This is a genomic window from Pseudomonas sp. o96-267 (assembly GCF_003935465.1).
In the GTDB taxonomy this organism is placed as follows: Bacteria; Pseudomonadota; Gammaproteobacteria; order Pseudomonadales; family Pseudomonadaceae; genus Aquipseudomonas; species Aquipseudomonas sediminis.
This window is the reverse complement of sequence record NZ_RHQP01000003.1, coordinates 1-110045: the sequence shown is the minus strand read 5'-3', so window position 1 is coordinate 110045 and position 110045 is coordinate 1. Positions and strand designations below refer to the sequence as shown.

Sequence of the window (110045 nt, the reverse complement as noted above, 5' to 3'; positions counted from 1 at the left end):
GCCTGCGAGGAGCAGTTCGGTGGTATCGACATCATCGTCAATAACGCCGGTGTCGCCTCTGGCGGCTTTTTCAGCGAACTGTCGCTGGAGGACTGGGACTGGCAGATCTCGATCAACCTGATGGGCGTGGTCAAGGGCTGCAAGGCATTCCTGCCGCTGCTGGAAAAGAGCAAGGGCAAGATCGTCAACATCGCCTCGATGGCGGCGCTGATGCAGGGGCCGGGCATGAGCAACTACAACGTCGCCAAGGCCGGTGTAGTGGCGCTGTCGGAAAGTCTGCTGGTAGAGCTGCGTCAAATGGAGATCGGCGTGCACGTGGTCTGCCCATCCTTCTTCCAGACCAACCTGCTGGACTCCTTCCGTGGCCCGACTCCGGCGATGAAGGCCCAGGTCGGCAAGCTGCTGGAAAGCTCGCCGATCAGCGCGGCAGATATCGCCACTTACATTCATGACGAAGTGGCCAAGGGCAGCTTCCTGATTCTGCCGCATGAGATGGGCCGCATGGCCTGGGCACTGAAGCAGAAGAATCCGCAGGCGCTGTACGACGAGATGGCCAGCATGGCCGAAAAAATGCGCGGCAAGGTCAAATCGATCAGCTGACCACAGGGTCAGCTATTTTCACCGGCAGGCTTGCCTGGTGTGGCCTCCGGGGGTAGGGTGGCCGCCCCGGCCTGCCTGCCGTAATGACTTCGGATACCTCGTGAAACCAGTCCCTCGGGCCCTACTGCTAGTGGCCCTGGTGCTGGCGGCGATCAATTTGCGCCCCGGCATCACTTCCCTTGCACCGCTGATCGAACGCATCGCTGCAGAGCTGTCGCTGAGTCGCAGCTTCATCAGTCTGACCACGGCCTTGCCGGTGTTGTGCATGGGCCTGCTCGCGCCGCTGGCGCCGCGCCTGGCGATGCGCTGGGGGCTCGAGCGCACCATCGTGCTCTGCCTCGGGCTGATCGGCCTGGCGCTGCTGGCACGTCTGGCCGCGCACCAGAGTGCGGTGTTGATCGGCAGCGCCATTGCCCTCGGCGCTGCCATCGCGGTCGCCGGGCCGTTGTTGTCGGGATTCATCAAGCGTCACTTCGCCAGCCAGATGGGGCGCGTGGTGGGCTGGTATTCACTGGGCATGGCCATTGGCGGGGCCGGTGGCGCAGTGCTCACCGCGCCGGCCACCGCGTTGTTCGGTGACGCCTGGCACCTGGGCCTGGCGGTATGGGCGGCGCCTGCGCTGTTCGGGGTCATGCTCTGGCTGTGGCTGCCCAACCAGGCGGGTGCTGCCAATGAGCAGGAAAGCGGTGGCCTGCCCTGGCGGCAGCCGCGCGCGTGGCTGATCAGTTGCTTCTTCGCCATTCAAGCGGGCTTGTTCTATGCCATCGCGACCTGGGCTGTGGCGCGTTATCACGAAGCGGGGCTGAGCATGCTGCGCAGCAACTCGCTGCTCAGTCTGGCCATGCTCATGGGGCTGCCCAGCTCGTTCCTGCTGCCCTGGCTGGCGCAGCGCTACAACGCGCGTTATCCGCTACTGTTGGCTTGCGGTGCGGTCACCTGCGGTTGTCTGGCGATGGTCACCTTCATGCCGCGTTTCGTTCCGGAACTGTGGGCGGTGATCTTGGGTTTTTCGCTGGGTGGCTCCTTCGCCCTGTCGCTGGTGCTGCCGCTGTACGAGGCCGGTTCGCCAATGGCCGTCAGCCGCTGGACGGCGATGATGCTGTTCACCGGTTACAGCCTGGGTTGCCTGACGCCCATTCTCACCGGCTTGGCGCGCGACCTGTCCGGCAGCTACCGTCTGCCGTTTGCAGTGCTCACTGCGCTGGCGCTGGTGATGACGCTGGTGGCGTGGTTGCTGGGGCGTAGCAGGCGTCAGCCTCGCTGAAGAATTGGCAGCAGTTCCTTTCTTGCCCAGGCGTGCTGTGTTAGAAGGCGTTCTGCTTTTTCAGGAGTGCCGGTGTGGAGTCCGAATCCATCGTCTATGGCTGCATCCGCGACTGGCCCTCGGATGACCCCGAGCAACGTCGCCTGCGCCGTGAAACCAATCATGGCGTGCTGGCCGAATTGCCGGCCGGCGAGCTCTGGCCGTTTCTTGGTCGTGAAATGTTCTCCTTCTGCGACCAACCCGGTGCCGGCCTTTACCAGACCCAGGTGATCCACTTCGGCGCCAGCTATGGCGCGATCGAATACGAATGGAACCTGTGGATCGAAGCCTTCGAGGCGCTGCTCAAGCGTCTGTACTGGGCCAGCGCAGTGGTGCATCTGGAAACCGAACTCAACGGTATGCATACCTTTCGCTGGGAGTCCGATAGCGGCTTTCATAGTCCGCAGGAAGGTGGGCTACGCGTGCGTTGCGCTTGGGAGCGCGAAGGCGCCTTGCGCGGTTAGGGGGCGAGAATGATCAACTATCTATGGTTTCTGTTGGCGGCCCTGTTCGAGATCGCCGGTTGCTATGCCTTCTGGATGTGGCTGCGGCTCGATCGCAGCGCCTGGTGGGTCGCTCCCGGGCTGCTAAGCCTGGCGCTGTTCGCGCTGATTCTGACCCGCGTCGAAGCCTCCTTCGCCGGTCGCGCTTATGCCGCCTATGGCGGTGTGTATATCGTCGCTTCGCTGTTGTGGCTGGCGCTGATCGAAAAGACCCGGCCAATGCTCAGCGACTGGTTGGGCGCTGCGCTGTGTCTGGCGGGTGCTTTGATCATCCTGCTGGGACCGCGGCTGCACTCATCCTGATCTGCTTATAAGCATCGGAAGTAAAAAGTTCCGTTGTCATCAAATCTTTATATATCGGCAACTGCGCTGAAATAACCCCTCGCCAAGATTCCCCCAGCACGAACGAGCCTACAGCTCGGGTGTTTTCAACACTAAAAGTCCAACAGGGGAATTTCTCGATGATCCGTAAGCACTTCGCCGGTTTCGTAGCCAGCGCCCTGGCCCTGGCCGTTTCCGCCCAGGCTTTCGCCGGTACCGTCACCACTGACGGCGCCGATATCGTGATCAAGACCAAAGGTGGTCTGGAAGTCGGTACCACCGACAAGCAGTTCGGTTTCAAGATTGGTGGTCGTCTGCAGGCCGACTACAGCACCTTCGACGGCATCTATACCGTGAACGGTGACAATGCCGATGCCGCCTACTTCCGCCGCGCCTTCCTCGAGTTGTCGGGCTATGTCTACAAGGACTGGGCTTACACCTTCAGCTACGACTTCTCCCACAACGCTGGCAGCGCCGACGACGGTTACTTCGACGAAGCGTCCATTGCCTATAACGGTTTCGCGCCGGTATCCATCAAGGTAGGTCGCTTTGACCCTGAGTTCGGTCTTGAAAAAGCCACGAGCTCCAAGTGGGTCACCGCCCAGGAGCGTACCGCTGCTTACGATCTGGTTGACTGGGCCAACGCCCATCAGAACGGTCTCGGTATCCAGGTTTCCGGTAACGCCGGTGACTCTTTGTACGGTTCCTTTGGCCTGAGCGCCAAGGACCAGAACGACGTTGACGGTGAGAGCACCAAGCAATTCAACGTCCGCGGTGTTTTCGCTCCGATGCACGAGGCTGGCAAGGTTCTGCACTTCGGGATCAACTACGCCCAGCGTGATCTTTCCGACACCGCATTCGACGCTCGTATCCGCAGCCGCATGGGTATGCGTGGCGTGAGCACCAATGGTGGTAACGACGCTGGTACCAACGGCAACCGTCTGGTTCTGGGCGGTATCAACGTTTCGCCGGCAGGTTCCTACGACAACGACAGCGCCCTCGGTCTTGAAGCCGCGTTCGCCATGGGCCCGTTCTCTATTCAGGGCGAATACATCAAGCGCGAGATGGAAGCTGACAGCGCTGCCTTCGACGATATCGAAGGCAAGGGCTACTACGCTCAGGTTGCCTATACCCTTACCGGCGAGCCCCGTGGCTACAAGCTCGGCAAGTTCGACAGCATCAAGCCGAACAACAAGCAGATCGGTGCCTGGGAGGTGTTCTACCGCTATGACAACCTGTCGGTGGACGACGACAACGGTGCTCGTGCCGCTATCGGTGACATCGAAGCCAAGGTCCACAACCTCGGTGTCAACTGGTACGTGAACGAAGCTGTCAAGATCAGCGGTGTCTACGTCAAGGCCAAGGTCGACAACGCCACCAACGCCAATGGCGACGATGACGGTGACGGCATGGTATTCCGCGCTCAGTACGCGTTCTAAGTAATACCTGATTGCTCCTTTGAACCCCGCCTTGTGCGGGGTTTTTTATTGTTTCCAGCTTGGCGCCATGTAACCGAAAACATCGCCATTTCATTCGCCATACATTTCAACTGAACAAAAAAGCCCCAGACCTGCTGGGGCTCTCTGCTCGCTGCGATCAGTTTTTCTTCTGGAAACGCTCCAGTGCTTCTTCGATAAGCTGTCGCGCCTCGGCTGCATTGCCGTAGCCATTGAGTTCGACTTTCTTGCGACCTTCCGGCAACTGCTTGTAGACGCTAAAGAAAGCTTCGATGCGCTGGCGTTCGATCAGCGGCAGGTCGTCGACATCGCGAATCTTGTCGTAAGTCGGGTCGACATCACTGCTGGGTACGCCGATGATCTTTTCATCCGCCTCGCCACCGTCGATCATTCGCAGCACCGCGACAGGGCGGAATTTGATCAGCACGCCTGGATGCAGCGCTTCGCGGGTGAGTACCAGCGCATCGAGTGGGTCATTGTCGCCACCGAGGGTACGCGGCAGCGAGCCATAATTGGCGGGGTAGGCAACCGGCATCGACTGGAAGCGGTCGACGAAGACCAGGCCCTCCTCGTTGATCTCGTATTTGGTGATGCTGCCGGCGGGAATTTCCACCGCCATGTGCACGTCATTCGGCGCGTTTTCGGCCTGTGCCGCATGAAAGGGATGGACGATGCTGGGTGCAGCGAACGAGCAGGGGGCCGTGAGGCCGATGGCGATGCCCAGGGCGAGCAGGGATTTACGCATGATGACTCCCGTTAGGGTTGTGGGTGGATAAACCGGCAGTCATCTTGCTGGGGGCTTGTTAGAGATATATTGCAGTCTGGCTTCTGGAACTCAGCTCATGTCCGTCACCATCATCGACTCGCTTCATGCATTGCCGGCAGACGTTTGGGATTCTCTGCTGCCGAATCCACAACCCTTTCTGCGTCATTCCTTTCTCAGTGCGTTGGAGGATAGCGGTAGCGTTGGCGGTCGCAGTGGTTGGCAGCCCTCGCACCGGCTCTGGTGCGATGAGCACGGCAAGGTGCGTGCAGCGTTGCCGGCTTATCTGAAGCAGCACTCTTACGGCGAATACGTCTTCGATCACGGCTGGGCTGACGCCTGCCGACGTGCTGGCATCGCCTACTACCCCAAACTGCTGGGCGCCGTACCGTTCTCTCCGGTGACCGGAGCGCGTTTGCTCGGCGACGCCAGTGCGGCTGCCGAGCTGCTCGATGCGTTGGCAGCCGAGTTGAGCGAGGAAGGCTTGTCGAGTCTGCATATCAATTTCACCAGCCCGGCTTGCGACACTGTGCTGATGCAGCGGCAAGGCTGGTTGGAGCGCATCGGTTGTCAGTTTCACTGGCACAACCGTGGTTATCGTGATTTTCAGGACTTTCTCGATACGCTCAGTTCGCGCAAACGCAAGCAGATGCGCAAGGAACGGGAGCAGGTGGCGGGGCAGGGCATCGAATTCGACAGGCGCCTGGGTCATGAGCTGGGCGAGGCGGACTGGGATTTCGTCTATCACTGCTACTCCAATACTTACCACGTGCGTGGTCAGGCGCCCTATCTGACACGGGACTTTTTCAGCCTGCTGGCCGAACGCATGCCCGAGATGATTCGTGTGGTGTTCGCCACGCAGCATGGTCGTGCGCTGGCGATGGCCTTCAGCCTGGTCGATGGCGATACCTTTTATGGCCGCTATTGGGGCTGCCTGGCCGAATTCGACCGGCTGCATTTCGAAACCTGCTTTTATCAGGGCATGGAGTTGGCCATCGCCGAAGGTCTGCAACGCTTCGATGCTGGCGCGCAGGGTGAGCACAAACTGATTCGCGGTTTCGAGCCGGTCATCACTCGCTCCTGGCATTATCTCTGCCATCCTGGGCTGCATGCTGCGGTTGCCGAGTTTCTCGAGCAGGAGCGCTCTGGCGTGCGGGTTTACGCTGAGGAGGCGCGCAGTTATCTGCCTTTTCGCCAGGCCAGCGGGGACTGATCGAGCGATCAGGTTCTCGGCACAAGGCCGAAACAGCTGTTTGCCGGAAGTTCCCCGTGTCGGAGATTTCTGTAAAAACTCCAGAGCTTTCAGCAAGAAGCCCGCTCACGTCTGCCACTAAATTCCGCCCTTCACTTTCGTTACGACCGTTTTTGTCTGCACCGATTGGTCAGACCAGCTTTGCTGGGCTAGACCGATAATAGAGGTGCATGCAGCCGAAGTAGGGTGGTAACGCGATTCGGTGGCCGCAGGCGCAAGCCAGGGAGGTCAGGGAAAGTGCTCAGGCACGTGCCGATGCTGTGACGAAGTGGTGGAGATTTCACTGCGCCGGTATCTGCCCCTGAACGTGCTCACCAGACATCGGTGTGACGAGGAAGAGAGACCGGAGCCCGCATCCGCAAAAACGGGTGCGCTTTGCCAAGCTGGGCACGGTGCCCAAGAACAACAAACGAGAGGGGAGCCCCCCAAATGACAGCTAGTACTCCAATGCTCGTCACCTTCGTGGTGTACATCGCAGCCATGGTGCTGATCGGCTTGATCGCCTATCTGCGTACCAAGAACCTTTCCGACTACATCCTCGGTGGCCGCAGTCTCGGTAGCTTCGTCACCGCACTGTCCGCCGGCGCTTCCGACATGAGTGGCTGGTTGCTGATGGGCCTGCCTGGCGCGATCTTCGTCGCTGGCATCTCCGAAAGCTGGATCGCCATCGGTCTGGTCATCGGCGCCTACCTCAACTGGTTGTTCGTTGCCGGTCGTCTGCGCGTGCAGACCGAGCACAACGGCAATGCCCTGACCCTGCCGGACTACTTCACCAACCGTTTCGAAGACAACAGCCGCATCCTGCGCATCTTCTCGGCGCTGGTGATCCTGGTGTTCTTCACCATCTACTGCGCCTCCGGCGTGGTGGCCGGTGCTCGCCTGTTCGAGAGCACCTTCGGCATGTCCTACGAGACCGCGCTGTGGGCCGGCGCTGCTGCGACCATCGCCTATACCTTCATCGGCGGCTTCCTGGCAGTGAGCTGGACCGATACCGTGCAGGCCACCCTGATGATCTTCGCGCTGATCCTGACCCCGGTCGTGGTGATGATCGCCACCGGCGGCTTCGATCCGGCCATGGTCGCCATCGAGGCGGTCGACGCGACCAACTTCGACATGCTCAAGGGCGCGACCTTCGTCGGCGTGATCTCGCTGATGGCTTGGGGCCTGGGCTATTTCGGCCAACCGCACATCCTGGCGCGCTTCATGGCCGCTGATTCGGTGAAGTCGATCCCGGCTGCCCGCCGCATCTCCATGACCTGGATGATCCTGACCCTGGCTGGCGCTGTTGCTGTCGGTTTCTTCGGTATCGCCTACTTCGCGGCGCACCCTGAAGTCGCCGGCCCGGTCGCTGAGAACCCGGAGCGCGTGTTCATCGAGCTGGCCAAGCTGCTGTTCAACCCGTGGATCGCCGGTATCCTGCTGTCCGCCATCCTGGCGGCGGTGATGAGCACCCTGAGCTGCCAGTTGCTGGTGTGCTCCAGTGCGCTGACCGAAGACTTTTACAAAGCCTTCCTGCGTAAAGACGCTTCGCAGACCGAACTGGTTTGGGTCGGCCGCGCCATGGTGCTGCTGGTCGCACTGATCGCCATCGCTCTGGCGGCCAACCCGGAAAACCGCGTACTGGGCCTGGTGTCCTACGCCTGGGCCGGCTTCGGCGCTGCGTTCGGTCCGGTGGTGATCCTCTCCCTGCTGTGGAAGGGCATAACCCGCAACGGCGCCCTGGCCGGTATGCTGGTCGGTGCCGCCACCGTGATCGTATGGAAGAACTGGATCGGTCTGGGTCTGTACGAGATCATTCCGGGCTTCATCCTCGCCACCCTGGCCATCGTCATCTTCAGCCGTATCGGTCAGGCGCCGAGCCAGTCGATGCTGAGCCGCTTCGACAAGGCCGAGAGCGAGTACAAGTCGGCGTAAGCTTGCTGGCTTGAAGCGAAGGCGATGATTGTTAGGCAGTCATCGCCTTTTTCGTTTCTGGCTCTAAGATAGGCGCACTTTTGTTAACGGATGCTCTCATGACCAGCAATGACCCGCTCCATGGCCTGACCTTGCAGGCGATTCTCACCGCCCTGGTGGACCGCATCGGTTGGGATGGCCTTGCCCATCAGGTCGACGTGCGCTGTTTCAAACATGAGCCGAGCATCAAGTCGAGTCTGACCTTCCTGCGCAAGACGCCTTGGGCACGGGCCAAGGTGGAGCAGCTCTATCTGCAGCACTTCAAGCCCTGAACGTTCAGTTAAGTTCGAGCTCCAAAGCCTGTAGGGCCTGGCGGTAGCTGTTACCGGCCATGCGCAGGCTGTTGTTGTGGTTGGCGCCGTCGATCAGCAGTAACTGCTTCGGCTCGCTGGCCGCGTCGAACAGCGCCTGGCTGAAGCGTGACGGTACGTAGCGGTCGTCGCGACCATGAGCGATCAGCACCGGGATGCCGACATCGCCGATCTTGCTCAGTGAATCGAACTCCTGCGACAGCAGCCAGCGCACCGGCAGCGAGGTGTTGGTAACCGCGGCCGCCACGTCGCCCAGATTGGTGAAACTGGATTCGACGATCAGGCCGGCGGCCTGCTCGGCTTCCTCTTCACTGGCCAGTTCGTGCGCCAGGTTGACGGCTACGGCGCCACCCAGTGAATGACCATAGATGAAGCGTTTGTTCGCCTCGGGCTGTAGGCGCACCAGATGCTGCCAGGCGATCAGGGCGTCCTGGTAGACGCTACGCTCGGAGGGCAAGGCGCCACGGCTTTCGCCGAAGCCGCGGTAGTCCACCGCCAAGACCGAGAAGCCCATGGCATGCAACTGTTCGATGCGAAACAGCTGGCCGGTCAGGTTCCAGCGTGAGCCATGCAGATAGAGCAGCGTCGGGGCATCCTTGCGGGGGGCCGGCCACCACCAGGCATGCAGGCTCTCATCGGCAGTGAGGTCGGGGGATTGCAGTTGCACGTCCTCGACGCCTGCAGGCAGGCCGCTGAACCAGCGGGCGGTGCCGGGCTCAATGCGAAACACCAGCTCGCGTTCGGTCTGCTCCAGTTTGGCGCAGCCTATCGGCAGCAATACCAGTAGGCAGCCCAGAAACATCAGGCTCAGGCGACGACGGCGCAGCAGGGCTAACCAGGGTGAGGGCATCGGCGTACTCATGAACGGCAACGGATAATGCAGCCATGGACTGCATATCCGATGCCGGGTTTCGCCAGGGGCCGGCCGCTGTGGTTACCAGGTATTACCGCCGGCTGATCTGTGGTGGGCTCATCGGCGTATCACACAGGGTGGCGCTGCCGGGTTCGAGGTAGGGCGCAAGGATCGGCGCCATGCCCTTGAGCACCTGTACCGGCAACGCCGAGGTGAAGGTGAAGCGTTCGGCCTCACGTCCTGGCACGAACGCGGTCAGGGTGCCGTAGTGCCGCGGACCGAGAAAGAACACGAAGGTCGCCGTGCGGTTCATCGCGCGCGAACTGATTACCCGGCCGCCAGGGCCGACGCTCTCGATGCGGTTGTCGCCGGTGCCGGTCTTGCCGCCCAGCGTCAGGCTATGGCCGTCCTGTAACTGGAACGTGCCTTGCAAGCGCCGTGCGGTCCCGCCTTCCACCACTTGCGAGAGGGCATTGCGCAATGCCGCAGCCACTTCGGACTGCATCACCCGCTTGCCGCCGTGTATATCCCGTTCGACTCGCGTCTCATAAGGCGTATCGGCGGCGAAATGCAGTTCGTCGATGCGCAGCACCGGCTGGCGAATGCCGTCGTTCTGGATGATGCCCATCAGCTCGGCCAAGGCTGCTGGCCGGTCACCGGAGCTGCCCAGTGCGGTGGCCAGCGAGGGCACCAGATATTGGAAGGGATAACCCAGGTTCTGCCAGCGCCGATGAATATCGGAGAAGGCTTCGACCTCCAGCATGATACGGATGCGGCTGTCGCGCGCACTCTTGTGCCGACTACGGAACAGCCAACCATAGACTTCCTGGCGCTCATCGATGCTAGCGGCTACAGCGTCGCTGAAGGTCGCCTGCGGGTTGCTGATCAGGTAGCCCAGCAGCCAGAGTTCCAGCGGGTGGACGCGGGCGATATAGCCCTGATCCGGCAGGCTGTAAGCGCCCGGGCCGTAATCCTGATACAGGCGCGTGATGCGTTGGTCGGTGAGTTTCTCCTGGGGCAGTTGCGCCCGCAGAAAAGCAGCAAAGGTGGCTTCGTCAGCCTGCGGCAGCAGGTAACGGTGCACGGCGCTCAGGCGTACCGAGGTCTGCCGTAGGCCGCTGATGAACGTCTCCAGGCGCTGCGGTTCCGGCTGGCCCTGATACTTGCGCCAGAAGCGCAGAAGGAAGGTGCGTCCCTCCTGATCGGCAAAGCGCTGCAGGTATTCCTGGCGGCGTGGGTCCTTGTCGTCCTTGAGCAGTTCGGCGCTGTTCTGGTAGGTGCTGTAGCGCACCAGGTCACGCATCAGGCGCACAAAGGGCAGGTTGATCGACTCGCGCAGGGATTCACGCAGGGTCGGGTTACGGCCGTTGTCCTCGCGGCGGAAGTTGCCGAAGGTGTGCAGACCGCCGCCAGTGAAGAAGCGCTCGTTCGGGTTGGCCGAGTAGCGCCGCTCCAGCGCGGCGTCGAGCGTGCTGGCCAGATCCGCCCCCGGGTTGGCTTGCAGGTAGCCCACGGCCCAGCGGCTCAGGTAGTCCTGCTCGGCGATGTCCACTTGGCGCAACTCGGTCGGGCTCTTGTTCGCGTGGCGCTGATGCAGCTCGGCGATGATCTCCAGATAGGTGGCCAATACGCGCAGTTTGGCGGTGGAGCCAAGCTCCAGCTTGCTGCCCTCGTTGATGTCGAAGGGTTGGTCGGTGCTGTCGGTCTGCACCCGTACCCGGCTGCCGGTTGGGGTGCGTTCGAACAGGGTGAAGCTGTAGCGCACTTCCGCGGTTTTCTCCGGTGACAGCAGGCGCTCGCCGAACAGGCCGATCTTGCCGGCGAACTCCGGATCGGCCAGGTTCTGCAGGTAGGTGCTGGTCTGCTGTTGCAGGTCGCGTTGCAGGGTGCTGCGTGCGGACAGGTCGAGGCGATCAAGATCGTAGAGTGGCATGCCCAGCAGGTTGGACAGACGCGAGCGCGCCACGCTGATGCCTTTGTCGCTTTCCACGGCGCGAAGGTTGGGCTCCTGCTGCCAGTCGCGGTACTGCAGTTTCTGTGTGAGGGCGGCGTCGCGCAGGTCGGCATCGACCAGACCGCCGCTGGCGAGCAGGCGTATGTGGCTTTCGGTCAGCGCCTCCATGTCACGGCGCCCTTGTGCGAGGTAGTAGGAGGGCCGGCGTTGGGCGATCATCAATGACAGCATCTGCCGCAGGGCCAGGCCGCGCTCGGCAAGGCTGGCGTCGGGCGAGCGACGCGGATCGAGCAGGGCGTTACTGCGCTCGAAGTCGGCGCCGTACCAGATGCGCAGGCCGTCAGCCAGGCCGTTCACCTCACCATGACCGGGTGCTGCAGACAGCGGCACACTATTGAGGTAGTCGCGGACGATGCGTTGACGCGCTTCGAGCGTTTCCGGGCCGTGCTGATAAGCGCGCACGCTGGCGGAAATCATCTGCCGCAACTTTTCCCCGGCTGACAGCGTCAGCCCATCCGGGGAGTGGCGGTATTTCTCCAGTTGCGTGGCCAGAGTGCTGCCTCCGGCAGACTGATCCTGCACGTCGAGCATCTTGCCAAGCTGAGACAGTGCCGCCATGGCGAAGCGCGGCCAGTCCACCGCCGGGTTGGCCAGCGGTTGCGCGGGGTCGAGCAACTGACGGTTCTCGATGAACAGCAGGCTGCTGACCACCAGCGGCGGGATGCTGGCGAAGTCGGCGTACCCCTGTTGCGGATAGCGAAATTCGTAGAACGGCGTACCGCGACAATCGCTGATGCTCAGGCCACTCTGGCTCTTCTCGGTAAAGGGCGGGAACAGGCCGCGGCGACTGTAGGCCATCAATTGTTCGGAGAAGCGCGACTGCTCGGTGACCTGATAATCGCGCTGTTGCAGGCGCTCCAGCATCAGTGGCAGGTAGGCATAGCCCTGGCGTTTGTCAAAAGGGCCATCGGTCGGGTAGATGATGCGCTCGCTGGGGCCTGGTTCGACCTTGTACGTCAGGTTCGCGGCATAGCGACTGAGCTCGCGTGACTGAAAGTGGGCGCTGCGTGACTCGAACACCAGCAGGGCGGTAACCGCCAGCACCAGCAGGACCAATAACAGATAGAGTGTCAGGCGCCAGTGATGCCTTGCAGCAGTGGCCGACTTCGTCCTGCCCGGCGTGCTCGCCGAGGAGGTCAGGTCAGGTTGCTGCGGATTACGTTGCCATGATGCGCCCATAAATCACCGGCCTGGCCTGTCAGCATCATTCAAAGCCGCGAGATTGCCTCTTGCCGGATGCTGACCTTGGGCCGGCTGGGCTGCGGTTGTCTCGTCTGTCTTGTTATCAGCTTAGACCCTAGCGCGCCGTCTGGCTGGCCGTTTCCACTCATTGCCTGGGTTGTACCTGGATGATGGGCTGGCCTGCTAGACTCGCTGCAACCCACAAACGCAGGGTATCGGCATGCAGCGCGACCATCGAGAACAGCTCCAGCAAAGCTGGCAGGCCAATGCCGATGCCTGGGCTGCCGCAGTGCGTGAACAGCGCATCGAAAGTCGCCGCCTGGTCACCGATGCTGCGATCATCCAGGCTGTGCTGGCATTGCAACCCAAACGTGTGCTGGATATCGGTTGCGGCGAAGGTTGGCTGTGTCGTGGGCTGGCCGAACATGGTATCGAACCGGTCGGTGTGGATGCTTCGGCGCCGTTGATCGAGGCGGCTCGTGCAGCCTGCGACGGGCGCAGTCAGTATCGCGTCTGCGGCTATGCCGAACTGGAAGAACACGCCGAGCAACTCGGACGTTTCGAGGTGCTGGTCTGCAACTTCGCCCTGCTCGAAGAGCCGCTACAGCCTATTCTGCGCAGCCTGCAAAAGTTACTAGTGCCTGGCGGCAGCCTGCTGATTCAGACGCTGCACCCCTGGCGTGCCAGTCATGGCGAGCCTTACCAGGACGGTTGGCGGGTGGAGGACTTCGTCGGCTTCGGAGAGGGCTTTCAGGCGCCCATGCCCTGGTTCTTCCGCACTCTGCAATCCTGGCTGACGCTGATCGCTGAAACCGGCTGGCGTCTCGAATGGCTGCAGGAGCCGCTGCACCCCGAGAGTGTTCAGCCGGTGTCCTTGCTGCTGTTGCTCAAGCCGCTCTGAACATGCAGCTACTGGTCACCACTCATACAGGAGACATCGATGCGCAAAATTGACTTGGCCGGCGTGCAGGTGCCAGTGATGGGCCAGGGAACGTGGCGCATGGGCGAAGATCGGCACCAGCACGCGCGTGAGGTCGCAGCGCTACGCGAAGGACTGGACCTGGGCTTGAGCCTGATCGACACCGCCGAAATGTATGGCGAGGGTGGCGCGGAGCAGGTGGTGGGGGAGGCCATCGCCGGTCGTCGTGACGAGGTGTTCCTGGTCAGCAAGGTTTACCCGCACAACGCCAGTCTGCAGGGTGTTCAGGCCGCCTGTGAGCGCAGCCTGAAGCGCCTGGGGTGTGAGCGTATCGACCTCTACCTGCTGCACTGGCGTGGGCGCTATCCGCTTGCCGAGACGGTCGAAGGTTTCGAGCGGCTGCGAGCTCAGGGCAAGATTGGCGCCTGGGGCGTCTCCAACTTCGACCTGGACGATCTGCTGGAACTGGATCAGCCGGCATGCCAGGCCAATCAGGTGCTGTACAACTCGGAGGCGCGAGGCATCGAGTATGACCTGCTGCCTTGGCAACAGCGTGCCGGCATGCCGCTGATGGCCTACTGTCCGCTAAGTCAGGCGGGTGCCTTGTTGCATGAGCCGGTAATGCGGCAGGTGGCTGAGCGACATGGGGCTACCGCTGCTCAGATAGCGTTGGCCTGGACACTCAGGCAGGACGGTGTGATTGCCATTCCCAAGGCCGCAAGCAGCGCGCATTTACGCGATAACGCTGCAGCGACTGCCATCGCGTTGAATGTGGATGATTTGAACCTGCTGGATGAGGTCTTTGCGCCACCACGTGGCAAGCAGCCGCTGGAGATGGTCTGAAAGGCCGTCACTGACCAATCGGCCGAGGCGTGTCGTTCGGAATCAGTTGGCCGGATCGGCGGCCAGGCGTCCGGCGTCCTTGAGTAGAGCCTTGAGGAAGGCGTCCTGCAATTCGGGATCGTTGCGCGTCAGCTCGATCAGGCTCTGCTCCAGCTCGCTGGCTTCCTCTTCCAGACCCAGATCGGAAAGGCGTTTGACCCGGTGTACCCACTGGGCGACATCGCCACCCTCGAGGTCGTCGAAGATCAGGTCATGCGCTTCACTCAGCTTGCCGCGCAAGGTGTGGCTGACCATGAGGGTCGTTTCGGCGCGTGCGACATCGTCACCGAGGCGGTCTTCGACGCTTAGCTGCAGTGTGTTCAGGCGCGTGATGTCTTGTTCGGTGAAGGGGCTGTCCAGCAGATTGAGGCGCAGCACGCCGCTGCTGTCGGTGAGCAGCTCGAACTGCTGATCACCTGCCTTGACCTGCACAGGACGCTCGGACCAGGGCAGGTTGGTGTATTCCATGCGACGGTCGCGCTGCAGCTCATCGATACTTGCCAGGTTCTGTTCCGCGCGGCCGTTGGACTCGACGTTCATGAACGGGTTGAGGCCGGCCATGCCGTAGCTGATCCAGTCACGGGTCGCGGTTTCCGGCAGGCTGCCGAGCAACACCACGTTGAGTATGTTGGCGCCCACGCCGGCCACCACCGCGACTGCCCCCATCGGCACTTCATAGATCTCGCGCCAGGGTTGGTAAGGCGTGTAGCGGTCGTAGCGACGGGTCACTTCGAAAGCTGTGACCTCGTAGCTCTTCTGGTCATGCACACGCACGCGGCGCTGCGGTAGCTCCAGAACCTTGGGTTCGCCGGCATCGATCTGCAGTTGGTGATCCAGCAGCTTGCGCTCGACGCGCTCCTCATGCTCGCTACGCTGCGGCAGCTGGTTGGCGCAGCCGCTGAGAAAGAGGGCGCCGCACAGGGCGGCGCCGATGAGGCGAAGGTTGTTGCTCGTGTGCATGATGTCTCGGTAAGGCGTTATCAGCGGCTGATACGGGCTTGCAGGAAGGACAGAATGTCGGCCAGCGGCACCGCTTGCGCTTCGGTTTCGGCGCGGCTCTTGTACTCGAGGTTACCCTCGGCCAGGCCACGGTCGCTGACGACCACGCGGTGCGGAATGCCGATCAGCTCCATGTCGGCGAACTTGATGCCGGGGCTGGTTTTCTTGTCGCGATCATCCAGCAGCACTTCGTAACCGGCGGCAGTCAGCTCGGCATACAGCTTGTCGGTGGCTTCGCGAACCTGCTCGGTTTCATAGCGCAGCGGCACCAGGGCGATCTGGAAGGGCGCCAGTGCGTCGTTCCAGCGAATGCCGCGCTCGTCGAAGTTCTGCTCGATGGCAGCAGCCACCACGCGCGATACACCGATGCCGTAGCAGCCCATGGTCAGGGTCACCGGCTTGCCGTTCTCGCCGAGCACCTGGCAGTTCATGGCCTCGCTGTACTTGGTGCCGAGCTGGAAGATGTGACCGACTTCGATGCCGCGCTTGATTTCCAGGGTGCCCTGGCCATCCGGGCTGGGGTCGCCAGCGACGACATTGCGCAGGTCGGCAACCTCAGGCAGCGGCAGGTCACGCTCCCAGTTGACGCCGAAATAGTGCTTGTCTTCGATGTTGGCACCGGCGGCGAAATCGCTCATCAGCGCTACGCTGCGGTCGATGATGCAGGGAATCGGCAGGTTGACCGGGCCCAGCGAGCCGGGGCCGGCGCCGATGGCTGCGCGAATCTCGGTTTCGCTGGCCATCTGTAGCGGGCTGGCCACCTGTTCCAGGTTGGCGGCCTTGATCTCGTTCAGTTCGTGGTCGCCACGCACGATCAGGGCGATCAGCTTGCCTTCCTCGGCAGCGTGCACCACCAGGGTCTTGATGGTCTTCTCGATGGCCAGGCCAAAACCCTGAACCAGTGCGTCGATGGTCTTGGTGTCGGGCGTGTCCACCAGGCGCATGTCTTCGGTCGCCGCGCCGCGCGCTGTCTCACGCGGGATGGCTTCGGCCTTCTCGATGTTGGCAGCGTAGTCGGAGACATTGCTGAAGGCGATATCGTCTTCGCCGGAGTCGGCCAGTACGTGGAATTCGTGCGAGCCGGTGCCGCCGATGGAGCCGGTATCGGCCTGTACCGGGCGGAAGTTCAGGCCCAGGCGGCTGAATACGTTGCAGTAGGCCTGATGCATGCGGTCATAGGTTTCCTGCAGGGAAGCCTGGTCGGCATGGAAGGAGTAGGCGTCCTTCATGATGAACTCGCGGCCACGCATCAGGCCGAAGCGCGGACGGATCTCGTCACGGAACTTGGTTTGGATCTGGTACATGTTGATCGGCAGCTGCTTGTAGCTGTTCAGCTCGTTGCGGGCCAGATCAGTGATCACTTCCTCGTGGGTCGGGCCGACGCAGAACTCGCGATCATGACGATCCTTCACCCGCAGCAGCTCGGGGCCGTACTGCACCCAGCGACCGGACTCCTGCCACAGTTCGGCAGGCTGGATGGCTGGCATCAGCACTTCCAGTGCGCCGGCTGCATTCATTTCTTCGCGCACCACGGTTTCGACCTTGCGCAGCACGCGCAGGCCCATCGGCAGCCAGGTGTACAGGCCGGAGGCCAGCTTGCGGATCATGCCGGCACGCAGCATCAGCTGGTGGCTGATCACCACGGCATCGGAAGGGTTTTCTTTCAGGGTCGAGAGCAGGAACTGACTGGTACGCATGTTTGGCCGTTCTGTCGGTTGCGAGGGCTTGGAGTAGGCCGGCATTGTACGGTGCCTATACAGTGGCGTACAGGACGGGCGCAGGCGCGAAAGTGCTACTGCGCGTGCCGGGAGGATTGAAGAGTGGGATTGACTGCACTTGAGGTTCAGAACCTGATTCGTATGGGACTGCCGATGGCCGAGGATATCGATCTGCGAATCGACCGGCTGGACGAGGAGGGTGTGCTGGCGCGCGTGCCTTTTCAGGCCAAATTGGTGCGTCCGGGTGGCACGCTTTCCGGGCCGACCATCATGGCGCTGGGGGATGCGGCGATGTATGCGGTGGTGCTGGGGCGTCTCGGCCGCGTGGAGATGGCGGTGACGTCCAATCTCAACATCAACTTTCTGGTCAAACCCAAACCGGTGGATTTGTTGGCAGAGGCGCGAATACTGCGCTTGAGCCGGCGCCAGGCAGTTTGCGAAGTCTCGTTATATTCGCTTGGTAATGAGAATGAATTGGTGGCACATGTGACGGGGACTTACGCGTTGCCCCTTTAAAGTACCGAGGCATAAATAAAGAAACCCGGCCAAGGCCGGGTTTCTTTTATACCGCTATCGAGTAGCGCTGAAGTTACAGAACGCTCAGCGGGTATTCGACGATCAGGCGGAAGTCGTTCACGTCGCCTTGAGCGTTGTCGCGGTAGAAGGCGTTACGAATACGGAAGGACAGATCCTTGGCCGCACCTTCCTGGATCACGTACTTGGCTTCGATATCCAGCTCGCGCTCGGTGTAGCTATCAGCAGCAGTACCACGGATGTAGCGGGTCATGAAGCTCAGGCCTGGTACGCCGTAGGATGCCATGTTGATGTCGTAGCGAGCTTGCCAAGACTTCTCGTCTTTCTGGTTGAAGTCGGAGTACTGAACCGAGTTGGCCAGCCAAATGGTGCCGCCACCGTCTACGCCGTAGTCGTAACCACGGTCCCCGGACGCACGTTGGTGAGCCAGGGTGAAGGTGTGAGCGCCCAGCGAGTAGGCACCAGCAAGGCTCCAGATGGTGTTGTCTTCGTCGCTAGCAGTGTTGGTGTACTGCTTGTCGTAGTCGGTCTTGTAGATATTGAAGTCGAAGTTCAGAGCTTGTTCTTCAGCCAGCGCCAGGTTGTAGTTGACGTTGCCGTAGTACTTTTTCCAGTAATCTTCCACATCGGATGCGTGGAAAGCTGCGCTCAGGTCGTCGGTGAAGGAGTAGGAAGCGCCCACGATATTGGCATACTTCAGGCCAGCTTCGCCCTTACCATTGATGTCGTCGCGGCTGGTTCCGGTCTGGCTGCTCATGGCGGTAAAGCGACCGGCACTCAGTTCCAGGCCTTCGATCTCGTTACTGACCAGGTAAGTGCCGGTAGCAACTTCAGGCAGGATGCGGCTGTCGTCAGTGGAGAATACTGGGCTTGCCACGAACTGGCTGCCGTATTTCAGGACGGTGTCAGAGATGCGGAGTTTGACAGCACCACCCACTTCAGTCTGAGTGTCGTCACCACGACCGTCATCGGTCTTGCCGAACTGGCCAGTGCCGTAACGGCCACGGCCGCTGTCGATTTTGATGCTGCTCAGGGAGTGAGCGTCGAAGCCAACACCTACGGTGCCTTGGGTAAAGCCAGATTCATACAGCAGGCGGATGCCCAGGCCGGTTTCTTCACGGTAGCCTTTGTTGCCAGTACCAGCAGTGTTCGGGCCGTTACGGAAATCGCGGTTCATGTACAGAACGCGGTTGAAGATGTTGAAGCTGCTGTCTTCGATAAAGCCATTCGACTCGGACTGGCTGGACGCCACGGCCATTTGGCTGGTGCCCGCGGCTACTGCCAGGGCGATTACGCTCCACTTCATCACTTGCATCGTGATTGCTCCTTGGGTTTAGAAGAGTTGCGCTGTCCACTGTTTTGTTATATGGACAGCTCTTTCTTTTTGTGTCGGCGATAACTTATAGCACGCAGCCAATATTGGCGATAGTTGCAGTCTATTCGTTACGACTTCGTTCATGCTTGTGTCGCATCGCGTGAAGAAAAATGTCGCAAATCTATAGTTCTGCACTTGCGTCTCGTCGCACCGACGCTTTTGCGGTTCTGAGGTGCCTGGGACCGCTTGATTGATCGACTGCACGGCTTGCCGGGCATTGCTTTCACAGTTAGCAAAAGTCGTGCTCAAAACCTGCCTGTCTCGCTAAAACCTTGATTTTTAGGCCCAGAGCAGCGCTCGCGGCAGCGCCGGTGCTGCTTTTGGTGCTGATTCGTCAGGGGTTGCCGAGGCCTGCGGTTAGCTGTCAGCAGGTGCCGTTAGCTAATTGCCTGCGCATTAACCGGTAACGCTTGGCATTGTCCATTACGGGAAGAAACAAAATGGTGCACGCCTGCGGTGCGTATGTGTTCAAGCTGCCTTGGGTTGGTGCGTGGTCGTCGGGTGATCTCTCGGCTGAGCCAGCGTATGCTGCGCGCCATTGCTCCCCTCCCACTGGGGTTACGCTTTATTAATAAGGAGGCTCATCATGTTCGCTCTGGATTCACGCCTTCAGCAGGATTGCCTGGTGATCGGGGACTTTCCCTTGTGTCGTTTGCTGCTGATGAATGACTCCAATTACCCTTGGTTCATTCTTGTTCCTCGGCGTGAGGAGGTCAGCGAGTTGTTTCAGCTCGACGCTGATGATCAGCGACAACTGTGGCAGGAAACCACGCTTCTGGCTGAAACGCTGAAGGACATCTTTGCGGCCGACAAGATGAATGTCGCCACGCTTGGCAATGTCGTCAGCCAGTTGCATATGCATGTGGTCGTGCGTCGGCGGGAGGATGCTTCCTGGCCTGCTCCAGTATGGGGGCGGCATCCGGCGCAGCCTTATAGTGAGCAGCAGGTGGGTCAGGTCGTCGATAAACTGCGTTCGGTGTTGGCTGAGAACTTTCAGTTCGCCGGAGCCTTTGCATGAGCCTCGAATCGCGAATCATGGAGCTGGAGAGTCGTCTGGCTTTTCAGGATGACACCATTCAGGCGCTGAACGATGAGCTGGTCGAGCAGAGCAAGCGCATCGAGCGGATGCAGTTGCAGTTGGCGGTTCTGGCGCGACGCCAGGAAGAGCTGAGTGGCCAGGCGGGTATTACCGAAGATGAGGCCCCGCCACCGCACTATTGATATTAAAAAGCCCGGTTTCCCGGGCTTTTCTTTGCGTACCGCTCAGCGCCGCGAAGGGGCTGCTGCGATCACGTCTTCAGCCTGCAGACCTTTATCGCGCTGCATGACCGAGAACTCGACGCGTTGGCCTTCGACCAGGACTCGGTGGCCCTCGCCACGAATGGCGCGAAAGTGAACGAAGATATCGTCACCCGAGTCGCGGGAAATGAAGCCGAAGCCCTTGGAGGTATTGAACCACTTGACCGTGCCGGTCTCGCGATCATCCTGGGGAGCGCTGGTACTGGCGCTAGCTTGTGGTGCGGGCGGGCGTTGCTCTGCACTACGCGGCTGCCTGCTCAGTTGTGCTGCAAGGCTCAGCGCCACGGCGATAACCAAGGTCAGCAGCGGTAGCCAGATGGCGGGTTGGTTGCCGATGCTGGGCAGCGGGGCAAGCAGGATCAAGCTCTGTACCACGGCAGCCAATATCAACAGAGCCGAGGACAGCCCCAGTAGTTGTTGGCGCGCGGCGGGGAGAGTCTGTTGCTGCGATGCGGCAAGCAGGTTGAGCAAGCCGGTCAGGGCCAGATAGATGGCATCCGGCGTGGTAAGAAAGGAAGTGGACAAACCTGGTACGGCAGACAGCAGTAGGGCGGCGAACCCTGTCACGAGATGGGCAATCTTCAACATCTTTGATGAACTCACTGATCGAATGATGACTCACGGTGCTGCGGAGAGAGCGCACGTTGCTAACGGCCAGCTGCACGGCCATGGCGCGCCTGTAAACAAGGTTGGTGGCGCCGCAGGATGGTAACGCGGCGCGCGAGGCTATTTAACAGCAAAGCCGAGGGCTTCTCAAATCAAGCGCTTAGCATCGTTTCGCTGGTAATCGGGTGAACCTGATTGCGCCCGGCGCGTTTGGCTTGATAGAGAGCGTCATCGGCGCGCGTGAGCAGCGATTCGAATGTGTCGTCTTCTTCGGCCATGGCGCAGCCGAAGGAGGCAGTGATGCTGTCCAGAATCTGGTCTGTGCGCCTGACCTTGATTCTCAGCGACTGAATCTTGTTGCGCAGTTGCTCAGCGAAATCGAGAACTTCGTTGAGGTTGGCGCAGTTGCGCAGCACCACGCAGAACTCTTCGCCACCGTAGCGTGCGGCAAAGGCCTGCGGTGGCAGCAGGTCGCGCAATAATTGTCCGACGTGTTGCAGTACGCGGTCACCCAATGGATGGCCGTACTGGTCGTTGAACTGTTTGAAGTGATCGATATCCAGAATCACCAGGGCCAGGCCCTGTTGTGATTCGTCCAGTGCGCGTTCCAGTAAGCGGGTAAAAGCATGGCGGTTGAATACGCGGGTCAGGCTGTCGAGCGTTGCCGCAAGATGGGCGCGTTCCAGCTGGCCGCGCAGGTGAGTGATTTCTTGCTGTGCGGCGCGCAGGCGATAAAGGAATTTTTCCTGCTGGTCCTGCATCAGCTGGGTGCTTTCCTGCAGTTCGCTGAGCACGCTGGGTAGGTCATCGATGATGGGCTCCTGCAGTGCGCTCAGGCCATGGCTCAGGCTCTGCTGGTAATGCTGGCCACCGATCACGCTGCGTGAGACGTCGCCTTCGATGTCATCGACCAGTTCGATTACCTGCTGCTGGCCTGCGCGAGCTTCTTCCAGCTCGCCGCGGATAATGTAGTCGCGGAACAGCCGGCTGGCGGTTTCCGGCGGGAATACGTCGAAGTCTTCGACCACCTTGTCCAGGCGGCGGTTGAGCTCGGGTTCGCTGCCTCTGCTGTAGGTGTACCACAGTGCATAGTGCACCGGGTTTGGTGGGATGTCGTGACGCATCATCAGTGGCACGGCTTGCTTCAGGAGTTCGGCCGCCTCGCGGGTTTCCTCCGGATACAAGTCGATGATGCTGGGCGGTTTGGCTGGCTGACTCATGAATGTCGGAAACTCAATGACGATTGGCCAGAGCATAGATCAGGGCAGGGCTGCATGCCTAATGAAAAGGCCCGGTTTACCGGGCCTCTGAGCATCTCAAGCAGCGAGCAGGCTGCGCAGCATCCACGCGGTTTTCTCGTGCACCTGCATGCGTTGGGTCAGCAGGTCGGCAGTCGGCTCGTCGCTGACCTTGTCCAGCAGCGGGAAAATGCCGCGGGCAGTGCGTACGACGGCCTCTTGGCCCTGTAACAGTTTCTTGATCATTTCGTCCGCGCTGGGTACGCCTTCCTCTTCCTTGATCGAGGACAGACGGGAGTACGCGGCGTATGTGCCTGGAGCGGGGAAGCCCAGAGCGCGGATACGTTCGGCGATTGCGTCAACCGCCAGGGCCAGCTCGGTGTACTGACCTTCGAACATCAGGTGCAGGGTGTTGAACATCGGGCCGGTGACGTTCCAGTGGAAGTTATGGGTCTTCAGATACAGGGTGTAGGTGTCAGCCAGCAGGCGCGAGAGGCCTTCGGCGATGGCGGCGCGATCCTGTTCGGCGATTCCGATATTGATTTCCATGGCTTTTCTCCTTTCAGGTGAGCCCAGGGTGTCTATCCCGCAATGTTGATGAGAGCCTAACACGCAGGGCGTCGGGGTGATCTTGGCTTATATCAATGAAAGCGATGGTTAGAGGCTATTGATAGCGTACGGTTCAGCTGGGGCCAATAAAGCTTGCCCCTGGCTGGGCGTCAATCTTGTGTGCGGCAAAATGCTTGCTGCGCTGAAACTACTTGGCTGGGGCAGGGCGGAAATCCTCCAGCAGAGCGCTGGGGCTGCTCGTTGCGAGGGGCTTGGTCCATGGTCATTATCTAGGCGGGAGGCGCTCTTCATTTATAGAAGGCATCTGCCGGGCGGCTGCGTCATGACGATTTACGCTATATAATCCCGCTCTTTATCGAAGCGCGGCGTACGGTTGGACGTTCGCTGCGGTGTAGCTCCTGCCCAGGGCGTTGGGGGCTGCCTGACCTATCCAAGACCTCAGAGAAGCGAAACACGATCATGATGCGCAGCCACTATTGCGGCCAGTTGAACGAGAGCCTGGATGGCCAGGAAATCACCCTTTGCGGCTGGGTACACCGTCGCCGTGACCATGGCGGGGTGATTTTCCTCGATATTCGTGATCGTGAAGGCCTGGCTCAGGTGGTATTCGATCCTGATCGTGCCGAGACCTTCGCCAAGGCCGACCGTGTACGTAGCGAATATGTAGTCAAGATCACTGGCAAGGTGCGCCTGCGTCCGGAAGGCGCGCGCAACGCCAACATGGCCAGCGGTGCCATCGAAGTGCTGGGCTACGAGCTGGAAGTGCTCAACGAGGCGGAAACCCCGCCGTTCCCGCTCAACGAATACACCGACGTCGGTGAAGAAACCCGCCTGCGCTATCGCTTCATTGATCTGCGTCGCCCGGAAATGGCCGAGAAGCTCAAGCTGCGCTCGCGCATCACCTCGAGCATCCGTCGTTACCTCGACGACAACGGCTTCCTTGACGTCGAAACGCCGATCCTGACCCGCGCCACCCCTGAAGGTGCACGCGACTATCTGGTACCGAGCCGCACCCACGCCGGTAGTTTCTTCGCCCTGCCGCAGTCGCCGCAGCTGTTCAAACAGTTGTTGATGGTCGCGGGCTTCGATCGCTACTACCAGATCGCCAAGTGCTTCCGCGACGAAGACCTGCGTGCTGACCGTCAACCGGAATTCACCCAGATCGACATCGAGACCAGCTTCCTCGATGAAAAAGACATCATGGACATTACCGAGACCATGGTGCGCAACCTATTCAAGGAAGTGCTGGACGTCGAATTCGGCGAATTGCCGCACATGACCCTGGCCGAAGCCATGCGCCGCTTTGGCTCGGACAAGCCGGACCTGCGTATCCCGCTGGAGCTGGTCGATGTGGAGGATCAGCTCAAGGACGTCGAGTTCAAGGTATTCGCCGGCCCGGCCAACGATCCGAAATGCCGCGTCACCGCGCTGCGCGTTCCGGGCGGGGCGAGCATGCCGCGCAAGCAGATCGACGACTACACCAAGTTCGTCGGCATCTACGGTGCCAAGGGCCTGGCCTACATCAAGGTCAATGAGCGCGCTGCTGGCGTTGACGGTTTGCAGTCGCCGATCGTCAAGAACATCCCGCTGGACAACATCAATGTCATCCTCGATCGCGTTGGCGCTGTCGATGGCGATATCGTGTTCTTCGGCGCCGACAAGGCCAAGGTCGTCAGCGAAGCCCTGGGCGCGCTGCGTATCAAGCTGGGTCATGATCTGAACCTGCTGACCTGTGAGTGGGCGCCGCTGTGGGTCGTCGACTTCCCGATGTTCGAGGAAAGCGACGACGGCAGCCTGACCGCTATGCACCACCCGTTCACCTCGCCGAGCTGCAGCCCCGAGGAGCTGGAAGCCAACCCTTCCGCCGCGTTGTCGCGCGCCTATGACATGGTGCTCAACGGCACTGAGCTGGGTGGCGGTTCGATCCGTATCCATGACAAGGCCATGCAGCAGACCGTATTCCGTGTGCTCGGCATCAGCGAAGAGGAGCAGCAGGAGAAGTTCGGCTTCCTGCTCGATGCGCTGAAGTACGGTGCGCCGCCTCATGGTGGCCTGGCCTTCGGCCTGGATCGCCTGGTGATGCTGATGACCGGTGCTTCGTCGATTCGTGAGGTGATCGCCTTCCCGAAAACCCAGAGCGCGGCCTGTGTCATGACCCAGGCGCCGGGCATCGTCGACAACAAGTCTCTGCGCGAGCTGCATATCCGCCTGCGCGAGCAACCCAAGGCCGAATAAGCCTGCAAAAGAAGCCTGGAGATCCCAGGCTTCTTCGTTATGGGGTGTGGAGACTCTAGCGCTCTCGCCCCGGGAATAGTGAAAACCGTATAGATGGAGTGAGTTATGGCCGGTCATTCCAAGTGGGCCAACATCAAGCACCGCAAAGGGCGTCAAGACGCCAAGCGCGGCAAGATTTTCACCAAACTGATTCGTGAGCTGACGGTCGCCGCCAAGCACGGTGGACCGATTCCTGCGGACAACCCGCGCCTGCGTCTGGCCGTGGACAAGGCGCTGACCAATAACATGTCGCGTGACGTGATCGACCGCGCCATCGCTCGCGGTGCCGGCAACAATGAAGCCGACAACGTCGTCGAGTTCAGCTACGAAGGTTACGCGCCAAGCGGCGTAGCGATCATCGTCGAGGTGATGACCGATAATCGCAATCGTACTGCCGCCGAAGTACGCCATGCCTTTACCAAGTGCGGTGGCAACCTGGGCACTGATGGTTCGGTCGCCTACATGTTCGACCGCAAGGGGCAGATCAGCTTCGCGCCGGGCGTCGATGAGGATGCTCTGATGGAGGCTGCGTTGGAGGCTGGTGCTGACGACGTGGAAATGGGCGAAGACGGTTCAGGCCTGGTGTCGACCAGCTTCACCGAGTTTCATGCCGTTAACGAAGCGCTGAGCGCAGCTGGTTTCAAGGCCGAGGAAGCGGAAATCGCCATGATCCCTTCGATCAGTGCGCCGATCGCCGATCTGGAAACCGCGCAGAAGGTATTCAAGCTGATCGATATGCTCGAGGATCTGGACGATGTGCAGAACGTCTACCACAACGCCGAAGTGGCCGACGAGATCATGGAGCAGCTGAGCTAAGCAGCTTATCGCCCGGATGCTTGGGGTGGACCGGGCAAGCCCGCCATGCAGCGCGACCCTGGTGGGCTGAAGCGGATCGCCGCCCGGCCCACCCTGCGGTTTTCTCTGGTTTCACCATTGCGTCACGAGTGACGCCGCATTGGCAGCCCCGTATACTCGCCAACTGGATAAATAGACAGTTGCTGATATGACCCTGATTCTAGGCATCGACCCGGGTTCGCGTATTACCGGCTATGGCGTGGTGCGCGATACCGGGCGCGGTTGCGAGTACGTGGCGTCGGGTTGCATTCGTACCGGCAACGGGCCGCTGGCCGAGCGCCTGCAGATCGTCTTTCGCGGCGTCAGCGAGGTAATTCGCACCCATGGCCCGGTGACCATGGGCATCGAGCAGGTGTTCATGGCGCGCAATGCCGACTCGGCGCTCAAGCTCGGGCAGGCGCGAGGCGCCGCCATCGTCGCCGCAGTGGAAGCCGGGCTGGAAGTCAGCGAGTACACCGCCACTCAGGTCAAGCAGGCCGTGGTCGGTACCGGGGCAGCGGACAAGCAGCAGGTACAGATGATGGTCATGCACCTGCTCAAGCTGGTGCAGAAGCCGCAGATCGACGCCTCCGATGCCCTGGGTATCGCCTTGTGCCATGCGCACCATCGACAGAGTCTTATTCCTCATGGGCTGGCCGGCGCCAAGCGGCGCGGTGGTCGCCTTCGTTTGTAATCGAATCAAAGGAAACTGCGGTGATCGGACGTTTGCGCGGCACCCTGGCGGAGAAGCAGCCGCCGCATTTGCTTCTGGATGTGAATGGCGTCGGTTATGAGCTGGAAGTACCGATGACGACCCTTTATCGTCTGCCTGCGGTGGGCGAGCCGGTAACCCTGCATGCCCACCTTGTGGTGCGTGAAGATGCGCATTTGTTGTACGGCTTCTTCGAAAAGCGCGAGCGTGAGCTGTTTCGCGAGCTGATTCGTCTCAATGGTGTCGGCCCCAAGCTGGCGCTTGCATTGATGTCTGGGCTGGAGGTCGATGAGCTGGTGCGTTGCGTGCAGGCTCAGGACACCGCAGCGCTGGTCAAGGTACCTGGAGTCGGCAAGAAAACTGCAGAGCGTCTGCTGGTCGAGCTCAAGGATCGCTTCAAGGCCTGGGAGTCGATCCCGTCCATTGCGCCCTTGGTGGTTGAACCTCAACTGGCTCAGGCAGTCTCAAGCGCGGAGAATGACGCCGTCAGCGCCCTGATCTCCCTCGGTTACAAACCGCAGGAAGCCAGTCGAGCCGTTGCTGCCGTCAAGGAAGATGGCATGAGCAGTGAAGATTTGATCCGACGCGCCCTGCGCGGCATGGTTTAGTGGAACCCTATTGATGATCGAAGCCGATCGCCTGATTACCGCCAGTCCACGTGAGCGCGAAGAGCAGCAGGACCGGGCCATTCGCCCGCTGCGCCTGGCCGATTACATCGGTCAGCCCGTCGTGCGTGAACAGATGGCGCTGTTCATTCAGGCTGCGCGGGGTAGGGCCGAAGCGCTCGACCACACGCTGATCTTTGGCCCGCCAGGGCTGGGCAAGACCACCCTGGCCAATATCATCGCTGAAGAAATGGGCAGCTCAATCAAAAGCACCTCTGGCCCGGTGCTAGAACGCCCGGGCGATCTGGCTGCGCTGCTGACCAACCTGGAAAGCGGCGATGTACTGTTCATCGACGAGATTCACCGCCTGTCGCCGGTGGTCGAGGAAGTGCTGTATCCGGCGATGGAGGATTTCCAGCTCGACATCATGATTGGCGAAGGCCCAGCGGCCCGCTCGATCAAGCTGGATCTACCGCCCTTCACCCTGGTTGGCGCCACCACCCGTGCCGGCATGCTGACCAATCCGCTACGTGACCGCTTCGGTATCGTCCAGCGCCTGGAGTTCTACGGCATCGACGATCTGGCCACCATCGTCTCGCGCTCCGCTGGGATTCTCGGCCTGCCCATCGAAGCCAAGGGCGCCTATGAGATCGCCCGTCGCGCGCGTGGCACCCCGCGTATCGCCAACCGTCTGTTGCGCCGTGTGCGCGACTTCGCGGAAGTGCGCGGTAACGGCCATATCACACAGTTGATCGCCGATCAGGCGCTGAATCTGCTGGATGTAGACGAACGCGGTTTCGATCATTCCGACCGCCGTTTGCTGCTGGCCATGATCGAGAAATTCGACGGCGGTCCGGTGGGGCTCGATAGCCTGGCGGCAGCGATAGGTGAAGAGCGCCATACCATCGAGGACGTGCTCGAACCGTATCTGATTCAACAGGGTTACATGATGCGCACGCCGCGCGGGCGCGTGGTCACTCGTCATGCCTATCTGCACTTCGGGCTGAACATCCCCAAGCGCGCTGGCGAGCAGGTCGCTGGCGATCTTTTCGCGGCAGGTGACGAATGACGAAAAAATTGTTACCAGCCCGGATTGGCAAGCAGTAGGCCGGGGACTAGAGTATGCGCGCGCAAAACGGAGTCCAGCCGTTCAGCCACCATTGCCGGGTCTATTACGAAGACACCGATGCAGGCGGCATCGTCTACTACGTCAACTATCTCAAATTCATGGAGCGGGCTCGCACCGAGCGCCTGCGTGAGCTGGGTTATGCCCAGTCGACGCTTGCCGGTGAGGGCCTGTTGTTCGTCGTGCATTCGGCCGAGGCGCGCTATCACGCGCCGGCGCGACTGGATGACGAGCTGGTGATCAGCGCCGATGTGATCGAATTGAACCGTGCCAGCCTGCGCTTTCGTCAACAGGTCAGGCGGGCTACGGATGATGTGCTGCTCTGTGAAGGGCAGTTTCTGGTGGCCTGTGTGCGCGCCGACAACTTGAAACCCCGGGCTATCCCCGAAACCCTGCGACACGCGTTCGCCGGGACGCAGGCGCCGGGTTTAATTGCAGCAGGAGAGTAAGCGTGGAAGCTAACGCCGTTGACCATATGTCGATGTGGAGTCTGATCAGTAACGCCAGCTTTGTGGTTCAGCTGGTCATGCTGACTCTGGTGGCCGCCTCGGTCATTTCCTGGGTGATGATCTTCCAGCGCAGTAATGCCATCCGCGCCGCCAAGCGCGCGCTGGACAACTTCGAGGACCGCTTCTGGTCCGGCATCGACCTGTCCAAACTGTACCGCCAGGCGGGCAGCAACCCGGATCCGGATTCCGGCCTGGAGCAGATCTTCCGTGCCGGCTTCAAGGAATTTTCCCGTCTGCGTCAGCAGCAGGGCGTCGACCCGGATGCGGTGATGGACGGTGTGGCGCGTGCCATGCGTGTGGCCATCTCCCGTGAAGAGGAAAAATTGGAGACCGCTCTGCCGTTCCTGGCAACCGTCGGTTCCACCAGCCCCTATATCGGCCTGTTCGGCACCGTATGGGGCATCATGAACTCCTTCCGCGGTCTGGCTCAGGTGCAGCAAGCCACTCTGGCTACCGTGGCACCGGGCATTGCAGAAGCGCTGATCGCTACCGCCATCGGCCTGTTCGCGGCAATCCCGGCGGTCATCGCCTACAACCGCTTCTCTGCCCGCAGCGAAATGCTGATCGGCCGTTACTACACCTTCGCCGACGAGTTCCAGGCCATCCTGCACCGCAAAGTGCACACCTCGGAAGACTAAGGCGAGCGAAGAGGACAGGTTTTAACCATGGCGAGAATTCGCAACAGACGCAAACCGGTCGCCGAGATGAACGTGGTGCCCTACATCGACGTGATGTTGGTACTGCTGGTCATCTTCATGGTCACCGCGCCGATGCTCAATCAGGGCGTCAAGGTCGATCTGCCCAAGGTCAGCAGTGAAACGCTGCCGCAGGACAACGACGCCCAGGTGCTGACCATTTCCATCAAGGCCGACAAGACCTACTACTGGAACATGGGCAGCGAGGTCGACGTCGATACCGAGCAGGAACGTGCCTCGACCCTCGAGCAGATGACTCAGGCTGTGTCGGCGATCATTGCCGAGAACCGTCGTCAGGGTAAGCAGGTGCAGGTATTCGTGCGTGGTGATCGCACGGTCGATTACGGCACTGTGATGTCGGCCATGGGCGGTCTGCAGCAGGCCGACGTGGGCAACGTCGGACTGATTACCGAGGCTCCCTGATGCAGCAAACCGAGCGTTCGCAATCGGAAAGCTACTTCTGGCCCGTGGTTTGGGCGGTGGGTCTGCACGTCCTGATGTTCGCCATGCTGTTCGTCAGTTTCGCCTTCACCCCGGAACTGCCACCGGCACGCCCAGTGGTGCAGGCTACGCTGTATCAGTTGCAGTCGCAGAGCCAGGCCACTACGCAGACCACGCAGAAGGTTGCAGGCGAAGCGCAGAAGACTTCGGCGCCGCAGTTCGAGACCGAAAGGCTGGAGCAGAAGAAAGCCGAAGAGCAGAAGCAGGCCCAGGCCGAAGCGCAGAAGGTAGCCGCGGCCAAGAAAGCCGAGGAACAAAAGCAGGCCGAAGAAGCTCGAAAGGCCGAAGCGGCGAAGAAAGCCGAGGCCGAGAAGGCCGCCGAGCAGAAACGCCAGGCCGATATCGCCAAGAAGCGCGCCGAGGAAGAGGCGAAGAAGAAAGCCGCTGAAGAGGCCAAGAAAAAGGCCACTGCAGACGAGGCTAAAAAGAAGGCGGCAGCCGCCGAGGCCGCGAAGAAGAAAGCGGCCGAGGATGCCAAGCGCAAGGCTGAAGATGCCCGACGCAAGGCGGCAGAAGACCAGAAAGCGGCAGCGTTGGCCGAGTTGCTGTCGGACAACGTACAGAACCAGCAGGCGCTGGCCGAAACCCATGGGGATCAGGTGGCCGGTAATCTCGATGATCTGATCATCAAGCTGATTACCGAGAACTGGCAGCGACCGATGTCGGCGCGCCGCGGCATGAGTGTCGAGTTGTTGATCCAGATGCTGCCCGACGGCACCGTGACCAACGCCAGCGTATCGCGCTCCAGTGGCGATGCGCCGTTCGACAACTCGGCCGTTGCAGCTGTACGTAACGTCGGGCGTATTCCCGAGATGCAACAATTGGATCGCGCTACCTTCGACAGTCGGTACAGGCAGCGTCGCGTCATTTTCAAACCGGAGGATTGAGCTCTGTGAATACCCTGATTCGTATCGCCCTGCTGGGGCTGGTCATGCTGGTCGGTAGTGTCCAGGCGGCCGATCCGCTGGTGATTTCCCAAGGCGCTGACCGTGCCACCCCGATTGCCGTCGTGCCGTTCGGCTGGCAGGGTGGTTCGGTGCTGCCCGAGGACATGTCGCAGATCATCGGCAACGACCTGCGCAACTCCGGCTACTTCGAGCCCATCCCGCGGCAGAACATGATCAGCTTGCCGACCCAGGCCAGTGAAGTCATTTATCGTGACTGGAAAGCACTGGGCGCCCAGTACGTGCTGGTCGGTAACATCGTGCCCAACGGTGGCCGGTTACAGATTCAGTACGCGCTGTTCAACGTCAACACCGAGCAGCAGGTCATGACCGGCAATGTCGGTGGTGGTACCGACCAGCTGCGCGACATGGCCCACCATATCGCCGACCAGTCGTTCGAGAAGCTCACCGGTGTGAAAGGGGCGTTTTCCACGCGCCTGCTGTACGTCACTGCCGAGCGCATGGGCACCAACAATACCCGTTATACCCTGCAGCGCTCCGACTACGACGGTGCCCGTGCGGTAACCCTGCTGCAATCGCGTGAGCCGATCCTGTCGCCGTCGTTCGCGCCGGATGGCCGCCGTATCGCTTACGTCTCGTTCGAGCAGCGTCGCCCGCGCATCTTCGTGCAGCACATCGACACCGGTCGTCGTGAGCAAATCACTAACTTCGAAGGCCTCAACGGTGCGCCGGCGTGGTCGCCAGACGGCAACCGCCTGGCCTTCGTGCTGTCGCGCGATGGCAACCCGGAAATCTACGTGATGGATATGGGCAGCCGGCAGATGCGCCGCATTACCAACCATTACGCCATCGATACCGAACCCTTCTGGGGTAAGGACGGTCAGACCCTTTACTTCACTTCGGATCGTGCGGGTCGTCCGCAGATCTATAAGACCAATATCAATAGCGGGGCAGTGGAGCGTGTGACCTTCGTGGGTAACTACAACGCCAACCCGAAATTGTCGGCTGATGAGAAGACCCTGGTGATGATTCATCGTCAGGACGGCTTCACCGTGTTCAAAGTGGCTGCACAGGACCTGGAAACCAACCGTTTGCGCATACTTTCAGACACAAGTTTGGATGAGTCGCCCACTGTTGCGCCCAATGGCACCATGCTAATCTACGCCACCCGCCAGCAGGGCCGGGGAGTCTTGATGTTGGCGTCCACCAATGGACGCGTGAGGCTCCCTCTTCCTACCGCTCAAGGCGAAGTTCGAGAGCCTTCTTGGTCCCCTTACCTGAACTGATGCGGCGCTACACCTTTTTTGCTTAACACAACTGGGGTTCATTAGGAGTTATATGATGGAAATGCTGAAATTCGGTAAGTTCGCTGCACTGTCCCTGGCTCTCGCCGTTGCTGTAGGCTGCTCCTCCAAAGGCGGCGACGCTGCTGGCGAAGGCGCTGTTGACCCGAACGCTGGCTACGGTGCCAACACTGGCGCTGTTGATGGCAGCCTGAGCGAAGAAGCTGCTCTGCGCGCTATCACCACCTTCTACTTCGAGTACGACAGCTCCGACCTGAAAGCCGAAGCCATGCGCGCTCTGGACGTACACGCCAAGGACCTGAAAGGCAATGGCGCTCGCGTCGTTCTGGAAGGCCACGCTGACGAGCGCGGTACCCGTGAGTACAACATGGCTCTGGGCGAGCGTCGTGCCAAGGCCGTTCAACGCTACCTGGTTCTGCAGGGCGTTTCCCCGGCTCAGCTGGAACTGGTTTCCTACGGCGAAGAGCGTCCGGTTGCCACTGGCAACGACGAGCAGTCCTGGGCTCAGAACCGTCGCGTAGAGCTGCGTAAGTAAGCTGCCATGCGAGATTGCCGCCGTATCCTGACCCTTCTGACACTCGCCTTGCCGCTCGCGGCGATGGCGGAGGTTCCCGTACTGGAAAGCAGCTCCATGCAACAGGGCAGCAGCTATCCACCGGCGGGTTATGGTACGGCCGGCTCCTCCGCCGGAGCGGGTGCGCAAGCACCCGCTTCTGCGCAGGGTATGCTGTTCAACCAACTCGAGCAGATGCAGCAGGAAATTGCGCAACTGCGGGGCATGGTCGAAGAGCAGCAGAATGAAATCCAGCGCCTCAAGCAGGAAGGCCTGGAGCGTTACCAGGATCTGGATCAACGCATTTCTTCCGGTGCTGCTGCCGGTGGAGCTCCTGCACAGAATTCAGCCGATGGCGTGGTAAACGCCAATGGCACCCCGACGCCACCTGCCGCACAGCAGCAGGCCAGCGCCGAGCCGGGTGATCCGGCCAAGGAAAAACTCTATTACGACGCCGCCTTCGACCTGATCAAGGCCAAGGATTTCGACAAGGCGTCGCAGGCGTTTGGCGCCTTTCTCAACCGTTATCCCAGCAGCCAATATGCGGGTAACGCCCAGTACTGGTTGGGTGAGGTGAATCTGGCCAAGGGTGACTTGCAGGCAGCTGGTCAAGCCTTTGCCAAGGTCAGCCAGGCTTATCCGAGCCACGCCAAGGTGCCGGATTCACTGTTCAAGCTGGCCGATGTCGAGCGTCGCCTGGGTCACAACGACAAGGCTCGTGGCATTCTTCAGCAAGTCATCGCGCAGTACCCGGGTAGCTCGGCCGCCCAGCTGGCTCAGCGCGATCTGCAAAGGCTGTAAGCCGAACTCGATGAATGAACCCGCGCATGTCGCGGGTTTTTCTTATCTGGCGTCGCGTGATCCATTAGAATGCGCGCTCGCATGCGAGGCGGGGTTTCAGCTCGGCTGATGTCCTTGTCGCCATGCCTTGTCGAATGTCGGCCGACGCCGGCGTTCCTGTCTTTCACGCAACGGAGGCGGATGGCCTGTTTCGTCATCACGCCCGTGGCTCCCATGCAAGAAACCCTGCGCATCACCGAGATTTTCTACTCGTTGCAGGGGGAAACGCGTACCGCCGGCTTGCCGACAGTATTCGTGCGCCTGACCGGCTGCCCCCTGCGCTGTCAGTACTGTGACACCGCCTACGCCTTCAGTGGCGGCGAGATCGTCACCCTGGACAGTATCCTCGACCAAGTGGCTGCCTATCGGCCGCGCTACGTCTGCGTGACCGGCGGCGAGCCGCTGGCCCAGCCGAACTGCATCCCCTTGCTCACGCATCTGTGCAATGCCGGTTACGAGGTGTCACTGGAAACCAGTGGCGCGCTCGATGTATCGGCAGTCGATCCGCGCGTCAGCAAGGTGCTCGACCTGAAGACCCCGGGCTCTGCCGAAATGCCGCGCAATCGCTACGAGAACATCCAGTGGCTGACGCGCAACGATCAGGTCAAGTTCGTCATCTGCTCGCGTGAAGACTACGACTGGGCAGTATCCAAACTGATCGAATATGACCTGGCCGCGCGTGCCGGCGAGGTGCTGTTCTCGCCCAGCCACAAACAGGTCGATGCACGTGCGCTGGCCGACTGGATCGTGACCGATAACCTGCCAGTACGCCTGCAACTGCAGCTGCACAAGATTCTCTGGAACGACGAGCCGGGACACTGAATATGAACGACAAGAAAGCGGTCATCCTCCTTTCCGGTGGCCTGGACTCGGCTACCGTGGTCGCCATGGCCAAGGCCGAGGGCTACAGCTGCTACAGCATGAGCTTCGATTACGGGCAGCGCCATCGCGCCGAGTTGCAGGCCGCCGAGCGCGTGGCGCGGCAGCTGGGTGTGGTCGAGCACAAGGTGATCGGCCTGAACCTCAACGGCATCGGCGGTTCGGCGTTGACCGATAGCAGCATCGCCGTGCCCGAATCGCCCACTGAAGGTATACCCGCCACCTACGTGCCAGCACGCAATACGGTGTTCCTGGCGCTGGCGTTGGGCTGGGCCGAGGTGCTCGAGGCACGCGATATCTTCATTGGCGTCAACGCGGTGGATTACTCGGGCTACCCGGATTGCCGCCCCGAGTTCGTCGACGCCTTCGAGCGTATGGCCAACCTGGCGACCAAGGCGGGTGTGGAGGGGCAGGGCTTTGTCATTCGCGCACCGCTGCAGCAGATGAGCAAGGGCGAGATCATCCAGGCCGGTATGCGCCTGGGTGTGGATTACGCACTCACGGTCTCTTGCTACCAGGCCGATGATGACGGCCGCGCCTGTGGCAAGTGCGACAGCTGTCGCCTGCGTGCAGCCGGTTTCACCGCAGCCGGCGTGCCTGACGCTACGCGCTATGTGTGAAAAAGTTTTCGCGAAGTGTTGATTTCCTGAATTAAATCAGTATCATGCGCCTCGCGTTGGGTCGTTAGCTCAGTTGGTAGAGCAGTTGGCTTTTAACCAATTGGTCGTAGGTTCGAATCCTACACGACCCACCAGATCGCAAAAGCCAGTCGTGAGACTGGCTTTTTTTTGCTCTCGGAAAAGCCCTCTGGCCGATGTTGCCCTGCCTGTGGCGATGGTCAGCCAGGGGGTATACTCGCAGCTCGCTCAAGAGCGCCGCAGGTTCGATGATATGACGCAGATTTCCGAACGCCTTCTGGTTCAAGCCCACCTCGATGCAAAGCAGCCCAAACCGCGGACTGCCGAGGAGGAAGCTTTCTATCGCCGTGAAATCGCCGCCGAGCTGAAGAAGCAGAATGCGGTGCTGGTAGCGCATTATTACTGCGATCCGGTCATCCAGGCGCTGGCCGAAGAAACCGGCGGCTGCGTTTCCGATTCCCTGGAAATGGCCCGCTTCGGCAATCAGCATCCGGCGCAGACCGTGGTGGTGGCCGGGGTCAAATTCATGGGCGAAACGGCGAAGATCCTCAACCCGGAAAAGCGCGTGTTGATGCCTACCCTGGAGGCAACCTGCTCGCTCGACCTGGGTTGCCCGGTGGACGAATTCTCGGCCTTCTGCGACCAGCACCCGGAGCGCACCGTGGTGGTTTACGCCAACACCTCGGCCGCAGTGAAGGCGCGCGCCGACTGGGTGGTGACCTCCAGCTGCGCGTTGGAGATCGTCGAGAGCCTGATGGACAACGGCGAGACCATCATCTGGGCACCGGACAAACACTTGGGCAACTACATCCAGCGCGAGACCGGTGCCGACATGCTGCTGTGGGACGGCGCCTGCATCGTGCACGAGGAGTTCAAGTCCAAGCAGCTGTTGGACATGAAAGCCTTGTACCCGGACGCCGCCATTCTGGTGCACCCGGAGTCGCCGCAGAACGTGGTGGAGCTGGCCGATGCCGTGGGTTCCACCAGCCAGTTGATCAAGGCGGCGCAGACCTTGCCGAACTCGACCTTCATCGTCGCCACCGACCGCGGCATCTTCTACAAGATGCAGCAGCTGTGCCCGGACAAGACCTTCATCGAAGCGCCAACCGCCGGGAATGGTGCCGCCTGCCGTAGTTGCGCGCACTGCCCGTGGATGGCGATGAATACGCTGGAGCGCGTGCTGACCGGCTTGCGTCAGGGCTCTGGCGAGATTCATGTTGATCCGGCGCTGATCCCCAAGGCGATCAAACCGCTCAAGCGCATGCTGGATTTCACCCAGGCCGCGCGGATGAAGGTCGCGGGCAACGCCTGATCGGCATGTAATACAAAAGAAGCCCGGCACACGCCGGGCTTTTTGCTTTCCAGGGTTCGAGTCAGCTCGCCCAGTTATCCGGTTCATTGACCACATTGAGCAGCGCGCGCAGGCGTCCATAGTCGCGGCCGTTGAAGGCAAAAGCCAGGCGGGTCAGGTCGCACAGTTCCGGCTCGTCGCGCTCCTGCTCGCAGTAGGGTTGCTGGGTAAAGCCACCTTCCTTGCACAGGCTGGCGAAGTCGCTGTCCAGCTTGGCCAGAGCCGCCTCGTTGAGCGGATGATTGAGGCGAATCACGAAGCGATCCTTGAGCCAGCGGCTCGAGTGGAAGTTGCGGTAGAAGCGGGCGATTTCGTCCACCGCTTCTTCGGCGCTGTAGACCAGGTGCATCAGGTTGAGATCGGTAGGCAGGATATAGCCGTTATCGCCAAGCTGACGACGGATGAAGCCTAGCGCGTCCTCCCAGTAGCTGCCGCCCGGTTGGTCGAGCAGTACCACGGGCACCAGTGGGCTCTTGCCGGTCTGGATCAGGGTCAGCACTTCCAGCGCTTCGTCGAGAGTGCCGAAGCCGCCGGGGCAAAGCACCAGACCGTCGGCCTCCTTGACGAAGAACAGCTTGCGCAGAAAGAAGAAGTGGAACGACAGCAGGTGATGACTACCACGCATGGTCGCGTTGGCGGTTTGTTCGAAGGGCAGGGTGATATTGAAGCCCAGGCTGCTTTCCGCGCCGGCGCCTTCATGGGCTGCCGCCATGATGCCGCCACCGGCACCCGTGACCACCATCAGATCGCGGTGTGCCAGTAATGCGCCGAGCTCGCGAGCCTGCCTGTACAGTGGATGATCGGGTGGCGTTCGTGCCGAGCCGAACACCGTGACCTTGCGCCGCCGTTTCAGTTGTTCCAGCACGCCGAAGGCATGCTCCATCTCGCGCAGGGTCTGCATCATGATCTTGGCGTCCCAGCGGTTACGATCCGCCTGGGCCATGTGGATCACCGTGGTGAGCATCTCGCGGTACAGCGACAGGTTGGGGCTGTTGCTCGGGGTTGCCAGAGCGACCAGCTCTTCCACCTTGCTGCTCAGGTCGACCTCGCTGGTTTGCACGTGGCGCGACAGATAGTCGTCCGGTTCAAAGGGCATGGAAACTCTCCTCTTCTTGGCCTGTGAGAGGCGAGTAGCCTCTCGCGGTGGCCGGTTCCTTGATTATGGAGTGTTGAGCAGCTTGCCACAGGCAGTCTGCCGTTTCGTTGCCGCCTTTTCGTAAGCACCGGTTACAGGGCGATCTGTTCACCGGGTTCGGGAATGTTGGCAATCCAGTTGAGGCGTTCGCGCAGAGCGGCTTGCAGGGCCTGCATCTTCTCCAGCTCGCCGTGCACCAGATAAAGCTCGGGGTGATGTTCGAACCGGCTGGCCCAGTCGAGCAACTGCGATTGCCCGGCATGGGCGGAGAAGCCGCCCAGGGTATGCACCTTGGCTTTCACCGCGATGCGCTGGTGCAGCACCTTGACCGTTTCCGCACCATCGACGATCAAACGACCCAGCGTGCCCTTGGCCTGGAAGCCGGGGAACACCAGGTGGCAGTTCTCGCGCCAGAGATTGTGCTTGAAGTGATGGACGATACGCCCGCCATTGCACATGCCGGCACCGGCGATGATGATCGCGCCGCTCTTGATCCGGTTGATCGCCATCGATTCTTCGGCCGTCGGTGTGCAGCGCAACACTGGCAACCAGTCCTCGACTCGCTTGACACCCTTGGCTGCAAGCACCGCGCGATCGGTAGCCGCGAACTGGTCATGAAAGCGGCTGTAGATGGCGTTGGCGCGGATCGCCATGGGGCTGTCGAGGAACACGGCCTGCTGTGGCAGACGGCCTTCCTGATAAAAGCGGCCAAGGTAATAGATCAGGTCCTGGGTGCGGCCAACGGCGAAGGAGGGGATCAGTACATTGCCGCCCTCGCTATGGGCTTGCTGCAGGATGTCGGCCAGCTCTTCCAGGGTTTCGTCGCTGGGTCGGTGATTGCGGTCGCCGTAGGTCGACTCCATCAGCAACACGTCCGCCTGATTCAGTTGGGTCGGCGCCTGCATCAGCGGCGAGCAGGTATTGCCCAGGTCGCCGGAGAACACCAGATGACGGTGCAGGTGGTGGTCCTCCACCTGCATCTCGACGATGGCCGAGCCGAGAATGTGGCCGGCATTGTGGAAGGTTACCTGCACGCCCTTGGCAACCTCGACCGCTTCGCCGTAGGCATGCGCGCGGCGCTGGCTCAGCGCCTGCTCGGTATGGGCGATGGTGTAGAGCGGTTTGATTGCTGCCTTGCCCTGGCGTGCGCGCCAGCGGTTTTCCCATTCGGTGTCCTTCTCCTGGAGGAAGGCCGAATCCAGCAGCATCAGTTCGAGTAGTTCGCAGCTGGCTTCGGTGGCGTGGATCGGGCCTCGATAACCTTCGGCGACCAGGCGCGGCAGCAGCCCGCTGTGATCGAGGTGGGCGTGGGAGATCACCACCGCATCCAGGCTGCGCGGGTCGAAAGGAAATGCACTGCGGTTCAGATCCTCTTCCTGGCGGCGTCCCTGGTGCATGCCGCATTCGAGCAGCACCTTGGCGCCATCGCGACTTTCTATCAGGTAGCAGGAGCCCGTGACTTGCTGGATCGCGCCGATGAAGGTGAGCAGGGCCATGGTTCTATCCTCGTCGTGATGATGAGGCGAGTCTGTCGTTTTTGTCCGTTGCTGGCCTTGATGCAGGTCAGCCAGCCTGCGGGGCGGTTTTCTCAGCATAGTTGGCCTATGCCCTGCCGTTTGTCTGAGCGCACAAGCTCGGGTCAGGCTTCTGATTTACTTGTACAGAGCAGGCCGTATTAGTGCTGTGATCGCTGCAGCGCAGCCATGGCGCTGGGCTCAGTGTTATGCATCAATCGGTCATCAACTGCTGCTGAGGTGCTTCGCTCAAGACTGGTGGGCGAAAAACAAGTGACCCCGACTGGCTGGTGGAACCTCACCTGCCAGGTCGAGTCTGCTGTGTGGTCAATAGGAAGGGAGGGGCAGGTATGCCCAAGCTGATTCTGGAGATCGAAACAGACCTCTATCGCATGCTGCAACAAGCTGCACGAACCAACCAGTTGAGTCTGGAGGATGAGTGCATGCGTCGCCTTGAGGGCGGCGTACGGCGCTCGCGTTATATGGAGGCTTTGCTCGCCGAGCTGCGCGCCGATGACGCGCAGCGCCGAGCGGAAAGAAACTGATGTCAGCCCCGGGTCAGAGGCCGCAGTCGCTCTTGTCGAACACTTCGACGGTCACCGGGCGGTTGTTGCGGTATTCGCTGAACTGGTAGCGCAGTTGTGCCCCCTGGGCCAACAGGTTGCGGTAGCCGGGATTGCGGCAGACGCTGGCGGCCAACTGAGCGCGCACGGTGTCGGGGTTGCCGCGCATCTGCGCCGCATGCGCTTCACGCACGCTGAGATGGTTGATCAGCGTGTGCCCTTCTACGGTATAGCCCTGATCGAGAATGTCCTCGTTGATCGCCCGCGGCGTGCCCTCGCTGCTCTGTCGGGCGACTTGCTCCAGGATGCGAGTCAGTTCCATCTCCTTCAACGAGGCTGCCTGGGCAGTGGGAAGCAGCAGGCTGAACGCGAGAGCGGGGAGGATGTAACGCAGCATGTCTTGTGACTCCTGAAAGCGTGAACGTGGGTTGGACAGGGGCTCGCGGCGAATGTTCGCGCCGCTGGCTATTTGCCCGCGTGAAACAAAGTGTTACCGATAGGGACATGCTGGCCTTTGGCCGCTGCCCGTCATCACGACCAAAGGCCGGGGATCATCGGCCAAACCTGCACGTCACAGACTCTGAGCCGCCGTCGTAGTCGGATGTCGCCAGTACGGGCCTGCCTGAAGTCTGCCTCTGGTTATCGCCGAGCTGCACGGTGTTCAAGCAGCGTGCAGGAGAATAACAATGACAATGCTCTTTCGGCGCTGGCCATCGCATGTGGTGGTCGGCAGTTTACTGGTTTTGCCCGTTACGCAGGTGCAGGCATCCGGTTATCACTTTGGTTCGCAGTCGGTGGCGGCGCAGGGTTCGGCGCATGCCAACGGTGCCGAGGCCGCCGACCCCTCGACCATTTTCTACAACCCGGCGGGCCTGGCACGGCTCAAGGGCACCCAGGTCACCTCCGGATTGAGCATTCTGCTCCCGGATGGCAAGTACGAAGACAAGGGCAGCAGCGATGTATTCGGCAATCCTGTATCGGGGGATGCGGGCGAGTTTCTGCCCGATGCCGCCGCCGCCCCGAACTTCTATTTTTCCCACGAGATCAACGACCGGGTGACGATCGGCCTGGGGATCTTCACCCCGTTCGGCGCCAAGCTCAATTACAAGGAGGACTGGGCCGGACGCTACGGCATCCAGTCGGCCAGCCTGGAGACGGTGACCTTCAACCCAAGCATTTCCTACCGTTTCAACGAGCACCACAGTGTCGGCTTTGGCGTGTCGGCGCAGTACATCAAGTCCATTCAGCGCGGTGCGGCGGATGTCAAAGGTGCTTCGCGGCAGTTGGCGGGGCAGTTCGTCACGGCCAATCAGGAACTGACCGAACTGGCCGCATCGCCGCTTGGCCAGTTCGCCATTCCGTTGTTCTACGGCATCAATGTGCCCAGTGAGATCAGCAGTTGCGACGGTCAGGCCGGTGATGCTTTCGTCGATTGCGTGGCGAAGAATTTCTCTGACAACGTTCAGGGCGATGGCTACTTCCGGGTCAAGGGCGATGATTGGGGGTTCGGCTGGAATATCGGCTACATGTGGGAGCCGACCGAGTCGACGCGCTTCGGCGTGTCCTATCGCTCCAACATTCGCCACACCTTGGAAGGTGAGACCAAGTGGAGCTTCTCTGGGGTGTCGGGCAGCGTGCCTTCACCCGATACCGATCTGAGTGGCGGTATCGACCTCGGCATCATCACCTTGCCGCCTGCCGACGCGTTGGGGCAGGTGCTGGACCCGGACAACTGGATCAACCCCGGAGATTTCGCCGGCTCCAGGCTGCATCCCAACTCCAAGGGCAAGACCGCTATCGATACGCCGGAAATGCTTTCCTTCAACGCCTTCCACCAGCTCAACGATAAGGTGGCGCTGATGGCGGATGTGACCTTTACTCGCCATTCACGGCTCGACGAGGTACGTATTGGCATCGATCAGGTCGCCGGTTATCCCTACTTCAATGGCGTTACCGAGGGCGACCTGAACGTCAAGCAGGACTGGAAGGACAGCTACAAGATCTCCCTGGGCATGAACTACCAGTACAGCGATGACCTGCTGTTGCGTACCGGGGTTGCCTACGACCGCTCGCCGGTCAATTCGCCGCAGTTGCGTCATCCGGCCTTTCCCGATGCGGACCGCTACTGGCTGTCGTTCGGTGCCAACTACAAGGTGACGCGCGATACCTCGCTGGACTTCGCCTACAGCTACGTGCAGTTTTCCAGCGGCAAGATGGACTACCAGGACGGCTGCTCCCCGGCCGGCTGGGTGCCAGGTTCCGGCGGGCTGTACCAGGACAGCGGCGTACGCTGCACCGGCAACGGTGGCAACTTCAAGGGCGAGTACGAGACGCGTATCCACTTCATCGGGCTGGCGTTGAACCACAGCTTCTGAGTCGCCTTGACAGCGAACGGGGATGCTAGACTCGCGCCCCCGTTCGTTGTCGCTCCCGCCATGACCCATCCAGCCCCACATGCCGTCGCCCGCCTGCGTACAGAGCGCCTGGCGCGCAGCCTCAAACCCTTCGTTGCACGTGGCTCGCGTGCAGAGCGTTGCCCGCACTGTCGGGTGCAGCCGACCCATTGCCTGTGTGCCTGGCGCCCGCAGGTCGAGGCCAATGCCGCCATGTGCCTGGTGATGCATGACATTGAGGCACTGAAACCGAGCAATACCGGATGGCTGATTGCTGACGTGGTGCCTGAAACCCACGCCTTTGGTTGGACGCGCACGGCCGTCGATCCGGCGCTGTTGGAGCTTTTGGCCGATCCGCAGTGGCAGCCGTATCTGGTTTTTCCCGGCGAGTACGTGGCGCCGCAGCGCGTGGTGGAGGAGGTGACGCTGGCGCCCGGCAAGCGTCCGCTGTTCGTGCTGCTCGACGCGACCTGGACCGAGGCGCGCAAGATGTTTCGCAAGAGCCCGTATCTGGACGCGCTGCCGGTGCTGAGCCTGACGCCAGCGCAGCTATCGCGCTATCGCCTGCGTCGTTCTACCCGTGGCGAGCATCTGTGCACCGCCGAGGTGGCCGCCATGTGCCTGGAACTGGCTGGCGACCTGCGTGCCGGCGAGGCTCTGGACGATTATCTCGATGTGTTCAGTCAGCACTACCTGGCCGCCAAACGGCGTTTGCCGCTGGATCTCAACGACGCTCTGCACCAGCGTTTGCAGACGTACCGCTGAGTTCACTCGGCAGTGGCTTGGGCCACAGCTGCGCCAGCAGCATGCCGCCGAACATCAGCGCACAACCCAGATAGCCGCGCGGTGCCAGCACTTCGCTCAGCAACAGGGCGCCGGCGATGGCAGCGAACACCGCCTCCAGCGAGAGGATGATCGCCGCGTGCGAGGCGATGGCATGCTGCTGCGCCACTACCTGCAGGGTGAAGCCGATCGCCACGCCGAACACGCCGCCGTAGAGGATCGCCGGACCGGCGGCAATGATGCCGTCCAGTGTTGCGGTCTCGAACGCCAGCGCCAGGGCCAGACTGATCACCGCGCAGGTGGCGAACTGGATGAAGGCCAGGCGCAACGGGTCATGACGGCCGGCGAAGAAACCTACCAGCAGCACATGAATGCCCCAGACGAAGGCGCCGGCCAGTTGCAGCCAGTCGCCCGAGGCCACGGTAAAGCCTTCGCCGACGCTGAGCAGGAACATGCCAACTACCGCCAGGCTGGCGCCCAACCAGATACCGGCGCTGCTGCGCTGACCGATCAGCAGGCCGAGAATCGGTACCACGATCACGTACAAACCGGTGATGAAGCCGGAGTTGGTCACCGTGGTGAACAGTAGGCCGACCTGCTGCAGGTTGATCCCTAGCGACAGCGCCAGCCCCATGATCACACCACCCGCCAGCAGGCTGCGATTCAATGGCGCAGTAGGGCGTTGTTGGCGACGCTGCAGCAACGCCAGCACCGGTAACAGAACCAGGCAGGCGAGGGTGAAGCGCAGGCCGGTATAAAGAAAGGGGCCGATGTTATCCATGCCCAGACGCTGGGCGACGAAGGCGCTGCCCCAGATCATCGCGGTAATCAGCATCAACAGGTCAGCGCGCAGGGCTTGGCTTCGCATTGGAGCGTCTCGGCAGGAAAGTTGCGCATCCTGCCGCAAAGCATTGAGCTTGACCACCCCGTCACAGCTCGGCATGCTGAGCGCCGCCGTCGGTCCGAGTGGGGAGTCTGTGATGCTCATTGAGCAGGCTTGAGCGGGTCGTCAGGCGAAAAGCACTGCCATACTCACCTCAGTGGCACTTATAACAAGAACAGGATCTGCCAATGGCCGCCTACGAAATCCTGATTGCTGACGACCACCCGCTGTTTCGCAGCGCGCTGCAACAAGCTCTGACCCTGGGCCTGGGGCCTGAAGTGCATCTGGTAGAAGCTGCCAGCATCGCAGAGCTTGAAAACCACCTGGCCGCCAAGAGTGATTGGGACCTGGTCCTGCTTGACCTCAATATGCCCGGTGCCTACGGTTTTTCCGGTCTGGTATTGCTGCGTGGGCAGTACCCGCAGATCCCTGTGGTGATGATCTCCGCTCAGGAAGAAGCCTCCGTGGTCAACCGCTCCCGCGAGTTCGGGGCCAGTGGCTTTATCCCCAAATCCAGTCCGCTGGAAACCCTGCAGCAAGCGGTGCGCCATGTCCTCGATGGTGACACCTGGTGGCCGCCGCTGGCCGAGGAGGGGGCGCCGGTTTCCGCCGAGGCCAAGGCAGCCAGTGCCGGCCTGGCCAGCCTGACACCGCAGCAGTTCCGCGTCTTGACCATGGTCTGCGAAGGGCTGTTGAACAAGCAGATCGCCTACGAATTGAGCGTCTCCGAAGCGACGGTCAAGGCGCATGTGACGGCGATCTTTCGCAAACTGGGCGTGCGCACCCGCACTCAGGCGGCGTTGCTGTTGCAGCAGATGGAATCGATCCCCGCGCAGTGAGCTGCGCATCGGGGCTGCGTTGAAAGCAGGCTCGGCCTGCTCATTTACAGCCCGTAAACTGCGCCGGCTCATTTGCTATCGTTTAGCTCGCGATCTCGCATATAGGTGCTCGTGCTGCGGATGCAGTAAGCTGCGCGCCTCTTCCAGAAGGGGTGAGGCGCATGTCGCCATTCAAGGGCCAGACCGGCCTGAAACGTATCCTCAACGCCGCCAGCTATTCGCTCGATGGCCTGCGCGCCGCGTTCTTCGGCGAAGCAGCCTTTCGCCAGCTGGTGTTGCTCAATCTGGTGCTGATTCCATCGGCTTTCGTCCTTGACGTCAGCCGCGGTGAGCGTGCGCTGATGGTAGCCGTGTGTCTGCTGGCGCTGATCGTCGAGTTGCTCAATTCGGCGATCGAGGCGGCTATCGACCGCATTTCTCTGGAGCGCCACCCGCTGTCGAAGAATGCCAAGGACATGGGCAGCGCCGCGCAGTTCTTGGCGCTGGGCATGATCGCCTCGGTCTGGGCAGTCATCCTGCTTGGCTGACGCTCAGACGATCGGCGGCAGAACGATCTGATCGCTGCGGCTGACGCCAGCGGTCAGTGCACGACACTGTTCAAGAAATTCGCGCATCGCCGCTGTCTGGTACTTCTGCTTGTGCCAGATGAAGTAGAACTGCCGGCGCAGATCCAGCTCCGGAGTTTCCACCGGCATCAGGCTGCCGCGACGAAAGGCGTCGCGCAGCGCCAGGCGTGAGATGCAGCCGATGCCCAGGCCGGATTCCACGGCGCGCTTGATTGCCTCGGTGTGCTCCAGCTCCAGGCGGATATTCAAGTTGCGCGGGTGATGACGCATGGCCTGATCGAAAGTCAGTCGTGTGCCCGACCCTTGCTCACGCAGAATCCAGGCTTCGTGCGTCAGCTCTTCCAGGCTGGCACTGCCGCGTTGGGCCAGCGGATGTTGCGGCGCGCAGAACACCACCAGTTCGTCTTCGACCCAGGGTTGCACCTCGATATCCGGGTGCTGGCAGTCGCCTTCGATCAAGCCCAGGTCCAGCTCGTAGTGGGCGATTTGCTGCACCACATGGGCGGTGTTGTGGACCTGCAGCTTCACCCGGCATTCGGGGTGGCGCTGCATGAAACTGCCAATCAGCAGGGTGGCCAGATAGTTGCCCACGGTCAGGGTGGCGCCGACGTTCAGCGAGCCATAACCGCTCTTGCCCCCCAGCAGGCGTTCGATTTCGCGCGCCTGGTCGATCAGGGCTACGGCCTCGGGCAGTAGCTGTCGGCCTAGGGCATTGAGCGCGAGGCGTTTGCCGGCGCGATCGAACAACTGGCAGTCGGATTGGCGCTCCAGTTCGGTCAGCGAAGTGCTGGTTGCAGACTGCGACAATGCGAGCGATTGCGCGGCGCGCGAGACGCTTTCATGCTGCGCCACGGCAACGAACACCTGAAGTTGTCTGAGAGTAAATCGCATATCGATATAACCGATAACCTATATCTTGATAATCCACTTAACAGATATTGTTGCCGCGAATAGAATGCCGCGCAATCGCGCCTTCGGCGTCGTAGTTTTTCGAGGAAATCATCATGAGCAATATGAACGTCGAGCGTGTGCTCAGCGTCCACCACTGGAACGATACGCTGTTCAGCTTCAAGTGCACCCGCGACCCGGGTCTGCGCTTCGAGAATGGTCAGTTCGTGATGATCGGCCTACAGCAGGACAGCGGCCGCCCGCTGATGCGCGCCTACTCCATCGCCAGCCCGAACTGGGAAGAGCACCTGGAATTCTTCAGCATCAAGGTGCCGGACGGCCCGCTGACTTCGCAACTGCAGCACTTGAAGGAAGGCGACGAGATCATCATCAGCAAGAAGCCCACCGGCACGCTGGTGCTCGATGACCTCAACCCCGGCAAGCACCTCTATCTGCTCAGCACCGGCACCGGCCTGGCGCCGTTCATGAGCGTGATCCAGGACCCGGAAACCTACGAGCGCTTCGAGAAGGTGATCCTGGTCCACGGCGTGCGCTACGTGAACGAAGTCGCCTACCGCGAGTTCATCACCGAGCACCTGCCGCAGAACGAATTCTTCGGCGATGCGCTGAAGGACAAGCTGATTTACTACCCGACCGTGACGCGCGAGCCGTTCGAGAATCAGGGCCGTCTGACCGACCTGATGCGCAGCGGCAAACTGTTCGCCGATATCGGCCTGCCGCCGATCAACCCGCAGGACGACCGCGCCATGATCTGCGGCAGCCCGAGCATGCTCGACGAGACCAGCGAAGTGCTCGACAGCTTCGGCCTGAAGATTTCCCCGCGCATGCGTGAGCCGGGGGATTACCTGATCGAGCGCGCCTTCGTCGAGAAGTAAGCGCCTCCGTTAAAAGACAAAGCCGCCCAATGGGCGGCTTTGTCGTTTCAGTTGTAGGGTGCGCCGTGCGCACCGGGGTATTGCTTGCTGGAGCTCGGTGCGCACGGCGCACCCTACGGGGCTTTACAGACGCTTGGCGTCGATGATCAGCACTGGCTCGCGCGGTACGTTCTGGTGCATGCCGCGGTTGCCGGTGGGGACCTGGGCGATCTTGTCCACCACGTCCATGCCACGGGTGACCTTGCCGAATACGGCGTAACCGAAGTCACGCGAGCTGTGGTCGAGGAAGGCGTTGTCCTTGTGGTTGATGAAGAACTGGCTGGTGGCCGAGTCGCGGACCTGAGTACGGGCCATGGCCAGGGTGCCGCGCACGTTGTGCAGGCCATTGTCGGCCTCGTTCTTGATCGGCGCGTTGGTGTCCTTCTGGCGCATGTCGGCATCGAAACCGCCGCCCTGGACCATGAAGCCCGGAATCACCCGGTGGAACTGGGTGCCGTTATAGAAGCCACTGTCGACGTACTTGAGAAAGTTCTGCGTGCTGATTGGCGCCTTGTCGGCGGCCAGCTCCACTTCCACTTCACCCAGGCTGGTGGTCAGCAGGACCTTGGGATTTTCTGCGGCCAGCAGGCTGGAGGACAGCAGCAGGGCGCCGGTGGCGAGAACGAGTTGCTTGAGCATGATGGTCAGTTTTCCTTGTTGGCGGTCTCGCCGAGAAAGGCGAGCAGGGCGTTATTAAAGCGTTCTGGTTGATCCAGTGGTGTGGCGTGGCGCGAGTTTTCGATGATCAGCAGGCGCGCGTTGGGCATTTCTGCCACGTATTCGCGCTTGCGTTCAATGGGCGTGTAGTCGCGGTCGGCGGTGATCACCAGGGTAGGACAGGTGATGCGATCAAGGCGTTCACGCACGCCCCAGCCGATGATCGCGTCCAGGCTGGCGAGGTAGGCGCGTTTGTCGTTCTGCGGCCAGCGCTCTTCGACCTTGCGACGCAGTTCGGCCTGCTCCGGTTTGGGGAACAGCAGCTTGCCCAGCGCCTTGGCGATGGTGTCCAGGCTGAGCAGGCGCGAGAGCGTCCAGCGTTTACCGATTTCCAGCCAGTCACGTGCGCTCTTGGCCTTCACCTCTGGGCCGCTGTTGACGATGGTCAGGCTGCGCAAAAGCTCGGGGCGGTCTACGCCAAGCTGGAAGCCGATCATCCCACCCATGGAGATGCCTACCAGGTGCACGGGTGCAAGCTGCAGGTGGTCGATGAGGGCGGCGACATCCTCGGCGAAATCGGTGATGCGATAAGCCTCGCGCGGCTTGTCCGAGCGGCCATGGCCGCGCACGTCGAGGGCGATGACCCGATAGTGCTGGGCGAGCACCGGGATCTGGTATTCCCAGTCGCGCGTGCTCGAGCCCAGGCCATGCACCAGTAACAGGGGCGTGCCGTGGCCGTAGTCTTCGTAATGCAGTTGGCAACCGTCGTTGTCGAAGTAGGACATGGGCAGGCTCTCAGTTGGGCGACTGCGGCGCGGCGAAGGCGGCGTCCAGCGGCGCCGCGTCGAAGTTCTTGATCAGCTCGATGAGAATCTGCGTGGCCGGACCGAGTACGCGCTCCTTGTTGCTGTAGAGGAAGAAGCGCGGTTTGCGCAGACCGCCCTGGGTCAGGGGCAAGGGTTTCAGCAGGCCTTCCTGCAGTTCACGGACGATCAGGTGGCGTGGCAGCCAGGCGAAGCCCAGGCCGCTGCTGACGAAGGTGCGTGCGGTCGGCAGGCTGCCCACTGTCCAGCGCTGTTCCGCGCCCAGCCAGCCGGCGTCGCGCGGCTGCAAGCGGCCACTGTCACGGGTGACCACCTGCATCTGACCTTCCAGGTCCTGAAAGCTCAGCTCGCGTTGCAGGCGATGCAGTGGGTGTTCCGGGTTGGCGACGGCAACAAATTCCACTTCACCCAGCTCGATGCCCAGGTGACCGGTGATGTTCAGCGCACTGATGGCCAGGTCGGCGGTGCCTTCGAGCAGCACTTCCTCGACGCCGGACAGCACTTCCTCGCGCAGGCGTACGCGGCAGCCGCGGCTTTGCGGCATGAAGGCGGTCAGGGCGCGGACGAGGTTGGCGGTGGGGTAGGCGGCGTCCACCACCAGACGCACTTCGGCTTCCCAGCCCTGTTCCATGTGGTGGGCCAGGTCTTCCAACTGACTGGCCTGCTTGACCAGTTGCCGTGAGCGGCGCAGCAATACATCGCCGGCTTCGGTGAGCACGGCCTTGCGACCGTCGATGCGCAGCAGCGGTACACCGAGCTGTTCCTGCATACGTGCCACGGTATAGCTGACCGAGGACTGCGAGCGGTGCAGCACCTCGGCGGCCTGGGCGAAGCCGCCCTGATCCACCACGGCCTGCAGCGTGCGCCATTGATCCAGGGTTACGCGAGGAGCTTTCATCACATCATCCTGCCTGAGTCGGCTGTTATCGCCGACGATCTCCACCTACACTGGCGATCCCATGTTGGAGAGCACCGATGAAAAAAATAATCTGCTTGCTGCTGGCCTGTATGCCGTTGGCTGCCCATGCCTACCCCATCGAGGTGGAAAAACAGTTCAACGGCGCCGAGGTCTCCGCCACCACTCAGGAAATCGACCACAACATGGCGGCTCTGATGCTTTACAACTACGGTCAGAGCGAAGCCGAGTGCAGTGCCGTGTTCCAAAATGGCCCCGAGGCACCGCGCATCCGGCGTACCGTGTTGGCGCCTGGCGCCAGCAACAACATGGCGGTCAAGTTCACCCGTAGCGTGATTCGTCTGCGGATCAAGCTGACCTGCAACCTGAAGTGACAGAAGCCTAGATGCGACCCGTCGATAAATCAAATTAGTCGATATATGTAAGCGGATATTTACGCTTTTTAATCGAAAGTCGCATCTCTATTCTCTGCGCCATCGACTCTTGTTCACCTCGATGGAGCCTCAGACATGTCCCGTATTCTCGTAATCGAAAGCAGCGCCCGCCAGCAAGGTTCGGTCTCCCGCGAGCTGACCCAGCAATTCATCGCCAATTGGCAGGCTGCGCACCCGGCTGATCAGATCCAGGTGCGTGATCTGGCGGCCGAGCCGGTGCCGCATCTCGACGCCACGTTGCTGGGTGGCTGGATGATCCCGAGCGAGCAGCAGAGCGATGCCGAGAAAGCTGCCCTGGCCCGCTCCAATCAGCTGACCGATGAGCTGCTGGCTGCCGATGTGCTGGTGCTGGCTGCGCCGATGTACAACTTCGCCATCCCCAGCACCCTCAAGGCCTGGCTGGACCATGTGCTGCGCGCTGGCGTCACCTTCAAGTACACCGAAACCGGTCCGCAGGGCCTGCTGACCGGCAAACGTGCCTTCGTGCTCACGGCTCGTGGCGGTATCTACGCCGGTAGTGGCCTGGATCATCAGGAGCCCTACCTGCGTCAGGCGCTGGCCTTCATCGGTATCCACGATGTGCAGTTCATTCATGCCGAAGGCCTGAATATGGGCGCCGAGTTCAGCGAGAAAGGCCTGGCCCAGGCCAAAGCCAAGCTGGCTGAAGTGGCCTGATCCGAAACTCTCCTGGCGCCTGGGCTCCTAGGCGCTTCTGCCGGGCATTGCGCAAGCAATGACCGGCTTTTTTACGTGGGCCTGGCGACACGCTCTTGCCCGGTGGCGACGGCTTGCACGTGAGGCCGGTGGGGTTCGCCTACTGTCGATTGTACGCCCGCGATGAACGCGCTAAGGTCGCCGCCTGTTCCTGAGGTGACCATGCGCTATCTGTTGATCGTGACCCTGCTGTGGGCGTTTTCCTTCAGCCTGATCGGTGAGTACCTGGCCGGCCGGGTCGACAGCTACTTCGCGGTGCTGACGCGCATCGTCATCGCTGGCCTGCTGTTCGTGCCGCTGACCCGTTGGCGTGGCCATGCCCCGGCCTTCGTGCGCGGCATGCTGCTGATCGGCGCGCTGCAGTTCGGCATCACCTACGTGTGCCTGTACCTGAGTTTCTCGGTGCTGACGGTGCCGGAGGTGTTGCTGTTCACCATCCTCACGCCGCTACACGTGACGCTGATCGAGGATGCCCTCAATCGTCGATTCAACCCCTGGGCGCTGGTCGCCGCTCTGGTGGCCGTGCTGGGCGCCGGGATCATCCGCTACGACGGTATCAGCAGCGGCTTTTTGCTCGGTTTCCTGTTGCTGCAGGTCGCCAACTTCACCTTCGCTGCCGGGCAGGTGCTGTACAAGCATCTGCTGCTCAAACACCCCTCGAGCGAGCCGCAGTACCGGCGCTTCGGCTTCTTCTATCTGGGCGCCTTGCTGATTGCGCTGCCCGCGTTCCTGCTGCTGGGTAACGGCGAGCGTCTGCCTAGCAACGCACTGCAGTGGAGTGTGCTGGTCTGGCTTGGTGTGGTGGCGTCTGGATTGGGACTGTATTGGTGGAACAAAGGCGCCAGCCTGGTCGATGGCGGCACCCTGGCGGTGATGAATAATGCGCTGGTGCCGGCCGGTTTGCTGGTCAATCTGCTGATCTGGAATCACGACGCCGATCTGCTGCGCCTGGCTCTGGGCGGTGCGGTGATTGCGGCGTCGCTACCGCTGGTCAATCTGGGGCGTACGCGTCGCACGCCTGCCGAGGTGCGCTGATGCAATTGTCCGGGCGGGGAGTGGCGCTATCGGTTGGCGCCTCGATGCTGTTTGCCGTGCTGCCTGGCTACGTGCAGTGGCTGACGCCGCTCGATGGCGTGCAGATATTCGCTCAGCGCGTGCTTTGGTCGATTCCGTTGGTTCTGCTGCTGGTGCTGCTGGCAGGGCAGACCACCTTGCTGCGCGAGACCTTCGTGCGTCTGCGCCACGAACCGCTGTTGTTGGCTGCCTGCCCGCTGGCGGCGGCCTTGATTGGCGTGCAGTGGGGGCTGTTTCTCTGGGCGCCCTTGGCCGGGCATATGCTGGAAGTGTCCATGGGGTACTTCCTGCTGCCGTTGGCAATGGTGCTGACCGGTCGGCTGTTCTACGGCGAGCGCCTGCGTCCGCTGCAGCGCTTGGCAGTGACCTGCGCCATGCTCGGCGTGCTGCACGAGCTGTGGCGCACCCAGGCGTTCTCCTGGCTGACGCTGATCACTGCGTTGGGGTATCCGCCTTACTTCATGCTGCGCCGTTGGATGCGCCTCGATGCGCTGTCCGGTTTCGTGCTGGAGATGCTGATGCTGGCGCCGTTGGCGATTTGGCTGATCGTTGCCTATGGGCCGGTTGGCGCATTCGCTGAGCGGCCGCTGCTGTGGTTGCTGGTGCCGGTGATGGCGCTGATCGGTACGCTGGCCTTCGCGGCCTACATGGCGTCCAGCCGGCTGCTGCCTCTGGGGCTGTTCGGCATTCTCAGCTATGTCGAGCCAGTGCTGTTGTTCGCCGTGGCGCTACTGGTGCTGGGCGAGACCTTCGATGCGGGGCAGTGGTTGACCTACCTGCCGATCTGGGCGGCTGTGCTGCTGGTCGGCTGGGACAGTGCCCGGCTGCTGCGCAAGCAGCAGCGCGAGAACATCAGGCCGCGTTGATGCGCGGCGCGGGGATCTGCGTTGGCATGCTGGCCTGCTTCTGCACCCGGTAGTGCACCTGCAACGTGCCGTTGTTGAAGCGGCGTTGCTCGCTCAGCGTCAGACTGCGTTCCATGCCGGTGGCCAGCAGTGGAATACCGGCGCCAAGCAGGTGCGGCACCAGATTTATCACCACCTCGTCGATCAGTCCGGCGGTGTAGCAGTTACCCGCCAGCAGGCTGCCGCCGACCAGCCAGATGCGCTGGAAACCTGCCTCGTTCAGTGCTGCCACGGCTTGAGCCGGTGTGCAGTGCGTCAGCTGAATTTCGTCCGCGGCGCGCGGCAGAGCGAGGCGAGTCAGCACCACGCAGGGCTTGCCTGGGTAAGGCCAGGGACCGCCACGCTTGAGCAACGCCTCGTAGGTACCGCGGCCCATCAGTAGGGCATCGATGCCGGAGTAGAAGTACTGAAAGGCGTACTCTTCATCGGCCTCCCGTGGCGAATCGAACCAGTCGATGCGGCCATCGGGGCGCGCGATATAGCCGTCGAGGCTCGACGTGACGTGGTAGATCAGCGAAGCGTTCATGGTGCCTCCGCACGCGGGTTATCTGACAGATAGATCGATGGCCGCAGAACAAGTTCGACAGAGGGCGTGCCGCTCGTCGGCGCGTTCGCTGATCAGTCCAGCACGTTACGCAGGATTTCGTAGACGATCCCGGTCGCGATGGCGACCAACACAACGTCGCGGCCGATCTGTTTCCATTCGTAGCCTTCGTAGTAAGGCAGGCGCGAGGTCAGGCGGCTGTCGAAGTTCTTGGCGATGCCCGGTGGCAGCGGCTTGCCGCGAGCCAGGTTCTTGGCGATGCCTGGTGGCAGGGAGGAGGTCGGGCCGATCAACTGGCGATTGTCGCCGAGGATGATGCGTACCCTTCCGATATCCACGGTCGGGCCGCGTAGATCGATCTGGACACCATCATCTCGTCCCGGTTTGCCTTTGCCGGGGGGCGGGTTGGCAAGCACTGGCGAAGCAGCCAAAAGGACGCAAAGGCCGATACTGAGGGCTGTCAAGGGCTTGGTGGACATGGGCTGCGCTCTTCGGATGGTGATGCAGTTTGGATAACCGCCGAGCGGTTTCGGTTCCGATCTGCTCCTGCCGGATAGCGACTCCAGGCAGCCGCCCGTCGTCGCCTGAACGCGAGTTTCATGCAAAGAAATTCGGCCCCGGCGGCGGAAACCGTTAGGCTATGCACCGTTTTGTCGATTTCTCTGAGGTAGTGCCCCCGTGTTTGCCCAATTCGCCCTGCATGAACGCCTGCTGAAAGCCGTGGCCGAGCTTAATTTCGTCGAGCCGACCCCGGTGCAGGCGGCAGCGATTCCGCCTGCGCTGGAGGGCAAGGACCTACGGGTGATTGCCCAGACCGGCAGCGGCAAGACCGCCGCTTTCGTTTTGCCGCTGCTCAATCGCCTGCTCGGTGATGGCAACTCCAAGCAGCGTCTGAGCATTCGTGCGCTGATCCTGCTGCCGACCCGCGAGCTGGCCCAGCAGACGCTCAAGGAAGTCGAGCGCTTCGCCCAGTTCACCTTCCTCAAGGCCGGCCTGGTGACCGGTGGCGAGGACTTCAAGGTGCAGGCCGCGATGATGCGCAAGATCGATATTCTGATCGGCACGCCGGGCCGCCTGATCGAGCATGCCAACGCCGGCAATCTGCCGCTGGACGAGGTCGAAGTGCTGGTGTTCGACGAGGCCGACCGCATGCTCGACATGGGCTTTGCCGAAGACGCCCAGCGTCTGGCCGAGGCTTGCGGGCCGCACCAGACCTTACTGTTCTCCGCCACCACCGGCGGCAATGGCCTGCGCGAGATGGTCGCCAAGGTGCTCAAGGAGCCGCAGCACCTGATGCTCAACAGCGTCAGCCAGCTCAATGAGGGTACCCGCCAGCAGATCATCACGGCCGACCACAACTACCACAAGGAACAGCTGGTCGACTGGTTGCTGACCAACGAGGCCTACGACAAGGCCATCGTCTTCACCAACACCCGTGTGCAAGCCGACCGCCTGTACGGCAAGCTGGTGACTGCTGGGGTCAAGGCGTTCGTGCTGCATGGCGAGAAGGACCAGAAGGATCGCAAACTGGCCATCGAGCGCCTGCGCCAGGGCGCGGTCAAGGTGCTGGTGGCCACCGACGTGGCGGCGCGTGGCCTGGACGTCGAAGGTCTGGATCTGGTGATCAACTTCGACATGCCGCGGTCCGGCGATGAGTACGTGCACCGCATCGGCCGTACCGGCCGCGCCGGGGGCGAAGGCCTGGCGGTGTCGCTGATCTGTCACACCGACTGGAACCTGATGTCGAGCATCGAGCGCTACCTCAAACAGCGTTTCGAGCGTCGCACCATCAAGGAGCTGAAAGGCGTCTACCAGGGGCCGAAGAACCTCAAGGCGTCCGGCAAGGCCGCCGGCAGCAAGAAGAAAAAGACCGAGAAGAAAGACCCGAAGAAGGCCGCCGCACCCAAGCGCAAGACCGGTCCACGACCGGCTGGCAAGCCATCGTCGTTGGTCAGTGAAGATGGCAGCGCGCCGCTCAAGCGCAAGAAGCCGGCTGCAGAGTAATCTGGCTGTTGTGGGAGGCGCTTTCGGCTCTGGCATCCTGCTTCGCTCTACCTCCTGCATCCATGCAGTCGTAGCGGTGAGTCGCGGCTGAAGCCCCTCCCACAGTTTTACTCCACCCCGACGAACCCACCGGTCTGGTGCTGCCACAGGCGTGCATACAGACCGCCGTGGGCAATCAGCTCGGCGTGGGTGCCGGTTTCGATGACCTGGCCCTGGTCGATCACCACCAGGCGATCCATCCTTGCGATGGTCGACAGGCGGTGGGCGATGGCGATCACCGTTTTGCCTTCCATCAGGCTGTCCAGGCTTTCCTGAATGGCCGCTTCCACTTCCGAATCCAGTGCCGAGGTGGCTTCGTCCAGCACCAGGATCGGCGCGTCCTTGAGCAGCACGCGGGCGATGGCGATGCGCTGGCGCTGACCGCCGGACAGCTTCACGCCGCGTTCACCGACCTGCGCATCCATGCCACGGCCGCCCTGGCTGTCGTCGAGGGTGGGGATGAAGGCGTCGGCGCGGGCCTTGCGTACCGCCTCCCACAGCTCCTCGTCGCTGGCTGCGGGCTTTCCGTAACGCAGGTTGTCGCGGATCGAGCGGTGCAGCAGCGAGGTGTCCTGGGTCACCACGCCGATGTTGGCGCGCAGGCTCTCCTGGGTCACCGTGGCGATATCCTGATCGTCGATCAGGATGCGGCCGCTTTCCAGGTCATAGAGGCGTAGCAGCAGGTTGACCAGGGTCGACTTGCCGGCGCCGGACGGGCCGACCAGGCCGATCTTCTCGCCGGGGCGAATATCGATGCTGAGGCCGGCGATCACGCCGCCGCGCTTACCGTAGTGGAAGTGGATGTCGTCGAAGCGCACGCTGCCCTGCTGCACCTGGATCGGCTTGGCGTCGGTGCGGTCGAGTACCTGGCGTGGCTGCACGATGCTCTGCATGCCGTCCTGCACGGTGCCGACGTTTTCGAAGATGCCGTTGACCACCCACATGATCCATTCGGCCATGTTGTTGATGCGGATCACCAGGCCCAGCGCCAGGGCAATGGCGCCGGTGGTAATCAGCGACTGGCTCCACAGCCACAGGGCCAGCGCACCGGTGCCAACGATCAGCACGCCATTGAGGCAGGTGATGAGAAAATCCAGCGCAGTGATGGTGCGTGACTGCAGGCGGAACTTGTCGAGCAGGTCCTGCATGGCTTCGCGGGCGTAGCTTTCCTCTTCCTGCGAGTGGGCGAACAGCTTGAGCGTGGCGATGTTGCTGTAGCCATCGACCACTCGCCCCATGACTTTCGAGCGCGCCGAGGAGGCGGCGGCCGAGCGCGCCTTGATGCGCGGTACGAAGTACCACAGCGCGGCGCTGTAACCGACGATCCACAACGCCAGCGGCACCACCAGGCGCAGGTCGGCGGCGGCGAACAGGTACAGCGCGCTGCCGGCATAGACCACCACATGCCACAGTGCGTCGATCACCTGCATCGCCGAGTCGCGCAGCGAGGGGCCGGTCTGCATCACGCGCTGGGCAATACGCCCGGCGAAGTCGTTCTGGAAGAAGCTCAGGCTCTGCTTGAGTACGTAGCGGTGGTTCTGCCAGCGAATCAGGTTGGTCAGGCCCGGATTGACCGCCTGGTGCGTGAGCAGATTGTGCAGGCCGAACACCACGGGGCGGATGACCAGCGCCACCAGTAGCATCCACAGCAGCTCGTTCTGGTGCTCGCTGAAGAAGCTGCTGGCATCCGTGCTGGCTTGGGCCATGTCGATCAACTGGCCGAGGAAGGCGAACAGCGCGACCTCGATCAGGGCAGCGAAGAAGCCGATCACCAGCACGGCCAGCATCAGCGGCCACACCTGTTTCAGGTAGTGACCGTAGAAGCGCAGCATGCCAGCGGGCGGGGCGACGTCAGGGCTGGGTTTGAAGACGTCGATCAGGGATTCGAAGCGGCGAAACAACATTGCAGGCGTCCTGCCTCGGCAGAGGAAACGCCGATAGTAACGCCGTTAGTGCAAGCGAGTCTCAGTTAAAAGCGGTTTCTGCAACTCACCAGCCCAGGCCAGCAATGGAATCTCCAGCTGCGGTTGCCAGATGCGTTTGAACAGCAGTGCCAGGTGTTCGACCTCGCCGCGTTCGAAGGGCAGTCGGTCGATGCGTTCATGCACCTGCCATTGGCCGTCCTCCAAGTGGGCAAAGTCGAAGCGGAAAGGATGAAAACCTGTCATGCCCAGGCGCAGGTCGGTGACGATCAGTCGGTCGCCGACCTGGTCGTAGCGCAGCACGCCGCCGGTGAACCACTCCAGCCGCTGGTGCATGGGCGAAGCCGTCAACTGCTCGCGCAGTTGCGTGCCGCGCGGCAGGCGTTGCAGTTGCGGTGGCTGGTCGTCGAACCAGCCGACCAGGGCTTCGTGATAGTCCTCGCCATCGAGCACGATGACGCGCCACAGCAGCGTATTGAGTGGCGTCGGTGTGGTGAACAGCTGTTCGGCCTGGATGCCCTGGCGCGCCAGCTCGCGCTCCACGCGCTGCTCGGCCATGAATTTGCCGGCCAGGCTGAAACCGATGTACAGCGTCGAGACTGCCAGCGCCACGGCCGGTACGCGCCAACTCTGCTCGCGCAACCCGGTGAACAGGCTGATCAGCACCGCTGCAATCAGCGGCAGGGTATACAGCGGGTCGATGATGAACAGGCTCGACCAGGCCGTAGGTGTCGGCATCAGCGGCCAGAACAGCTGGGTGCCGTAGCTGGTGAAGGCGTCCAGCAGCGGGTGGGTGATCAGCACCAGCCACAGCGTCAGCAATAAACGATTGGCCGAGTAACCCGGGTGAGGGCGAAAGCGCCTGGCCAGCCAGGTCAGCAGCAGGGCAAAGCCGCTGAGAACGAACAGCGAGTGGCTGAAACCGCGGTGGTAGGTCATGTTGGCCACGGCATCGCCGTATTCCATGACCACATCCAGGTCGGGAACGGTGGCGAGCATCGCGCCGTAGAGCAGCGCCTTGCGCCCCTGCCAGCGGCCAAGTAGCGCTCCCTGGATGCTGGCGCCGAGTACCGCCTGGGTTATGGAGTCCATCGAGTGCTTCCGAAAAAAGACAGGCCGCTACGTTAGCCGAGCCACCGCGCGAATGCCGTGGGGAAATTTCAAGCAAAGATTACAGCTATGGCGGGTATCCTGATGGTCATGCTTTCCAAGAACTCGTGGCCATGCTGATCGTCTCCAACAGTGTTCACCTTCCCGATGAAGAAATCGAACTGACCGCCATCCGCGCCCAGGGCGCCGGTGGGCAGAACGTCAACAAGGTGTCCAGTGCCGTGCACCTGCGCTTCGACAGTCAGGCCTCGTCGTTGCCGCCGCTCTACAAGGAGCGTCTGCTGGCGCTTGCCGACAGCCGTATCACCGCTGACGGAGTGGTGATCATCAAGGCGCAGCAGTATCGCACCCAGGAGCAGAATCGAGCCGACGCCCTCGAGCGCCTGGCCGAGTTGATTCGTAGTGCCGGAAAGGTGGAAAAGAAACGCCGCCCAACCAAACCGACCCTCGGCTCGAAAAAGCGCCGTCTGGACGGCAAGAGCAAGCGCGGTGCGATCAAGGCCGGGCGGGGCAAGGTGGATTTCTAGAGGATGACGGTGGCCTCACGTAGGGTGCGCCATGCGCACCCGAATGGTGATGGTTTGGGCGGCCCCGCGGCACCCTACCCGCGAGCCGCCAGATAAGCCTGATAGTCGGGAATGCGGTATTCATGCTGTTGCTCCAGCAGGCTGCTGCTGAGCATGTAGTCGGCACTGCTCTCGTTGCAGGCGACCGGGATGTTCCACACCGCCGCCACACGCAGCAGGGCCTTGATGTCCGGGTCGTGCGGCTGCGGCTCGAAGGGGTCCCAGAAGAACACCAGCATGTCCACGCGCTGTTCGGCGATGCGCGCGCCGATCTGCTGGTCACCACCCAGCGGTCCGCTGATCATACTCTCCACCGGCAGACCTAGACGTTTGCTCAGAAGCAGGCCGGTGGTGCCGGTAGCCAGCAGCTCATGGCGCGCCAGCTTGTCGCGCTGACGCTCGCACCAGTCCAGCAGAAAACCCTTGCAGTGGTCATGCGCCACCAGAGCGATACGTTTGCGCGCCGGCAATTGGGCATGAGTGAAGCTGATACGGCTCATCGAGCCTCCTCGTTCAGTGCAGGCGGGCCAGGACCAGGCAGTTGTCCAGCATGCGGTTGGAGAAGCCCCACTCGTTGTCATACCAGGCCATGACCTTGAGCAGCTTGCCGCTGAGCTTGGTGTGGTTGGCATCGAAGATCGATGACAACGGGTTGTGGTTGAAATCGCAGGACACCAGCGGCAGCGCGTTGTAGCCCAGCACCTGAGACCTCTCGCTGGCAGCCTTGAGCAGGGCGTTGACTTCCTCGGCGGTGGTCTCGCGCTTGACCTGCAGGGTCAGGTCGACCAGCGAGACGTTGATCACCGGCACCCGTACCGCCATGCCGGTGAGCTTGCCAGCCAGTTCCGGTAGCACCAGGCCGACCGCTTCGGCGGCACCGGTCTTGGTCGGGATCATTGACTGGGTCGCCGAGCGCGCGCGGTATAGGTCGCTGTGGTAAACGTCGGACAGATTCTGATCATTGGTGTAGGCGTGGATGGTGGTCATCAGCCCCTGCTCGATGCCCAGCTCGCGGTGCAACACCTGCGCCACCGGCGCCAGGCAGTTGGTGGTGCAGGAGGCGTTGGAGATGATCTGCATGTCAGGCGTCAGCACCTGCTCGTTGACGCCATACACCACGGTGGCGTCGGCGCCCTTGGCTGGTGCGGAGATCAGCACCTTGCGCGCCCCGGCGGCGAGGTGCGCGGCGGCCTTGCCTCGCTCGGTGAACAACCCTGTGCATTCCAGCACCACATCGACCTGATGGGTTTTCCAGGGCAGCTCTGCCGGGTTGCGAATGGCGCTGACGGCGATGCGATCACCCTTGATCCACAGGCTTTCGCCGTCGACTTTAACTTCTTCAGGGAAATGGCCGTGGACGCTGTCATATTGCAGCAGGTGGGCATTGATCGCGCTGTCGCCCAGGTCGTTGATGGCCACGACCTGCAGGTGCTGGCGATAATTCTGGGTATAGAGTGCGCGTAGCACGTTGCGGCCGATGCGGCCGAAGCCATTGATGGCGATTCGTAGTGTCATGGTGAGGGTCTCGTCAATTTGTTGTTGTAATTACAAGATTATTCCCATTGCTATAGAAATCAAGCCCGCTGAGTGGCAGTATTTTGTTGTAAATACGAACAGACGCTAGAAGCTAGCCTGGAGATTCCCCATGCACCCCCGCGTTGTTGAAGTTACCGAACGTCTTGTCGAGCGCAGCCGCGCCACGCGTCAGCGCTACCTGGAGATGATCCGTGCCGCCGCCAGCGAAGGGCCGCAGCGTGGCAAGCTGCAGTGCGCCAACTTCGCTCACGGCGTCGCCGGTTGCAGTGGTGACGACAAGCAGACCCTGCGCCTGATGGATGCCGCCAACGTGGCCATCGTTTCTGCTTACAACGACATGTTGTCGGCGCACCAGCCCTACGAGACCTTTCCCGAACAGATCAAGCAGGCTCTGCGCGACCTGGGTTCGGTAGGCCAGGTCGCCGGTGGCGTACCGGCCATGTGCGATGGCGTGACGCAGGGCGAGCCTGGCATGGAATTGGGCATTGCCAGTCGCGAGGTGATTGCCATGTCCACCGCGGTGGCGCTGTCGCACAACATGTTCGACGCCGCGTTGTATCTGGGCGTGTGCGACAAGATCGTGCCGGGCCTAGTGATGGGCGCGCTGCGTTTTGGTCATCTGCCGTCGATGTTCGTGCCGGCCGGGCCGATGACCTCGGGCCTGCCCAACAAGGAGACGGCCGACGTGCGTCAGCGTTACGCCGAAGGCAAGGCGACCCGCGACGAACTGCTGGCGGCGGAAATGGCCGCCTATCACGGGCCAGGTACCTGTACCTTCTACGGTACGGCCAATACCAACCAGTTGCTGATGGAGGTGATGGGCCTGCATCTGCCGGGCGCATCCTTCATCAATCCGGGCACACCGCTGCGTGATGCGCTGACCCGCGAGGCTGCGCAGCAGGTCACGCGGCTGACCAAGCAGAGCGGCCAGTTCATGCCCATCGGCGAGATTGTCGACGAGCGCTGCCTGGTCAACTCCATCGTCGCCCTGCATGCCACTGGCGGCTCTACCAACCATACCCTTCACATGCCGGCCATTGCCCGCGCCGCCGGCATTCTGCTGACCTGGCAGGACATGGCCGATCTGTCCGAAGTGGTGCCGACCCTTGCGCACGTCTATCCCAATGGCAAGGCCGACATCAATCACTTCCAGGCTGCCGGCGGCATGGCCTTCCTGATCCGCGAGCTGCTCGACGCCGGGTTACTGCATGAAGAGGTCAATACCGTGGCCGGGCGCGGTCTGTCGCGCTACACCCGCGAGCCCTTCCTCGAGGACGGCAAGCTGGTCTGGCGCGACGGGCCGACCGAGAGCCTGGAGGAAAGTGTGCTGCGCCCCGTGGCGCGACCGTTCTCGGCAGAAGGCGGCCTGCGCCTGATGCAGGGCAATCTCGGTCGTGGGGTGATGAAGGTGTCCGCGGTGGCGCCCGAGCATCAGGTGGTCGAGGCGCCGGCGCTGGTGTTCGAGGATCAGCTGGATCTGGTCGAAGCGTTCAAGGCCGGCAAGCTGGAGCGCGATTTCGTCGCTGTGGTGCGTTTTCAGGGGCCGCGCAGCAACGGTATGCCGGAGCTGCACAAGATGACGCCATACCTGGGCGTGCTGCAGGATCGTGGTTTCAAGGTGGCGCTGGTCACCGACGGGCGCATGTCCGGCGCCTCGGGCAAGATTCCGGCGGCGATTCATGTCTGCCCAGAATCCTTCGATGGCGGCCCGCTGGCGCGGGTGCGCGATGGCGATCTGATTCGCGTCGATGGTCAAAACGGTGAACTGATGCTGCGGGTCGACGAAGCGGAGTTCGCCTCGCGCCAGCCGGCGGCGCGGCCTGCTCCGGCCAGTGGTTGCGGGCGCGAGCTGTTCGCCTTCATGCGCCACAACTTCAGCACGGCGGAGCAGGGCGCTAGTGCCTTTACCGAGAGCCTAGAGTCGTTGGTCTGAGGCTGGCGCCAGTAGCCCGGATGAAATCCGGGAATCGCTGCTGCAATGGCCCCGGATTGTATCCGGGCTACTCGCCAGGCGCCTGCAAAGCCGTTCTTCGTAGGAGCCCCGCCTCGGGGCGAAGCTTCATCTAAGCGTGCCCTGCCCTGATTCGCGGCGGGGCGCTGCTCCTACAGACTTGCGTACTACTTCAGATCCCCTGCGGAATCTCTTCGCCACCCAGCGCGGTGAACAGCTCCGGCAGGAACTCCACCAGGGTCATCATCATCAGGATGAAACTGGCGTCCTGCTGAGCCAGGGCGTCGTCACCGCCATCCTGTTCGGCCTGCTCCTGCAGCACGTCTTCGAAGCGCAGGCGCTTGATGGTCAGCTTGTCGTCGAGCACGAAGGACAGCTTGTCCTGCCAGGCCAGCGACAGTTGGGTGACCTGCTTGCCTGTGGACAGGTGCAGCTGGATTTCCTCGCTGGTCAGGTCCTGGCGCTTGCAGCGCACCACGCCGCCATCTTCGTGGGTGTCACGCAGCTCGCACTCGTCGAGGACGAAGAAGCCTTCGGCGGCGCTCTGGTTCTTCAGCCAGTCGGTGAGGGTGGCGGTCGGTGCGATCTTCACTGACAGCGGGCGCACCGGCAGCGAGCCGATGGCTTCACGCATGGTAGACAGCAGGTCTTCAGCCTTCTTGGCGCTGGCGCTGTCGACCAGAATCAGGCCCTGCTTCGGCGCGATGGCGGCGAAGGTGCCGGATTTACGGATGAAGGCGCGCGGCAGGAAGGTCTGGACGATCTCGTCTTTGATCTGGTCGCGCTCTTTCTTGTACACCTTGCGCATCTGGGTGTTTTCGATCTCGTCGACCTTCTCCTTCAGCGCATCACGCACTACCGAGCCCGGCAGGATACGTTCTTCCTTGCGCGCACCGATCAGCAGGAAATCGCCGCTGACATGCACCAGCGGTGCATCGGCGCCTTTGCCAAAGGGAGCGGTGAAGCCGTAGGTGGTCAGCTCCTGGCTGGCGCAGGGACGTGCCGGCTTGCTGGATAGTGCGGTCTCCAGCGCTTCGGCGTCGAAAGGAATGTCCTGGGTGAGGCGGTAAACCAGCAGGTTACGAAACCACATGAGCGGGTGATTCTCCATTGATGATGAAGTCGCAGGGTGGCGCCATCCTTGGGCTCTCTCGAGCCGGCGCGCAGCGACGGATGAAGGTGGCGGGCCATCAACAGGATCATGATCGGTCCGCCGGCACAGAGCGCGCATTATTCTCCGCTGGCGTGCTCAGGCCAACCCTGACAACGAGCCACTGAGGAAATTCGCTGGTCTCGCCTAAGTTCTTGCTGCACCGGTAAATTTTTTTGCGAAGAGGGCTTGCCAAGGCCCGGATCGCTCTCTAGAATGCGCCCCACTTCGAGAGTGAAGGGTGATTAGCTCAGCCGGGAGAGCATCTGCCTTACAAGCAGAGGGTCGGCGGTTCGATCCCGTCATCACCCACCAATCTCGCAGTTACGCGCAGCGGTAGTTCAGTCGGTTAGAATACCGGCCTGTCACGCCGGGGGTCGCGGGTTCGAGTCCCGTCCGCTGCGCCATTCTTCTCCTCGCTTCATCCCCTCCTGTGACAACTCTTCGGCGTCCGCCGAAATCTTCGAAAAATCCTTTGTTTGCTTGAACTTATGCGCATTGCTCGGCTCCTATGCCGTAGCCAGTGATCGCGGCGTACTGCTAAGCTCGCGCTTTCACACGACGGCCTTCGGGCGCATCTACAAGGAACAAGCATGAAACAGCATCGTTTGGCGGCAGCGGTTGCCCTGGTGGGCCTGGTGCTTGCCGGTTGCGATTCGCAAACCAGCGAAGTCGAACTCAAGAGCCCAGCGCAGAAAGCCTCTTACGGCATCGGCCTGAACATGGGTCGCAGCCTGTCCGAAGAGGGCATGGATGATCTGGATTCCAAGGCCGTCGCTCAGGGTATCGAGGACGCGCTGGCGAAGAAGGAGCCACGCATCAAGGACGAAGAGATGGTCGAAGCCTTCTCTTTCCTGCAGAACCGTGCTGAAGAGCGCATGACTGCGCTGAACAAGGAAGCCGCTGAAGCCGGCAAGAAATTCCTTGAAGAGAACGGCAAGCGCGAAGGTGTTGTCACCACCGCTTCTGGCCTGCAGTACGAAGTAATCAAGAAAACCGACGGTGCCCAGCCGAAGGAAAGCGACGTAGTGACCGTTCACTACGAAGGCAAACTGACCGACGGCAGCGTGTTCGACAGCTCCGTTGCTCGTGGTAGCCCCATCGACCTGCCGGTCGGCGGCGTGATCCCGGGTTGGGTCGAGGGTCTGCAACTGATGCATGTTGGCGAGAAGTACAAACTGTACATCCCCAGCGAGCTGGCCTACGGCGAGCAGAGCCCGTCTCCGGCTATCCCGGCCAACTCGGTACTGGTGTTCGATCTGGAACTGATCGGCATCAAGGATCAGGCCGCCGCCGAGCCGACCGAGCAGTAACACTCGGTACTGGTGTACAACGCCCCGTCTTGACGGGGCGTTGTCGTTTCTGGGGAGCTGTAAACCGGGATGTGGTGGTCAGGGTGTTACGCTTATGCACATCATGGGAAACATTCCTAACAAGTCTGAGCTACAACTGAGTCGTGCTCGTGTCAATCAGCAACTTGTTGATTTTCATGGATTTTATATGCTGTATAAAAAATATCCGATCTAACTCGAGGCCCCGTGGCACGGGGCTTTGATAAGCTTGTCGAAAGACTTTGCACAGATTTATCCACAGCTTCGGTGGATAAGCGAGGTGAGCCCTGATACTGCCTGGCTTGCCGAGGAGGCCGAATGAAAACTCCCTGGAAATTGACGCGTTACCTGCCGCTGGCTGCCCGCTTTCTGCGTGAAGGCCGGTTACCGGAGTTGCTCCGCGATCTGGCAGACAAGCGCACACCGCAAGGACAACGCTTCGCCGCCCTCAAAGAGGACCTGCAACTGCTGCGTGCACTCAGCCTGGCCTGGTTCAAGGGTGAGTACCGGCAGATCAGCAGTCAGGCTCTGTTGATGGTGGTGGCTGCTCTACTGTACTTCATCACTCCGTTCGATGCCATTCCCGACTGGCTGGTCGGGGTCGGTTTCGTCGATGACCTGGCCGTGCTGGCCTGGGTGATGCGCACCTGGCATGGCGAGCTCGAAGCGTTCAAGGCGTGGCGCGACAGGCAGAGTCCGGAGCGCCTGGCGCTGATCGAGCAGTTACCGGCTGCGGAGCGGGTCGATCCGCTGCATTCCTGATGATTCGTTCGGCCATTGCGGGGCCTGCCGGCTGAGTCACTGAGTCTTTCGGGCCATGCGTCCGGCGGGCTGCCGACTCACTCGGTCATGGCGAGTACCGCATCTTGCTACCTTGGCAGCATGGATCACGCCCCGGCGGCAGACGCCTGTTAAGATGGCCGCTTGCAAGGAAGGGGTCGAGGCTGTCGGCCCTGCTTTCCAACGGAGAGACTCATGAGTGTGCAAATCATTGCCCGTGACGGCGAGCCGGAATACGCCGTGCTGCCCTGGGCCGATTATCAGGCCTTGTTGCAAGCCGCAGGTTGCCAGGAGGTTGCCGCGACCGTTGCGCCATCGCCAACGCCTTCAGCCAATCGCGCACCTCTGGCGCAATTGCAAACGTTACGCGAAGCCAAGGGCCTGAGCGCGGAAGCGCTGGCTCGCAGCGTCGGCATCAGCCCTCACTATCTAGCCATGATCGAAAGTGGCGAACGTCAACCTGACGCTGCGATTCTGCGTTCGCTGGCCTGGGAACTGGGGCTGGAGGGCTGGTCTTGAGCGTGCGTATCAGTCGCCAACACTGGCAGGCATTGCTGACCGAGCTGGACGACGCCCGTCGTCAGCGCCACCTGCTCACCTACCGGGCGCTGATCGAACGTCTCGATCTACCGACGCCAGCCATGCAGACCCTGACCGCTGCACTGGAGCACTTGGCTGCGCTGGATGCACGCGCCGAACGACCGTTGCGCAGCTCACTGGTGATCAGCCAGGGCGCCAGCCGGCTGCCGCGTACCGGATTCTTCGACTGCGTGACACGTCTGGGACGTTTCAGCGGCGCCTCCGATGGGGTGGCAGCCGCCTCCTGGCACGCTGCCGAGGTGGTCAGGGTGTTCGAGTTCGACTACCCCGCCGATGTCTAGGTGGCTCTGGCAATTACGCGCGCAACTGGGCTACTGGTTGGCCCGGCGTCTGTTTCACTGGCCGGCGGCGTTGCGTCAGCCGCGTCTGTGGCAATGGATGCAGGGCCAGTACGGGCGCATGGCCAATCTCGGTGACACCGCTGCGCAGAGTTTCTACGGGCATATCCTGCTGTTTCGCGGCCAGGGTCTTGGCGCGCGCGAGGAGGGGCTGAGGTTGCTGCGTTTGGCCGCTAATGGCGGTGACGGCAAGGCCGCCTATCAGTTAGGTGTGCAGGCGTTACAGGGCGACACACTGCAGGCGCCGGATGTCACGCAAGCAGTGCGTTGGTGGGAGATGGCCTTGGCTGCCGGTCATCCTCTGGCTGCCAACCGCCTGAGCCTGCTCTACCGCGACGGTGCGCCGGGACTTGAGCCGGACCCGCAAGCAGCCGAGCGCTATGCCGCCATGACCAACCAGGGGCTTCCCTCAGGCCGCTGAGCCTTCGAGGATATGCAGGCTGTACCCAGGCACGGCCTTGGCCTGGCGCTTGGCTTCGGAAGCCAGTTCGGCCAGACGCGAGGCATCGAGCTGCGCGCAGTCTTCCGTTCTCACGTGTACCACGCCGATCGACAGTGACAGCAGCGCGTATTCCTGGCGCTGGCCGTGGCGGTTATGGGCGATAAAGCAGCCGGCCTGCAGATGCTCGTCACGGTAGAAGCGTCGGCACTGATTCTGGAAGTCTTCGATCAGTTTGCCGAGCTTTTCGCGCCAGTCGGGGGAGCCAAGCACCAGCATGAAGTCGTCGCCGCCGATATGCCCGACGAAATCGCGCGCAGGGTCGACTCGCTCGTTCAGGCATTGCGCCAGGCACAGCAACACCTCGTCGCCCTTGGCGTAGCCGTAGAGATCGTTGAAGGGTTTGAAGCTGTCGAGATCCACGTAGCACACCGCAGCTTCGCGCTGCTGTTGCAGCAGGCGACTCAGGCATTGCTGGATCGGCACGTTGCCTGGCAGCAGGGTCAGCGGGTTGGCGTGACGCGCCTGCTGCAGCTTTTGCTCGGTGATCAGTTTGAGTACGTCGATAACCCTGCCCAGGCCCAGATAGCGGCCGTTCTGGATGATGATGAAGTCTTCCTCGATACGCTGGCGTGCACGGCTGGTGAGCAGGCGGCTGACCTTCTGCAGCGATTGCGTCAGCTCGACGGCGAGAAAGTCCTGGCTCATCAGGCGGCTGATGGGTTTGCGTGCGAACAGGTCGGTGGCGAAGGGCTTGAGCAGCGCCTCGGACAGCGAGTGGCGGTGGACGATACCCACCGGCTGACGCTGCGCATCCAGTACCGCCAGGGAGTTGAGGTTGGCTTGGGCACGGAAGACATCTAATACCTCGGCGATGGCTGTGTGCTGGTCGACTGCGGGTTGGTCGTTGAGCAGGGCACTGAGGTCATGGCTGTCTTCACCGAGGCTGGCTTGATTGCTTTGCACCTGGGGCAGCAGTTGGCGAGCATCGCGTGGCGGTTTTTCCTGCGGCCTGCTGAGCAGGTAGCCCTGCACCAGGTCGACCCCCATTTCCGCCAGTACGGCCAGTTCTTCGGGCAGCTCGATCCCTTCGGCAATCACCTGGGCCCGCGACGCTTCGGCCATTTTCAGGATCGAGCCGACGAACTCGCGTTTCACTGCATCCTGATGAATGCCATCGATGAAATGGCGGTCGATCTTCACGTACTCCGGGCGCAGTTCCGACCACAGGCGCAGGCTGGAGTATCCAGCGCCCAGATCGTCCAGCGCGATGGAAAAGCCCATGGCGCGGTAGTGATGCAGGGCGTTGTCGAGCAGGGCGAAGTCTTCGGTGGGCGACTGTTCGGTGAGTTCGATCACCACCTGGCTGGGCGGGATGCCGAAAGCCTGCAGCAATTTCAAGGTGCGCCCTGGTTGGTGGCTGGGGTCGAGCAGCGACTCCGGCGAGACGTTGAGAAACAGCTTGCCGTCCAGGCCCTGTGCGCTGAAGCCTCTGCAGGCACTCTTGCGGCAAGCCATTTCCAGCTCGCTCAGGCGCCCTGCGTGACGGGCGACAGCGAACAGCGTCAATGGCGAGTGCAGTGGACTGTTGGAAGGGCCACGGGTCAGTGCCTCATAGCCGAGGATGCGCTGTTCGGACAGCGAGACGATAGGCTGGAACAGGCTACTGAGGTCGCCGTGAGCGAGGATGTTGCCCAGCGCGCTCAACTGCTCGGTGACGGTCATGGTGTTCTCGATCTGTAGAAAAACGAAGGGCCGGCTTATGGCCGGCCCTTCATTTCACGACAGTTCGATGACGATATGATGACGCTCGATGAGTCGTCTCAATGCAGCGCCAACGAGGGGTTCAGACCCAGGTAGTCGAGCAGGATGCGCCCGCTTTCCGCTAGGTAGGCGTCGTCTTCCGGCGTGCTCTTCTCATCGGCGACTGGCAGTGCATCTTCGTCTTCCTTGGCCAGTTCCTTGAGTGGCTCTTCACCCTTGGCCTGGCGTCGGTTGTTCTCCAGCGCCAGTTGCTTGGCTTCGACTTCGGCCTGGCGCGCACGGCGGGCTTGCTCGTTGAGGCTGACGGTGGTTTCTGCCATCAGTTTCTTGGCCAGGGTAAGGCGATCGCGGGTGAAGACGAAGTCCGGGTCCTTGATGGTGCGCTGATCGTGACGGGCTTTCAGCTCGGTCAGGAAGGGCTTGATCGGGTCCAGTTCGGGGGTGATCGCCGGACGGATGCTGTCCCAGGGCAGTGCAGCGGGCAGGGCACTTTCGCCGATGTCCTTGGTGTCCATGACGTCCGGATAGAGGATGTCGGGGATCACGCCCTGATGCTGGGTGCTCTGGCCGGACACGCGATAGAACTTGGCCAGGGTCAGTTTCAGTTCGCCATGGTTGAGCGGCTGGATGGTCTGCACCGTGCCCTTGCCGAAGGTCTGGCCGCCGAGAATCAGCGCGCGGTGGTAGTCCTGCATGGCGCCGGCGAAGATTTCCGAGGCCGATGCGGACAGGCGGTTGACCAGCACGGCCAGCGGGCCGGTGTAGTAGATGCCCTTGTTCTCGTCAGCGAGCACGTCGACGCGGCCGTCGGCATTGCGCACCAGTACTGTGGGGCCTTGCTCGATGAACAGGCTGGTCAGCTCGGTGGCTTCCTGCAGCGAGCCACCGCCGTTGTTGCGCAGGTCGATGACCACGCCGTCGACCTTCTCGGCCTGCAACTCATCGAGCAGGCGTTTGACGTCACGGGTGGTGCTCTTGTAATTCGGGTCGCCAGCGCGGAAGGCCTTGAAGTCGAGGTAGAAGGCCGGCAGTTCGATGACGCCGAGCTTGTAGTCACGACCATCATGCTTGAGTTCCAGAACCTTCTTCTTGGCAGCTTGCTCTTCCAGCTTGACTGCTTCGCGGGTGATGGTGACCACCTTGCTGGTCTGGTCGCTGGGCGGATTGCTGGCCGGAATCACTTCCAGGCGCACGGTGGAACCTTTCGGGCCGCGAATCAACTTGACCACTTCGTCCAGGCGCCAACCGATCACGTCGACCATATCGTCGTTGCCCTGGGCAACGCCGACGATCTTGTCGGCTGGAGCGATCTGCTTGCTCTTCTCGGCCGGGCCGGCAGGCACCAGGCGCACTACTTTGACATGCTCGTTATCGCTTTGCAGGACGGCGCCGATGCCTTCGAGCGACAGGCTCATGTTGATGTCGAAGTTTTCTGCGTTATCCGGCGACAGATAAGTGGTGTGCGGGTCGTAGGTAGTGGCGAAGGCATTGATGTAAGCCTGGAACACGTCCTCGCCACGGGTCTGCTTGAGGCGCGCCAACTGATTCTTGTAGCGCTTGGTCAGCAGTTCCTGGATGTCCTTGGTTTCCTTGCCAGCGATCTTCAGGCGCAGCACTTCGTCCTTGACGCGTTTGCGCCAAAGCTCGTCGAGTTCAGCGCGATCTTTGGCCCAGGGGGCTTTCTCGCGATCGACCTGCAACTGCTCGTCGACAGTGAAGTCGATCTTGTCGACGCCCTTGCCGAGTTCCGCCAGCGCGTAGTTCAGGCGCTCTTCCATGCGGGTCAGGTGGCGGCGATAGATGGTGAAGCCCGGCTCGAGGTCGCCGCTCTTGAGCAAGTCATCGAATTTGGTGCGCCACTGGTTGAATTCGCTGATATCAGCAGCGGTGAAATAGCTGCGGGACGGATCGAGCAACTTCAGGTAGTTGTCATAGATCTGAATCGAACGCTCGTCATTGAGCGGCGGCTTGTTGTAGTGGTGGCGCTTGAGCAGTTCCACTACGTTGAGGCTGGCAATCACCTGGTCGCGGTCCGGCTGCAGGTAGTCCCAACTGGTCGCTGTGGTGGTCTTGGCCGCCAGCGGCAGGGCACTGAAGCCGAGGACGAGGGCGAGGGCGGTGCTTGCTAGAGATCGCTTCATGCTGATTCGACGTAGTGGCAGGTGATAACGCATATTAGGCCGTATCTGAGGGCGCCAGGTTCCGTTGGCGCTAGACAAAAGCCCAGCGGTCAGCGCTGGGCTCGGTTCACTTGCACTATGGAGGCAGCATGAAGGCATTGCAAGGCGTCGAAGGGCGTGCACAGTGGCTGGAACAACCGGCGCAGACCTGTGATGCAGGACAGATTCGCGTGAAGGTGGCCGCCGCTGGGCTCAATCGGGCTGATCTGTTGCAACGCGCCGGGCTCTATCCGCCGCCTCCAGGCGCGAGCCAGGCGCTCGGGTTGGAATGTTCGGGTGTGGTTGTCGAGGTCGGTGCCGGCAGCGCCTGGCAGGTGGGTGATCGGGTCTGCTGTCTGCTCGCTGGCGGTGGTATGGCCGAGGAGGTGGTGCTCGATGCACGCCACGCCATGCCGGTGCCCGAGGTGCTGAGCCTGGTCGAGGCCGCTGTGGTGCCGGAGGTTTACGCCACGGCCTGGCTTAACCTGTTCCAGCTCGGCGCCCTGCGCCCGGGTGAGAAAGTCCTGCTGCATGCTGGCGCCAGCGGTGTCGGCTCGGCAGCGATCCAGCTGTGCAAGGCATTCGGCAGCCCGTGCTGGGTCAGCGTTGGCTCGCCAGAACGGCTGGCCTATTGCGAGGCGCTCGGTGCTCAGGGCGGTGCTCTGCGTGGAGAGGATCTGCACGCGCTGCGCGACTTCGGGCCGTTCGATGTGATTCTCGATCCGGTCGGCGGGCAGTATGCGGCGCTCAATCTGGCCTTGTTGGCGCTGGACGGACGCTGGATCAACATTGGCCTGATGGGCGGGCGCGAGGCCTCTCTGGACCTGGCCCAGGTGCTGGGCAAGCGCATTCAGCTGACTGGTTCGACCTTGCGCAATCGCGACGATCAGTTCAAGGCTGACCTCTTGCGCGATCTGCAGCAACAGGTCTGGCCGTTGTTCGCGGAAGGGCGTCTGAAGCCGCAACTTGAGCGCAGTTTTGCCATCGAAGACAGTGAAACAGCATTCCAGACACTCGCCGGTAACCAGGTCGCGGGTAAACTGGCGCTGCTGATTGACCCCAGCCTGGCCTGAGCCAGTGCTGCAGCCCGCGCCTGGCGTGGGCTGTGCTATCGATTGGTGCATTCAATCGATATCATGCCCGTAATCAATAAGCTTTTTTCCGTTAGGTGGCTAATATAGCGACCGTAGATTTCAACCCTCACAGAAACCTCAGAAGGAGTCAGAGATGTCCCTCATCAATACTCAAGTTCAGCCGTTCAAGGTCAATGCTTTCCACAACGGTGAGTTCATCGAAGTCACCGAGCAGAGCCTGCAGGGCAAGTGGTCCGTGCTGATTTTCATGCCGGCTGCCTTCACCTTCAACTGCCCGACCGAAATCGAAGACGCTGCCAACAACTACGCCGAGTTCCAGAAGGCTGGTGCCGAGGTCTACATCGTGACCACCGACACTCACTTCTCGCACAAGGTCTGGCACGAAACTTCGCCGGCCGTTGGCAAGGCTCAGTTCCCGCTGATCGGTGACCCGACCCACCAGCTGACCAACGCTTTTGGCGTGCACATCCCGGAAGAAGGCCTGGCTCTGCGTGGCACCTTCATCATCAACCCGGAAGGTCAGATCAAGACTCTGGAAATCCACTCCAACGAGATCGCTCGTGACGTTTCCGAGACCCTGCGCAAGCTGAAGGCTGCTCAGTACACCGCCGCCAACCCGGGTCAGGTTTGCCCGGCCAAGTGGAAGGAAGGCGAGAAGACTCTGGCTCCTTCGCTGGACCTGGTTGGCAAGATCTAAATTTGCCGACTTCCTTTCCGGCCTGTCTCAGGTTGGAAAGGACCAACTCTGCGCTGTTTGGGCCATTTACCGGCCCTTGTGGTGCCCGATGCCCGGGCGCGATCCGTCCGGGCATTTTATTGCCCGAATTTTCATATTTGAGGAATTTCCGCCATGTTGGACGCCAATCTTAAAGCCCAGTTGAAGGCCTACCTGGAAAAGGTCACCCAGCCGTTCGAGATCGTCGCGTCCCTCGATGACGGCGAAAAATCCCAGGAACTGCTTGGGCTGCTGCAAGACATCGTCGGCCTGACCGACAAGATCACTCTGAAGACCGACGGCAACGATGCCCGCCGTCCGTCCTTCGCCCTGAATCGTCCGGGCGAAGACACCGGCGTTGCCTTCGCCGGTATCCCCATGGGCCACGAGTTCACCTCGTTGGTGCTGGCACTGCTGCAGGTGGGCGGCCATCCTTCCAAGCTGGATGCCGACACCATCGCGCAGATCAAGAGCATCGAAGGCAAGTTCGAGTTCGAGACCTATTTCTCACTCTCTTGCCAGAACTGCCCGGACGTGGTTCAGGCGCTGAACCTGATGGCCGTGCTCAACCCCAATATCCGCAACGTCTCCATCGACGGTGCGCTGTTCCAGGAAGAAGTCGAGCGTCGCCAGGTCATGGCCGTGCCGAGCATCTACCTGAACGGTGAGGTCTTCGCTTCCGGTCGCATGGACGTGAAGGAAATCCTCGCCAAGATCGACACCGGTGCCGCCAATCGCGATGCCGAGAAAATGAGTGCCAAGGAAGCCTTCGACGTGCTGGTGGTCGGCGGTGGCCCGGCTGGCGCCGCAGCGGCCATCTACGCTGCGCGCAAGGGCATCCGCACCGCTATCGCTGCCGAGCGCTTCGGCGGTCAGGTGCTGGACACCATGGCCATCGAGAACTTCATCTCCGTCAAGGAAACCGAAGGCCCGAAACTGGTGCGCGCCCTGGAAGAGCACGTCAAGGAATACGAAGTCGACGTGATGAACCTGCAGCGCGCTTCGGCTCTGGTGCCGGCCAGCAGCGAAGGCGGCCTGCACGAAGTGAAGTTCGAGAACGGCGCTTCGCTCAAGGCCAAGACCGTGATTCTCTCCACTGGCGCACGCTGGCGTGAGATGGGCGTGCCTGGTGAGCAGGAATACAAGGCCAAGGGCGTGTGCTTCTGCCCGCACTGCGACGGCCCGCTGTTCAAGGGCAAGCGTGTAGCTGTGATCGGCGGCGGTAACTCCGGGGTCGAAGCGGCCATCGACCTGGCTGGCATCGTCGCCCATGTGACCCTGCTGGAATTCGCCGACACCCTGCGTGCCGACGCCGTACTGCAGAAAAAACTCAACAGCCTGCCGAACGTGACCGTGATCAAGAGCGCGCAGACTACCGAGGTCAAGGGCGACGGCCAGAAGGTCAACGGCCTGGTGTACAAGGATCGCACCACCGAGGAGCTGCACACCGTCGAGCTGGAAGGCATCTTCGTGCAGATCGGCCTGCTTCCCAACAGCGACTGGCTCAAGGGTAGCGTGGAGCTCAACCGCTTCGGCGAGATCATCGTCGATGCCAAGGGCGCGACCAACATCCCTGGCGTGTTCGCTGCCGGTGACGTGACCACTGTGCCGTACAAGCAGATCGTTATCGCCATGGGCGAAGGTTCGAAGGCATCGCTGAGCGCCTTCGACCACCTGATCCGCCATAGCTGATCGGTTGCGATAGAAACGAAAAGGCCACCCCTCGGGGTGGCCTTTGCGTTTAAAGGCATCCGTAGGAGCGAGCTCTGCTCGCGAACATCGCAATCCAAGCGATTCGCGAGCAGAGCTCGCTCCCACAGTTACGCCCCATCCTTGGGGCGACGCGCTTAGCGCTTCAGGCCGCCCAGGGTCAGCGGCATCTGGCGGTTCACATCCTTGTACAGCAGGTAGCGGAAGCGGCTCGGGCCGCCGGCGTAGCAGGCCTGCGGGCAGAAGGCGCGCAGCCACATGAAGTCGCCAGCCTCGACCTCGACCCAGTCCTGGTTCAGGCGATACACCGCCTTGCCTTCCAGCACGTACAGGCCGTGTTCCATGACGTGGGTTTCGGCGAACGGAATCACGCCGCCTGGCTCGAAGTTGACGATGTTGACGTGCATGTCATGGCGCATGTCGCTGATCTCGACGAAGCGCGTGGTGCTCCAGCGGCCTTCGGTGCCGGGCATGACGATCGGCTCGATGTCCTGCTCGTGGGTGACGAAGGCTTCCGGATACGGCACGCCTTCGACCGGTTGGTAAGCCTTGCGCAGCCAGTGGAAGCGCACGGCTTCGCTGCCGTTGTTGCGCAGCGACCAATCGCTTTCTGGCGGGATGAAGGCGTAGCTGCCGGGACGCAGGGCGTGCTGGGTGCCGTTGAGGCTCAGGTCGCAGGTGCCTTCGACGACGAAGATCACGCCTTCGGCGGTCGGGTCCAGCTCAGGCTTGTCGCTGCCGCCGTTCGGGCCGACTTCGACGATGTATTGCGAGAAGGTCTCGGCGAAGCCGGTCAGCGGGCGAGCGATGACCCACATGCGCATGTTGTCCCAGAACGGCAGGTGGCTGGTGACGATGTCACGCATCACGCCTTTGGGGATCACGGCATAGGCTTCGGTGAACATGGCGCGGTCGGTCAGCAGTTGATCCTGACCTGGGTGACCGCCATGCGGTGCGTAGTAGTAGGGCGATTTGCTCATCGAGAGATTGCCTCGGCGGGTGAAGGGCGCGGGGTTCGATCCCCGAGCGGAAAATTGGCTCCCATGCACTATAGGAATTCGCGGCTGGATTCGGAAATTAAATAGTAGAATGCCTGTCAGTGGGTTTCATGATGGGTGGCGCTATGCTCGATCCGGTGTTGCTACGCAGTTTTCTGACCGTTGTGCAGACCGGTGGCTTCACCCGTGCGGCTGCCAGCCTGCACTTGACCCAGTCCACGGTCAGCCAGCAGGTGCGGCGCCTGGAGGAGCAGCTCGGTGCTGAGCTGCTCGACCGCAGTGGCCGCTACGTGGTGACCACCACCGAGGGTGAACGCCTGCTGGGTTACGCCAACCGCATCGTCGCACTGATGGACGAAGCCATGTTGGCGCTGGGGCAGAGCGCGGTGGAAGGCGAGGTGCGCCTCGGCGTGCCGGACGATTTCGCCGCCAATAGCCTGACCCCTTATCTGGCCGATTTCGCCGACGCGCATCCGGGCATTCGCCTGGAGATCACCAGCGGCCTCAGTCATGACGTCTGGCGCGCGTTCAATGCCGGCGAACTGGACCTGGCGTTGATCAAGCAGCGCGCCGGCAGTGCCAAGGGCCTGGCCAGTTGGGCCGAGCCGGTGGCCTGGCTCGACAGCCGTGCGCGACCAGTGCTGGCGCGCAACCCGGTGCCACTGGCGGTGTTTCCCCCCAACGGCCTGTATCGCCTGGAGATGACTCACGCGCTGGATGCCATGGGCAAGCCCTGGCGTATCGCCTATGTCAGCAGCAGTTTACCCGGCGTCAGCGCCGCGGCCGAAGGTGGCCTGGGCCTGACTCTGTTGCCGCGCCGGTTGATCACCGCTGCGCACCGCGAACTGGGTGAGGCCGAAGGCTTCGCCCCGGTGGCGCCGGTGGAAGTGGCCTTGCATGCGCGCAACCAGTTGCCCGGCTATGCGCGGGAACTGGCGGCGGCGTTGATCGAGGCCTGCGAAGGGATCATGAGCCAATAGGGCGTCACGGGGCCGGGTAGGGTGCGCCATGCGCACCTTTAAACCAGAGCGCTCCGTTTTATTTGCCCTGCACGTTAGAGATGGCTCCTGCAGACGGCCTAGCGGCCCGTATCAGCGCCAACTGAGAATCGGCCAGCCAGCCTGCTCGGCATGGGTGCGCAGAGTCGGGTCGGGATTGACGGTGAAGGGCTTGTCGACCACCTGCAGCAGCGGCAGGTCGTTGCGCGAGTCGGAGTAGAAACTGGCGCCGACGAGGCTTTCGTTCTGCTCGGCGAGCCAGGCATGCAGACGTGTCACCTTGCCTTCGCGATAGGTCAGTACGCCTTCGGTGCGACCGCTATAGAAGCCATGCTGCAGCTCCAAATCGATGGCCAGCACCTCGTCGATGCCGAAGCGTTCGGCGATGGCGCTGACCAGAAAATGCGCCGAGGCGGAGATCACCAGCAAGCGGGCGCCGGCGGCGCGGTGCGTGGCCAGGGTGCGGCTGGCGTCGCTGTAGAAGATCGGCTCGATCACGTCCTCGACGAAGGGCTCGACCACATGCGCGACCTCCTCGGGCGTGCGGCCAACCAGCGGCGACAGGGTGAAGGCCATGTAGTCCTCCATGGCCAGGGTGCCGGCGGCGTACTGACGCATCAGTTCCTGTTCGTGGGCCAGGAAGGAGTCGCCATCGGCCCAGCCGATCTTGACCATTTCCTGTGTCCACAGGCTGGCGCAGTCGCCATGAATCAGGGTTTCGTCGAGGTCGAAAATCGCCAGGGCCATCACGCCACCTCCCGGATCGCATCGGCACCAATGGCCAGGCTGACGCTCTGGCCATTGTGGTGCAGGTCGGCGGCGGAGCGATTGAGCACGTCCACCAGTAGTTGCACACCGCGGGCCTCGACCCGGTAGCGCACGACGTTACCCAGCAGGCTGTGGCTGACAATGGTGCCTTCGATTCCCACCACGCCGATCTGGATCGCCTCTGGGCGAATCGCTACACGGCTGTTGACCGGGCGCAGCAGCAGGCGGCTGGCGGCATCGGCCTCGAGCAGGTTGTAGTTGCCGATGAACCCCGCGGCGAAGGCATCCACCGGCGCGGTGTAGAGAGTTTCGGCATCACCGCTCTGGACGATCTGGCCGGCATTCATCAGGAAAATACGATCACTCATGGTCAGCGCTTCTTCCTGATCGTGAGTGACGAAGATGGTGGTCAGGTTCAGTTCCTGCTGGATGGCGCGGATCTGTTCGCGCAGGTGTTTGCGGATACGCGCATCGAGGGCCGACAACGGCTCGTCGAGCAGCAGCAGGCGCGGGCGGGTGACCAGTGAACGGGCCAGGGCCACGCGCTGGCATTGGCCGCCGGAGAGCTGGTGCGGATAGCGCGCGGAAAAGTCGCCCAGCTCGACCATCTCTAGAGCCTCACGCACGCGCTGCTCGCTTTCGTCTCTGGCCACTTTCTGCATGCGCAGGCCGAAGGCGACGTTCTGCGCCACGCTCATGTTGGGGAACAGCGCATAGCTCTGGAACACCATGCCGATACCGCGTTTTTGCGGCGGCAGCGGCACCAGGTCTTCGCCACCGAGATTGATCTGCCCGCCGTCGACGTCGGTCAGCCCGGCGATGCAACGCAGCAGGGTGGACTTGCCGCAGCCGGAGGGGCCGAGCAAGGTGACGAACTCGCCCTGGCCGATCTCGCAGTTGATGTCGCTGAAGATACGGGTGTCGCCGTAGCTTTTATGCAGGTTATGGATGCTCAGCAAGCTCATGCCTTGTCCCTGTTCAAACGGTTGGCCGCCCAGGTGAATACCAGGACGAAGAAGAAGTAGGAAATCACCAGCGCACTGTTGAAGTGGCCGCTGCTGTTGCGCATGTTGTTCAGGTACACCTGCAGGGTTTCATAGCGGGTGCCCACCAGCATGTTGGCGAAGACGAACTCGCCGAACAGGAAGCTGAAGGAGAGGAACAACGACACCATCAGACCCTTGCGCAGGTTCGGCAGCACCACCAGGAAGGCCGCCTTCCAGGTACTGGCGCCGAGCAGATGAGCGGCATCCATCAGGTCGCGCAGGTTGATCGCCTCCAGGTTGTTGGCGATGGCGCGGTACATGAACGGCAGGGCAATGGTGAAGTAGCAGCCAAGCAGAATCCACGGCGTGCCGGTCATCGCCAGTGGCCCGGAGCCGTAGAGCTGCAGCAGGCCCACCGAGGACACCACCGGCGGCACGGCGAACGGCAGCAGGATCAGCACGTTCATCAGCGTGTCGAGCTTGGGGAAGTGGTAATGCACCACGAACATCAGCGGCAGGATCAACACCACCGATAACGCCAGGGCGCCGAAGCACACCAACAGCGATTGGCCGAAGGCGCGCAGGAAGCGCTCATCACTCCACAGTGCGGCGTACCACTTCAGCGTCAGGCCGTCCGGCAGGATGGTCGCCGACCAACTGGTGGATAGCGAGTAGAGCAGGGTACCGGCCAGCGGCAGCAGCAGGATGAGGAACAGCAGCCAGACCACGATGCGGTGATAGAGGCTGGCGGTGGGGGCATCAGCGCGTGACATGCTGGCTCCTTTTCAGCAGCAACTGGTGGACGGCGGTGATCAGTACCATCAGCCCGACCAGGATCATCGACAGGGCGCTGGCCAGGTTCGGGTCCAGCGAGATGTCGCCGGAGACCATCGCCGCGATGCGGATCGGCAGCACGTTGAAGTTGCCGGTGGTCAGGTAATACACCGTGGCGTAGGCGCCCAGGGCATTGGCCAGGAGGATGACGAAGGTGCCGAGCAGCGCCGGGGTCAGCACCGGCAGGCCGATGTGGCGCCAGAAGTCCCAGGTGCCGGCACCGAGCAAGGCGGCGGACTCGCGCCAGTCCTGGCGCAGGGCGTCGAAGGCCGGGTAGAGCAGCAGCACGCCGAGCGGGATCTGGAAGTAGGTGTAGAGCACGATCAGGCCATTCTTCGAGTAGAGGTTGAAGCCCTCGATCAGGCCAAGCTGGATCAGCAGCAGGGTCAGCGCGCCGTTGAAGCCGAGCAGGATGATGAAGGCGAAGGCCAGCGGCACCCCGGCGAAGTTGCTGGTCATGTTGGAGAAGGCGATGACGAAGTCGCGCAGTTTCGAGTCCACCTGGCGCAGCGAGTAGCTACCGAGGATGGCGATGGCCATGCCAAACAGGCTCGACCAGAAGGCGATTTCCAGGCTGTGCTTGATCGCCTGCATATAGAACCTGGAGGCGAAGATCTTCTCGAAATTGCCCAGGCCCCAGCCAGCGGGGCTGTTCAGACTGTTGACCGCCACCCACACCAGTGGCGCCACCTGGAACACCACGAAGAACAGGGTGAAGGGCAGCAGGCACAATAGCGGCAGCCAGCGACGCAGGGAGGGTGGCGCGCTCATTTCAGCAACTCCGCGCAGTAGGGTTTGTCGTGCGGGACACCGAGCAACTGGCAGATGGTGCCGCACAACTCGAGCTGGCGTGGGCGCGCATTGGCATCGAGGCTGAAGGCGTCGCCGATGACGAACAGTGGCACCTGGCGCTCTTCTGGCAGCAGGCCGTTGTGCGAGCGGTCGACGTTCATGCCGTGGTCGGCGGTGACCAGTACCTGATAGCCGGCATCGACCCAGTTCTGCAGATGGTCCGCCAGCAGCACGTCGGCCATCCGTGCGGCGTTGCGGTACTGGGAACTGTCCAGGCCGTGCTTGTGGCCGGCGTCGTCGATGTTCATCGGGTGCACCAGCAGCAGGTCTGGCGTGTGCTGCAAACGCAGGCTCTCGGCGTCGACGAACAGGTGCGAGTCCGGGTAGTGGTCGGCGTAATAGAAGTGGCCATGCTGGATCGGCAGCGATTCATCGCAGGTATGCCGGTCGCGCACGGCGACGAAGGGCGAGCGGTTGTACAGCTCGCTGACCCAGTGGTAGGCCGCGGCGGCGGTGCTCAGACCGGCATCGCGGGCGTAATGAAAGAGGCTGCGTTCGCGCGACAGACGCGAAACATCGTTGTGCACGATGCCGCTGTCGATGGGGCGCACGCCAGTGAGGATGGCCTCGTAGAGCGGGCGCGACAGTGCCGGCAGCTCGCAGTCGAGGCGGTAGAAGGCCGCGCGGCCAGCGTCGCACCAGGCGTGCAGATGGCCCATGGCGTGTTGCGCCACCGAGTGGCTAAGGCCGTCGAGCACGACGAGGATGACCTTGGAAGGCATGGGGAATCCTGAAAAACGATGGAAGCGTTTCGCGGCTGAAGCGGAATGCCGCCCAGCCGCTCCGACAGGTATTGGCTGCGGGAGCAGCTTGTGGGAGAGGCTTCAGCCGCGACTGTCGCCGCTGAAGCGCCTACCACCGAGCCCGGGTTATTCCATATTGATGATCACGTTCTCTTGCCACATCTGTGGCAGTGCCTTGGAGGTGGCCTCCCAGGCAGCCGCGTCGGCGATTGGCTTGACCTTGGCGTACTGCTCGTTGGGCAGCAGCTTGGCCTGCACCTCGGCCGGCAGGGTCAGGTGCTCGGCGCGGATCGGTCGGGCATTGCCTTTGGCCAGGTTGATCTGGCCAGCGTCGGAGAGGATGTACTCACGCGCCAGTTTGGCCGCGTTGGGGTTCTTGGCGTACTTGTTGATGATGGTGGTGTAGCCAGAGATCACCGAACCATCGGACGGGATCAGCACCTCGAAGCGGTTGGGGTCGATCTGGTCGCGGTACGACAGGCCGTTGAAGTCCCAGACGATACCGACTTCCACTTCACCCTTTTCCAGGGTCTGGATGGTCGGGTTGGACAGCGACAGGCGACCCTGCTCGGCGATGGTGGCGAAGAAGTCCAGGCCGGGTTGGATGTTCTTCTCGTCACCGCCATTGGCGATGGCGGCAGCCAGCACGCCGTTCACTGCCTGGGCTGCAGCGCTGACGTCACCGATGGCGACGCGGTACTTGCCGTTCTTCAGGTCGGCCCAGGATTTCGGTACATCCTTGACCAGTTGCTTGTTGACGATGAAGGCGATGGAGCCGGTGTAGGCCAGCATCCAGTGACCATCGGCGTCCTTGGCCCAGCTCGGGATCTGCTCCCAGGTGCTCGGCTTGTACGGCTGGGTCACGCCCTGCTGCACGGCGATGGGACCAAAGGCGGCGCCGACGTCACCGATATCGGCGGTGGCGTTGTCCTTCTCGGCGGCGAACTTGGCTATCTCCTGTGCCGAGCTCATGTCGGTGTCGGAGTGCTTGAGGCCGTACTTGCTATTCAGGTCGCTCCAGGTGTCCTTCCAATTGGCCCAGCTATCGGGCATCCCCACGCTATTCACCACGCCTTCGGCGCGTGCAGCCTGTTCCAGTGCCTGCAAGTCGGTGCCTTCGGCCATGGCGGAAGTCGCCAGAGCGATGGCCGAACCCATCAGTGAAGCCAGCAGCAGTTGTTTCATTGGAAACTCCTTCGCAGTGAGAGTGTTGGTCTAGATCAGCAATACCCGAGCCAATCTAAGCGCCTTCAATGACAGTTTTATGTCCAGCCATGGTGAGGCAGATGTCTAGGTGTAAGCGGCTGGCGCGCTTCACAAGCGTAGACCATGGATAAGTAGCTGATTTCGCGGGCTGCAAAGGGGGCTGGCAGTGGCATGCGGCGTGCTTGCAGCAAGGTTGTCATCTATCAGTCATCTAGACTGCCTAGGCTTGTAACCCATCTGAGCGAGCGATTTTTGCCCTGTGATGGGGCTGGACTAGTCCAAAAGGGGAAGTTTTGATGCGCGAAGAAGCGCCACGGGCCGTCACCATCATCTGCCGCGCGTTACAGGAGCAGATCGACCAAGGCCTGTTGCCCTCTGGCAGCAAGTTGCCGGCCGAGCGCAAGCTCAGTGAGTTGTTCGATACCACGCGCATTACCCTGCGCGAGGCGCTCGGCCAGTTGGAGGCGCAGGGGCTGGTCTATCGCGAGGAGCGCCGTGGCTGGTTCGTTTCACCTACGCGGGTGGCCTACAACCCCCTGGTGCGTACCCACTTTCATGCCATGGTCGCCGAGCAGGGGCGAGTGCCGGCTACCGACGTTCTGAGTGCGCGCTTGATGCCGGCCCCCGCGCAGATCTGCCAGGTGCTGGAGTTGCCGGCGTTGTCGAGCGTCTATCAGGTGTGCCGCGCGCGGCGTATCGATGGGCGTCTGGTGCTGTATGTCGAGCACTATCTGAATCCGGCCTATTTTCCCGGCATTCTCGAGTTCGACCTGACGCGTTCGCTGACCGACCTCTATGCCAGCGAGTACGGCATTCACTATGGCCGCGTGCGTTTCGACATGGTGCCCACCGCGCTACATGCCGAGGCCGCTGCCAGCCTCAAGGTGGCGCCGGGCAGTCCGGCGCTGCGCATCACCCGGGTCAACCGCGACCAGCACGGGCGCATCATCGATTGCGACCTGGAGTTCTGGCGCCACGACGCTATTCACGTCAGCGTCGAAGTCCCCGAGTAGGGTGAGGCTGGCTTCGATTCGCCCCTGCGCAGGGTGCAGTTCGGAGTCTGATGCGCGCGGCGGCCCCTACCATTCGTCGGCCTCTACGATATTTTTCCGGCCAATGTCGAAACGCGCTCGCTGCGTTCGACTATCCAGTATCCACCGCCAAGGAACTGGAGCGCGCCATGAAATACCTCTGCCTCGTTTACGCCAACGAACAGGAGCTGCACAGCTCCCCCGACAGCCCGCATGACAGCGAGTGTCACGCCTACGCCCAGCGTGTGCAGGAAAGCGGGCGCATGCTTGCCGCCGAGGCGTTGCAGTCGGTGCAGAGCGCCACCACGGTGCGCATGCGTGGCGGCAAGCTGGCCATCACCGATGGCCCTTTCGCCGAAACCAAGGAGCAGCTCGCCGGCTTCTATCTGATCGAGGCACGGGATCTCAACGAGGCCATTCAATTGGCCGGAGATATTCCCGCCGCCCGTGTCGGCTGCGTGGAAGTGCGGCCGGTTCGCCAACTGGATGTCGACCTGGCTGCTGGCCATTGAGTCATCCAATCCACGCAAGAAGGAGAATCGAGATGAGTCAGCATAAACTGCAAGATGCACTGAACAGTTGGACCGACGCCTGCCGCAGCAAGGATGTGGCGTGCATCATGGGTCACTACGTGGAAGGCGTGGTCGCCTACGATGCCGTGGGGCCGCTGCGCTTCCAGGGGCGCCCGGCATACCAGGCGCATTGGCAGGCCTGCATGGAGATGTGCAGCGGCGAAGGGCGTTTCGAACCGCACGAGCCGACGTTCACCGCCGACGGCGATCTTGGCGTCACTCATTACCTGCTGCACTGCGGCGGCACCAATGACAAGGGCGAGCTGGAAACCTGCTGGATGCGTGTGACTCAGTGCCTGCGTCGTCAAGGCGGCCGCTGGCTGATCTTTCACGAGCACTTCTCCGCGCCTTGCGATATGGAAAGCGGCAAGGCGCTGTTCGACCTGCAGCCCTGATAACCCGTTCAAAGCCTGCTGCGCGTTGGCCATGCTGCGTTGTAACAGGGCTCGCGCGCGAGTTGGCTCTGCGGCAGCGTTACTGACGACCCAGCGCCGTGCAGGAGAGCTCGTAGTTTTGCTGGCAGGCACTCTGGTACAGGCGCTGGGCCTGGTCGGGGTCACGTGCTACGCCGCCTTCACCGCGTCGATAAAGGTTGCCCAGCACATGCTGCGCCATCGGGTTGCCTGCAGCGGCTGACTGGTTGAGGTACTTGAGCATGTCGCGCTGGTTGGCGAACTCCGGTGCGTCACGCCCGGTATAGAGGTAGGCAAGACTGACCGCAGCCATGGAGTGACCCTTGTCTGCGGCCTGTTTCCACCAGTGCTCGGCTTGCTTGATGTTCTTTTCCGGCTGGCCGACGAAGTAGCTGCTGCCGAGCTGGAACTGGCTTTCCAGATCACCGCGTTGGGCTTGCTGGCGCAACTGGTCTTGTTCGGTCTGGGTGATGGGCCGGTCGACCTGCGGCTGTTCTTCCGGCGCGCTGGAGTCGGGTTCACGCCCAGCGCAGCCCGCCAGTAGCGCGAGGGCGAGCAGGGCGGTGGTGGCGTGACGCAGGTTGATCGGGCTGGGCATGGCAGAAACTCCGTAGGCGAGAAACAGGGCAAGTCGCTATTAGGCTGACCCTGGCCACCATAGTTCGCTGTCGTTGATCAGTCTGTCGCGGTGCGACTTCACACTCGCGCCATGAGCTGCAATCCTGAGCGCTGATTTCGCTTACGAGGCAGTCATGAAAATCAGTGCGGATTTCGACAGTGGCAACATCCAGGTCATCGACGCCAGTGACCCGCAGCGCGTCTTGCTGGCCATACGCCCGGACCTCAACAGCCACCATTTCCAGTGGTTTCACTTTCAGGTCGACGGCCTCCAGCTGGGGCAACGCCACGGCTTCAGCCTGACCAATGCCGGGCAGTCGGCCTATAACCGCGCCTGGGACGGTTACCAGGCCGTGGCCAGTTACGACCAGCAGGACTGGTTTCGCGTGCCGACCCGTTACCAGGACGGTCAGTTGCACTTCGAGTTGCAGGCCGAGCATGAGCGCGTCTGGTTCGCTTATTTCGAGCCCTACCCGCGAGCGCGGCATGAACGTTTGATTGCCAACGCGCTGGAGCGCGGTGCTGAATTGGTGGCCAGCGGCAGAAGCCTGGAAGGCCGTGATATCCAGTTGCTACGTATCGGTGGCCAGACGGGCGCGCCGCGCAAACTGTGGATCATCGCCCAACAACATCCGGGCGAGCACATGGCCGAATGGTTCATGGAAGGGCTGATCGAGCGCCTGCAGAATCCGCAGGATGCCGAGGTTGTCGCCTTGCTGCGCGAGGCCGAGTTCTATCTGGTGCCGAACATGAACCCGGACGGCGCCTATCGCGGTCACCTGCGCACCAATTATGCCGGGCAGGACCCCAATCGTGCCTGGCAGTCGGCCAGCTCCGAGCGCAGTCCCGAGGTGCTGTTCGTGCTGCAGCATATGCAGCGTATTGGCGTCGACCTGTTCCTCGATATTCATGGCGACGAGGAAATTCCTCATGTGTTCACCGCCGGTTGCGAGGGCAATCCGGGCTACACCCCACGGCTGGCAGCGTTGGAAGAAGACTTCCGCAGTCGTCTGGTTGCTATCGGCGCCGAGTTCCAGACCCGCTTCGGTTATCCGCGTGATGAACCGGGCCAGGCCAACCTGACCCTGGCCTGCAACGCCGTTGGCCAGGCCTTCGATTGTCTGTCGTTCACCATCGAGATGCCGTTCAAGGACCATGACGATAGTCCGCAGCCACGCACCGGCTGGAACGGCGCGCGCTCGCAGAAGCTGGGACAGGATGTGTTGAGCGTGCTGGCGCAGATGGCTGCGACCCTGAGGTAGGGTGCGCTGTGAGCACCGCTTCTTCAAGCAACAAGCCGGTGCGCACGGCGCACCCTACAGCCATTCAGTGGCGTAGGTCCCAGCCCGAGAGGGGCCTGGGAGACAGGCAAAAAAAAGCCCGTCACGAGGACGGGCGTAAAGTGCCGTTAACACACAGGAGTCAATAGGACGCAGTGATGCGTCCGGTATTACAGAATCGACAGCGGATAGTTGATGATCAGACGGTTCTCGTGGAAGTCCTGGCCGGTGCCATCACGACGCAGGTTGGAGTTACGCCAGCGCACGCTCAGGTTCTTCAGCGTGCCTTCTTGGATGGTGTAGGCCAGCTCGGATTCGCGTGCCCACTCTTCTACATCGGTACGACCGTTGGTGTGGATGTTGGAGCCGCTGGTGTAGCGGTTCATCAGGGTCAGGCCCGGAACGCCGAGGCCAGCGAAGTTGTAATCATGGCGCAGCTGCCAGGAACGCTCGTTGGGGGCGTCAAAAGCGTTGGTGAAACCGTCGTTGACCAGGGTGCCACCGCTGGCGCCGTCCACGCGCATGAACTTGGTGTCACCGCCCATTTTCTGGTAAGTCACGGTGAAGGTGTTGTTGCCTTTCTTGGCGCTGAGCGCGCCCTGATAGACCTTGTTGTCCAGGTCACCGGCCTTGGCGGCGCCTTCATCTTTACCCGTCACGTAGCCGAGGTTCGCGCCCAGTACCCAGTCACCCACAGGTTGGCTGTGAGTCAATTGCAGGTAGCTTTGCTTGTAGATGTCTTCCAAGCGAGCATGCCAGAGGCCTACCATGGTGTTGTTGGCGTTGAAGCGGAACTCACCGCCGGCGAAGTTGAAGTCGCCGCCTTCGACACCGCTGTAGGACATGTCTTCACGACTGGCATCGTGACGCTGGCTGTTTTTCCAGAACTGGCCGCCGTACAGGGTCAGGCCATCGATCTCGCTGGAGGTGATCTGCGCGCCCTGGAAGGTTTGCGGCAGAGAACGGCCGTCGTCAGCACGCAGGACTGGCAGCACTGCAAACCACTCACCGACCTTCAGTTCAGTCTTGGAGAATTTGGCCTTCGCGGCAACGGCAGTGCGCCCGAATTCGTCCGGCACGTTGCGGTTAGTCGCTGGGCCGTGTTCCGGCAGCAAGCCACTGTTGCTGCTGTTGGCATTGCCATCGAGTTTCATGCTGTACATGCCGAGTACGTCGAGACCGAAGCCGACAGTGCCTTCGGTATAGCCGGAGCGAGCATCTAAGATGAAGCTCTGGGTCCAACCCGAGGCCTGACCTTGGCGCTCACCGTTGATCCGCGGATCCGTGTTATTCAGGTAGTTACGGTTGAAGTAGTAGTTGCGCAGGCCGAGGGTGACTTTGGCGTCGTCGACGAAGCCGGCAGCGTGCGTGGCGGTCGGCATAACCAGGGCCAGAGCCGTGCTGCCGAGCAGGGCCAATGGAATGATGTTGCGTGCGGTCATTGTTGTTGTGCTCCCATTTTTTGAACGAACCATCCCCTGCCGGTCTGCATCAGGACCTGCATGATGGGAATGTTGTGTTTGCCCCGTAGAGGGCGATAGCCCGGCCGAACGCGGCCGGTCATTGCTGGTGGCTGACGTCAGCCCCCGGCGAATCCGGTGCTATGGCGTGTGGCAACGATGGGGGGCGAGCAGGCGAGGGGCTGCTGTACTGAGGGAGAGGCGAGGACAGTCATGTTATGGCCCTGATTATTGTTGTTATCGTTGTCATATGTCGTCATACAACTTGCTGGATTATCGACAGCCTTTTTGTCGCTTGTCAACGTATGGCTAGACGAAAGTCTGAGTGGGCTTTCCCTGTGTAGCGCCACTATCGGCTATATCGAGGGTGTTCAGCGCAGAGCGGGTAAACCATCTGGTATCGAATTTGTTATGTGATAACGTATGACAAATTCACTTACATCAAGGGTTTATCCATGCCGCATTGCCTGATCGAAGCCGCCCGCGAGGTGAGTGAGCTGATCGCGCCGCAGGAGCTGGTGCAACTGGTGCATGACCAGGCGGCTGCCACGGGGTTGTTCCAACCCGGCGAGGTCAAGGTGCGTCTGAGTCTGTACGAGCACCACTGCGTCGGCGGCGAGCAGGGAATGTTCGTGCACCTGATCTTCTACGTGCTGGCCGGGCGCAGCGATGACGACAAGCGGGCGCTGTCGCGGCGCGTCGTGCGCGCACTGGTCGAGCGCCTGCCGCAGGTGCCGGCGATCTCCCTGGATGTGCGCGACATCCGCCGCGAGGTGTTCAGCAACAGGCGCAACTGCCTGGACGATTAATCCGTTTCGAGCAAACGCGCGCCAGCACCCTGTGCGCCGAGTTCGTCGCTGGGGTTGCGCAGTGGGCAGTCCTGCATCGACAGGCAACCGCAACCGATACAGCCGGTGAGCTGGTCGCGCAGTCGCGTCATTTGCTCGATACGCGCGTCCAGATCGCGCTGCCATTGCGCCGACAGTTGCTGCCAGTCCGCTGCCGTGGGTATGTGATCGCAAGGCAGTGTGCTCAGCGCCACACCGATATCCGCCAAGGGAATGCCCAGGCGCTGCGCCACCTTGATGAGCGCGACGCGGCGCAGCACATCACGCCGATAACGCCGCTGATTGCCTGCATTGCGCTGGCTGTGGATCAGCCCCTTGGTCTCGTAGAAATGCAGCGTGGAAACCGCCACGCCACTGCGCTCGGCAACCTGGCCGACAGTCAGCGGGCGTTCGTGGAAGGAGCGGTGCGTGTCCATGGAAAATTCCTGTTGACCTAAAGTTAAGTTGAGGTTTTACCCTCGCAGGCCTTGATCGACAACACCGAGGGTATTTCCATGCAGGACCGCATCCGACTGGTACTGATTTACGGCAGCGTGCGTGAAGAGCGTTTCTGCGACCAGGTGGTGGCCTGGGCGCGGGAACAGATCGAGCAGCGCAGCGAATTCGAGCTGAGCCTGGTCGACCCGGCCGTGATGTTTCGCCAGCCCGGCGAGGCGCAGGAGCTCGCCGCGCAACGCCATCAGTCGCTGCAGCAGTTGCTGCGCGCCGATGCCTTTCTGATCGTCACCCCGGAGTACAACCACGGCTACCCGGCGGCGCTCAAGCAGTTCATCGACGAGGTGCCGGCATCCTGGGAAGCACGGCCGGTGGGGTTCGTCAGTTATGGCGGGGTGTCTGGCGGGCTGCGCGCGGTGGAGCAACTGCGTCAGGTGCTGGCGGAGTTGCATGCGATGACGGTGCGTAGCTCGGTGTGCTTCACCAATGCCTGGGAGCAGTTCGATGAGCAGGGCCAGTTGAGCGAACCACGGCACGCCAACTCGGCGTTGGCGCATACTCTGGTGCAGTTGAACTGGTGGGCGCAGACGCTGCGCGCCGGACGCGAGCGGGTGCCCTATGAGCGGATCAGGGGGTAGAAATGACGCAGCCCGGATGCAATCCGGGAGCTTTTCAGGGCATCCGCGGATTGCATCCGGGCTACGAGATTGGCGGTGCGTAGGGCGGGTACAACCCGCCAGGTCCATACGGCGGGTTTCACCCGCCCTACGCCATTGCCCTTTCCCTCGAGCGGGAAAGTGAGCAAATCAGCCGCGGTAGTAGCGCTGCGGTACGAACGGAGTCTTGGCCACTTTCATCGCCACGCGCTTGCCGCGCACCACGGCCCAGACGTCGCTGTCGATGGCGACGTGGCTGGCGTTGACGTAACCCATGGCCACTGGCGCGCCGAGGGTCGGGCCGAAGCCGCCGCTGCACACCTGGCCGATCACGGTACCATCGGCATCGACGATTTCCGCGCCTTCACGCACCGGCACGCGCTCCTGCGGCAGCAGGCCGCCGCGCTTGCGCGCCCCGCCGTTTTGCTGCTGCTCGAACACACGCTCGGCGCCCGGGAAGTTGCCGGCACGCTCGCCGGCAGCGCGGCGGACCTTGGAGATCGCCCACAGCAGGCTGGCCTCGATCGGCGTGGTGGCGCTGCTCATGTCGTGGCCGTACAGGCACAGGCCGGCTTCCAGGCGCAGCGAGTCACGCGCACCCAGACCGATAGCCTCGACTTCCACTTCGGCCAGCAGGCTGCGCGCCAGGGCTTCGGCCTGATCGACGGCGACGGAAATCTCGAAGCCGTCTTCGCCGGTGTAGCCGCTGCGACTGACGATGCATTCGCTGCCAAGCAGGCGCACGCGGGCGACCTGCATGAAGGTCATCTTGCTCACTTCAGGGGCCAGGCGGGCCAGCACGTCGACCGCTTTCGGGCCTTGCAGGGCGAGCAGGGCGCGCTCCTCGAACAGGCACTCGATCTGGCACTGCTCGCCGATGTGCTTCTTCAGGTGCGCCAGGTCCTGATCCTTGCAGGCGGCGTTGACCACCAGGTACAGCGTGTCATCACCCAGGTTGGCGACCATCAGGTCGTCGAGGATGCCGCCCTGAGCATCGGTGAACATGGCGTAGCGCTGCATGCCCACCGGCAGGTCGATGATGTCCACCGGCACCAGGGTTTCCAGAGCGCGCGCGGCGTGCTCGCCACGCAGCAGGATCTGGCCCATGTGCGAGACGTCGAACAGGCCGGCGGCGGCGCGGGTGTGCAGGTGCTCCTTCATCACGCCCAGCGGGTACTGCACGGGCATGTCATAGCCGGCGAAGGGCACCATGCGCGCGCCGAGTTCGAGGTGCAGGGCGTGCAGCGGAGTCTTGGCGAGAGTTTCAGTGGTCATGTCGATTTCCTGTTGAGTGCGTCGCGCGCACCGGTTGGGGCCGCCGTGCGGCCCGTGGTCAGTCGGGTATCAGTCAGCGTAGACCGGGTACGTGGCGCACAGGTCGGCTACCTGGCCGCGCACGCGCTCGATCACGGCCGGGTTTTCCAGGTCGTCGAGGATGTCGCAGATCCAGCCGGCGAGGGTGCGGCACTCGCCTTCCTTGAAGCCGCGGGTGGTCACCGCCGGGGTGCCGATACGGATGCCGGAGGTGACGAACGGCGACTGCGGGTCGTTCGGCACGGCGTTCTTGTTCACGGTGATGTGGGCATCGCCCAGCGCCGCGTCGGCAGCCTTGCCGGTCAGGCCCTGCTTGACCAGGCTGATCAGCATCAGGTGGTTGTCGGTGCCGCCGGAGACCACGTCATAGCCGCGCTCGACGAACACCGCGGCCATGGCGCGGGCGTTGTCGATCACTTGCTGCTGGTAGGTCTTGAAGCCCGGCTCCAGTGCTTCCTTGAAGCACACCGCCTTGGCCGCGATCACGTGCATCAGTGGGCCGCCCTGGGCGCCGGGGAAGACGGCGGAGTTGAGCTTCTTCTCGATCTCCTCGTTCTTGCGCGCCAGGATCAGACCGCCACGCGGGCCGCGCAGGGTCTTGTGCGTGGTGGTGGTGACGACGTCGGCGAACGGCACCGGGTTCGGGTACAGACCGGCCGCGACCAGACCGGCCACGTGAGCCATGTCGACGAACAGCAGCGCACCGACCTTGTCGGCAATGGCGCGGAAACGCGGGAAGTCCAGCACGCGCGAGTAGGCCGAGAAGCCGGCGACGATCATCTTCGGCTTGTGCTCGACGGCCAGGCGCTCGACTTCGTCGTAATCGATCAGGCCGTTCTCGTCGATGCCATATTGCACGGCGTTGTACAGCTTGCCCGAGGACGACACCTTGGCGCCGTGGGTCAGGTGGCCGCCGTGGGCCAGGCTCATGCCGAGAATGGTGTCGCCAGCATTGAGCAGCGCGAGGTACACGGCGCTGTTGGCCGAAGAGCCCGAGTGCGGCTGGACGTTGGCGTAGTCGGCGGCGAACAGCTGCTTGGCGCGTTCGATGGCCAGCGCCTCGACCTTGTCCACATGCTCGCAACCACCGTAGTAGCGCTTGCCCGGATAGCCTTCGGCGTACTTGTTGGTCAGGCCGCTACCTTGCGCCTGCATGACGCGCTGGCTGCAGTAGTTCTCCGAGGCGATCAGCTCGATATGGTCTTCCTGGCGCTGTTCTTCGGCCTGGATCGCCGCGAGCAGGGCGTCGTCATAGCCTTGCAGTTGGTCGTGCTTGCTGAACATGGTGAGGCCCTCTTTATCGTTTTTCTCGGGATGAAGTCAGCCCGCCCCGATGAGGGGGAGCCGAAAGAAACTGGATGAAGCGAAGAACGGTTCCCTCTCCCCTCGGGGAGAGGGTTAGGGAGAGGGGGCTGCGTAGACAACCGCTTTACCCTCTCCCCCGGCCCCTCTCCCATAAATGGGAGAGGGGAGACAAGCGCGCTTACGCGTCCTGATACGCCTCGATGGACGGGCAGGCGCAGACCAGGTTGCGGTCACCGTAGACGTTGTCCACGCGGCCAACCGGCGGCCAGTACTTGGCTTCGATCAGGGTCGCCAGCGGGTACACGGCCTGCTCGCGGCTATAGGCGTGGTGCCATTCGCCAACCAGCTCCAGGGCAGTGTGCGGGGCGTTCTTCAGTGGGTTGTCGTCCTTGTCCAGACGGCCCTGCTCGACAGCGCGGATTTCCTCGCGGATGGCGATCATGGCGTCGCAGAAGCGATCCAGCTCTTCCTTGGACTCGCTCTCGGTCGGCTCGATCATCAGGGTGCCGGCAACCGGGAAGGACATGGTCGGGGCGTGGAAGCCGAAGTCGATCAGACGCTTGGCCACGTCGTCGACGCTGATGCCGCTGCTGTCCTTGAGCGGACGGATGTCGAGGATGCACTCATGCGCCACCAGGCCGCCTTCGCCGGAGTACAGCACCGGGTAGTGCTCTTCCAGACGACGGGCGATGTAGTTGGCGTTGAGAATGGCCATCTGCGACGCACGCTTGAGGCCGTTGCCGCCCATCATGGTGATGTACATCCAGGTGATCGGCAGGATACTGGCGCTGCCGAACGGCGCGGCGCTGACTGCACCTTCCTTGCGTGCCATGTGCGCATGGCCCGGCAGGAACGGCGCCAGGTGCGACTTGACGCCGATCGGGCCGACGCCCGGGCCGCCGCCGCCGTGCGGGATGCAGAAGGTCTTGTGCAGGTTCAGGTGGGAGACGTCGCCGCCGAACTGGCCTGGGGCGCAGAGGCCGACCATGGCGTTCATGTTGGCGCCGTCGATGTAAACCTGGCCGCCGTTGTCGTGGATGATCTGGCAGATCTCGCGGATGCCTTCCTCGAACACGCCGTGGGTGGACGGGTAGGTGATCATGATCGCAGCCAGGCGATCCTTGTGCTCTTCGGCCTTGGCCTTCAGATCGGCGATGTCGACGTTGCCGCGTGCGTCACAGGCGGTTACCACCACGCGCATACCGGCCATGGAGGCGGTCGCCGGGTTGGTACCGTGGGCCGATTGCGGGATCAGGCAGATGTCGCGCTGATCGTCGCCACGGCTCAGGTGATAGGCACGGATGGCCAGCAGACCGGCGTACTCGCCCTGGGAACCGGCGTTAGGCTGCAGCGACACGGCGTCGTAACCGGTGGCGGCGCAGAGCATGGCTTCCAGCTCAGTGGTCAGCTGGGTGTAACCCGCAGCCTGCTCGACCGGAGCGAAGGGGTGCAGGTTGCCGAATTCCGGCCAGGTGACCGGGATCATCTCGCTGGCAGCGTTGAGCTTCATGGTGCAGGAGCCTAGCGGGATCATGCTGCGATCCAGGGCCAGGTCCTTGTCGGCCAGCTTGCGCAGGTAGCGCATCAGCTCGGTTTCGCTGTGGTAACGATTGAACACTTCGTGCTGCAGGATCGCCGACTGGCGCAGCAGGCCTTCTGGCAGGCGGCTGGCGATCTGTGCAGCCAGGTCGCTGACGGCAGGGGCGGCCTGGTCAGCGGCGAACAGGTTCAGCAGCGCCTCCACGGCGGCTTGGTCAGTGGTTTCGTCCAGCGACAGACCTAGACGCTCGGCGTCGATCTCGCGCAGGTTGATGCCGGCAGTACGGGCCTTGGCATGCAGCTCGGCGGTCTTGGCGCCGGTCTTGATGCTCAGGGTGTCGAAGAAGTGCTGCTGCTCGACGCTGTGGCCCAGCTTGGTCAGGCCCAGGGCGAGGATGGCGGTGAAGCTGTGTACGCGCTGCGCGATCTCGGTCAGGCCTTTCGGGCCGTGGTATACGGCGTACATGCTGGCGATGTTGGCCAGCAGCACCTGGGCGGTACAGATGTTACTGGTGGCCTTCTCGCGGCGGATGTGCTGCTCGCGGGTCTGCATGGCCAGGCGCAGGGCCGGCTTGCCGAAACGGTCGACCGACATGCCGACCAGGCGGCCCGGCATGTCGCGCTTGAACGCGTCGCGGGTGGCGAAGTAAGCAGCGTGCGGGCCACCGAAGCCCAGCGGTACACCGAAGCGCTGGGCGCTGCCCAAGGCCACGTCGGCGCCGAACTCGCCCGGCGGGGTGAGCAGGGTCAGGGCCAGCAGGTCGGCAGCCACGGCCACCAGGGCATTGGCGGCGTGGAAACGCTCGACCAGAGCGCGGTAGTCGAAGATGTCGCCGTTGCTTGCCGGGTACTGCAGCAGGGCGCCGAAGTAGGCGCTGGCGTCGGTGATGGCGGCTTCGTCGCCGACTTCGATGTCGATACCCAGCGGCTCGGCACGGGTGCGCAGTACGTCGAGGGTCTGCGGGTGGCAGTGCTGGGAAACGAAGAAGGTGTTGGCAGCCTTGTTCTTCGACAGACGCTTGCAGAAGGTCATGGCTTCAGCAGCAGCGGTGGCCTCATCCAGCAAGGATGCGTTGGCGATCTGCATGCCGGTCAGGTCGCTGACCAGGGTCTGGAAGTTCAGCAGCGACTCCAGGCGGCCCTGGGAAATCTCCGGCTGGTACGGAGTGTAGGCGGTGTACCAGGCCGGATTTTCCAGCAGGTTGCGCAGGATCGGGCTCGGCGTGTGGGTGCCGTAGTAACCCTGGCCGATGAAGTTCTTGAACTGCAGGTTCTTGGCGGCGATGGCCTTGATCTTGGCCAGGGCGTCGGCTTCCGACAGGCCTGGCTGCTCGCCGAGGATGCTGGTGCCCTTGATGCTCTCGGGGATCACGGCACCGGTCAGCGCGTCGACCGAATCGTAGCCGAGCAGTTCGAGCATGGCGGCGGTGTCGGCATCGCGCGGGCCGATGTGGCGGGCGATGAATTCGTTCTGGGTATCGAGCTTGGTCATGGCGGTCACTCAGGCGTCGGCGTTGGCGTTCAACAGACGATCATAGCCGGCCTTGTCCAGCAGGTCGGCCAGCACGGCGTTGTCGGCCAGGCGCATACGGAAGAACCAGGCCTTGTCCAGCGGCGACTCGTTGACCAGCTCCGGGCTGCCTTCCAGGTCGGCGTTGATTTCGACGATCTCGCCGTCTAGCGGCATGACGATGTTGCTGGCGGCCTTCACCGACTCCAGCACGGCCACTTCCTCGCCCTGGGCGTAGGACTTGGCTTCCGGCAGTTGCACATACACCACGTCGCCGAGCGCGTCCTGGGCGTAATGGGTGATGCCGACGGTAACCAGACCATCGTTGTCCAGACGCAGCCATTCGTGATCGGCGGTGAAACGCAACTCGCTCATGTCAAATCCTCAGGGGTAATGGTGTCCGCTTCTAGGTGGCGGGCAGGTTGCGGGAGCGTTTGCAATGCCGGTGCCAATGTATAAATAGTCAATAAAATCAGTAACTTAACTATATTTTTGGTGGTTGTATACAGTCCTCTGGAACGATATCGCTACGAAACCGGGCGTCGCAAATGGAAAAGTCGAAGTCGCACCAGACGCGGCGCGGCTTTCGTCCGGTTGTTGCTTAATCGTTACGGTGTAATGATATCGATACGGAATCTTGCTGGAACCGCTCAAGGGCATTGGGGTCGGTAACTGGGAGGCTTTATAAATAAGGAGATAGACCGACCATGAGACCCCTGATCCCCCTGGCATTCGCACTGCTCGGCGCCACCAGCCTGCAGGCTAGCGAGACGGTCACCGTGACCCTCGAACAGGCCACCGAAAACGGCACAGGCGCGCCTGTCGGCACCGTGACCATCAGCCAGTCGCCCGATGGGCTGGTGTTTACTCCCGATCTTCAGGGCCTGGAGCCGGGCGCGCATGGCTTTCACGTACACACCGAGGCCAACTGCAATGCAGCCGAAGTGGACGGCAAGCTGACACCGGCCGGCGCAGCAGGCGGCCATTGGGACCCGCAGAACGCCGGCCGTCACGGTTTCCCCTGGGAAGACGACGCCCATCTCGGCGACCTGCCGGCGTTGCTCGTCACCGAGGATGGCAGTGCCAGCCAGCCGGTGCTGGCACCGCGACTCAAGCGTCTGGAAGACCTGCATAACCGCTCGCTGATGATTCACGCCGGCGGCGACAATCACGCCGATCATCCGCAGCCGCTGGGCGGTGGCGGGGCGCGTGTGGCCTGCGGGGTGATCAAGGTACCGACCAGCACCACGCCGATCTGACTCAACGCCGAGAACCGTAGGGTGGGTTAGCGGCGCCAATAGGTGAGCTCTCAGACACTGCGGTCGTGGTGCGCCGCGTAACCCACCGGGCGATCTTCCGCATTGCGCCGATGGTGGGTTACGGCGCATCGGAATCTGCGGTGTTAACGAGGCTCAAAACAAGCGCCTAACCCATCCTACGGAGCGAGTGCGTCAGTGCTTGCCCGGTATCCCGTACTTGCGCAGGCGTTTGGCGATGGCGGTGTGCGAGGTGCCCAGGCGTGCGGCCAACTGGCGGCTGGAAGGGTGGCTGTCGTAGAGCTTTTCCAGCAGCGCCTTCTCGTACTCGTCCATGGCCTGTTCCAGGCTGGCGACTTCCCCTTCCACCCTCGGCGCCACTTCGGTGCCGGCGATATCCAGGTCGTCCATCTCTACCCAGTTGCTGTCGCAGATGGCAGCGGCGCGGAAGATCACGTTCTGCAATTGACGCACGTTACCCGGCCAGCGCCCGGCCAGCAGCGCCGGGAAGGTAGCCGGCGCCAGGCGGCAAGGCAGGCGCTGGATCTGCGCGCAGGCCTGGGCCATGAAATGCTGGGCAAGCAACAGGATGTCCTGGCCGCGCTCGCGCAGCGGCGGCACTTCCAGGTTGAGTACGTTGAGGCGGTAGAACAGGTCTTCGCGGAAGCTGCCTTCGCCGACCATCTTTTCCAGGTCGCGGTGAGTGGCGCTGAGGATGCGCACGTCCACCTTCACTTCGCGGTCGCCACCGACGCGGCGGAAGCTGCCATCGCTGAGAAAGCGCAGCAGCTTGGCTTGCAGATAGGGCGACATCTCGCCGATCTCGTCGAGAAACACCGTGCCCTGGTTGGCCAGCTCCAGTAGCCCCGGCTTGCCGCCACGTTGGGCGCCGGTGAAGGCGCCGGGGGCGTAGCCGAACAGCTCGCTCTCGGCCAGGTTCTCTGGCAGGGCGGCGCAGTTCAATGCCAGGAACGGCGCAGTGCGACGCACGCTGACGGTGTGACAGGCGCGTGCCACCAGCTCCTTGCCGGTACCGGTTTCACCGTGGATCAGCAGCGGCGCATCGAGCGATGCCACCCGCAGCGCGCGGGCCTTGAGAGCGCGAATCGGCGCCGACTCGCCAAGCAGCGAGTCGAAGCCCTCGGCATGATCATGATGCAGTGCAGCCAAACGCTGACCCATGCGGCTCGGGGCATACAGGGTGAGCAGGCCGCCGGTCAGGCGACCGTCTTCGGTGATCGGTTGGGCATCGAGCAGCAGCGGCTGACCGGCGAAATGCACCTCGCGCAGCGGCTGATGGAAACCAGCGGCAAGCAGCGATTGCTGCAGCGCGTCATCGGCGAACAGCGCGGCGATGCTCAGGCCTTCGGGCGGGCGGTTGCACATGTCCACCAGCGCCGGGTTGGCCAGCAGCACGGTGGCACGGTCATCCACCGCCAGCACCGGATCGGGCATGGCCGCGAGCAGCGCATCGAGCTGCAGGCGGCGACGCTGGCCGGGCAGAATGTCCACCACCTCGACACTCTGCACACCGTGCACCTGCAGCAGCGCGCCGCGCAGCTCCTCGAGCACGGCGGCGCTCAAGGTCGGTGCGTCGATATAGACGTTTGGCGGTACCATCTCCACCGCATCGAGGTTCAGATTACGCCCGCCAAGCAGCGCCAGGACTTCCTGGGTGATGCCGACGCGGTCGATGAAACTGACGTGGATGCGCATTGATGATGGTCGAAATGGGCGAACAGGCGGCGATTATGCCTGCTCTGCTCGATATGAGGAAAAGGGCTGCACCGTGAGCACAGAAAAACCGAGCCGCGCCGACTACCACCGCGAGCATCAGGCCCGCGCCGAAGCCGAGGCCCAGCGCCTGTTGGCGCGCAAGGCCGAGCTGCAAGGGCGCTGGCTGCCCTGGGTGGCGCAGGAGCTGTACCAGCTCAGCCCACCGGAATTCGCCAATATGGTGCGGCGCGAGTTGCAGCGGTTGGCTTAGGCCGGATGCAATCCGGGGACTGTTTGAAACATGCCAAAACTGTCGCGGCTAAAGCCCCTCCCACAAGTCTCCCGCATCTGTGGGAGGGGCTTTAGCCGCGACCTGTAGGGTGCGCTGCGCGCACCAGCCTTACTGCCGTTGGTGCGCACGGCCTAGGCGGCCCCGCGACACCCTACGTGAAGCCGTCCTACGCCCGCTTACGCGCACAGCGACTCATATCCACCTTCCCCACATAGGGGTTGCCCCAGCCCATCACGCACGCCACCTGCTGGTTGCGCTGCTGCTCCCAGACCTTGGGCGGGTAGGCCTTGCTCCAGGCTTCGTAGAGCTGCCGGTCCTGTTTCGACAGGCGCAGCTTGTAGCGGTCGGACATGTAGAAGTAGGTGCGCGCGATCATCCCGCGGATGGCCGGGCGCGGCATCACCTTGCGCGCCTTGAAGTCCACCACCGTCTCGCAACGTCCGTACTGATGCGGTTTCTGCGGCAGCCAGGCGAAGCTGTAGTTGCTGCGATCACCATTCACTTCGCCGATGCTCGGCACCAGGTTGTGCAGGTCGGCCTCGGCCTTGCGGAACTGCACGTCGTTGGCTGCGCAGTTTTTGCGTCCGCCTTTCTGCCAGCACTGGCGCTGATGGCCGATCACCCAGGCCGGGACGATATGTTCCCACTCGATGCGCTGAGCGCGATTGGCGTTTTTGCGTGGCGTGTAACCACAGGAGCGCAAATCGACCCGATTGCCGCTGTACTTGCAGCCGCAATAGAACTCGGTGGATTGCTGCTCATACAGCGGCCAGGCCAGGCGTTTGGCCTCGGCGAAAGTGGCGGGTGCGGCGTGCAGGGAAAGGGCCGTGAAACAGCAGAGCAGGGGCAGTAGACGTCGAATCATGGGGCGGCAGGGTAGCCGTCACCGCTGTCGATGTGAAGATGAAAATGTCAGGTTTTTCAAATGCTTGGATGATGGCTAGAAGCCTTGATGGCGGGCGGAATGGCGCATTGGTTGCTGCTCGGCTCGTCAACCTGCAAGCAGCTCTCGCGCCCTCCCGCCCTTGCCGTCAGCTGAACCTTGGCAAGCGTTGATCCGAATCGTTGCCCTCGCTCTGGGCCGGTTGTGGCAGGCCGTCGACCTTGAGTACCGGCATCCTCTCGCCCACCAGGCGCAGATCGCGGCGGGGCAGGGCGAAGCGCACGTCCAGCTCGCGCAGGGCATCGAGCAGTTGCAGGTTGATCTCCTGCTGGATGTCCATGTACTGGTTGTAGTCCGAAGTCAGCACGATATACACCACCTCGAAGGTCAGCTGGCTTTCATCGAAGCCGAGAAAATGCGCGCGGTCGAACCTGGCCTTGGGCGTGGCGCGGATGATGTCGCCGACCTTTTCCGACACCTGGCGCACCTTGGCGCTGGGCGTGTCGTAATTGATGCCGAACTTGAAGACGATACGGCGGGTATTCATGCGCTTGTAGTTGTGCACGATCTGGCGCAGCAGGTCGGCGTTGGCGCACACCACCTGCTCACCGCTGAGGCTACGAATACGCGTGGTCTTCAGACCGATATGCTCGATGGACCCCGCCACTTCGCCGAACACCACGAAATCACCGATCTCGAACGGCTTGTCGACGCCAATCGATAGCGACGCGAACACATCGCTGAGCACCGTCTGCACTGCCAGCGCCACGGCGATACCACCGACACCCAGACTGGCTACCAGCGCGGTGATATCCACTCCCAGGTTGGCCAGGATCGACAGCAGCATCACCGACCACACCACGATTAGAATCATGATGCTGATGATGGTGGTCATCACCGGGTTATAGCTGCCGCCGCTCTTGCCTATCACCAGGCTGCGCGACCACAGGCGCACGCCGGTATCGACCCACAACGCTACCTGCAGGGCCAGGGCAACGAACCAGGTATGGCTCAGCGCGCTTTGCCAGGCGAGCGGCAAGTCCGCCAGACGCAACGCCAACAGCAGGGAAAACGCCAACAACAGCACGCGGCTGGTGCGGCCGATGACCATGGCGATGAAGTGCGACCAACTGCTCTCCTGGTCCGCCGACCCGGCTTTCAGACGCTTGTGCAGGGTGTTCACCAGGGTGCGCAGCACGCTGTAGATCAGCGCCGTGGCGACCAGGACAATCGCCACGTTGAGCCAGACATCGCGTTCAAGCCAGATATTCCACTGTTCCATCGCCAGGGGCCTCCAGAAAAAAGACATATAGGGTTCTGGTGGCGTTGGTGGGCAGAAGTTCCGGGGAAATGGGTGAGCGGTTTGGGTTAGTTCAGTGTTGGGGGAGTCGAACCCTTTACGGCGCCTCGCTGTGATCCGCAAAGCCCGGCTTTACTGGCCTTGCAGTCCAGCCACTACGGCATTTTTCTGCTATCCCTTGCAGTGACTTCGACACTTTTTCGACATTGATTGAGATGTAGATTATGTTCTCTCAATTTTCGTACCGGCTGATTTTTTTTAATCCGGCTTCTTCAAGTATGCTTTTGATTTCGTATGACTTGAACCCATCCATTATCCACCATGATATTCTTTCCTTTTCTACTCCTATTTTTAGGAGGATTGCTGCATGGTAGAGATGTAATATTGCTGCGGTTTTTATTTTTATTTCATTTATAAAGTCGTCGTAGCTTCTTTCACCTCTGTTACCGCCGAAGTGAGATATGTCGTTCCGTCTGTTTGCGCATTCCGTACAGAAGGTATTTAGCTCTACGTCGTCTATTATTATTGGTAGTTCTGAGAATATATCTTTCAATCGCTGGTTAAGTGTTATTTCTACTTCTCTCTCTAGCCTTTTTGTCAGCCATTTTCTATCGCTTCTATTAAGGTTCGTGCTGTTTCTTACTTCGTTGATGATTCTTTGTATTTTATCTTCAAGTGCTTTGTCGTTTTGAGGTTTTGTTGTTAGTTTTCTGTGTAGGGACTCTAGTCCCCATATTAAATTAACAAATTTGTTCTCTATGTAGCTCTTTTTTGATCTTATGGTTCCTAGGAATAAATAAAATCCAGGGCCGAAAATGTCATGGCTTATTCGCCAGTTCTCAAAAATATTACCGAAGTTATCTCGGATTGTTGTGAATGGCACTGCTATTTCATGAAACTTTGGTGGCTCTGGCGATTCTTTCTGTCTGTGATATATGTATTCGCATCGTGTTCTTTCTTTTCCGATGCATACAGTTGGCCATTCTAGGCTTATGTTTTGTCCTATTAGTATTATTAGTAGGCCTTCTAATTTTGTATGGTTCTTGTCTACCCATTCTAGGGTTTGTGATTTTGTTGATTTTAATTCAATTTTAATTTTTTCATGCAATGTGACGTTTCTGGATTTTCTTGTGTTCCAAGGAGCCGTCATGTCATATTTTACGAGTAATGATCCTTCGCTTGTTTTGTACTTTTTATCTTTTGGTGGGCAGTACTCTGTGTATAGCTTTCGATTATTTCTTTTAATTGCTATTGATTTGTTATTTGTCCATTCTTCTAGGTCGCTTAACGTGACTTCGAAGTTAAATACAGGCTTTTGCTTTTTGCTGAATTTTTTTGTGCTTATTAAGCAGCTTCTTGCGATAAATTTTTCATGAGATATACCTCCTGCAGAGTAGTGCCCTCCGTTTCTGTAAATGTTTTTGAGTAAAATATACTCTCCTGATCCTTTTAGGATTCCTTGTATCTCTTTAGGTTTTTCATCTTTCATGTGTCCTAAAATTGCAGACGCCAAACCTTTCTCAGAAAGCATTCCATTTAGGTCTAGTTCAATTAGTCCATTTGCGTCAATTTCTAAAGTTCCTGATATTGATTTCTGGGGCGCGTACTGGCCTTCTGGTATTTCTTCAATGTGCCACCAAAATAGTCCAGTTTCTTTTCTTATTAGCTCCTTCATTTTTATTCCTTAGTTACTGTTTTGCTTTCTGGCTCAGGAGTTTCTTCTGGATTTTTTGATTTTTTTTCTTGTACTTGATTTCCTGATCTTTCAGGAAAGGCGAGTCTAATCTGTTCTGTTGATGGCATTATTTCGAGGAAAAGGGGACAGATTTATTTTCCCGCCTAGCGCCTTTTCTATTTGATCGCAAAACGCCATATTTCCCGGCTCAAACCCTTGCGGTCAAGCCCTTCAAACGCCAGAAACGAAAAAGCCCCGTCAGTGATGACGGGGCTTTTGCTTGGCTGTCTGGAGCGGGTGATGGGAATCGAACCCACGGCTCTAGCTTGGGAAGCTAGGGTATTACCATTATACGACACCCGCAGCGGGTGCCTTTATACCGGAACATGACTCAGAAATGAAGCGCGGAGCGTTCGGGCACCTCTAGAAACTACCTACGTTTCTAGAGGTGCCCGATAGACGCATCCGCTCCGCGTTCGGTGCCTCTCATACTGCCATAGCCTGGAGGTCGCGCAGGTCGCCTTTGACTGGCAGTTGCAGGCGTTTGCTGGGGGCGTTGAAGAAGTCCAGCAGCACGCGTTGGCTCTGCAGCCAGGCGGCCTTGTGTTCCATGTCGAGGAAGTGGCCAGCATCGTCGATCACGGCGAACTGGGCGTGGTCGATGTGCTGGGCGAACAGGCAGGCGTCTTCCACCGAGGTGTATTCGTCACGGTCGCCGTTGACGAATATCAGTGGAATGTCGATGGCCTGCAGGCATTCCTTGCCGCAGTTCGCTTCCATGCTCAGCACCTGCTTGATGTGCGCGTACATCTGCCGGTACTCGTGTTCATCCAGGGTGCTGATGTGCTTGTGGTTGAAGCGCTTGAACAGCGACGGCAGGTGCTTGCCGATGGTGCTGTTGACCAGCAGGGCGACGTTGTCGCGATCCACCGCGTTCAGGAAGCGCAGGCCCTTGTGCAGGTAGTCGAGCATCGGCACGTTGAGGATCGGCGAGAAGGAGCAGATCGCGGCCTTCTCCAGCGTCGCCGGGCGTTGGGCCAGGGCGAGCATGGAGGCGACACCGCCCCAGGAGAAGGACATCAGGTAGTTGGCACCGTAGAGGTCGATCAGATGCAGCAGGATCGCCGCCTCGTCTTCCTTGCTGATGGGCGTGAAGTCGCTGTTGTAGGGCTTCGACTGGCCGGCATAGGGCAGGTCGAAGGCTACGACGTTGAACTGCGGCTGCAGGTATTTGATCGTTTGCGCGAACGAGGCGGTGGTCGCCAGAGAGCCGTTGACCAGGATGATGGTCTTGCTTGCTGCCGGATTGCCGTAGAACTCCGTGTGTACCTTGTGCTTCCCGTTGATCTCGACGACTGCGGTTTCTGGCCTCATGTCGTTTCCTCCTGGCGCAAGTGAGCAAGGCGAGCGGGCGACCGTTCGCGCTGGAATGAGCAGTTAGAAAAGCGCCTGAGCGTGACAGCATGATGTCAGGCTGGAGATTTTTATAAGTATAGGAATTTCAATCAGTTAGGATCGAAACAGGCGAGTGCTCCAGGCTTTTTCAGGGCCTTGGAGAGGGCGGTGTTACCAGGCAGGAATCCAGTCGGCGCAGAGCGCCATCAACCGAAAAAACACTTCACTGTCTTTCTGTGACCGGCTGGTCACCTGAAGACTTGTGGTTCGATTCAAGCAGTTACCTTGCAGCCACGCAAGGGTGAGTCACATCTTTGTAGCCGATTGGCGATGCCGTTGGTCGGGTAGTCAAATTCAGGCGCAGGGCGACGATCAAACGCTGGCGATTTCTGCATCCGTCAGTGCGCGGTATTGGCCTGGGGCGAGCTGTGGGTCGAGAACGATTTCGCCCATGCTTTCGCGGTGCAGGGCGACGACGCGATTGCGGAAGTGGCCGAACATGCGCTTGACCTGATGGTAACGGCCTTCGAACAGGGTCAGCCGGGCTTGGTGGCTGCTCAATAGGTCGAGCTGGGCGGGCAGGGTGGTGAGGTCTTCGAAGGCGAAGTACAGGCCTTGGGCGAAGACCTCGGCGTATTCGGCAGTGATCGGCTGTTCGGTGGTGACGTGGTAGACCTTGGGCTTGCGCTGCTGCGGCTGGGTGATGCGCCGCGACCAGCGCCCGTCGTTGGTGATCAGCAGCAGGCCGCTGGTGTTCAGGTCGAGGCGTCCGGCCAGGTGTAGGTCGTGTTTGTCCGGCTCGTCCAGCAGATCGAGGACGGTGCGGTGTTCGTCGTGCTCGGTGGCGCTGACCACGCCGACCGGTTTGTGCAGCATCCAGTAGCGCGCGCTGCGACCGGCTTGCAGCAGTTCGTCATCCAGCTCGACACGCTGGAAGTCGCGCACCTCATGGCGAGGGTCGTGTACCACGGCGCCGTCCACACGCAGGCGGCCGGCGCTGATCAGCAGGCGGCTGTCCTGGCGGCTGAAGCGGGGGAAGTTGCTGAGGAAGCGATCCAGGCGCATGGCTCAATCGCGCTCGCGGGGCTCAGTGGCCTTCAGCACACCAGCGCAGGCAGGGCATAGGCAGGCCTGGTTGCGTTGCTCGGGCGTCAGGCGCTGCAGCGCGGCTGGGTCGATCTGCGCGCCGAAGCACCAGCAGGGTTCATCACGCCCGGCGGCGACGCTGCACTGGTTGCTCTTGCCGCATAGCGGGCGGTGTTGCGTGTCCATCAATTGTCGACGCAAACGCGGTCGCGTCCGGCCTGCTTGGCGCGGTACAGCGCGCGGTCGGTGCGGCCGAGCAGGGCGTGCAGGCTCTCACCAGCGTGCCATTGGCTGAGGCCGAGGCTGACGGTGACCTGCAGGCTCTGGCCTTCGACGTCATAGCGCTGTTCGGCGCATTGCTGGCGCAGCTTCTCGGCCAGATCGTAGGCGGCCTGACGGTCGGTGTTCTTCAGCAGCAGGATGAATTCCTCGCCACCCCAGCGGCAGAGAATGTCGGCCTGGCGCAGCGTGCCGCGCAGTTGCTGGGCGAAATCGTGCAGCACCTGGTCGCCGGCGAGGTGGCCGTGCTGGTCGTTGATCAGCTTGAAGTTGTCGAGGTCCAGCAGCACGGCGCACAGCGGGCTGCTGTCGCGCTGCGCTTCCTGCAGGGCCTGTTCGGCGAGGATGTCGAAGCCGCGGCGGTTGGGCAGTTCGGTGAGGCTGTCGGTGGTGGCCAGAGCGGCGATGCGCTGTTGGTAGCGACGAATCGCCAGGCTCACCAGGGTCAGCACGATGGCGGTGACCAGCAGGCACAGCAGCAGGTTGATGTAGAGCCCCTGGCGGATGCCGGCCAGGGCCTTGTCCTGCGTATCGACGAACAGGTACCACTCCAGCTCGGGGATGTAGCGCACGTTGAGGAAGTGCTCGCGGCCCTGTTCCTGGTATTCGAACTGGCCGCTTTGTGGCGTGGGCAGTTTTGCCATCAGGCCGTCGAGGCCGGGCACATCGGCCAGCGAATCGCCAACCTGGGCACCCAGCGGCCCGCCCTGAGCGCCGGTCAGGGTGATGCGCCCGGTGGTGTCGACGAAGTAGACGCTGCGCTCGTAGCGCGCCTGGTATTCGTCGATCAGCTTGACCACGGCATCGACCGCCAGGCCGACGCCGGTGGCGCCGATGAAGCTGCCGTCGTAGTCGAACACCTTGTAGTTGATGAAGATGGCCAGGCGGTCGGCGTTGGCCATGTCGACGTCGACGTTGATCTCGTAGGGCTCTTTCAGGTCGCGTACGCGGTAGTACCAGACGTCGCGCGGTTCATCCGGCTTTACGTGCTTGAGCACGCCCTTGGCCTGGTAGTAGGTGCTGGTTTTGTCGGAGACGAAGAAGCTGGTGAAGGCGCCGTAGTGCTCCTGCACTTCACGCAGGTAGCGGGTCATCTGTCCGTTGTCCTGTTCGCCGGCCAGCACCCAGTCACGCAGGAAGGTGTCGCGGGCCATCATCGAGGAGATGAGGATGGGGCGCACCAGGTCCTTCTGGATTTCCGAATAGACGGTGTCGGAGGTCAGCGGCAGTTCGGTGTTGATGATGCTGTTACGGATCGAGTCGCGCGAGGCGTAGTAGCTCAGCAGCGAGGTGGTGAGAAAGCCGCTGCCAAGCAGGAACAGGAGCAGTAACACCAACGAGGTTTGCGTGTGCCGTTTGGGGCGCAGGGACATGGGTGAATCCGGGAGCGGGTTGATGGCGTGATGCTAGCTTGCCGGGAGGGGATAGCGCCAGTTGTGATCACAATCGGTGCAGTTATGTGGCCCGGATTTCATCCGCGCCACGGACTGTAGGAGCGGATTTATCCGCGATTGGTTTTTCGGGTATTGCGGTGGAGCATAAGGCTGTCGCGGCTGAAGCCCCTCCCACAGGGAGTCGGCGTTGGTGTGGATCGCGGCTGAAGCCGCTCCTACGTGATCGCTGTTTAAGCGGAGTGCCGCCAAGCCGCTCCCACAAGGCTGGTCAGGCCCTGTAGGAGGCGCTCCAGCGGCGAGCGTTTCAGGCCTCTTCCAGCACCACCACACGCTGCCCGGCACGCACGGGCGAACCCGGTTGTACGCGCACTTCGCGTACCGTGCCAGCCATCGGCGCGGTCAGCGGAATCTCCATCTTCATCGACTCGAGGATCACCAGCACGTCGCCAGCCTGCACTTGGGCGCCGGGCTCGACCTGCACTTGCCAAAGGTTGCCGGCAACATGGCTTTCGATGGCGTGTTGGCCGGCGTCGAGCGGGGCATCCTCACCCTGCTCGGGGGCCGCTTCCTCGACTTCGAAGTGCGCCTGACCGCTGTCGATCCAGCGTTGGCGTTCGGCGTCGAAGGCGGCGCGTTGCTGCTGGCGGAAGGCGTCGATGCCGTCGGCTTCGGCATCGAGAAACTGCTGGTAGTCGGCCAGGGCCAGTTCGCTCTGTTCGATGCGCAGCGGGTAGCGGCCCAGCGGGAAGTCGCGGCGGATGCGCAGCAGTTCGTCGGCACTCACCGGGTAAAAGCGGATCTGGTCGAAGAAACGCAGCAGCCAGGGCTTGCCGTCGAAGGCCTCGACCGCGCGGTAGCGGTTCCACATCTGCAGGGTACGGCCGACGAACTGGTAGCCGCCGGGGCCTTCCATGCCGTACACGCACATGTAGGCGCCCCCGATGCCCACCGAGTTCTCGGCGGTCCAGGTGCGCGCCGGGTTGTATTTGGTGGTGACCAGGCGGTGGCGCGGGTCCAGCGGTGTGGCCACCGGTGCGCCGAGGTAGACGTCGCCCAGGCCCATCACCAGGTAGCCGGCGTCAAACACGGTGCGGTAGACCTCGTCGAGGTTTTCCAGATCGTTGATGCGGCGGATGAACTCCAGGTTGCTCGGGCACCAGGGTGCGTCCTTGCGCACTGTGGTCATGTACTTATCGATGGCCAGTTGGCAGGCCGGGTCGTCCCAGGACAGCGGCAGGTGGACGATACGCGACGGCACTTTCAAATCGCGTGCGGCGCAGACGGCGTCCCACTCGCCGGCGACGATATCGAGCAGCGCTTGCAGGGCCAGGGTTTCCGGCTGGTAGTGCACCTGCAGCGAGCGGATGCCGGGGGTGAGGTCGATCACGCCGTCCAGTTGCTTGGCCTCCAGTGCCTGCATCAGCGCATGGCCACGGAAGCGCAGCACCAGGTCGAGTTCCGGCTGGCCGATTTCCAGCAGCAGGTGGGTGTCACCGGACAGGCGCGCGACCAGACGGGTATCGGCATGGCCGATGTCGAGGACGATGGGGGAAGCCAACACCGAACGGCTCCCTCTCCCATTTGTGGGAGAGTGTTGGGGAGAGGGGCTTTGGGCGTTTTCAAGAACCCTCTCCCCCGGCCCCTCTCCCGCAAGCGGGAGAGGGGAGACAAGCGTGAGTTCTGCGTATTCACGTGCATTGCTTTGCGCCAACTCCCGCGCCGTGGCGATATCCACCGGCACGAAGCGCACTTTGTCACCGGCCTTGAGTTGGCCGAGCTGCCACAGGTCGGCCTCGATGATGGTCACCAGGCAGACGAAGCCGCCCAGGCTGGGGCCGTCCGGGCCGAGGATCACTGGCATGTCGCCGGTGAAGTCTACCGCGCCGATGGCGTAGGGGTTGTCGTGGATGTTGGACGGGTGCAGGCCGGCTTCGCCACCGCTGTCGCGCACCCATTCCGGTTTCGGGCCGATCAGGCGTACGCCGGTGCGGCTGGAGTTGAAGTGCACTTCCCAGTCGGTGGCGAGGAAGCTGTCGACATAGCCGGGCGTGAAGTATTCCGGCGCGCCGTGCGGGCCGTAGATCACCCGCAGTTCGCGCACCGCTGGCAGCGGCGGGTAAAGCTCGGCGGGTAGTTTGGAGCCACTGCTGGTATCGGTGAGCGGTAGCAGGTGCAGCACGTCGCCGGCACGCAGCGCACGGCCGCCGTGGCCGCCGAACTGGCCGAGGGTGAAGGTGCTCTTGCTGCCCAGATAGTCCGGTACCTGGATGCCGCCGCGAATATTCAGGTAGCTGCGCGCACCGCTGCCTGCGATGGTGCCGAGGGCCAGGGTGCTGCCGGCCTTGATCAGCAGCGCGGTGTTCATTGGCTGTTCCACGCGATCGATGCTCAGCGGTATCTCGGCGCCGGTCACCGCGATCACCGCGTCGGTGTTGAAGCGCAGCAGCGGCCCGCTCATGGTGATTTCCAGCGCCGCAGCGCCTTCTTCGTTGCCAAGCAGGCGGTTGCCCAGGCGCAGGGCGCGGCTGTCCATCGGCCCGGACGGCGGCACGCCGACGGCCCAGTAGCCGAGGCGGCCGGGGAAGTCCTGCACGCTGGTCTGGGTGCCGGCGCTGAGCACTTCGAAGGTGGTCGCCTGGTAGACCAGATTCTCCAGGCAGCGCGTCCAGGGCGAGCCGCTGGCGAATGGCGCGTCAGCCAGAATCTGGCGCAGGTAGTCGCGGTTGCATTCCACGCCGTACAGCACGGAATCGCCAAGGGCTTTATCCAGAGCGGCGCTGGCTTGTTCGCGGGTTGGCTGCCAGGTGATCAGCTTGGCGATCATCGGGTCGAAGTAGGGCGGAATTTCGCAACCGGCTTCGACCCAGGTGTCGATGCGCAGCGCCTTGCCGTCGGCTTCGGGGAACTGCACGGCGGTGAGCAGGCCGGGGCTGGGCTGGAAGTCCCGGCCCGGGTCTTCGGCGTACAGGCGCGCCTGGATGGCATGGCCGGACGGCTGGAGCGTCTTGGCCAGTTCGCTCAGCGGCGGCAGGTCGCCGGCCGCCAGCTCGATCATCCAGCGCACCAGGTCGACGCCCCACACCTGTTCGGTAACGCCGTGCTCGACCTGCAGGCGGGTGTTCACTTCGAGGAAGTAGAAGCGCTCGGCCTCGCTGTCGTAGACGAATTCGACGGTGCCGGCGCTGCGGTAATTCACCGCTTTGGCCAGCTTGATTGCGGCGGCGCAGAGCTCGTCTGCCATACCGGCCGGCAGGTTCGGTGCCGGGGTTTCTTCCAGCACCTTCTGGTTTCGGCGCTGCACCGAGCAATCGCGCACGCCGAGGGCGAGCACTTCGCCCTGGCCATCGCCGAACACCTGCACTTCCAGGTGGCGGGCTCGCTGGATGTATTTCTCGATAAATACGCCGCTGTCGCTGAAGTTGTTCTGGCCCAGGCGTTTGACTGCCTCGAAGGCGTCGGAGAGTTCTTCGGCCGAACGGCATACGCGCATACCGATGCCGCCACCGCCAGCGGTGCTTTTCAGCATCACCGGGTAGCCGACGGCTTCGCCTGCGACCAGCGCGGCCTCGAGGTTTTCCAGCAGTTCGGTGCCTTCGAGCATGGGCACGCCGTGCTGTTTGGCCAGGGCGCGGGCGGTGTGCTTGAGGCCAAATACGCGCAGTTGCTCGGGCGTCGGGCCGACGAAGGCGATACCGGCGGCTTCACAGGCTTCGGCGAAGGCGGCGTTTTCCGAGAGAAAACCGTAGCCGGGGTGGATGGCTCGGGCGCCAGTCTGTTTGGCGACGGCGAGAATTTTCTCCACGACAAGATAAGTCTGCGCGGCCGGGCCGTCGCCAAGCGAGAAGGCTTCAGCGGCCTGCTGGATATGCAGGCTGGCGGCGTCGGCTTCGGAGTATACGGCGACGCCGCCGACGTTCAGCTCACGCAGGGTGCGCAAGATGCGGCAGGCGATGGCGCCACGGTTGGCGATCAGGAGTTTGTCGAACATCAGGGTGACCCTCGAAGGTCATGGCGGGCCGTCCCGCCGTCATTCGTCATGTGCCACGGTCGTCCGTGGCAGAAAAGTCGGGTGATGCGTGCCGCGCGTGTTGGGGGACAGATTTTGTAGGGCGGGTGAAACCCGCCGGGCCTTGGGGGGGGGGGGGGGGGGGGGGGGGGGGGGCCCCCCCCCCCCCACGATGGCGCCTTATGGTGCGATCTGCACCGAGGCGAAATCCTGTCGGCCGAACGGGCTGACCTTGTAACCCTGC

At 61.8% G+C, this 110045-nt stretch carries 107 protein-coding genes and 4 tRNA genes (1 of these 111 running past the window's edge); 61 read left to right on the top strand and 50 right to left on the bottom strand.

What is annotated here, in order from left to right; genetic code table 11:
* The 5 genes from EGJ86_RS02970 to EGJ86_RS02950 form a co-directional block, all read left to right on the top strand.
* Positions 1–600, top strand: the 3' portion of a protein-coding gene (locus tag EGJ86_RS02970) for an SDR family oxidoreductase (protein ID WP_125833991.1). It extends 213 nt beyond the left edge of the window; only the last 600 of its 813 coding nucleotides appear in the window; its start codon lies off the left edge, out of view; it ends in the stop codon at positions 598–600.
* A gap of 100 nt (positions 601–700) precedes the next feature.
* The gene (locus EGJ86_RS02965; RefSeq protein WP_106733104.1) at positions 701–1864 is read left to right on the top strand and encodes a CynX/NimT family MFS transporter; all 1164 of its coding nucleotides are present in this window, start codon (positions 701–703) and stop codon (positions 1862–1864) included.
* 74 nt (positions 1865–1938) lie between these two features.
* Positions 1939–2367, top strand: coding sequence for a hypothetical protein (locus EGJ86_RS02960; RefSeq protein ID WP_106733103.1), 429 nt, complete (start codon positions 1939–1941; stop codon positions 2365–2367).
* Between the two features lie 9 nt (positions 2368–2376).
* Entirely contained in the window at positions 2377–2709 is a 333-nt protein-coding gene (locus tag EGJ86_RS02955; RefSeq protein WP_125833990.1) for a YnfA family protein, read from the top strand.
* Between the two features lie 158 nt (positions 2710–2867).
* On the top strand, positions 2868–4166 hold the full coding sequence (locus tag EGJ86_RS02950) for an OprO/OprP family phosphate-selective porin (protein WP_125833989.1): 1299 nt from the start codon (positions 2868–2870) through the stop codon (positions 4164–4166).
* 157 nt (positions 4167–4323) lie between these two features.
* Here the strand turns inward: EGJ86_RS02950 and EGJ86_RS02945 are convergent, their stop codons facing one another.
* On the bottom strand, positions 4324–4929 hold the full coding sequence (locus tag EGJ86_RS02945) for an inorganic diphosphatase (RefSeq protein WP_125833988.1): 606 nt from the start codon (positions 4927–4929) through the stop codon (positions 4324–4326).
* 97 nt (positions 4930–5026) lie between these two features.
* On the opposite strand from EGJ86_RS02945, the gene EGJ86_RS02940 reads away from it, so the two are divergent.
* The 3 genes from EGJ86_RS02940 (at position 5027) to EGJ86_RS02930 (ending at position 8424) form a co-directional block, all read left to right on the top strand.
* A complete protein-coding gene (locus EGJ86_RS02940; RefSeq protein ID WP_125833987.1) occupies positions 5027–6160 on the top strand; it encodes a GNAT family N-acetyltransferase in 1134 nt (377 codons plus the stop codon).
* A 468-nt stretch (positions 6161–6628) separates the two neighbouring features.
* Positions 6629–8113, top strand: a complete 1485-nt coding sequence (gene putP / locus EGJ86_RS02935; protein WP_125833986.1) for a sodium/proline symporter PutP — start codon at positions 6629–6631, stop codon at positions 8111–8113.
* A gap of 98 nt (positions 8114–8211) precedes the next feature.
* The gene (locus EGJ86_RS02930) at positions 8212–8424 is read left to right on the top strand and encodes a VF530 family DNA-binding protein (protein ID WP_125833985.1); all 213 of its coding nucleotides are present in this window, start codon (positions 8212–8214) and stop codon (positions 8422–8424) included.
* A gap of 4 nt (positions 8425–8428) precedes the next feature.
* On the opposite strand, the gene EGJ86_RS02925 is transcribed toward EGJ86_RS02930, so the two are convergent.
* Entirely contained in the window at positions 8429–9313 is an 885-nt protein-coding gene (locus EGJ86_RS02925) for an alpha/beta hydrolase (protein ID WP_125833984.1), read from the bottom strand.
* Positions 9314–9407: 94 nt separating this feature from the next.
* Complete coding sequence (locus tag EGJ86_RS02920) at positions 9408–12509, bottom strand: transglycosylase domain-containing protein (protein WP_125833983.1); 3102 nt, start codon at positions 12507–12509, stop codon at positions 9408–9410.
* 223 nt (positions 12510–12732) lie between these two features.
* Here EGJ86_RS02920 and EGJ86_RS02915 point away from each other — a divergent pair, with 223 nt between their 5' ends.
* Positions 12733–13413: a bifunctional 2-polyprenyl-6-hydroxyphenol methylase/3-demethylubiquinol 3-O-methyltransferase UbiG gene (locus EGJ86_RS02915; protein ID WP_099522215.1), complete on the top strand. Its 681-nt coding sequence runs from the start codon at positions 12733–12735 to the stop codon at positions 13411–13413.
* Positions 13414–13452: 39 nt separating this feature from the next.
* Complete coding sequence (locus EGJ86_RS02910) at positions 13453–14274, top strand: aldo/keto reductase (protein ID WP_125833982.1); 822 nt, start codon at positions 13453–13455, stop codon at positions 14272–14274.
* A gap of 42 nt (positions 14275–14316) precedes the next feature.
* Here the strand turns inward: EGJ86_RS02910 and EGJ86_RS02905 are convergent, their stop codons facing one another.
* Both EGJ86_RS02905 and EGJ86_RS02900 read right to left on the bottom strand, forming a co-directional pair.
* Positions 14317–15273 (bottom strand): hypothetical protein, encoded by a 957-nt coding sequence (locus EGJ86_RS02905; RefSeq protein WP_125833981.1) that lies wholly within the window; start codon positions 15271–15273, stop codon positions 14317–14319.
* A gap of 20 nt (positions 15274–15293) precedes the next feature.
* Complete coding sequence (locus tag EGJ86_RS02900; RefSeq protein ID WP_125833980.1) at positions 15294–17009, bottom strand: proline--tRNA ligase; 1716 nt, start codon at positions 17007–17009, stop codon at positions 15294–15296.
* A 129-nt stretch (positions 17010–17138) separates the two neighbouring features.
* On the opposite strand from EGJ86_RS02900, the gene EGJ86_RS02895 reads away from it, so the two are divergent.
* The gene (locus EGJ86_RS02895) at positions 17139–17546 is read left to right on the top strand and encodes a PaaI family thioesterase (RefSeq protein WP_125833979.1); all 408 of its coding nucleotides are present in this window, start codon (positions 17139–17141) and stop codon (positions 17544–17546) included.
* A gap of 73 nt (positions 17547–17619) precedes the next feature.
* Here the strand turns inward: EGJ86_RS02895 and EGJ86_RS02890 are convergent, their stop codons facing one another.
* The gene (locus EGJ86_RS02890; RefSeq protein WP_125833978.1) at positions 17620–18879 is read right to left on the bottom strand and encodes an OprD family porin; all 1260 of its coding nucleotides are present in this window, start codon (positions 18877–18879) and stop codon (positions 17620–17622) included.
* 646 nt (positions 18880–19525) lie between these two features.
* Here EGJ86_RS02890 and EGJ86_RS02885 point away from each other — a divergent pair.
* Together EGJ86_RS02885 and EGJ86_RS02880 are read left to right on the top strand one after the other, a co-directional pair.
* Complete coding sequence (locus EGJ86_RS02885; protein ID WP_125833977.1) at positions 19526–19957, top strand: HIT domain-containing protein; 432 nt, start codon at positions 19526–19528, stop codon at positions 19955–19957.
* A complete protein-coding gene (locus EGJ86_RS02880; RefSeq protein ID WP_125833976.1) occupies positions 19954–20160 on the top strand; it encodes a SlyX family protein in 207 nt (68 codons plus the stop codon). The genes EGJ86_RS02885 and EGJ86_RS02880 overlap by 4 nt, the downstream gene beginning before the upstream one ends.
* A gap of 42 nt (positions 20161–20202) precedes the next feature.
* On the opposite strand, the gene EGJ86_RS25535 is transcribed toward EGJ86_RS02880, so the two are convergent.
* The 3 genes from EGJ86_RS25535 to EGJ86_RS02865 form a co-directional block, all read right to left on the bottom strand.
* Positions 20203–20826 (bottom strand): cold-shock protein, encoded by a 624-nt coding sequence (locus EGJ86_RS25535; protein WP_125833975.1) that lies wholly within the window; start codon positions 20824–20826, stop codon positions 20203–20205.
* A 170-nt stretch (positions 20827–20996) separates the two neighbouring features.
* Positions 20997–22064: a GGDEF domain-containing protein gene (locus tag EGJ86_RS02870; RefSeq protein WP_177432748.1), complete on the bottom strand. Its 1068-nt coding sequence runs from the start codon at positions 22062–22064 to the stop codon at positions 20997–20999.
* Positions 22065–22160: 96 nt separating this feature from the next.
* The gene (locus EGJ86_RS02865) at positions 22161–22631 is read right to left on the bottom strand and encodes a Dps family protein (RefSeq protein ID WP_125833973.1); all 471 of its coding nucleotides are present in this window, start codon (positions 22629–22631) and stop codon (positions 22161–22163) included.
* Positions 22632–23111: 480 nt separating this feature from the next.
* Between EGJ86_RS02865 and aspS the strand changes: the two genes are divergently transcribed.
* The 16 genes from aspS (at position 23112) to nadA (ending at position 36339) form a co-directional block, all read left to right on the top strand.
* Positions 23112–24887, top strand: coding sequence for an aspartate--tRNA ligase (aspS, locus tag EGJ86_RS02860; RefSeq protein WP_125833972.1), 1776 nt, complete (start codon positions 23112–23114; stop codon positions 24885–24887).
* Between the two features lie 105 nt (positions 24888–24992).
* Positions 24993–25742 carry a YebC/PmpR family DNA-binding transcriptional regulator gene (locus EGJ86_RS02855; protein ID WP_106733084.1) on the top strand — a complete coding sequence of 250 codons (750 nt, stop codon included), beginning with the start codon at positions 24993–24995 and terminating at the stop codon, positions 25740–25742.
* A 187-nt stretch (positions 25743–25929) separates the two neighbouring features.
* Positions 25930–26454 (top strand): crossover junction endodeoxyribonuclease RuvC, encoded by a 525-nt coding sequence (gene ruvC, locus EGJ86_RS02850; RefSeq protein ID WP_017361755.1) that lies wholly within the window; start codon positions 25930–25932, stop codon positions 26452–26454.
* A 20-nt stretch (positions 26455–26474) separates the two neighbouring features.
* Positions 26475–27080, top strand: a complete 606-nt coding sequence (gene ruvA, locus EGJ86_RS02845; protein WP_017677959.1) for a Holliday junction branch migration protein RuvA — start codon at positions 26475–26477, stop codon at positions 27078–27080.
* Positions 27081–27093: 13 nt separating this feature from the next.
* Positions 27094–28146, top strand: coding sequence for a Holliday junction branch migration DNA helicase RuvB (ruvB, locus tag EGJ86_RS02840; protein ID WP_125833971.1), 1053 nt, complete (start codon positions 27094–27096; stop codon positions 28144–28146).
* A 53-nt stretch (positions 28147–28199) separates the two neighbouring features.
* Positions 28200–28652, top strand: coding sequence for a tol-pal system-associated acyl-CoA thioesterase (gene ybgC / locus EGJ86_RS02835; RefSeq protein ID WP_055983695.1), 453 nt, complete (start codon positions 28200–28202; stop codon positions 28650–28652).
* A gap of 2 nt (positions 28653–28654) precedes the next feature.
* A complete protein-coding gene (tolQ, locus tag EGJ86_RS02830; RefSeq protein WP_099522201.1) occupies positions 28655–29350 on the top strand; it encodes a protein TolQ in 696 nt (231 codons plus the stop codon).
* A gap of 27 nt (positions 29351–29377) precedes the next feature.
* Positions 29378–29830 carry a protein TolR gene (tolR, locus tag EGJ86_RS02825; RefSeq protein WP_125833970.1) on the top strand — a complete coding sequence of 151 codons (453 nt, stop codon included), beginning with the start codon at positions 29378–29380 and terminating at the stop codon, positions 29828–29830.
* Positions 29827–30795 carry a cell envelope integrity protein TolA gene (gene tolA, locus EGJ86_RS02820; protein WP_125833969.1) on the top strand — a complete coding sequence of 323 codons (969 nt, stop codon included), beginning with the start codon at positions 29827–29829 and terminating at the stop codon, positions 30793–30795. The genes tolR and tolA overlap by 4 nt, the downstream gene beginning before the upstream one ends.
* 5 nt (positions 30796–30800) lie before the next feature.
* Positions 30801–32099 (top strand): Tol-Pal system beta propeller repeat protein TolB, encoded by a 1299-nt coding sequence (gene tolB / locus EGJ86_RS02815; RefSeq protein WP_099522199.1) that lies wholly within the window; start codon positions 30801–30803, stop codon positions 32097–32099.
* A gap of 55 nt (positions 32100–32154) precedes the next feature.
* Positions 32155–32652 carry a peptidoglycan-associated lipoprotein Pal gene (pal, locus tag EGJ86_RS02810; RefSeq protein ID WP_003241687.1) on the top strand — a complete coding sequence of 166 codons (498 nt, stop codon included), beginning with the start codon at positions 32155–32157 and terminating at the stop codon, positions 32650–32652.
* Positions 32653–32658: 6 nt separating this feature from the next.
* The gene (gene ybgF / locus EGJ86_RS02805) at positions 32659–33471 is read left to right on the top strand and encodes a tol-pal system protein YbgF (protein WP_099522198.1); all 813 of its coding nucleotides are present in this window, start codon (positions 32659–32661) and stop codon (positions 33469–33471) included.
* Between the two features lie 213 nt (positions 33472–33684).
* Complete coding sequence (queE, locus tag EGJ86_RS02800; protein ID WP_125833968.1) at positions 33685–34332, top strand: 7-carboxy-7-deazaguanine synthase QueE; 648 nt, start codon at positions 33685–33687, stop codon at positions 34330–34332.
* 2 nt (positions 34333–34334) lie between these two features.
* Complete coding sequence (queC, locus tag EGJ86_RS02795; protein ID WP_125833967.1) at positions 34335–35009, top strand: 7-cyano-7-deazaguanine synthase QueC; 675 nt, start codon at positions 34335–34337, stop codon at positions 35007–35009.
* A 58-nt stretch (positions 35010–35067) separates the two neighbouring features.
* Positions 35068–35143: transfer RNA gene (locus EGJ86_RS02790), tRNA-Lys, on the top strand.
* A 137-nt stretch (positions 35144–35280) separates the two neighbouring features.
* A complete protein-coding gene (gene nadA, locus EGJ86_RS02785) occupies positions 35281–36339 on the top strand; it encodes a quinolinate synthase NadA (protein WP_158620891.1) in 1059 nt (352 codons plus the stop codon).
* A 61-nt stretch (positions 36340–36400) separates the two neighbouring features.
* Here nadA and EGJ86_RS02780 read toward each other — a convergent pair whose 3' ends face one another.
* Positions 36401–37474 carry an LOG family protein gene (locus tag EGJ86_RS02780; RefSeq protein WP_125833965.1) on the bottom strand — a complete coding sequence of 358 codons (1074 nt, stop codon included), beginning with the start codon at positions 37472–37474 and terminating at the stop codon, positions 36401–36403.
* 131 nt (positions 37475–37605) lie between these two features.
* Entirely contained in the window at positions 37606–39009 is a 1404-nt protein-coding gene (locus EGJ86_RS02775) for an MBL fold metallo-hydrolase RNA specificity domain-containing protein (protein WP_125833964.1), read from the bottom strand.
* A 368-nt stretch (positions 39010–39377) separates the two neighbouring features.
* On the opposite strand from EGJ86_RS02775, the gene EGJ86_RS02770 reads away from it, so the two are divergent.
* On the top strand, positions 39378–39572 hold the full coding sequence (locus EGJ86_RS02770) for a hypothetical protein (RefSeq protein ID WP_099522193.1): 195 nt from the start codon (positions 39378–39380) through the stop codon (positions 39570–39572).
* A gap of 13 nt (positions 39573–39585) precedes the next feature.
* Here EGJ86_RS02770 and EGJ86_RS02765 read toward each other — a convergent pair whose 3' ends face one another.
* Complete coding sequence (locus EGJ86_RS02765) at positions 39586–39987, bottom strand: quorum-sensing-regulated virulence factor family protein (protein ID WP_125833963.1); 402 nt, start codon at positions 39985–39987, stop codon at positions 39586–39588.
* A 289-nt stretch (positions 39988–40276) separates the two neighbouring features.
* Here EGJ86_RS02765 and EGJ86_RS02760 point away from each other — a divergent pair, with 289 nt between their 5' ends.
* Both EGJ86_RS02760 and EGJ86_RS02755 read left to right on the top strand, forming a co-directional pair.
* Positions 40277–41965 carry an OmpP1/FadL family transporter gene (locus tag EGJ86_RS02760; RefSeq protein ID WP_125833962.1) on the top strand — a complete coding sequence of 563 codons (1689 nt, stop codon included), beginning with the start codon at positions 40277–40279 and terminating at the stop codon, positions 41963–41965.
* A 60-nt stretch (positions 41966–42025) separates the two neighbouring features.
* On the top strand, positions 42026–42748 hold the full coding sequence (locus tag EGJ86_RS02755; protein ID WP_099522190.1) for a tRNA-uridine aminocarboxypropyltransferase: 723 nt from the start codon (positions 42026–42028) through the stop codon (positions 42746–42748).
* Here the strand turns inward: EGJ86_RS02755 and EGJ86_RS02750 are convergent.
* Complete coding sequence (locus EGJ86_RS02750) at positions 42708–43634, bottom strand: DMT family transporter (RefSeq protein ID WP_125833961.1); 927 nt, start codon at positions 43632–43634, stop codon at positions 42708–42710. The genes EGJ86_RS02755 and EGJ86_RS02750 overlap by 41 nt on opposite strands.
* Positions 43635–43837: 203 nt before the next feature.
* Between EGJ86_RS02750 and erdR the strand changes: the two genes are divergently transcribed.
* Together erdR and EGJ86_RS02740 are read left to right on the top strand one after the other, a co-directional pair.
* A complete protein-coding gene (gene erdR / locus EGJ86_RS02745) occupies positions 43838–44488 on the top strand; it encodes a response regulator transcription factor ErdR (protein ID WP_099522188.1) in 651 nt (216 codons plus the stop codon).
* A 161-nt stretch (positions 44489–44649) separates the two neighbouring features.
* Complete coding sequence (locus EGJ86_RS02740; RefSeq protein WP_106733071.1) at positions 44650–45015, top strand: diacylglycerol kinase; 366 nt, start codon at positions 44650–44652, stop codon at positions 45013–45015.
* A gap of 3 nt (positions 45016–45018) precedes the next feature.
* Here EGJ86_RS02740 and EGJ86_RS02735 read toward each other — a convergent pair whose 3' ends face one another.
* Positions 45019–45945, bottom strand: a complete 927-nt coding sequence (locus tag EGJ86_RS02735; protein WP_079784346.1) for a LysR family transcriptional regulator — start codon at positions 45943–45945, stop codon at positions 45019–45021.
* Between the two features lie 113 nt (positions 45946–46058).
* Here EGJ86_RS02735 and fpr point away from each other — a divergent pair, with 113 nt between their 5' ends.
* Complete coding sequence (gene fpr, locus EGJ86_RS02730; RefSeq protein ID WP_037005020.1) at positions 46059–46838, top strand: ferredoxin-NADP reductase; 780 nt, start codon at positions 46059–46061, stop codon at positions 46836–46838.
* Between the two features lie 123 nt (positions 46839–46961).
* Here fpr and EGJ86_RS02725 read toward each other — a convergent pair whose 3' ends face one another.
* The 3 genes from EGJ86_RS02725 to EGJ86_RS02715 are packed head-to-tail and all read right to left on the bottom strand — an operon-like array spanning position 46962 to position 49256.
* The gene (locus EGJ86_RS02725) at positions 46962–47516 is read right to left on the bottom strand and encodes a peptidylprolyl isomerase (RefSeq protein WP_099522186.1); all 555 of its coding nucleotides are present in this window, start codon (positions 47514–47516) and stop codon (positions 46962–46964) included.
* Positions 47517–47521: 5 nt separating this feature from the next.
* Complete coding sequence (locus EGJ86_RS02720) at positions 47522–48319, bottom strand: alpha/beta fold hydrolase (protein WP_125833960.1); 798 nt, start codon at positions 48317–48319, stop codon at positions 47522–47524.
* A 10-nt stretch (positions 48320–48329) separates the two neighbouring features.
* Complete coding sequence (locus tag EGJ86_RS02715) at positions 48330–49256, bottom strand: LysR family transcriptional regulator (RefSeq protein WP_125833959.1); 927 nt, start codon at positions 49254–49256, stop codon at positions 48330–48332.
* Between the two features lie 77 nt (positions 49257–49333).
* On the opposite strand from EGJ86_RS02715, the gene EGJ86_RS02710 reads away from it, so the two are divergent.
* From EGJ86_RS02710 to rarD, 4 genes are all read left to right on the top strand, one after another.
* Entirely contained in the window at positions 49334–49648 is a 315-nt protein-coding gene (locus tag EGJ86_RS02710) for a 3-phosphoglycerate kinase (protein ID WP_099522183.1), read from the top strand.
* 135 nt (positions 49649–49783) lie between these two features.
* Entirely contained in the window at positions 49784–50383 is a 600-nt protein-coding gene (locus EGJ86_RS02705; RefSeq protein ID WP_125833958.1) for an FMN-dependent NADH-azoreductase, read from the top strand.
* Between the two features lie 201 nt (positions 50384–50584).
* Positions 50585–51457: a carboxylate/amino acid/amine transporter gene (locus tag EGJ86_RS02700; protein ID WP_125833957.1), complete on the top strand. Its 873-nt coding sequence runs from the start codon at positions 50585–50587 to the stop codon at positions 51455–51457.
* A complete protein-coding gene (gene rarD, locus EGJ86_RS02695) occupies positions 51457–52362 on the top strand; it encodes an EamA family transporter RarD (protein WP_099522180.1) in 906 nt (301 codons plus the stop codon). Before EGJ86_RS02700 ends, rarD begins: the two co-directional genes overlap by 1 nt.
* On the opposite strand, the gene EGJ86_RS02690 is transcribed toward rarD, so the two are convergent.
* Together EGJ86_RS02690 and EGJ86_RS02685 are read right to left on the bottom strand one after the other, a co-directional pair.
* On the bottom strand, positions 52349–52927 hold the full coding sequence (locus EGJ86_RS02690; protein ID WP_125833956.1) for a dihydrofolate reductase family protein: 579 nt from the start codon (positions 52925–52927) through the stop codon (positions 52349–52351). The genes rarD and EGJ86_RS02690 overlap by 14 nt on opposite strands.
* A gap of 92 nt (positions 52928–53019) precedes the next feature.
* A complete protein-coding gene (locus EGJ86_RS02685; protein ID WP_125833955.1) occupies positions 53020–53424 on the bottom strand; it encodes an anti-virulence regulator CigR family protein in 405 nt (134 codons plus the stop codon).
* 199 nt (positions 53425–53623) lie between these two features.
* Between EGJ86_RS02685 and EGJ86_RS02680 the strand changes: the two genes are divergently transcribed.
* Positions 53624–54949 (top strand): DEAD/DEAH box helicase, encoded by a 1326-nt coding sequence (locus tag EGJ86_RS02680; RefSeq protein WP_125833954.1) that lies wholly within the window; start codon positions 53624–53626, stop codon positions 54947–54949.
* Positions 54950–55056: 107 nt separating this feature from the next.
* Here EGJ86_RS02680 and EGJ86_RS02675 read toward each other — a convergent pair whose 3' ends face one another.
* Positions 55057–56892: an ABC transporter ATP-binding protein gene (locus EGJ86_RS02675; RefSeq protein ID WP_125833953.1), complete on the bottom strand. Its 1836-nt coding sequence runs from the start codon at positions 56890–56892 to the stop codon at positions 55057–55059.
* 45 nt (positions 56893–56937) lie between these two features.
* The gene (locus tag EGJ86_RS02670) at positions 56938–58002 is read right to left on the bottom strand and encodes a metal-dependent hydrolase (RefSeq protein WP_125833951.1); all 1065 of its coding nucleotides are present in this window, start codon (positions 58000–58002) and stop codon (positions 56938–56940) included.
* Between the two features lie 131 nt (positions 58003–58133).
* On the opposite strand from EGJ86_RS02670, the gene arfB reads away from it, so the two are divergent.
* The gene (arfB, locus tag EGJ86_RS02665) at positions 58134–58547 is read left to right on the top strand and encodes an alternative ribosome rescue aminoacyl-tRNA hydrolase ArfB (protein WP_125833949.1); all 414 of its coding nucleotides are present in this window, start codon (positions 58134–58136) and stop codon (positions 58545–58547) included.
* A 74-nt stretch (positions 58548–58621) separates the two neighbouring features.
* Here the strand turns inward: arfB and EGJ86_RS02660 are convergent, their stop codons facing one another.
* The gene (locus EGJ86_RS02660) at positions 58622–59086 is read right to left on the bottom strand and encodes a methylglyoxal synthase (protein ID WP_125833947.1); all 465 of its coding nucleotides are present in this window, start codon (positions 59084–59086) and stop codon (positions 58622–58624) included.
* Between the two features lie 13 nt (positions 59087–59099).
* Positions 59100–60101 carry a type I glyceraldehyde-3-phosphate dehydrogenase gene (gap, locus tag EGJ86_RS02655; protein WP_125833945.1) on the bottom strand — a complete coding sequence of 334 codons (1002 nt, stop codon included), beginning with the start codon at positions 60099–60101 and terminating at the stop codon, positions 59100–59102.
* A 130-nt stretch (positions 60102–60231) separates the two neighbouring features.
* On the opposite strand from gap, the gene edd reads away from it, so the two are divergent.
* Positions 60232–62055: a phosphogluconate dehydratase gene (edd, locus tag EGJ86_RS02650; protein ID WP_125833944.1), complete on the top strand. Its 1824-nt coding sequence runs from the start codon at positions 60232–60234 to the stop codon at positions 62053–62055.
* Positions 62056–62245: 190 nt separating this feature from the next.
* On the opposite strand, the gene rdgC is transcribed toward edd, so the two are convergent.
* Positions 62246–63166, bottom strand: a complete 921-nt coding sequence (gene rdgC / locus EGJ86_RS02645) for a recombination-associated protein RdgC (RefSeq protein ID WP_125833942.1) — start codon at positions 63164–63166, stop codon at positions 62246–62248.
* 296 nt (positions 63167–63462) lie between these two features.
* Between rdgC and EGJ86_RS02640 the strand changes: the two genes are divergently transcribed.
* The 7 genes from EGJ86_RS02640 to EGJ86_RS02610 all read left to right on the top strand — a co-directional run bounded on the left by EGJ86_RS02640 (position 63463) and on the right by EGJ86_RS02610 (position 66693).
* Positions 63463–63538: transfer RNA gene (locus tag EGJ86_RS02640), tRNA-Val, on the top strand.
* Between the two features lie 15 nt (positions 63539–63553).
* Positions 63554–63630 (top strand) — tRNA-Asp (locus EGJ86_RS02635).
* A gap of 186 nt (positions 63631–63816) precedes the next feature.
* Complete coding sequence (locus EGJ86_RS02630) at positions 63817–64536, top strand: FKBP-type peptidyl-prolyl cis-trans isomerase (protein ID WP_099522172.1); 720 nt, start codon at positions 63817–63819, stop codon at positions 64534–64536.
* A 336-nt stretch (positions 64537–64872) separates the two neighbouring features.
* On the top strand, positions 64873–65316 hold the full coding sequence (locus EGJ86_RS02625) for a YkvA family protein (RefSeq protein ID WP_099522171.1): 444 nt from the start codon (positions 64873–64875) through the stop codon (positions 65314–65316).
* Positions 65317–65529: 213 nt separating this feature from the next.
* A complete protein-coding gene (locus tag EGJ86_RS02620; RefSeq protein WP_106733054.1) occupies positions 65530–65853 on the top strand; it encodes a helix-turn-helix transcriptional regulator in 324 nt (107 codons plus the stop codon).
* Complete coding sequence (locus tag EGJ86_RS02615) at positions 65850–66215, top strand: hypothetical protein (RefSeq protein ID WP_099522169.1); 366 nt, start codon at positions 65850–65852, stop codon at positions 66213–66215. Before EGJ86_RS02620 ends, EGJ86_RS02615 begins: the two co-directional genes overlap by 4 nt.
* Positions 66208–66693 carry a tetratricopeptide repeat protein gene (locus EGJ86_RS02610; protein ID WP_125833940.1) on the top strand — a complete coding sequence of 162 codons (486 nt, stop codon included), beginning with the start codon at positions 66208–66210 and terminating at the stop codon, positions 66691–66693. Before EGJ86_RS02615 ends, EGJ86_RS02610 begins: the two co-directional genes overlap by 8 nt.
* On the opposite strand, the gene EGJ86_RS02605 is transcribed toward EGJ86_RS02610, so the two are convergent.
* Positions 66682–68436 (bottom strand): bifunctional diguanylate cyclase/phosphodiesterase, encoded by a 1755-nt coding sequence (locus EGJ86_RS02605; protein WP_125833938.1) that lies wholly within the window; start codon positions 68434–68436, stop codon positions 66682–66684. The genes EGJ86_RS02610 and EGJ86_RS02605 overlap by 12 nt on opposite strands.
* Before the next feature lie 98 nt (positions 68437–68534).
* Positions 68535–70616: a carboxy terminal-processing peptidase gene (locus tag EGJ86_RS02600; RefSeq protein ID WP_177432747.1), complete on the bottom strand. Its 2082-nt coding sequence runs from the start codon at positions 70614–70616 to the stop codon at positions 68535–68537.
* Between the two features lie 128 nt (positions 70617–70744).
* On the opposite strand from EGJ86_RS02600, the gene EGJ86_RS02595 reads away from it, so the two are divergent.
* From EGJ86_RS02595 to ahpF, 3 genes are all read left to right on the top strand, one after another.
* Positions 70745–71707 (top strand): zinc-binding dehydrogenase, encoded by a 963-nt coding sequence (locus tag EGJ86_RS02595; RefSeq protein WP_125833934.1) that lies wholly within the window; start codon positions 70745–70747, stop codon positions 71705–71707.
* 154 nt (positions 71708–71861) lie between these two features.
* Positions 71862–72425, top strand: coding sequence for an alkyl hydroperoxide reductase subunit C (gene ahpC / locus EGJ86_RS02590; RefSeq protein ID WP_013714489.1), 564 nt, complete (start codon positions 71862–71864; stop codon positions 72423–72425).
* 153 nt (positions 72426–72578) lie between these two features.
* Positions 72579–74135 (top strand): alkyl hydroperoxide reductase subunit F, encoded by a 1557-nt coding sequence (gene ahpF, locus EGJ86_RS02585; protein ID WP_125833932.1) that lies wholly within the window; start codon positions 72579–72581, stop codon positions 74133–74135.
* Between the two features lie 155 nt (positions 74136–74290).
* Here the strand turns inward: ahpF and EGJ86_RS02580 are convergent, their stop codons facing one another.
* Complete coding sequence (locus EGJ86_RS02580; protein ID WP_099522162.1) at positions 74291–75133, bottom strand: bifunctional allantoicase/(S)-ureidoglycine aminohydrolase; 843 nt, start codon at positions 75131–75133, stop codon at positions 74291–74293.
* Positions 75134–75276: 143 nt separating this feature from the next.
* On the opposite strand from EGJ86_RS02580, the gene EGJ86_RS02575 reads away from it, so the two are divergent.
* Positions 75277–76131, top strand: coding sequence for a LysR substrate-binding domain-containing protein (locus EGJ86_RS02575; protein ID WP_099522951.1), 855 nt, complete (start codon positions 75277–75279; stop codon positions 76129–76131).
* 111 nt (positions 76132–76242) lie between these two features.
* Here the strand turns inward: EGJ86_RS02575 and EGJ86_RS02570 are convergent, their stop codons facing one another.
* The 6 genes from EGJ86_RS02570 to EGJ86_RS02545 all read right to left on the bottom strand — a co-directional run bounded on the left by EGJ86_RS02570 (position 76243) and on the right by EGJ86_RS02545 (position 81517).
* Complete coding sequence (locus EGJ86_RS02570; protein WP_125833930.1) at positions 76243–76896, bottom strand: HAD family phosphatase; 654 nt, start codon at positions 76894–76896, stop codon at positions 76243–76245.
* Complete coding sequence (locus EGJ86_RS02565) at positions 76896–77882, bottom strand: ABC transporter ATP-binding protein (RefSeq protein WP_125833929.1); 987 nt, start codon at positions 77880–77882, stop codon at positions 76896–76898. Before EGJ86_RS02565 ends, EGJ86_RS02570 begins: the two co-directional genes overlap by 1 nt.
* The gene (locus EGJ86_RS02560) at positions 77879–78676 is read right to left on the bottom strand and encodes an ABC transporter permease (RefSeq protein WP_125833927.1); all 798 of its coding nucleotides are present in this window, start codon (positions 78674–78676) and stop codon (positions 77879–77881) included. The genes EGJ86_RS02565 and EGJ86_RS02560 overlap by 4 nt, the downstream gene beginning before the upstream one ends.
* On the bottom strand, positions 78663–79508 hold the full coding sequence (locus EGJ86_RS02555; protein WP_125833925.1) for an ABC transporter permease subunit: 846 nt from the start codon (positions 79506–79508) through the stop codon (positions 78663–78665). Before EGJ86_RS02555 ends, EGJ86_RS02560 begins: the two co-directional genes overlap by 14 nt.
* Complete coding sequence (locus EGJ86_RS02550; protein ID WP_125833923.1) at positions 79505–80311, bottom strand: alkaline phosphatase family protein; 807 nt, start codon at positions 80309–80311, stop codon at positions 79505–79507. Before EGJ86_RS02550 ends, EGJ86_RS02555 begins: the two co-directional genes overlap by 4 nt.
* A 147-nt stretch (positions 80312–80458) precedes the next feature.
* The gene (locus EGJ86_RS02545) at positions 80459–81517 is read right to left on the bottom strand and encodes an ABC transporter substrate-binding protein (protein ID WP_125833921.1); all 1059 of its coding nucleotides are present in this window, start codon (positions 81515–81517) and stop codon (positions 80459–80461) included.
* A 317-nt stretch (positions 81518–81834) separates the two neighbouring features.
* Here EGJ86_RS02545 and EGJ86_RS02540 point away from each other — a divergent pair, with 317 nt between their 5' ends.
* The 3 genes from EGJ86_RS02540 (at position 81835) to EGJ86_RS02530 (ending at position 83536) form a co-directional block, all read left to right on the top strand.
* On the top strand, positions 81835–82551 hold the full coding sequence (locus EGJ86_RS02540; protein WP_099522155.1) for a UTRA domain-containing protein: 717 nt from the start codon (positions 81835–81837) through the stop codon (positions 82549–82551).
* Positions 82552–82718: 167 nt separating this feature from the next.
* The gene (locus EGJ86_RS02535) at positions 82719–83081 is read left to right on the top strand and encodes a YciI family protein (RefSeq protein ID WP_125833919.1); all 363 of its coding nucleotides are present in this window, start codon (positions 82719–82721) and stop codon (positions 83079–83081) included.
* Positions 83082–83113: 32 nt separating this feature from the next.
* Positions 83114–83536 (top strand): nuclear transport factor 2 family protein, encoded by a 423-nt coding sequence (locus EGJ86_RS02530; protein ID WP_125833917.1) that lies wholly within the window; start codon positions 83114–83116, stop codon positions 83534–83536.
* Between the two features lie 79 nt (positions 83537–83615).
* On the opposite strand, the gene EGJ86_RS02525 is transcribed toward EGJ86_RS02530, so the two are convergent.
* On the bottom strand, positions 83616–84152 hold the full coding sequence (locus tag EGJ86_RS02525; RefSeq protein WP_125833915.1) for a tetratricopeptide repeat protein: 537 nt from the start codon (positions 84150–84152) through the stop codon (positions 83616–83618).
* Between the two features lie 154 nt (positions 84153–84306).
* Here EGJ86_RS02525 and EGJ86_RS02520 point away from each other — a divergent pair, with 154 nt between their 5' ends.
* The gene (locus EGJ86_RS02520; RefSeq protein WP_125833913.1) at positions 84307–85434 is read left to right on the top strand and encodes a M14-type cytosolic carboxypeptidase; all 1128 of its coding nucleotides are present in this window, start codon (positions 84307–84309) and stop codon (positions 85432–85434) included.
* A gap of 188 nt (positions 85435–85622) precedes the next feature.
* On the opposite strand, the gene EGJ86_RS02515 is transcribed toward EGJ86_RS02520, so the two are convergent.
* Positions 85623–86894 (bottom strand): OprD family porin, encoded by a 1272-nt coding sequence (locus tag EGJ86_RS02515; protein ID WP_106733038.1) that lies wholly within the window; start codon positions 86892–86894, stop codon positions 85623–85625.
* Positions 86895–87367: 473 nt separating this feature from the next.
* Between EGJ86_RS02515 and EGJ86_RS02510 the strand changes: the two genes are divergently transcribed.
* Positions 87368–87721, top strand: coding sequence for a 5-carboxymethyl-2-hydroxymuconate Delta-isomerase (locus EGJ86_RS02510; protein WP_125833911.1), 354 nt, complete (start codon positions 87368–87370; stop codon positions 87719–87721).
* Here the strand turns inward: EGJ86_RS02510 and soxR are convergent.
* Positions 87718–88176 (bottom strand): redox-sensitive transcriptional activator SoxR, encoded by a 459-nt coding sequence (gene soxR / locus EGJ86_RS02505; protein ID WP_099522148.1) that lies wholly within the window; start codon positions 88174–88176, stop codon positions 87718–87720. The genes EGJ86_RS02510 and soxR overlap by 4 nt on opposite strands.
* Before the next feature lie 78 nt (positions 88177–88254).
* On the opposite strand from soxR, the gene EGJ86_RS02500 reads away from it, so the two are divergent.
* Positions 88255–88833 (top strand): NADPH-dependent FMN reductase, encoded by a 579-nt coding sequence (locus EGJ86_RS02500; protein ID WP_099522147.1) that lies wholly within the window; start codon positions 88255–88257, stop codon positions 88831–88833.
* 168 nt (positions 88834–89001) lie between these two features.
* On the opposite strand, the gene gcvT is transcribed toward EGJ86_RS02500, so the two are convergent.
* From gcvT to gcvH, 4 genes are all read right to left on the bottom strand, one after another.
* Positions 89002–90126: a glycine cleavage system aminomethyltransferase GcvT gene (gene gcvT, locus EGJ86_RS02495; RefSeq protein WP_125833909.1), complete on the bottom strand. Its 1125-nt coding sequence runs from the start codon at positions 90124–90126 to the stop codon at positions 89002–89004.
* 69 nt (positions 90127–90195) lie between these two features.
* On the bottom strand, positions 90196–91449 hold the full coding sequence (gene glyA, locus EGJ86_RS02490) for a serine hydroxymethyltransferase (protein WP_125833907.1): 1254 nt from the start codon (positions 91447–91449) through the stop codon (positions 90196–90198).
* Positions 91450–91648: 199 nt separating this feature from the next.
* On the bottom strand, positions 91649–94501 hold the full coding sequence (gcvP, locus tag EGJ86_RS02485; RefSeq protein ID WP_125833905.1) for an aminomethyl-transferring glycine dehydrogenase: 2853 nt from the start codon (positions 94499–94501) through the stop codon (positions 91649–91651).
* A 9-nt stretch (positions 94502–94510) separates the two neighbouring features.
* Positions 94511–94894 carry a glycine cleavage system protein GcvH gene (gene gcvH / locus EGJ86_RS02480; protein ID WP_017361715.1) on the bottom strand — a complete coding sequence of 128 codons (384 nt, stop codon included), beginning with the start codon at positions 94892–94894 and terminating at the stop codon, positions 94511–94513.
* Between the two features lie 332 nt (positions 94895–95226).
* Between gcvH and sodC the strand changes: the two genes are divergently transcribed.
* Positions 95227–95778 carry a superoxide dismutase family protein gene (gene sodC / locus EGJ86_RS02475; RefSeq protein WP_125833903.1) on the top strand — a complete coding sequence of 184 codons (552 nt, stop codon included), beginning with the start codon at positions 95227–95229 and terminating at the stop codon, positions 95776–95778.
* 192 nt (positions 95779–95970) lie between these two features.
* Here the strand turns inward: sodC and EGJ86_RS02470 are convergent, their stop codons facing one another.
* Positions 95971–97491: a sigma-54-dependent transcriptional regulator gene (locus EGJ86_RS02470; protein WP_125833901.1), complete on the bottom strand. Its 1521-nt coding sequence runs from the start codon at positions 97489–97491 to the stop codon at positions 95971–95973.
* A gap of 73 nt (positions 97492–97564) precedes the next feature.
* Here EGJ86_RS02470 and EGJ86_RS02465 point away from each other — a divergent pair, with 73 nt between their 5' ends.
* Entirely contained in the window at positions 97565–97762 is a 198-nt protein-coding gene (locus EGJ86_RS02465) for a hypothetical protein (RefSeq protein ID WP_108232820.1), read from the top strand.
* 187 nt (positions 97763–97949) lie between these two features.
* Here the strand turns inward: EGJ86_RS02465 and EGJ86_RS02460 are convergent, their stop codons facing one another.
* From EGJ86_RS02460 to uca, 9 genes are all read right to left on the bottom strand, one after another.
* Positions 97950–98648, bottom strand: a complete 699-nt coding sequence (locus EGJ86_RS02460) for an endonuclease (protein ID WP_125833899.1) — start codon at positions 98646–98648, stop codon at positions 97950–97952.
* Between the two features lie 166 nt (positions 98649–98814).
* Positions 98815–99948, bottom strand: coding sequence for a mechanosensitive ion channel family protein (locus EGJ86_RS02455; RefSeq protein WP_125833897.1), 1134 nt, complete (start codon positions 99946–99948; stop codon positions 98815–98817).
* A gap of 250 nt (positions 99949–100198) precedes the next feature.
* Positions 100199–101641, bottom strand: a complete 1443-nt coding sequence (locus EGJ86_RS02450) for a HEPN domain-containing protein (protein WP_125833895.1) — start codon at positions 101639–101641, stop codon at positions 100199–100201.
* Between the two features lie 289 nt (positions 101642–101930).
* Positions 101931–102004, bottom strand: a tRNA-Gly gene (locus tag EGJ86_RS02445).
* A gap of 123 nt (positions 102005–102127) precedes the next feature.
* Positions 102128–103015, bottom strand: a complete 888-nt coding sequence (locus EGJ86_RS02440; protein WP_125833893.1) for an alpha/beta fold hydrolase — start codon at positions 103013–103015, stop codon at positions 102128–102130.
* Between the two features lie 393 nt (positions 103016–103408).
* Positions 103409–104101 (bottom strand): pseudouridine synthase, encoded by a 693-nt coding sequence (locus tag EGJ86_RS02435; RefSeq protein WP_125833891.1) that lies wholly within the window; start codon positions 104099–104101, stop codon positions 103409–103411.
* A gap of 3 nt (positions 104102–104104) precedes the next feature.
* Entirely contained in the window at positions 104105–104308 is a 204-nt protein-coding gene (locus tag EGJ86_RS02430; protein ID WP_125833889.1) for a cysteine-rich CWC family protein, read from the bottom strand.
* A complete protein-coding gene (locus tag EGJ86_RS02425) occupies positions 104308–105774 on the bottom strand; it encodes a sensor domain-containing diguanylate cyclase (RefSeq protein ID WP_125833887.1) in 1467 nt (488 codons plus the stop codon). The genes EGJ86_RS02430 and EGJ86_RS02425 overlap by 1 nt, the downstream gene beginning before the upstream one ends.
* Before the next feature lie 325 nt (positions 105775–106099).
* Positions 106100–109783 (bottom strand): urea carboxylase, encoded by a 3684-nt coding sequence (gene uca, locus EGJ86_RS02420; protein WP_125833885.1) that lies wholly within the window; start codon positions 109781–109783, stop codon positions 106100–106102.
* Positions 109784–110045: the final 262 nt, after the last annotated feature.

Excerpts from the sequence above, each read along its gene's own strand:
- EGJ86_RS02955 (WP_125833990.1), top strand. The coding sequence starts at position 2,377 with ATGATCAACTATCTATGGTTTCTGTTGGCGGCCCTGTTCGAGATCGCC.
- EGJ86_RS02950 (WP_125833989.1), top strand. The coding sequence starts at position 2,868 with ATGATCCGTAAGCACTTCGCCGGTTTCGTAGCCAGCGCCCTGGCCCTG.
- EGJ86_RS02945 (WP_125833988.1), bottom strand. The coding sequence starts at position 4,929 with ATGCGTAAATCCCTGCTCGCCCTGGGCATCGCCATCGGCCTCACGGCC.
- EGJ86_RS02940 (WP_125833987.1), top strand. The coding sequence starts at position 5,027 with ATGTCCGTCACCATCATCGACTCGCTTCATGCATTGCCGGCAGACGTT.
- putP (WP_125833986.1), top strand. The coding sequence starts at position 6,629 with ATGACAGCTAGTACTCCAATGCTCGTCACCTTCGTGGTGTACATCGCA.
- EGJ86_RS02930 (WP_125833985.1), top strand. The coding sequence starts at position 8,212 with ATGACCAGCAATGACCCGCTCCATGGCCTGACCTTGCAGGCGATTCTC.
- EGJ86_RS02925 (WP_125833984.1), bottom strand. The coding sequence starts at position 9,313 with ATGCCCTCACCCTGGTTAGCCCTGCTGCGCCGTCGTCGCCTGAGCCTG.
- EGJ86_RS02920 (WP_125833983.1), bottom strand. The coding sequence starts at position 12,509 with ATGGGCGCATCATGGCAACGTAATCCGCAGCAACCTGACCTGACCTCC.
- EGJ86_RS02915 (WP_099522215.1), top strand. The coding sequence starts at position 12,733 with ATGCAGCGCGACCATCGAGAACAGCTCCAGCAAAGCTGGCAGGCCAAT.
- EGJ86_RS02910 (WP_125833982.1), top strand. The coding sequence starts at position 13,453 with ATGCGCAAAATTGACTTGGCCGGCGTGCAGGTGCCAGTGATGGGCCAG.
- EGJ86_RS02905 (WP_125833981.1), bottom strand. The coding sequence starts at position 15,273 with ATGCACACGAGCAACAACCTTCGCCTCATCGGCGCCGCCCTGTGCGGC.
- EGJ86_RS02900 (WP_125833980.1), bottom strand. The coding sequence starts at position 17,009 with ATGCGTACCAGTCAGTTCCTGCTCTCGACCCTGAAAGAAAACCCTTCC.
- EGJ86_RS02890 (WP_125833978.1), bottom strand. The coding sequence starts at position 18,879 with ATGCAAGTGATGAAGTGGAGCGTAATCGCCCTGGCAGTAGCCGCGGGC.
- EGJ86_RS02885 (WP_125833977.1), top strand. The coding sequence starts at position 19,526 with ATGTTCGCTCTGGATTCACGCCTTCAGCAGGATTGCCTGGTGATCGGG.
- EGJ86_RS02880 (WP_125833976.1), top strand. The coding sequence starts at position 19,954 with ATGAGCCTCGAATCGCGAATCATGGAGCTGGAGAGTCGTCTGGCTTTT.
- EGJ86_RS25535 (WP_125833975.1), bottom strand. The coding sequence starts at position 20,826 with ATGTTGAAGATTGCCCATCTCGTGACAGGGTTCGCCGCCCTACTGCTG.
- EGJ86_RS02870 (WP_177432748.1), bottom strand. The coding sequence starts at position 22,064 with ATGAGTCAGCCAGCCAAACCGCCCAGCATCATCGACTTGTATCCGGAG.
- EGJ86_RS02865 (WP_125833973.1), bottom strand. The coding sequence starts at position 22,631 with ATGGAAATCAATATCGGAATCGCCGAACAGGATCGCGCCGCCATCGCC.
- aspS (WP_125833972.1), top strand. The coding sequence starts at position 23,112 with ATGATGCGCAGCCACTATTGCGGCCAGTTGAACGAGAGCCTGGATGGC.
- EGJ86_RS02855 (WP_106733084.1), top strand. The coding sequence starts at position 24,993 with ATGGCCGGTCATTCCAAGTGGGCCAACATCAAGCACCGCAAAGGGCGT.
- ruvC (WP_017361755.1), top strand. The coding sequence starts at position 25,930 with ATGACCCTGATTCTAGGCATCGACCCGGGTTCGCGTATTACCGGCTAT.
- ruvB (WP_125833971.1), top strand. The coding sequence starts at position 27,094 with ATGATCGAAGCCGATCGCCTGATTACCGCCAGTCCACGTGAGCGCGAA.
- ybgC (WP_055983695.1), top strand. The coding sequence starts at position 28,200 with ATGCGCGCGCAAAACGGAGTCCAGCCGTTCAGCCACCATTGCCGGGTC.
- tolR (WP_125833970.1), top strand. The coding sequence starts at position 29,378 with ATGGCGAGAATTCGCAACAGACGCAAACCGGTCGCCGAGATGAACGTG.
- pal (WP_003241687.1), top strand. The coding sequence starts at position 32,155 with ATGGAAATGCTGAAATTCGGTAAGTTCGCTGCACTGTCCCTGGCTCTC.
- ybgF (WP_099522198.1), top strand. The coding sequence starts at position 32,659 with ATGCGAGATTGCCGCCGTATCCTGACCCTTCTGACACTCGCCTTGCCG.
- queE (WP_125833968.1), top strand. The coding sequence starts at position 33,685 with ATGCAAGAAACCCTGCGCATCACCGAGATTTTCTACTCGTTGCAGGGG.
- queC (WP_125833967.1), top strand. The coding sequence starts at position 34,335 with ATGAACGACAAGAAAGCGGTCATCCTCCTTTCCGGTGGCCTGGACTCG.
- nadA (WP_158620891.1), top strand. The coding sequence starts at position 35,281 with ATGACGCAGATTTCCGAACGCCTTCTGGTTCAAGCCCACCTCGATGCA.
- EGJ86_RS02780 (WP_125833965.1), bottom strand. The coding sequence starts at position 37,474 with ATGCCCTTTGAACCGGACGACTATCTGTCGCGCCACGTGCAAACCAGC.
- EGJ86_RS02775 (WP_125833964.1), bottom strand. The coding sequence starts at position 39,009 with ATGGCCCTGCTCACCTTCATCGGCGCGATCCAGCAAGTCACGGGCTCC.
- EGJ86_RS02770 (WP_099522193.1), top strand. The coding sequence starts at position 39,378 with ATGCCCAAGCTGATTCTGGAGATCGAAACAGACCTCTATCGCATGCTG.
- EGJ86_RS02765 (WP_125833963.1), bottom strand. The coding sequence starts at position 39,987 with ATGCTGCGTTACATCCTCCCCGCTCTCGCGTTCAGCCTGCTGCTTCCC.
- EGJ86_RS02760 (WP_125833962.1), top strand. The coding sequence starts at position 40,277 with ATGACAATGCTCTTTCGGCGCTGGCCATCGCATGTGGTGGTCGGCAGT.
- EGJ86_RS02755 (WP_099522190.1), top strand. The coding sequence starts at position 42,026 with ATGACCCATCCAGCCCCACATGCCGTCGCCCGCCTGCGTACAGAGCGC.
- EGJ86_RS02750 (WP_125833961.1), bottom strand. The coding sequence starts at position 43,634 with ATGCGAAGCCAAGCCCTGCGCGCTGACCTGTTGATGCTGATTACCGCG.
- erdR (WP_099522188.1), top strand. The coding sequence starts at position 43,838 with ATGGCCGCCTACGAAATCCTGATTGCTGACGACCACCCGCTGTTTCGC.
- EGJ86_RS02740 (WP_106733071.1), top strand. The coding sequence starts at position 44,650 with ATGTCGCCATTCAAGGGCCAGACCGGCCTGAAACGTATCCTCAACGCC.
- EGJ86_RS02735 (WP_079784346.1), bottom strand. The coding sequence starts at position 45,945 with ATGCGATTTACTCTCAGACAACTTCAGGTGTTCGTTGCCGTGGCGCAG.
- fpr (WP_037005020.1), top strand. The coding sequence starts at position 46,059 with ATGAGCAATATGAACGTCGAGCGTGTGCTCAGCGTCCACCACTGGAAC.
- EGJ86_RS02725 (WP_099522186.1), bottom strand. The coding sequence starts at position 47,516 with ATGCTCAAGCAACTCGTTCTCGCCACCGGCGCCCTGCTGCTGTCCTCC.
- EGJ86_RS02720 (WP_125833960.1), bottom strand. The coding sequence starts at position 48,319 with ATGTCCTACTTCGACAACGACGGTTGCCAACTGCATTACGAAGACTAC.
- EGJ86_RS02715 (WP_125833959.1), bottom strand. The coding sequence starts at position 49,256 with ATGAAAGCTCCTCGCGTAACCCTGGATCAATGGCGCACGCTGCAGGCC.
- EGJ86_RS02710 (WP_099522183.1), top strand. The coding sequence starts at position 49,334 with ATGAAAAAAATAATCTGCTTGCTGCTGGCCTGTATGCCGTTGGCTGCC.
- EGJ86_RS02705 (WP_125833958.1), top strand. The coding sequence starts at position 49,784 with ATGTCCCGTATTCTCGTAATCGAAAGCAGCGCCCGCCAGCAAGGTTCG.
- EGJ86_RS02700 (WP_125833957.1), top strand. The coding sequence starts at position 50,585 with ATGCGCTATCTGTTGATCGTGACCCTGCTGTGGGCGTTTTCCTTCAGC.
- rarD (WP_099522180.1), top strand. The coding sequence starts at position 51,457 with ATGCAATTGTCCGGGCGGGGAGTGGCGCTATCGGTTGGCGCCTCGATG.
- EGJ86_RS02690 (WP_125833956.1), bottom strand. The coding sequence starts at position 52,927 with ATGAACGCTTCGCTGATCTACCACGTCACGTCGAGCCTCGACGGCTAT.
- EGJ86_RS02685 (WP_125833955.1), bottom strand. The coding sequence starts at position 53,424 with ATGTCCACCAAGCCCTTGACAGCCCTCAGTATCGGCCTTTGCGTCCTT.
- EGJ86_RS02675 (WP_125833953.1), bottom strand. The coding sequence starts at position 56,892 with ATGTTGTTTCGCCGCTTCGAATCCCTGATCGACGTCTTCAAACCCAGC.
- EGJ86_RS02670 (WP_125833951.1), bottom strand. The coding sequence starts at position 58,002 with ATGGACTCCATAACCCAGGCGGTACTCGGCGCCAGCATCCAGGGAGCG.
- arfB (WP_125833949.1), top strand. The coding sequence starts at position 58,134 with ATGCTGATCGTCTCCAACAGTGTTCACCTTCCCGATGAAGAAATCGAA.
- EGJ86_RS02660 (WP_125833947.1), bottom strand. The coding sequence starts at position 59,086 with ATGAGCCGTATCAGCTTCACTCATGCCCAATTGCCGGCGCGCAAACGT.
- gap (WP_125833945.1), bottom strand. The coding sequence starts at position 60,101 with ATGACACTACGAATCGCCATCAATGGCTTCGGCCGCATCGGCCGCAAC.
- edd (WP_125833944.1), top strand. The coding sequence starts at position 60,232 with ATGCACCCCCGCGTTGTTGAAGTTACCGAACGTCTTGTCGAGCGCAGC.
- rdgC (WP_125833942.1), bottom strand. The coding sequence starts at position 63,166 with ATGTGGTTTCGTAACCTGCTGGTTTACCGCCTCACCCAGGACATTCCT.
- EGJ86_RS02630 (WP_099522172.1), top strand. The coding sequence starts at position 63,817 with ATGAAACAGCATCGTTTGGCGGCAGCGGTTGCCCTGGTGGGCCTGGTG.
- EGJ86_RS02625 (WP_099522171.1), top strand. The coding sequence starts at position 64,873 with ATGAAAACTCCCTGGAAATTGACGCGTTACCTGCCGCTGGCTGCCCGC.
- EGJ86_RS02620 (WP_106733054.1), top strand. The coding sequence starts at position 65,530 with ATGAGTGTGCAAATCATTGCCCGTGACGGCGAGCCGGAATACGCCGTG.
- EGJ86_RS02610 (WP_125833940.1), top strand. The coding sequence starts at position 66,208 with ATGTCTAGGTGGCTCTGGCAATTACGCGCGCAACTGGGCTACTGGTTG.
- EGJ86_RS02605 (WP_125833938.1), bottom strand. The coding sequence starts at position 68,436 with ATGACCGTCACCGAGCAGTTGAGCGCGCTGGGCAACATCCTCGCTCAC.
- EGJ86_RS02600 (WP_177432747.1), bottom strand. The coding sequence starts at position 70,616 with ATGAAGCGATCTCTAGCAAGCACCGCCCTCGCCCTCGTCCTCGGCTTC.
- EGJ86_RS02595 (WP_125833934.1), top strand. The coding sequence starts at position 70,745 with ATGAAGGCATTGCAAGGCGTCGAAGGGCGTGCACAGTGGCTGGAACAA.
- ahpC (WP_013714489.1), top strand. The coding sequence starts at position 71,862 with ATGTCCCTCATCAATACTCAAGTTCAGCCGTTCAAGGTCAATGCTTTC.
- ahpF (WP_125833932.1), top strand. The coding sequence starts at position 72,579 with ATGTTGGACGCCAATCTTAAAGCCCAGTTGAAGGCCTACCTGGAAAAG.
- EGJ86_RS02580 (WP_099522162.1), bottom strand. The coding sequence starts at position 75,133 with ATGAGCAAATCGCCCTACTACTACGCACCGCATGGCGGTCACCCAGGT.
- EGJ86_RS02575 (WP_099522951.1), top strand. The coding sequence starts at position 75,277 with ATGCTCGATCCGGTGTTGCTACGCAGTTTTCTGACCGTTGTGCAGACC.
- EGJ86_RS02570 (WP_125833930.1), bottom strand. The coding sequence starts at position 76,896 with ATGGCCCTGGCGATTTTCGACCTCGACGAAACCCTGATTCATGGCGAC.
- EGJ86_RS02565 (WP_125833929.1), bottom strand. The coding sequence starts at position 77,882 with ATGAGCTTGCTGAGCATCCATAACCTGCATAAAAGCTACGGCGACACC.
- EGJ86_RS02560 (WP_125833927.1), bottom strand. The coding sequence starts at position 78,676 with ATGTCACGCGCTGATGCCCCCACCGCCAGCCTCTATCACCGCATCGTG.
- EGJ86_RS02555 (WP_125833925.1), bottom strand. The coding sequence starts at position 79,508 with ATGAGCGCGCCACCCTCCCTGCGTCGCTGGCTGCCGCTATTGTGCCTG.
- EGJ86_RS02550 (WP_125833923.1), bottom strand. The coding sequence starts at position 80,311 with ATGCCTTCCAAGGTCATCCTCGTCGTGCTCGACGGCCTTAGCCACTCG.
- EGJ86_RS02545 (WP_125833921.1), bottom strand. The coding sequence starts at position 81,517 with ATGAAACAACTGCTGCTGGCTTCACTGATGGGTTCGGCCATCGCTCTG.
- EGJ86_RS02540 (WP_099522155.1), top strand. The coding sequence starts at position 81,835 with ATGCGCGAAGAAGCGCCACGGGCCGTCACCATCATCTGCCGCGCGTTA.
- EGJ86_RS02535 (WP_125833919.1), top strand. The coding sequence starts at position 82,719 with ATGAAATACCTCTGCCTCGTTTACGCCAACGAACAGGAGCTGCACAGC.
- EGJ86_RS02530 (WP_125833917.1), top strand. The coding sequence starts at position 83,114 with ATGAGTCAGCATAAACTGCAAGATGCACTGAACAGTTGGACCGACGCC.
- EGJ86_RS02525 (WP_125833915.1), bottom strand. The coding sequence starts at position 84,152 with ATGCCCAGCCCGATCAACCTGCGTCACGCCACCACCGCCCTGCTCGCC.
- EGJ86_RS02520 (WP_125833913.1), top strand. The coding sequence starts at position 84,307 with ATGAAAATCAGTGCGGATTTCGACAGTGGCAACATCCAGGTCATCGAC.
- EGJ86_RS02515 (WP_106733038.1), bottom strand. The coding sequence starts at position 86,894 with ATGACCGCACGCAACATCATTCCATTGGCCCTGCTCGGCAGCACGGCT.
- EGJ86_RS02510 (WP_125833911.1), top strand. The coding sequence starts at position 87,368 with ATGCCGCATTGCCTGATCGAAGCCGCCCGCGAGGTGAGTGAGCTGATC.
- soxR (WP_099522148.1), bottom strand. The coding sequence starts at position 88,176 with ATGGACACGCACCGCTCCTTCCACGAACGCCCGCTGACTGTCGGCCAG.
- EGJ86_RS02500 (WP_099522147.1), top strand. The coding sequence starts at position 88,255 with ATGCAGGACCGCATCCGACTGGTACTGATTTACGGCAGCGTGCGTGAA.
- gcvT (WP_125833909.1), bottom strand. The coding sequence starts at position 90,126 with ATGACCACTGAAACTCTCGCCAAGACTCCGCTGCACGCCCTGCACCTC.
- glyA (WP_125833907.1), bottom strand. The coding sequence starts at position 91,449 with ATGTTCAGCAAGCACGACCAACTGCAAGGCTATGACGACGCCCTGCTC.
- gcvP (WP_125833905.1), bottom strand. The coding sequence starts at position 94,501 with ATGACCAAGCTCGATACCCAGAACGAATTCATCGCCCGCCACATCGGC.
- gcvH (WP_017361715.1), bottom strand. The coding sequence starts at position 94,894 with ATGAGCGAGTTGCGTTTCACCGCCGATCACGAATGGCTGCGTCTGGAC.
- sodC (WP_125833903.1), top strand. The coding sequence starts at position 95,227 with ATGAGACCCCTGATCCCCCTGGCATTCGCACTGCTCGGCGCCACCAGC.
- EGJ86_RS02470 (WP_125833901.1), bottom strand. The coding sequence starts at position 97,491 with ATGCGCATCCACGTCAGTTTCATCGACCGCGTCGGCATCACCCAGGAA.
- EGJ86_RS02460 (WP_125833899.1), bottom strand. The coding sequence starts at position 98,648 with ATGATTCGACGTCTACTGCCCCTGCTCTGCTGTTTCACGGCCCTTTCC.
- EGJ86_RS02455 (WP_125833897.1), bottom strand. The coding sequence starts at position 99,948 with ATGGAACAGTGGAATATCTGGCTTGAACGCGATGTCTGGCTCAACGTG.
- EGJ86_RS02450 (WP_125833895.1), bottom strand. The coding sequence starts at position 101,641 with ATGAAGGAGCTAATAAGAAAAGAAACTGGACTATTTTGGTGGCACATT.
- EGJ86_RS02440 (WP_125833893.1), bottom strand. The coding sequence starts at position 103,015 with ATGAGGCCAGAAACCGCAGTCGTCGAGATCAACGGGAAGCACAAGGTA.
- EGJ86_RS02435 (WP_125833891.1), bottom strand. The coding sequence starts at position 104,101 with ATGCGCCTGGATCGCTTCCTCAGCAACTTCCCCCGCTTCAGCCGCCAG.
- EGJ86_RS02430 (WP_125833889.1), bottom strand. The coding sequence starts at position 104,308 with ATGGACACGCAACACCGCCCGCTATGCGGCAAGAGCAACCAGTGCAGC.
- EGJ86_RS02425 (WP_125833887.1), bottom strand. The coding sequence starts at position 105,774 with ATGTCCCTGCGCCCCAAACGGCACACGCAAACCTCGTTGGTGTTACTG.
- uca (WP_125833885.1), bottom strand. The coding sequence starts at position 109,783 with ATGTTCGACAAACTCCTGATCGCCAACCGTGGCGCCATCGCCTGCCGC.